The sequence below is a fragment of the Halomonas sp. AOP30-A1-24 genome, assembly GCF_052378165.1.
In the GTDB taxonomy this organism is placed as follows: domain Bacteria; phylum Pseudomonadota; class Gammaproteobacteria; order Pseudomonadales; family Halomonadaceae; genus Vreelandella; species Vreelandella citrativorans.
In genome coordinates this window covers 56,947-139,607 of sequence record NZ_JBQSXL010000009.1, presented here as the reverse complement: position 1 = coordinate 139,607, position 82,661 = coordinate 56,947, and the positions used below count along the sequence as shown (strand labels likewise).

The following is an 82,661-nucleotide window of genomic DNA, read 5'->3' as shown; positions in this document are numbered from 1 at the left end:
GCGCAGCGGCGGCATGGCCTTGATGGCGACTGCCCAGGCGCGTCCCGAGCCTATTCCTGTTTATGCCGAGATGAGCAGCATCAACCCGGTATTCCTGTTCCCTGAGGCACTGCAAGCACGCGGCAACAAGATTGCCGAAGGCTTTGTTGCCTCGCTGAATATGGGCGCGGGTCAGTTCTGCACCAACCCTGGTCTGGTCATTGGCCTTAAAGGCGCTGACCTGGATGCGTTTATCACTACCGCTGGGGAAGCCGTTAAAGCCAGCGGCGCCCAAACGATGCTGACGCCCGGCATCCATGAGGCGTATCAAAGCGGTGTCTCCGCCCTTTCGGGCCAGCCAAGCGTCAAGGAAGTGGCCCGTGGTCAGTCAGGTAGCGGCCCGTATAGCTGTCAACCGGGGCTATTTGTAGCCAGCGCTCAGAATTTCCTTAACGATGACGCGCTTCAGGGCGAAATCTTCGGCGCTGCCTCGCTGGTCATTGAGTGCGCTGACGTGCAGGAGATGCAGCGTGTTGCCGACCAGCTCGAAGGTCAGCTGACGATTACCCTGCAAATGGACGATGGCGACCTGGAGGCCGCAAAATCACTTCTGCCCACGCTTGAGCAGCGCGCCGGCCGACTCCTGGCCAATGGCTGGCCGACCGGGGTCGAAGTGGGCCACGCGATGGTGCATGGAGGACCGTTCCCGGCAACGTCCGACAGCCGCACTACGTCTGTCGGCAGCGCCGCGATTTATCGCTTCCTGCGCCCCGTTTGCTATCAGGACCTGCCTGCTGGCTTACTGCCTGAAGCATTGCGCGACGATAATCCTTTTAAGGTTTCGCGACTGGTGGATGGTAAGCGCGAGGGCTAACAGCCTGCCTGTTCATACGATTGCCTCGCTGGTTAAACCAGCGAGGCAATTCTTATATCAATAGCCCATCACCCCTGGCAGCCAAGTGGCCAATCCTGGCACAGCAATCAACAATAATATGGTCGCTATAATAGGCAGCAAAAACGGTAGTACCGCCTTGACCACCTGGCCATAACGCAGTCGTGTAATGCCTACCATCATGAACAGCACCGTGCCGAACGGCGGCGTAATCACCCCAACCGATAGGGTAATTACCATCACGATACCGAAATGCACCGGGTCCAAACCGGCACTCAACGCCGCCGGTACCACAATGGGTGTAAAGATCAGGATGCTTTCTATCACCGACATAAAGCAGCCGATCAGCAAGAAGAACAGCGCAAAGCAAATCAACAGCGCAATAGTGGGCATATCGACACTGGCCACTTGACCGGCCAGCGCCTGGGGAATGCCCATACGCACCAGAATCCAGCCATAAAAGCTTGATACCGCAATGATCAGCAGGATGACCGCGCTGAACATCAGCGTGCGCCGAAACGCGTCGTACAGGCTCTTCAAACTCAAGTCACGATAGATCACCCCACCCAGTATCACCGCATACAGCGAGGCAATCGCGCCGGCTTCTGTCGGTGTGAAAAAGCCGCCCCAAATACCACCAACGATGATTGCAGGCATCATCAAGGGCAAAATGGCCCGCTTGCCGGTTCGTACGACTTCGCCTGCATCAAAAGGCACGGGAGCGGGCATCACGACTTTCCCCGTGGCGCCGAGTAAAACGGTCATGCCCATAAGCAGCAGCGCCATCAAAATACCCGGCACAAGCCCCGCCATAAAGAGCCCACCGATGCTTACATTGGCGAGCCAGCCGTAAACCACCAGCGCGATACTAGGCGGTAAAATCGGGCCAACCACGCTCGAAGCCGCGGTAATTCCGGTCGTATAGTCGAGCGCATAACCACGCTCTTTCATCGCCTTGATTTCGATACTGCCAAGCCCGGCGGCATCGGCCACTGCCGTGCCGGACATGGTGGCAAAGATAGAGCTTGCCACCACGTTGGCGTGACCCAGCCCGCCTTTGGTACAGCCCACCAGAGCCGTCGCAAAATCAAATATCCGGGTGGTGGTCGAACCCAGGTTCATGATGTTGGCCGCCAGGATAAACAGCGGAATCGCCATCAAGGTGAAGTTGTTAAGCGTTTGCACCATGCGCAGTGAAAGCAGCTCAACCGGCAAGCCACCGGCCCCGGTTACCGCTAGGGCAATAAACGAGGTAACCCCAATCGACACCACCACAGGCAGGCCGATCATCATTAACAGCAGCAGCCCGCCGACGAATATCGCAAGTTCCATCATGGCGTTATCTCCTCGTGCGCGGGCTTATTCAACCACGTAACGGGACCGCGTAAGGTTTGCCAAGTGGCGATCAGCGCCATGGCAACAAAACTGAATAACAAGCCGTAATAGAGATAGGAGAAGCTGATGCTCAACGAGACCGTTTTATTGTTGGCGCTCATATCGGACATGATCCAGGCGCCCCAGCTCGCCAGCACAAAAAAACCGACGGAGATAATGGCCGTCAGCCGATACTGCACCTGATGACCCAGCGCACTCAGCCGGTGACTAAACAGGTCCACTACCAGATGGTCGCTGCGCACCCAAGCGGAGATCGAGCCAAAACCAATGGCGTAAATAGCCAGCAGCGAGACGACTTCCTCGCTCCAGGGCATGCCCCAGTTGAGCAAATCGCGGGCAACCACGGCGGCCACGATCAAGCCTAAAATGCCGACTAATAGCGCTACACCCACGGCATCGCATAGGCGAGTGACATAGCGCAGGGTATAAAAAGCCAAACGATCGGCTCCGTTTGCGGGTGGCAGTGCTCCATCCACAAGATAACTCCTTACCTAAGACGGTGGCGGCATCATCATGCCGCCACCTGGTGATGATCAGTCGCTTGCTTGGCTCGCGCTGATAGCGTCGTCGCGTACACCGTCGGCCATTTCTGACAGCACACGATCAATGGCGGGCATGGCCGCTTCACGGAAGGCTTCAGTATCCGGCTGGACAACCGTCATACCCTCTTCCTGAAGGGCATCCAGATAAAAATCATCCAGTTCGAGCTCCTGCTCGGTGCCGTAGGCACGAGCGACATCAACCGCCTCAGAAATCAGCGCCTGATCCTCTTCCTCCAAGCCGTCCCACCAACGCGCGCTGGCAACCCAGCTCCAGGGGAACTGCACGTGGCTGGTGGTAATGAGGTAGTCCTGCACTTCCCACAGGCGCCGCGTGTAGGGCGAAGAGAGGGAGTTTTCATGGCCATCAACCTGGCGGGTCTGCATGGCGAGATAGATTTCCGGCGCGGGCACGTTCACTACCTGCGCGCCCAGTTCCTCCCAGACCTCTAGCCAGATCGGCAGTGACGGCAGGCGTAGCCGGAAGCCTTGCAAATCTTCTGGCGTATGGATTTCTTTATTGGCGGTCATATGACGTGGGCCACGGTGCTGAACACCCAGAAACTTAAGGCCGCCCTGCTGTTCTGCCTGTTCGATCAGCGTCTGGCCCGATGGGCTATCGATATAGCTGTCTACCTCATCCCAGGTCGTGAACAGGAAGGGCACGGTAATGGCGTCGTACTCCGGCGCATATTGCTGGCGCCAGTTGCCACCGGTGAGTGAAAGCTGGGTCTGGCCCAGGTTGAGCAGCTCCAGTACGGAATCTTCACCGCCCAGGGAACCCGCGAGAAAAGGCCGCACGTTGAAACGCCCCGGCGCCTGCTCTTCCAGGTACTCCGCAAAGCGTTCAACCGCAGCACTTTCAGAGCCGCCTTCACTCATGGTGTTGTTAACTTGAATTTCAATCGGGTTGGCCAGCGCGAAGGGAGCAACCGCTAAAATGCCTACTGCAGTGAGCGTGGCAAGTAGTGATTTTTGCATGAGATGTACTCTCTCAATTTGTCGTTATAGGCAGAATGGTGCGATGTTGTTCTATCGATCTTGAAACAAGCCGCCGATACGCTCAAATCGACGTTCGAGAAGGCTGACTTCGCAAAATACGATGGCTGGAGACTCCATGACAGTGGGCGTTTGAGGGCTCTCGTAAAACAGCATACGACTAAAGATGGAGAAGCACCGGCAGTCGTTAGCCAGGTTTGTTCAGGGCTAGCCGATAAGGGAGGGCTCAGAATGTTAATGAGCTTTCTCCAAACGCGAACCCGAAAGGGGACGCGTAGCCTTTAAGAAGACGTCGTTTCAGCCTTAACCAGATGATCCACTAAATGACGGGCAGTGGCCGGTAGGGTGGCGTAGCGGCGCATACCGATCACCAGCTCGCGCTGCGCCCAGGGGTCGCTAAGCGGAATACTGTTCAACTCCAGATCGCCCAATTCACGATAGATGGTCTTTTCAGGCAGTATGCCCACGCCCATCCCGTGATGAATCATGCGGCAAATGGCATCGAAGCTACGCACCTGAATGCGCATCCGTAACGCCTTGCCAGCAATATTGGCTTGTTCATGCAGTAGTGCTTGCAGCGAGGCATCCTGCTGGAGGCCGATAAAATCGAAGTCGAGCGCCTCATTGAAGGCAATACTTTCACGCGCCGCCAGCGGGTGATTGCCAGGCGTTACCAATACCAGCCGGTCATTCCGGTACGAAAGCTGTTGGAGGTCAGGTGCCGCGACATGCCCCGCGAAGATGCCGATATCGGTCAATCCATCGCGCACGGCGGCCACAATTTCACTACTCACCCGCTCCTGCAGGTCGATTTTAATATCGGGATAGTGGTGAGAGAAAGTGCTGAGATCCTGGGGAAGAAACGCAATAATGGCCGAGGTGTTGGAGTGGATGCGCACATGGCCGCGCACCCCTTCGCCATATTCACTTAGCTCCGCTTCCAGGCGCTCGATATTATCCATAATGCGTCGAGCGTGGTGCAGAAACGCTTGGCCAGCGGGGGTTAGCTCAACGCCTCTGGGGCGGCGATAAAGCAACGTCGTCCCGACCAGCGCCTCAAGGTCGCTAATCCGCTTACTCACCGCAGCAAGCGCTAAATGCTCACGTTCGGCCGCTGCCGTCAGGCGTCCTTCATCTGCCACAGAAATAAACAGTTTAAGGGTGACAAAGTCGAAGCGGCGCATGATCAAATCTCTTAACTAACAGTCTGCCCATGCTAGCGCATACCTTCGCCAGCCACGAACCCTTTGTTACCCATTGCCTAATTGTCGCCTCTAAACGGCTGCCCCATGCTGGCGCTCACTACGAATAACGACAAGTAGAGGAGAGCCTTAATGAACGCTCCTGAAGCGCGTAAGCTTCCCTTACAGGACCTAAAAGTACTTGAGCTAGGCCAGCTGATTGCCGGCCCCTTCGCCACCAAACTGCTGGGTGAGTTTGGCGCTGACGTAATCAAGATTGAGCCGCCCGGCACCGGCGACCCACTTCGCAAATGGCGAATGATTGAAGACGGCACCTCGCTTTGGTGGCACGTGCAGACCCGCAACAAGCGCTCAGTGGCGCTGGACTTACGCAGCGAAGAGGGCCAGGCCCTGGTGCGCCAGCTTGCCGCCGAGGCAGACGTGGTCGTGGAGAATTTTCGCCCCGGCACGCTTGAAAGTTGGGGGCTAGGTTGGGAAGCGTTATCAGCCCTCAACCCACGGCTGATCATGGTGCATATTTCGGGTTACGGGCAGACCGGCCCCTACCGCGACAAGCCCGGTTTTGGCGTAATTGGCGAAGCAATGGGTGGGCTGCGCTACCTTACCGGCCAGCCGGACGAACCCTCCGTGCGGGTGGGCGTGAGCATCGGCGACTCGCTTTCCGCCCTTTACGCGGTGATCGGCACCTTGTTGGCTCTTCAAGAGCGCGACCGCAGCGGCCTGGGCCAGGAAATTGATGTCGCGCTGTATGAATCAGTGTTTGCCATGATGGAAAGCCTGCTGCCGGAGTTTGATGCCAGCGGCCAGATCCGCGAGCCCAGCGGCAGCGCCCTTCCCGGCATTACGCCTTCAAACGCCTACCGCTGCCTGAACGGCGACTACGTGCTCATCGCCGGCAATGGCGACAGCATCTTTAAACGCTTGATGGGCGTGATTGGCCGCGAGGATTTAGGAAGCGACCCAGCGCTTGCCCATAACGATGGGCGCAGCCGGCAAGCCACCATGATTGACGCAGCCATTGAAGCCTGGACGCTAGAACGCCCGCGCGATGTCATTCTACAAGCCCTGGACGATGCCCGGGTGCCCGCCGGCTACCCCTATACCGCTGAAGATATCGCCTTTGACCCTCACTACCTGGCGCGAGAGATGATCCAAACCCTTACCCGCCCCAATGGCCAACCGCTCAAAGTGCCCGGCGTACTGCCCAAGCTAAGCGCCACGCCTGGGCGTTTGGGCAATGGCGGCCCGAGCCTCGGTCAGCATACCGACGCCGTACTGGACGAGCTGGGTATCGATCAAGAAACCCGCACCAAACTGCGCCAAGCAGGCATCATTTAAGGAGTTTGTTATGAGCCAGTTATCACCCTGCCCTTTGAGAATCGAAATCAATGAAGTCGCCCCCCGTGACGGCCTGCAAATTGAAGCGCGTTTTGTACCCACACAGGACAAAATCCGCTGGATTGACGCACTCTCCACGACAGGCCTCAAGCGCATCGAAGCGACGTCGTTTACTTCCCCCAAGGCGATTCCCAACCTGCGCGATGCCGCCGACGTTGTTACCGGCATTCAGCGCCGTGAAGGCGTGGACATCACCGTGCTGGTACCTAACGTAAAAGGTGCAGAACGCGCACTTGCCTGCAACGTTGATGAGATCAACCTGGTGATGTCGGCAAGCGATAGCCATGGCCTTGCTAACCTGCGCATGACGCCCGAGCAATCTCTTGAACAATTTGCGGCTATTTTGGACGTGACTCAGGGCAGCGGCGTGTTTATCAACGCCTCGCTCTCCACCACGTTCGGCTGCCCTTTTGAAGGCGAAGTGCCCGAAGCGCGGGTACTGGAACTGGTTGAACAGCTGATTGCGCTGGGCATCCAGGGTGTCACGCTGTGCGACACCACCGGCATGGCCAACCCAGCTCAGGTCAAACGTCTGTGTGAAGCGGTGCTTGAGCGCTGGCCCGAAACGCCGTTTACCCTACATGTTCACAACACTCGCGGCATGGGCCTGGCCAATGCCCTGGCAGCCTGGCAGGCAGGGATTACCCGCTTCGACTCAGCACTCGGCGGCCTGGGCGGCTGCCCCTTTGCCCCCGGCGCCACCGGCAACGTATGCACCGAAGATTTAGTGCATATGTTCGAAGCCATGGGCGTGAACACCGGTGTTGACCTGGACGCCCTGCTTAACGTCGCCGCTACTCTCCCCGAGCTTATCGGCCATGAGGTACCGGGGCAGGTGGTGAAAGCGGGTAAATCGACCCGGCGTTATGCGATGCCAGCATCAGCTCTTCAACAATGAACGGCACTATTCTCGGGCTACATTGAGATCTTTAGCTAAAAGAGCTATATAACTATTACCCGACACAACTTTGCCATATAAACGTCACACAACAGCAACACCTTCAACGCAAGCTGACCAACAATAACCAACAGCTGGTGATGTGTGTTATGAATCAATCGCGAATCCGCTTGGATCGCGTCACCAAGCGGTGGGGTGCGACCGCTGCGGTCGATGAGATTTCCTTCGACGTGACGCCCGGCCAGTTTGTCATTCTGCTGGGCCCTTCAGGTTGTGGGAAGTCGACCACGCTGCGCATGATTGCGGGCCTGGAAGAGGCAAGCGACGGGCAGATCCATATTGGTGAGCGTGACGTTACGCGCCTGCCGCCGGGTGACCGTGGCTTAAGCATGGTGTTTCAATCCTATGCGCTATTCCCGCATCTAAGCGTTGCCGACAATATCGTGTTTGGCCTGCGCAGCCGCAAAGTGCCCAAAGCTGAACAGCGCGAGCGGCTGGCCAAGGTGGCTGAGCTTGTCGACCTTACCGATTACCTGAACCGTAAACCTGCCCAACTCTCTGGCGGCCAACGCCAGCGGGTGGCGCTGGCCCGCTCGATTATTTCTGAACACCCGATCTGCTTGATGGATGAGCCGCTCTCCAACCTGGATGCGCGGCTGCGCAGCGATATGCGCCGCGAAATCAAGGCGCTACAAAGCCGCCTGAACATGACGGTGATTTACGTGACCCACGATCAGGTCGAGGCCATGAGCATGGGAGACCGCGTGATCCTGATGCAGCACGGCCGCATCGTTCAGGACGGGTCGCCTGACGCGCTTTATAACCAGCCAGCCAGCGCCTTTGCCGCTAGCTTTATAGGGAGCCCTGCCATGAACTTGCTGCCACTTGTTAAAGGCGACCAAGGCGCTGTTATCGACGGCGAGCCAACCACCACGGTCGCGCCGCTGGAAGCCGTTGGCGGTCAGCTAGGCATTCGCCCGGAAGATATTGAGCTGCGCCCGGCGTCGAAGCCAGGCGTGCTGGCCACCGTACTTAGCGAGGAGTATTTAGGCGCCGACACGATTGTCCATGTGGCGGTGGGTGCACACAGCCTGCGCGTACGCATCAACGGCAAACCCGCACTGACTGACGGCACTTGTCGGCTCTATTGGGCGCCAGAAAACGCCCACTTGTTTGCAAATAACGGGTTACGTCTGGATAGCGTTTTGCCAAGTGCGTTACCAGGCTCGCCTCGCGTCGTTTCTCGTCCACCGGCGGTGGGCTCTTTCCAACACTGATATTCGTGGAGTCTTTTTATGCGTTTGCGTATCCCCTTCGCTACCACCGCGCTTGTGGCTGGCATGTTAAGCGCCACCCAGGTCAACGCGAATACCGTTGACCTGACCATGTACTACCCGGTTTCAGTGGGCGGCGCGCTGACCAATGTCATTGACGACTTAGTGGCCGAGTTTGAGAGTGAGCATCCCGACATTTCGGTAGAAGCCATCTACGCCGGCAACTACGACGACACCCGCGTGCGCACCATGTCGGCAATTGAATCAGGCGATACACCGCAGCTATCGGTGATGTTCTCGATTGATCTTTACGAACTGGTTGAGCAGGACGCCATCGTGGCGTTCGATGATCTGGTCGAAACCGATGAAGAGCGCGACTGGCTTGACGGCTTCTACCCCGGTTTGATGGAAAACGGCCAGTTGGATGGCGACACCTACGGCATTCCTTTCCAGCGCTCCACCATTGTGCTGTTTTGGAACAAGGACGCTTTTGAAGCGGCCGGTTTAGACCCTGAAATCCCGCCAGAAAACTGGCAGGAAATGGCCGAGATGGCGGCAACGGTTCGCGAAGCCTCCAACGGGGAGCAGTGGGGCGTGATGGTGCCGTCTACCGGCTACCCGTACTGGATGTTCCAGGCGTTCGCGTTTCAGAACGGCCACCGCTTGATGAGCGAAGACGGCACCGAGGTCTATTTTGATGCCCCCGCCGCCGTTGAAGCGCTTGAGTACTGGGTGTCGCTAGCAACCGAACATGACGCCATGCCAGATGGCACCATCGAATGGGGCACGCTGCGCCAGAACTTCCTTGAGCAATCTACCGCCATGATGTGGCATACCACCGGCAATCTAACCGCCGTGCGCAATGAAGCCGATTTTGATTTTGGCGTCGCCATGCTGCCCATGAACACCCAGCGCGGCAGCCCCACCGGCGGCGGCAACTTCTACGTCTTTAAAGATGCCTCTGAAGAGGAGCAGCGCGCTGCGATGACGTTTATCCGCTGGATGACCGCACCCGAGCGCGCCGCCGACTGGTCGATTGAAACAGGCTACATGGGCGTTAGCCCCGCCGCTTACGAGACTGACGCGCTGCGCGAATACGTGGAGAGCTTCCCGCCCGCCGCTGTTGCCCGCGACCAGCTGGAATATGGTACTGCCGAGCTTTCCACCTATCAGGGTGGCCGCATTCGTCGCACGCTGGATAACGCCGTTCAGGCAGCGTTAACCGGCCAGATGGAACCGGAAGCCGCGCTTAACCAGGCCCAGCAGGAAGCGGACGCCATACTGCGGCGTTACGCACGTTAAGCCCTTTCTTACCCATTCGCCGGGGTTCGCCCCGGCGTTTCCTATAAGTAGCCGTTCCCCATGGCATTAACCGCCCACCACAAAATGCAGATGTATGGCGCGCTGCTGTTACTGCCCGCTGCCGTGCTGTTAGCCACTTTTGCGTACCTACCCACGATTACGACCGTGATTCAAAGCCTGTTTCTGCCCGGCTTTCGCGGTGCCCCGCCGGAATTTGTCGGGCTTGAGAATTATCATTTTTTGTTCGATGACGCCAAGTTCTGGAAGGTGGCGCGCAATAACTTGATCTACGCGTTGGGCACAATCCCCGCCTCCATCGCCTTGGCGCTCGGCATGGCACTATTCGTTAACGGCAAACTGCCGGGGCGCGGCCTTGTGCGCATGGCCTACTTCACACCAACTATTTTGCCCATGATTGCCGCAGCCAATATCTGGATGTTTTTCTATGCCCCGCAAATTGGCCTGTTTAACAAGCTGCTCGGGGCGCTGGGGTTTTCCGGGGTGAATTGGCTGGGCGACCCAAGTGTCGCGCTGGGCTCGGTGATGGTGATGTCGGTCTGGAAAGAAGCCGGCTTTTTTATGATTTTTTATCTCGCGGCGCTTCAAGGCATTCCGCCCGAGCTAAAAGAAGCCTCCGATCTTGAAGGCACCAGCCGCTGGAGCTTCTTCTGGCGAGTGACGTTTCCGCTCTTGATGCCCACCACGCTGTTTGTGCTGATCAACGCATTAATCAATGCGGTACGCGTGGTTGATCACCTGTTTATTCTGACCAAGGGCGGCCCCAATAACGCGACCAACCTGTTGCTGTATTACGTCTACGAAAATGCCTTCTCGTTTTTTGATCGCACCACGGCGGCCACCATCACAGTGGTGATTCTGCTGGTACTCGCGGTGGTTGCCACGCTGAAGTTCACGATCCTGGACCGCAGGACGCACTACCAATGAGTTCAACGACAATACACTCAAGCGCCAAAAAACCTACGCCTCGATCTCGCCAACTATCACTTCCATCGCTTGAAACTCTGGCGGCGTGGCTATTGGCGGTGATTTGGATTTTTCCGCTGCTGTACGCTTTTTGGGCGGCCTTCCACCCCAGCGAATTTATGGTGCGCTTTGATCTATTCGCCCCCCTGACGCTGGATAATTTCGTTAACGCCTGGGCCCAAGCGCCCTTCGCCCGCTATTACTTCAACACCTTTGCCCTGGTTACCGGCGTGGTATTGGGCCAATTTGTGGTGTGTACGCTGGCAGCCTTTGCCTTTGCACGGTTTCCCATTCCGGGTAAAAACCTGCTGTTTATGCTGGTGCTGATTCAGCTGTTTGTCTTTCCCGAAGTGCTGATCGTGGAGAACTACCGTATCGCCAGCGAGTTGGGATTAATCAATACCATCACCGGTATTGGCCTGCCTTATGTGGCCAGCGCCTTTGGTATTTTCCTGCTGCGCCAAACGTTCAAGACCATTCCGCGCGAGCTTGAAGATGCCGCGCGCATAGAAGGTTGCAGTTGGCTGGAAATTCTCTGGAAGGTCTACGTACCGTTGGCCAAGCCTACCTACCTACCTAGCCTATGGACTGGTTTCCATTAGCCATCACTGGAACAACTTTTTATGGCCGCTGGTGGTCACCAATTCGGTGGAAAGCCGCACGTTAACCGTTGGCTTGGGCGTATTTTCCGCCCCGGAAACGGGGGTTAACTGGGCAACGGTCAGCGCGGCCACGCTACTCAGTATCGCGCCGCTGTTAGTGGCGTTTCTGCTTTTTCAGCGCCAGTTTGTGCAGTCTTTCCTACGGGCTGGCATCCGTTAGGCTTAGTACGAAAACCCTAATCAACGGGCAAGCGGCTTTTCGTGCGACAATCCCCGCTCGGCAAAAAGGAGAGCGAGGATGCACGGCGAACCCAACCCGGCGGCCCTCACGGTGCTGCAGGAAGTCTTTGGCTACGACAGCTTTCGCGGCCCACAGCAGGCGATTATTGATCATGTGGTTGCCGGTGGCGATGCACTGGTATTGATGCCCACCGGCGGCGGTAAATCGCTGTGCTACCAGATCCCCGCGTTGTTACGCGAAGGCACCGCCGTCGTGGTTTCCCCGCTGATCGCACTGATGCAGGATCAGGTGGCAGCACTCGTACAGAACGGCGTACGCGCTGCGTATCTCAACTCCAGCCTTGATTACCATGAGGCGGTCGAGGTGGAGAATCGCCTGCGTTCAGGCGAGCTGGACCTTTTATACGTCGCCCCCGAGCGGCTTGCCATGCCGCGTATGCAGGCGCTTCTTGAGCAGGCCCGGATTGCCCTGTTTGCGATTGACGAGGCCCACTGCGTTTCCCAGTGGGGCCATGACTTCCGCCCTGAGTATCGCCAGCTCTCTCAGCTTCATCAGCGCTTTCCCCAAGTGCCGCGAATCGCGCTCACCGCCACCGCCGATGTGCCCACGCGAGGCGATATCATTGAGCACCTGCAACTGGGCGAGGCAGCGCTTTATAACAGCGGCTTTGACCGCCCCAACATCCGCTACCATATCGCTGAAAATCAGGGCAACGCCCGTGAACAGTTGCTGCGCTTTATCCGCGACAACCACGCAGGCGAAGCCGGGATTGTGTACTGCCTATCTCGGCGCAAGGTAGATGACACCGCCGCCTGGCTTGAGCGCCAGGGGCTAACCGCGCTGCCCTATCACGCTGGACTTCCCGCCGAGCAGCGCCAGCATCACCAGACGCGTTTTCTGCGCGAAGATGGTGTGGTGGTAGTGGCCACCATCGCCTTTGGTATGGGCATCGACAAGCCGGACGTGCGCTTTGTCGCCCACCTCAACCTGCCCAAGAGCATTGAAGCTTACTATCAGGAAACCGGCCGCGCCGGGCGTGATGGTCTCCACGCCGATGCGTGGATGGCTTACGGCTTGCAGGATGTGATTACGCTGCGTCAGATGCAGCAGAACTCCAGCGCAGATGATCACCAGAAGCGTATCGAGCAGCAAAAGCTCGATGCCATGCTGGGGCTTTGCGAGATCATCAGTTGCCGCCGCCAGGCGCTTTTGCACTACTTCGGCGATCATTTGGATGCGCCCTGCGGTAACTGCGACAACTGCCTGACGCCGCCTGAGACCTGGGACGCCACGGTGGCCGCGCAAAAAGCGTTGTCGTGTGTCTACCGCACCGAGCAGCGCTTCGGCGTCACCTACTTGGTGGATGTGTTGCTGGGCAAAAACAACGAGCGCATCACCCGCTTTGGTCATGACAAGATCAGCACCTTTGGCATCGGCAAGGATCTCTCGGCCAACGAATGGAAGGCGCTGTTTCGCCAATTGATCGCCAGCGGCTTTCTAAGCGTGGATATGGAAGGTCATGGCGGGATTCGCTTAACGGCAGACGCCAAGCCGGTGCTGCGCGGCGAGCAGCCACTAACCCTGCGCAAGCCCAGCAAAACCAGGACCGCCCGGCGCGGCAGCAAGAGCAATTCGGCAGCACCCGGCCACGGCCCTTTGTGGGAAGCCCTGCGCCAGCACCGCAAAGCGCTTGCCGAAGCCCAGGGCGTGCCTGCCTACGTTATCTTCCACGACGCCACGCTTGCCGAAATGACCGAACAGAAGCCGCATAGTTTGCAGGCGCTTGGCGATATCTCCGGCATTGGCGCCCGCAAGCTTGAGGATTATGGCGAAGGCTTTCTAGCGGTGATTCAAACCCACGCAGATGCCACGCTTTAAATGCAGAGACCGTTTACCGGCAGTGTTCGCCGCGGGCGATGGCAGCCTGGTCAAACACGCCGGTATCGAGCACCCAGCCGGTGACTAGCGCGGCGGGCGTAACATCAAACGAAGGGTTCCACACCGGCGCATTTTCCGGCGCCCAAACGACATCCCCGAACGCACCGGTGGCGCCGCGTATTTCTGCGGCGTCGCGCTGCTCAATCGGAATGTCATCGCCGGTCGCGCAGGCCTTGTCTACCGTGGTGTAGGGCGCCACTACGTAGAACGGCACCTTATGGTGGTTGGCGACCACTGCCAGCATGTAAGTGCCCACTTTATTGGCAAAGTCGCCGTTGGCGCAGATGCGGTCGGCACCGACCATCACTTTATCCACTTTGCCTGCGGCCATTAGGCTTGCCGCCATGCTGTCCGCAATTAGCTGATATGGAATATCCAGGTCGGCCATTTCCCAGGCGGTTAATCGGCCGCCCTGAAGCAGCGGGCGGGTTTCGTTAACGTACACATGCAGCGCTACGCCGCGCTTTTTAGCGACCGCCAGCGCGCCAATCGCCGTGCCGACACCGGCCGTCGCCAGGGCGCCGGTATTGCAGTGAGTAAGCACTCGCTCGCCGTCTTTCAGTAAGTCCGCGCCGCGCTCGGCCATTTGCAAACACAGCTCGCGGTCCTCTTCAAACAGCATGGCGGCGCGCTCAGCAAGCGCAGCCGGTCCTTGAGCAAAGCAGGCCTCCATGACATCCAGGCAGTACATCAAATTAACCGCCGTGGGGCGCGTAGCCCGTAAGCGATCACTTACCCACTGCCATTCGCTCTCCTGCCCTGGATGTTGCGCGGCATACTGCGCCAGCACAAAGGCCGCACTCAGGCCAATCAGCGGCGCGCCGCGAATCGCGAGGCTTTTCACCGCCACCTGCCAATCTTCTGGGCTTGCACAGCGCACCCACGTTTCGGCCTGCGGCAGGCGAGTCTGATCCAGGTACTCAAGCGAGTCGGCGTACACCCGTAAACTGCGTGACTGAAGATGAGGCATCAGAGGCTCCTTGAGTACTGCGATAAAGAACGTATGGAAAGATCGTTTGGAAAGAACGAATACGCCGCGTGGCTTATCAGCCGCGGAGCATATCATATAGAATGAAGGCCTTTGAAAGCGACGCGATACTGACCCTACGATGACATTACAAGACGAACTGCTAGCAGCGATCTCTTGGGCGGCCCGGCAAGGCTGGACGCCCGCCACGGGCGGTAATTTTTCTGCCCGAGTGCCGCAAGGTTATCTGGTCACCGCCTCGGGCCGTGATAAAACACGCATTCAAGCCGATGACTTATTGCTTTGCGACCTTGAAGGGCGCGTACTTGAAGGCAGCGGCAAACCTAGTGCGGAAAGTGACCTTCATGCGGCACTTTATCGGATGGATGAACAGATTGGCTGTGTACTGCACACCCACACCGTGGCAAGCACCGTCCTTTCGCGTCGTTTTCCTGAAGGCATTGCGCTAAGCGGCTTTGAAATGCAAAAGGCGCTACAAGGTAATAGCACGCATGACGCCACCATTCACTTGCCGGTGGTGCCCAACTCCCAGGATATGAGCGAGCTTGCCGACCATGTACGGGCAGGTTGGCCTATGCCCTGGGGCTTTCTGGTGGCGGGCCACGGTATTTATGCCGTGGGCAGCAGCATTGCCGAGTGCCGCCGCCATTTGGAAGCCATTGAGTTTTTACTTGCCTGTGTCCTTGAAGAGAGCCGGTGGTCCAAATGATCAATAACCCAGATGTTAATAAGACAGATATTGATAACACCAGCATTCGCGCCGTGGTCACCGATATCGAAGGCACCACCACCGATATCAGCTTTGTGCATAAAGTGCTGTTCCCCTACGCCCATGATCAGTTGCCCGAGTACGTGTACACCCACTCGGCCCAACCTGATGTGGAAGAGCAGATAGACGCGGTACGCAATGAGCTCAATGAACCGGACGCCTCGCTGGATAAAGTCGTTGAAACTCTGCTCTACTGGATCGAAACTGACCAGAAAGTTACGCCGCTCAAAGCGCTTCAGGGCATGATGTGGGCTGATGGCTACCAGCGTGGCGCCTTTAAAGGACATCTGTATAGCGATGTCGCCCCGCGTCTTCGTCAGTGGGCAGAGGCCGGTAAACAGCTTTATGTCTACTCGTCAGGCTCCGTGCAGGCGCAAAAGCTGCTGTTTGGCTACAGCACAGAGGGCGATTTAACCCCGCTGTTTAGCGGCTATTTCGACACCCATATTGGTCACAAGCGCGAAGCCTTGGCGTATCAGCATATCGTCAGCAAGCTACAGCTTCCCGCCGACGAAATCCTGTTTCTATCCGATGTCGTGGAAGAACTGGATGCCGCCAAGCAAGCGGGCATGCAGACGCTGCAACTGGTGCGTGAAGGCACCCAGGCAGGCACACAGCACGCCTGTGTGACAAGCTTCGATGAAATCGATCTGTAACGGTTCAAGCTTTTAACTAGCGGAGAACGCCTTAATGTCACAACTGAAAGTATTTGCCGATCAAGATCCGAACAACGCGCTGGTCGATATTACCGACGGCGAGCAGATCAAAGCTGTGCTCAACCGTGTAGGCGTGCTGTTTGAGCGCTGGGCAACGCCGGGCGAAATTGCCGACGACGTCACTCAGGACGATATTCTGGCGCTCTACCAGGATGATATCGAGCGGCTAAAAGCCCAGGGCGGCTACCAGACGGTTGATGTGCTGCACATGGTGCCTACGCATCCTGAAAAGGATGCCATGCGCCAGAAGTTTTTAAACGAGCATCGCCACTTTGAGGACGAAGTGCGCTTTTTCGTCAAAGGCCAAGGGCTTTTCTGCCTGCATATCGAAGACAAGGTGTATCAGGTGCTGTGCACCCGCAACGACCTGATCAGCGTACCCGCCAACACGCCCCACTGGTTCGATATGGGCCCCGCGCCTGAATTTACCGCGCTGCGTTTCTTCGACAACGTAGAAGGCTGGGTGCCCCACTGGACCGAGAGCGATATCGCCGGCAAGTTTGACCGGATTGATCAGTTGTAAACGGGCGGATGCATCAGCGGCGGATTCAAAATCCGCCGCTTTTTTATGTGCCCGACATGGCTTGCCACGGCGATTGACTTTCCAACCTCCGTTACCGATGATCTTGCGCCCTTCACAGCGTATGCCTACCAAGGAGAAACGTCTTGCAAGCGAGCGTGCTTGATATCCAGGGGATTCATAAATCCTTTGGCAACAATCAGGTCTTGCGTGGCATTGATATGCATATCAATGCTGGCGAAGTCGTCGTATTGATGGGCGCCAATGGGGCAGGCAAGTCGACCCTGGTTAAGGTACTTAGCGGCTACCACGCAGCCGACCACGGCCAGATGCAGCTTGCCGGCATGCCCTACTGCCCGCGCGATGCGCGTGAGGCGATTCACCAGGGCGTGGTGACCGTACATCAATCCATCGATGACGGTGTCATCCCCGACCTGGACGTGGCCAACAACCTGATGCTGGATAGATTAGCCTCCGGCGCGCACGGCTTATGGGTCAGTGCCAAGAAGCTTCGTCAGCAGGCAAGCGAGGTTGCCGATGCCATGGGCCTGGATATCGATCTGAACGCCCGCGTTGCCGATCTTTCGGTGGCCGACCGGCAGATGATCAGCATTGCCAGGGCCATGGCCCATGCGCCCAGGCTTTTGATTCTGGATGAACCGACCTCATCGCTCTCCGCTACCGAAGCCGAGCGCCTGTTTACGGTGATCGATCGCTTGCGCGCCCAGGGCGTGGCGATTGTGTATATTTCCCACCGCATGTCCGATATCAGGCGCCTGGCGGATCGCATCATCTGCTTGCGCGATGGCCAGATCTCCGGCGTATTTGATCAAGCGCCGCTGGATCTCACGGCCGCCGTGCACGCCATGCTGGGCCAAGCGATCAATAATGCTGATATCGAACCGGCCACACCGGGTGCGCCTATCCTAACGCTGCAAAATATCGAACTGGCTAAAGGGGCAGCGCCGATCAGTTTGAGCGTGGGTGACGGCGAAATCGTCGCGTTTACCGGCCTGCTGGGCAGTGGAATGTCGGCGCTTGTCGAGACCCTGTTTGGGCTGCGTCCTTTAACGAGCGGCATCATGCAGGTCGATGGGCAGCCCTATGCGCCCGCCAATGTACGTGAAGCGCTTGCCCGGGGTGTGTTCATGTCGGTAAAAGACAGAGCGACCAACGGCGTGATTGGGGATTTTAATATCGCCGACAATATGACGCTGCCGTTTTTAAAAGCCTTTACCCGTGGGGCGTTTCTGAGCGCCCGTCAGCAGCGCGCCAGTACCGAACAGATGATTGCCCAGTTGGGGATTATCTGCCAATCCCACGCGGATTCGATTGGCACGCTTTCCGGGGGCAACCAGCAAAAGGTCATGATCGGGCGCTGGCTTCAATCGCCCAGCCGCGTGTTGCTGCTGGATGAGCCCTTTCAAGGCGTGGATATCGGGGCAAGACAGGATATAGGCCGCCATATCCGGGCAACCGCCAAAGGTCGCGCCACCCTGGTGTTTGTTTCTGAACTAGACGAGGCGATTGAAATCGCTGACCGAATTATTGTGTTACATGAAGGAGCCATTGCCGGTGAGCAATCCAACCGAGATATCGACCTCAACGCCCTCGTCGCCCAGGCCTCCGGAAAAGCCTAACGCCAGCGCCGCGAAAGCTCGCTGCCTGGAGCTAGCCATTCGCTACGGTTTCTTGCTGTTGCTTGTGGCGCTAGTGGTTTACTTCAGCTTGGCGGCCTCTGGCTTTGCGAACCCACGCTCGGCGGTATTTGTGCTTCAGTCTGTGGCAATTACCGGCATTCTGGCGTTGGGCGTGACCACTACGCTGGTGGTAGGCGGGTTTGATCTGTCCATTGGTGCCGTGGCCACCACCTCGTTGATGCTGGCGGCATACTGCATGGTGGTGCTTGAACAGCCCGCCTATGTGGCCGTGGCAGTCTGCCTGTTGATGGGTGCGTTCATCGGGCTTATTAATGGCCTGCTGATCGTCAAGTTCCGCATTCCTGACCTGCTGGCCACCCTGGGCATGATGTTTTTGCTGATTGGCCTTCAGCGCATTCCTACCCAGGGCAACTCTATCGCCACCGGTATGTCGCTGGCCGATGGCTCCACCGCGGAAGGCACGTTCTCGGCGGCGTTTCTGTGGCTGGGCAGGCACCGCTTTGACCTGATTCTGGAGCGCCTGATTCCGGTTCCGGTGGTGGTATTCGTACTGATCGCGGTCGCTATTTGGCTGTTTTTAGGTTTTACCCGTCACGGCAGGCTGATGTATGCCATTGGCTCCAACGAGCGTGCGACCGCCTTGGTGGGGGCGCCGGTAGAGCGCTACAAGATCGCGGCGTATATGATTTCTGGTGTTACCGCCTCGATTGGCGGTATTTTGCTGGCCGCCCGTTTAGGTCGGGGCGATATTGCCAGCGGCAATAACCTGTTGCTGGATAGCGTGGCCGCGGCACTAATTGGCTTTGCCGTACTAGGTGCTGCACGCCCCAACGCATTTGGCACTGCCATGGGCGCACTTTTTGTGGGGATACTGCTTCAAGGCATGACGATGATGAATGCGCCCTACTACACGCAGGATTTTGTTAAAGGCGCGGTATTGGTGGTGGCGCTCATGTTCACCTTTTACCTCTCCTCACGGCGTGGCCAATCAGGCCGTTATTAATAACGCTTCAACGCTAAAAACGTTAACAATCGGGACACCGCTATGCTTAAACACCGTATGCTCAAACGCTTTGCTGTAAGTTTTACCGCCGCCATGGCGCTACTGGGAACGATCCTGGCAACGGCTGAGGAGCGCCCGGCACCCTTCGATGCGCCGGAAGATGTCACCATCGCGCTTATCCGCTATATCTCCACGGGCGATTTTTTCCAGGCCTATCTGTCGGGTGTAGAGGCGCAAGCCGCTGCGCTGGGCGTGGGTCTGCGCGTGCTGGATAGCCGCCAGGATGCGGCCCTGCAGGCAGATATGGTGGACCAGGCCATCGCGCTCGGCGTCGACGGCATCATCATTCAACACGGGCTGCCGGAGTCCATGAAAGACGCTGCCCAGCGCGCTGTAGAGGCGGGTATTGATGTTGTGGCATTCGATGTGGAAGTGGACAACCCCGCCATCCCGCAAGTCGAGCAGTCCGATTATCTGCTGGGCGAGTTGGTGCTTAACCAGGCGCTACAGGATAACGGTGACCGCTTTACCGCAGGCTATGTTTACGTGCCAGGTATCGCGCCGCTTGATCGCCGCAACGCCGCTTGGGAAGATTTTAAAGAGGCTCACCCAAGTGTGACCGAAGCCGCCGTATTCGGCACCCTGGATAACCCGATCGCCAATTCGGTTGCCAATCAGGCCCGCGCGGTGATTCAGGCCAATCCGATGATTGATGTGTTCTTCGCGCCCTATAATGAGTTTGCAGCGGGCGTGAAAATAGCCGTGGATGAAATGGGTCTGGGTGAGGATATCGCTATTTATTCCGCCGACATCTCCACCTCTGATATTGCCGCCATGCGTGAACCCGGCTCGCCCTGGGCCGCAACGGTTGCCACCAACCCAACGGTGGTAGGCGAAGTCTCGGTACGTACACTGGCGCTTTTGATGGCCGGTGAAGCGCCCGGCCAGCAGGTTATCGTGCCGCCCACGCTGATTACTCAGGACTTCCTGAACGATAACGCTATCACCAACATGGAAACGCTGGGCGAGAATATGCCGCAGTTCTCCCATGCTGAGGTGGCGCTTGCTGATTGGCTGCCCCTGCCTGAGCGTTAATCCTTGCGAGTCATACAACAGCCGTTCAAACGCCGCGAGCCTAGAGCCCGCGGCTTTTTTATAGCACGTCTTTTATAGAAGGCTGTTTATAGAACATCCTGACGGTTATACGCTTGGGCCAGTTCAATAAGCGCAGGTATTTCACAAACCGCCTCAGGATTCATAATAAGCGCCTGGCCCATCAACACATTGCGGGCTTCAAGTCGGGCGCGCAGGGCAGTGTCTTCGATCTCTTCGAAATCCGCATTATGGGCCAGTGACAGCACCCGGCGGTGCATCTCGATACCGCAGTAGGCCAGCGCATCCAGGCGGATCTCCTCCAACAGCGCATCGCAGGCGTCGTCCGCGCTGTTGCCTTGGTCTTCAAACAGCGCCCTGGGGAACAGAATGCCGGTGCGCTCGGTTTGCCATAAGTGGCGGAACTCGGCATCAAAGCTTGTGAAGCACGCCTCGATGACGTCGAGAATCCACGTCTGGTACGCCTCCAGTTCGTCATCCTGGCGGTGGGCAGGCTGACTAAAGTACGCCATCAGGAAGTTGGCTACGGCCATTCCCAAATCAAACGCCATCGGCCCGTACTGGGAAAACTCAGGGTCGATCACGCGCACATCGGTATCGGTCGCCATGATCGAGCCCGAGTGCAAATCACCGTGGAGCATGGTTTCAGTGTTGGCAGTGAACTTCATCAATAGCCGCTGGACCTTGGCTTTTAAGCGCACATTGCGGCGCAGCTCGTCCACCACTGGCGAAAGTTCCGGCGTGTGGTGGTTCATCTCGGCGCCGTAATAAGGGTCGGTGAACACCAATGATTCGGTAATCGCAGGAATCGCCACGTTACCCGAAAACAGCCCCACATCCTGCTTCTTCTCTGGGCTTGGCAGGGAAAGCTCCGAGCCGCGAAACGCCGTGCGCGCACAAAACTGGCCGATGGTCTCCCCCAAGCGAGCCACGCGTTCACCTTTAATCAGCTTACGGCGCAAGATCGTGTGCGGGTAAAGATACTCCATCACAAACAGGGCCTGGGGCTTATCGAAATAAAACACGTCAGGCGCAATGTTGGGGGCGCGCTTGGCCTGGCGCACTAGGGCGTAATACTCAAAATGGGCGCGGTAAAGCGGCAGCGGCCAGCTTTCGCCCACCATACGAACATAGGGCAGCGCCTGCTTAACCACCACACTGCCCGTGGTACCCGTCACGATAAACACCAGGTTCAGGTTGCCATCGCCCACCTCACGAATTTCCCAACTCGCGGGGTCGCCGCCTACCCGGCTGGCGACTTCGTGTACATCACCCAGCCGCGTTGCCAGCGTATCGACGGATAGCGCTTCATAACGTAAGGCCGCTTCTGATTGACCGTTTTCCACAGCGTGCTCCTCAAGCCAATTTTTGGGGTATTTGCCATTACCTGAGAGCCAATGTCAAATAGATACCCGCGGCTGCGACTACCTCGCCGACCACTTACTACCTGCTCATATCAAACTGTTCATATCAAACTGCTCATATCAAAAACCTAACGCCCTGTGCGGCAAGAGGGCTGCGCAATCGGTCAGGGAGCGCCACGTCGGTAATCACCGCGTCATAATCGGCTAGTTGTCCCGCCGCACAGCGCAGCGGTAAATCAAACTTGGTGCTATCCAACACCAGAACGCGCAAAGCCGCATTGGCCAACAGCGCTTCACGCGCCATGACCTCATCGTCGTTGTAGTCGAAAAGATTGCCGTGGGCATCCATGCCGCCTACCGAGACAATGCCTACATCCGCTCGGTAGCGTTGAAAAAAGCGCCACGCGTCGCCGCCAATCACGTCCTGGTCGCGGCGGCGCACCCGGCCGCCCGCCACCACTAGCTCACACTCCAGCGCGGATAGCCTGATAAGCGCGTGCAGATTATTGGTCATGATATGCAGGCCCTGTTTGTCGTGCAGCGCGTCGGCCAGCTGTTCAACGGTGGTGCCGGTGCCTAGAAACAGCGACTGATGAGGCTGAATCAATGAAGCGGCCTGGCGGGCAATAAGGCGTTTTCCAGCTTCGTTGACGATCTGGCGCTGGTCGTAACCGATATTTTCGCGGTCGGGAAACGGCAGTACCTCGCCGTGGCGCCGCAGCACCATGCCCTTTTCGGCAAGAAAGCGAATATCCCCGCGCAGCGTTTGTACGGATACCCCAAACTGATCAGCCAGCGCCTCTAGCGAATGGCGCCCCTCCTGGCGCACCCGCTCAAGCAGCGCTCGGCGACGCTCGTTTAAGCCTTTCATTCTGCTCTCATCTCCCCTCTTTTTTATTAACGAAAGACTTTCCGATGCTTACGAAAGCTCTCCTCCTTCAAACGAAAGGGTAGTGTCACGATGTTGTAAGGTGATGACAGTAGTGTGAGCAGAGTCAACTCACTGGAGACTTTCTGATGCTTAAGCGCTCACTCTGCACCGCTATTGCTCTTACCACCACGATGGCAAGTTTGGCTCTTTCGGCAAACGCCGTTGCCGACGACAAGCTCGTGCTCTACACCAGCCAGCCCAACAGCGACGCCCAGCAAACGGTCGAAGCCTTCCAGGCAGCCTATCCGGATATTGAGGTGGAGTGGGTACGCGACGGCACCACGCGATTGATGACCCGACTGCGCTCCGAGCTTTCCGCCGGGGTCAGTAACCCGGATGTGCTGCTGATCGCCGACAGCATGACCATGGAGTCGTTAAAGCAGGAAGACCAGCTTCAGGCTTATTTGAGCCCTAATCGTGAAGCCTTTGATGCCGAGCTTTTTGACCCCGAAGGCTTCTACTACGGCACCAAACTGATCACCACCGGTATCGTGTATAACACCGGCGCTGACGAGCAGCCGCAAAGCTGGCAGGACCTGCTCAAGCCTGAATATGAAGGCTTAGTGACCATGCCAAGCCCGCTTTACTCAGGGGCTGCCCTGATTCACATGGCGGCGATTAGTGAAAATCCTGACCTGGGTGAAAGCTATTACGATGCCTTGCATGACAACCGTACCGAGGCCCAAGGCGGTAACGGCGGGGTATTCAACGCAGTGGCAGCCGGCACCAAGCCTTACGGCATCGTGGTGGATTTCCTGCCCATCCGCGAAGCGGCCAAAGGCTCGCCGGTCGAGTTTGTCTTCCCTGAAGAGGGTGTGAGCGCGGTCACTGAACCCGTCGCCATTATGGCCGGTGCCAAGAACGTCGACGCGGCTCAGAAGTTTGTCGACTTCGTACTCTCGGAAGAGGGTCAGCAGCTGGTCAGCGAGCAGGGTTATCTGCCTGCCCACCCGGGTGTTACGCCGCCGGAAGGCTTCCCGGCCCGCGACACCATCGAGCTGATGCCCGTCGATATCGCCCAAGCGCTTGAGCAGGAAGAAGCCCTGAAGCAGCGTTTTAGCGACCTATTCGGCGGCTGATCATGTCACCGAGTCTTACCCAAGGCAGCCAGCACCGCTGGCTGCTTACCCTTTTGACGCTTACCGTCGTCCTGCTGAGCCTGGCGCCTAGCCTGCGTCTTTTAGTAGAAGCGTTAAGCGACCTGACCCAAGGGGGCAACGCGCCGCTATGGCGTGTGCTCCAGTCTGCGAGTACCTGGCGAGCGCTGTGGCACAGCCTGTATACCTCGGGGCTGGGCATGCTGATTGCCCTTGCGCTGGGCAGCCTGTTTGCGTTTGTGATTACCCTCACCGACATTCGCGGCAAGGCGTGGCTAGTGTTCTGTTTTATGTTGCCGATGATGATTCCGCCCCAGGTCACGGCACTTAGCTGGTTACAGCTATTTGGCCCGGCAAGCCCGCTATTAAAAAGCATCGGTATGGCGCCGCCGTTGGGCAGCCCGCAGCCGCTCTACTCGGCGGAAGGCATCGCCCTGCTGTTAGGTATTCAAAGCGCCCCGCTGGTGTTTCTGGCGCTGCGCACCTCGCTACTTTCTCTACCCCGCGAACTGGTCGAAGCGGCCCGCATTAGCGGCGCCCGGCAGAATCAGGTATGGCGGCATATTGTTCTGCCCGTGACGAGAAGCGGCCTGGTGGCCGGTGCCGCCATGGCGTTTATCTCAAGCCTGGGTAACTTCGGCATCCCGGCCATGCTGGGCATTCCAGCAAGCTACTACGTACTGCCTACGCTGATTTATCAGCGCATGGCCAGTTTTGGCACCGGCGTACTGGCTGAGATGGCCGCCCTTTCGCTGCTGATCGGCGTGCTGGCGCTGGCGGGTGTGGCGCTTCAGCAACACTGGATGGGCCGCAGCCGTTTTGGGCTGGTGGGGCATAGCGGGCGCGCCCATGATTTCTCACTCGGCCGCTTTCGCGCGCTGGTCACGGTGCTGCTGGTCAGTGTGTTGCTGGTCATTCTTGTCGCGCCGCTGGTGGCGCTGGTAGTCAGCTCGCTGGTGCCGGCCATGGGCGTACCGCTCAACGCCGATACCGCCACTTTGAATGCCTACCATGAAGTAATTGGACGTCAGGGCGCTACGTGGCGCGCCATGCGCAATAGCTTTTGGCTTGCCGGTGGTGCAGCCGTGGTGCTCATGCTGTGCAGCCTGCCGCTAGCCTATCGCCTTCAGCGGCTTCCATCGCGCCTGCAAAACCTGACGCTGAGTATTATCGAGCTGCCTTACGCCCTGCCCGGCGTGGTACTCGCAATTGCCTGCATTCTGCTGTTCGTGCGCCCACTGCCCATTATCAACGTCGCACTGTACGGCACGCTGGGGCTGATCTTCGTGGCCTATCTGGCACGTTTTCTGGTGGTGTGCCTCAAGCCGGTCAGCGCGAGCCTTGCACAGCTTGACCCTTCCCTTGAAGAAGCCGCCCAGCTCGCCGGTGCCGGCCCTTGGCGCCGCCTTTCCACTATCGTGATGCCGTTGATTGCACCTGCGCTGTTTGCCGGTGGGCTTTTAGTGTTTCTGCTGGCTGTCAACGAGCTGACCGTCTCAGCACTGTTATGGAGTGCGGGCAACGAAACCCTGGGCGTGCTGATTTTCAACCTTGATGAAGGTGGCGAAAGCGTTCTGGCCTCAGCGGTGTCCGTGCTGGTCGTGCTGATGGTCGCTTCACTCATGCTGTCGCTTAGCCTTCTGGCCCCGCGTTTACCCAAAGGAGTCGTGCCATGGCAGGGCTAACCCTCAAGCAAGTCACCAAACAGTTTGACGAACACAAGGCCGTGGATGGCCTTTCATTAACGGTTGAACCGGGTGAGTTCGTCGCCCTGCTCGGCCCCAGCGGCTGTGGCAAAACCACCATGCTGCGTATGCTGGCCGGGTTTGAGCAGGTAAGCGGCGGTGAAATCCATCTGGGCGATACGCTTCTGGCCAGCGAGCAGCACCACGTGCTCCCCGAGCAGCGCAACATGGCCATGGTGTTTCAATCCTACGCGCTGTGGCCGCATATGAACGTCGCCGATAACGTCGGCTACCCGCTAAAACTACGCGGCGTGCGCGGGGCGGATTATCAGCGCCGCGTTGAGCAGGCGCTTGCCCTGGTGGCGCTTGAGCCCTATGCCCAGCGCACGCCTCAGGACTTAAGCGGCGGCCAGCGCCAGCGCGTGGCACTCGCCCGCTGCCTAGTCACCGACCCGTCAGTAGTGCTTCTGGATGAGCCCTTGGCGAACCTGGACCGCCACCTGCGCGCCTCCATGGAGCACAGCTTTGCAGATTTTCACCGTCGCACCGAAGCCACTATGGTCTACGTCACCCATGACCAAAGCGAAGCCATGGCGCTGGCCGACCGTATCGCGGTGATGCAGGCGGGCAAGCTGGTGCAGTGGGCCACGCCCGAAACGCTCTACCGCGAGCCGCGCACGTCCTGGGTGGCAAGCTTTATCGGCCAGGGCAGCCAGTTAATGATAAGCACCGGCGCACCGGGCAGGCGTCTTAGCGGCCATGAGCTGATGCAGGGGCTGACGTCTCCCGCTTCCCAGCGTCATCAGGCAGTGCTGGTGCGCCCGGAGCATATTCAGGTGCATCCCGAGGCGCCCAGCCAGCAGGACTTAACCGCTCGCGTTGAACGCCAGACCTTTCGTGGCGAGCGCTATGAGCTTCATCTGCGCATGGCCGGTGGCGAAACGCTGCTCGCCTATCATTCCCACGCCCTAAAATTGGGCCAACAGGTGGCGCTAACGCTCTTGGAAGGCTGGTGTTTGGAGCCGGACCAATGAGTGCCAGCATCAATATATTGAGCGGCCTGGGCGATAAAGGCCCGGCGGCTATTGTGATGGAAGCCAACGGCAAGCGGCTTCTATTGGATGCCGGCGGCGCGCTGCACCCGGGCGAGCCAATTACCTGGGCACGCGGGCTTGATGTCGATGCGGTGATTATCAGTCACGACCATATCGATCATATTGGCGGCGTCAGTGAGCTGCCCGCTACGCTGCCGCTTTACTGCACGCCGCTGGTGGCTCAGGCGCTTCCCGATGGGCGCGCCTGGCAGTCACTGCCCGAGCGCGGCACCTGCCAGATCGCCGGTATTACGGTGACTACCGGGCAGGCGGGCCACTCGTTGGGCGGGGTTTGGATTCACCTGGATGTCGAGGGCGGCATTTTCTACAGCGGCGACGCCTGCTTTGAGTCCCGGCTGTTTCCGTTTGATACGCCGCCCCCGGCGCGCATTGCGCTACTGGACGCTTCTTACGGCACCTACGATCAGCCCCAGCAGGCATGTGTGGACGCCATCAGCGAACACTTGAACCGCCCGCTGGTTTTCCCGGTGCCTGAATCAGGCCGAGCGCTTGAGATGGCACTCTGGCTAGCCGAAGAGGCGGATGCTCGCGGGCTTTCGCTTGCCATTGATCCGATTATTCGCGCCAATCTGCAAACCCTGCTGGCGCTCCCCGCAACACTTCGCCGCTCCCATGCGGATAAAAGAATAGAAGCGCTTCTGGCGCGCCCCGACGCCTCTCAGCCAAGCCTCAACCTGATCAGTGATCGTGACGACACAGCGGCCATGTGGTCAGGTTTTCACTTATTGCATACCGGTTACCTGACGCCTTCGCGCTGCGCCGAGCTAGCCGCTGGCGACATTCTCTGGCAGCGCTGGAATGTGCATCTGCGCGCCTCGCATCTGGTTGCGCTTGCCGATCAGCTAAACGCCGAACGTGTGGTGCCCCTGTTTACTCATTTATCCGAACCCGCTCTTGGCGCCTGGCGCACGTTACTCGGTGCACGCCTCGCCACGCAAAAGATACTGTTTTTAAATACTCACGCCTTGAATAACCGGAGCCTTGCATGACCCAAGCAGTGATTGTCGATGTTGACGGTACGTTAGCTGAGTTTCACCCCACAAAAGTACATGAATGGGTGCTAGGCCCCGCCAAGCAGTGGGACCCCTTCTTTGCGTTTATGGCCGAAGCGCCGGTGATCGAACCGGTCGCCCGGCTGGTGAAATTATTGAAAGCCCAAGGCCAGCAGATCATCATTTGCAGCGGCCGCCCGGACACTCATCGCGAGCATACCCACGAATGGCTGACCCGCAACGCCATACCGTTTGACGCCATGTACCTGCGCCCCGATGGCCATGACCACGTGGATGACGAAGCGGTCAAGGAAGCCCTGCTCAGCACCATGCGCGAAGACGGTTTCGAGCCTTGGCTGGTGCTGGATGACCGCGATGCGGTAGTTGCTCAGTGGCGCGCCCTGGGCCTTACCTGCCTGCAATGCGCCCCGGGTGATTTTTAACCAAACGCCGCCCAAACGATATTTTCCTAACACCCGTTACTTGTTGAGCTTCTTGTAACGCTGTTCAGCCCTCTTGATGGTGGCGATTTTTTCGGGCCGCTTCATGGATTTCCAGTGGCGAATTTCTTCTATGCTTCGCCCACAGCCGGTGCACATGCCGCCCTTCAACTGACAGGCGGATATGCAGGGGCTATCGATTTTCTTGGCCATCAGTGCCTCACACTTCGCGCGCGCAGACGGCGCTGCCAGTCACCACCATGGGCGCGCTGGCACGCCTGTTCACTATCGAAGTCGATGTGCGGCGTGATGCTATCCAGCACCACACCCGCCTCAGCCAAAGCGCTGGCCGTGAAATCATGCAGGCGCTGTTTGGCATCGCCCTTTAGCGCTGAGGCTAAATGGGCATCGGTATCAAATACCCAGATAACCACCAGGCTTTCGGGGAAGTGTTGGTAGTCCACGCAGTGAGTTAACCAGACGAACCCAACCACCTCGGCCTTGGCCTGCTCACAGACTTCAGTCAGCGAAGCAGCAAGCTGGCGCTCCAGCTTGCCGCGTTCCCGTTTAACAATCATTCAACCACCTGACGTAACAAATAAAAGAATATGACTATGTTATAACATCTTAAGAAAGAAGAGGTGCGTTTGGCCGCCGCTGCCATGCCAGCAGCACCATAGGCAGTAACGAGACAGGAATCAGCAGCGCATTGAGCAACGCCCAGCCCAGGGTGTTAACCAACGGCCCCGCCAGCAGCGCCGTTAACGCAGCCGTACCGAACACCAGAAACTCATTGGCCGCTTGAGTGCGCGCCTTGTCTGCCGGTTGATAGCTTTGCGTCAATAACCCGGTAGCGGGCAGGAAGGTGAAATTCCAACCAAGCCCCAGCAGGATCAACGCAACATTAAAGCCCGCTAGCCCGGCATCAAACTGTGCGGCAATTGCGCTTGCCACCAGCAGTAAGCAGCCAGCGCTAATCATGCGTGGGGCACCAAAGCGCGCCGTCAAATGGCCGGTAAAAAATGAGGGCAAGAACATGGCAACTACATGCCACTGAATAGTGGTGGCGACATGGTTAAAGTTGTGCCCGGCCCCTTCCATCGCCAGCGGTGTGGCGGTCATGGCCAGATTCATCACGCCGTAGCCAATGGCCGCCGCGCTAACGGCCAGTAGAAAACCGGGCTGGCGCAGGATAGCGGACAAGGGCTTTTTCTCCCCCTCTACTGCCTGCACAAAAGCGACCGGCAACCGCGTACAAAGTAATATGCCCAGTGCCAATACGTAGAGCACGCCCAGCCCAACGAAGCTGCCCAAAAACGGCGTCTCGCTCAGCTCACGACTAAAGCGGGCAAGCCACGGGCCTGCAAATGCCGCTACCACTCCACCGCCCATCACTAAACCAAGCGCTTTATCGCGCAGTGCCGTGGGGGATGCTTCAAGGGCTGCAAAGCGGTAGAGCTGCCCAAAGCCAATGCCGATACCAATTAGCCAGGTCGCCAGCAGGAACAGTCCAAAGCTTTGCTGACGTAGCGCCAAAATGGCCACGGCCGTACCTATCAAGCCAATAAGATTGCCCAGCACAAACCCGCGTTTGCGCCCCAGCCGCCCCATGATCAGCGAGGCGGGGATGGTGGCGCACATCAGCCCCAGCCATTGGCTGGCCACCGGCACAGTGGCCCAGTTAGCCGTCGGTGCCAGCGAGGCGCCAATGAGAGGCGATACGGCAATCAGCAGGATATTGCCACTGACCAACAGCGCTTGGCACAGCGATAACAGCGTAACGGTTAATGGCATGGCGATGGCTCCAAAGGCGTAGGCACAAGAGTAGGCGTGAGGGCAGACGTAAGGGCAGACTTAGCCGCCGCGCCGAAGCGCTGACGATACACAGAAGGGGAAACACCGTAGTAACGTTGAAACTGGCGGCGCAGCTGCTCGGCGCCGCCCAAGCGCCAACGCTCAGCTAACCGCTCAAGAGATACCGTTTGATGCTCATCCAACAGCGCCAAACGCGCCTGCTCCAGGCGTAGCTGGGTCAAATAAGTAACCGGCGTCGTGGTTAAGTGGCGCTTGAATAGCCGGGTAAGATGACGTGGTGATACGGCCATTAAGGCCGCCATACTTTCCAGCGAATGTGCTCCGCCAGGGTCAGCATGCAGATGATCCAACAAACGACGCAACGGACCGGCACTTTGCTGGCAGCGTAGAAGTTCGCTGAACTGCGACTGCCCGCCCGGGCGATGCAGAAACATCACCAGTTCTCGTGCTACTTGCCCGGCAAGGGCAGCGCCGTGGTCGGCTTCTACCAGCGAAAGTGCCAGATCGATACCGGCCGTTATCCCGGCGCTGGTGTAGCGATCACCGCTTTGGATATACAGCGCATCGGGCTCAACATTAAGCGCGGGGTACTCCTCGGCAAGCTGGTCGGCGTGGCGCCAATGGGTAGTGACGCGCTGGCCATCTAAAAGCCCGGCGGCAGCAAGCAAGAAAGCCCCTGAGCAGATAGAGCCTAACCGGCGCACGTGAGGCGCCAGCTCACGTAAAAGAGCCAGCACGTGCGGGTCTTGGCGTAACGCCATTACACCGCTGCCACCTGCAATAAGTAACGTATCCAAAGGCAGCCGCTGGGAAAGTTCGGCATAGGTGTGGCTGGCGTACACCGCCAAGCCGCCATTGGTCATTACCGGCCCAGGCGCATCGGCGACCAGGGTTAAGCGGTATAGGGGTTTCGGGCTTAGCGCATTGGCACTGGCAAACACCTGCCAGGGGCCACTGACATCCAACAGCTGACAACCGGGGTAAGCCAATAAGGCAATATGGCGCGTCACGTTCTCTCTCCAGATCGTTAATAGGGAGAGTTTCCGCCGAGCGCGACGTGTCGACAAGGACCATCACCCCACCAATACGGACATTACCTAACTTGGCTGACTGATCGGCGCTTCCATACGGCGCACGCTGGCCACAAAGTCGCTGAATCGCTCGCCTTGAATCAGCACGTGGTCGCATAGCGCCTGCTCAGCCAGAGCAGCATCGCCTTGGGTAATGGCATCGACAATGGTCTGGTGCTCGCTCAAGGAGTTATGCATGCGCTGGCGAACCTGCAATTGCAGGCGACGATAGGGCTTTAAGCGCTGTTTTAGCTGACGAGCTTCGCTGGCTAGAAACGTATTGTGGCTCGCTGCATAGATGCAGTCATGAAACGCTTCGTTTTCGTAGTAGTACTCGTCCGTATCGCCCGCGTGTGCCGCTGCTTCACAGCGTTTATGGGCCGCCTGAAGCTCTGCCAGCTCCGGGTCACTAATGCGTCGGGCCGCCAGGCGCCCGCACATGCCCTCAAGCTCGGCCATGACTTCAAACATCTCGATTAATTGGTCGATGCCGACCTTGGCCACAAACGTGCCTTTTTTCGGTGATACGGTGACCAAACCGCTAGCCACCAGTTGCTGGAAGGCTTCACGCACGGGTGTGCGGGAAACATTAAACGTTCGCCCTAGCTCGTCCGGGTCGAGCCGTTCACCCGGCACCCGCCGCCCATTAATAATGTCATCTTCCAACGAGTCCTTAAGCCGTTGAGCGTTGGAACGTTTGCTCTCAGCCATCTGTTTCCCACCCCTTTTATTTATAAGAGCGACCGACCGCCTTACTGTCTTCAGGGCCGGAACGTGACACTCAACATCTTCCACCACTATCGAAATATATATCACACGTCTTGATATACATTCGAGAGACTTTCCAGCACTCCTACATTAAAACAAGCTCACGGAGATAACGTAAGCAGTAGCACCTCAGCCTGCTGTTTAAGCTCATCATGAGCTTTCCGAGCGCGCTGTTTTTCGTCCTCACTGCCCAGAGATTCAATATTGGCAAGGACGTTTATCAGCACGCTGCGCAGGGCAGCCGCCGCGAGTTCGCAACCCGCTTGGGTATCGCTCTTGAACGGCTGTTCGCTATCCGCATAGGCGCGTTGGCCCAAGCGTAATATGGCCAGGCTTTGCTTGGCCGTGTGTAACGACACGTCTACCGCCTCGGCGGATGCCTGATGGATCGCTTGGCGACGCGCCGCTTTTTCTTGCTCGTTGTTATGGGGCAGGCGGAAGGCTGCTATCAACTCTTCAAACGCGGCGACGTCTTTATCGGCCAGTGGCACTAGCTGCGTTTTTAAACGCTCAGCTTGCTCAATTAACGCGGCCCGCGCTTCACTGGTCTGATGCTGCTGGCTTATATGCAGCCCTTTTAATATTAACGCCAGCCCTAGGCTCGCCACGACGGTGGCGGCGGCGCCACAACACCCTGGCATAGGATTGTGAGCAAGCGCATCCCGAAAGTGGCTCAAGCGCTGCTGCCATATCGCGGTGTTGGGCGGTTGACTATCCTTATCCATGTTATCGACTCCTTTTATCGACGCTTAACGAAGAACTCCTCTCCTGCCTGTGGGTCTTAAATGGATTCGCTCAAGAAGCGCTGTTGATAGTGAAACATCCAGGCGCGCAGCGTGTTAGCGTAGCCTTTTACTCAAACGCGATAGTGCGTTATTAGAAGATGATGAATTGTCAGTGCTAACATAACCTTCATTTTGCATAAGGAGCTTGCTGCTTTGATTACTCACAATGAAACGGGTGCTTTCTCGGCAGCCGAACTCTATCGCGTTATTAACGATGCCTCCGCACAGGAAGAAGCCGTTGAACTGGAGTGGCCAGCGGCCAATGTTAGTTTAGATGAAGCCAACCAAACGTTGATTTGGGAGCTTCACGATTACGGCAATTTAACCTTAACGCTTTCGCGCAGCGACAATGAGTGGATTGCCATGACCGCCATTGCCCCGCTGGACAGCGTATCGAATCCGGCTGAGCTTAACGACGTGTTACTGCGCCAGGGCCTTGCGCTTCCGCTTGCCTCTATCGGTATCGTATCCATTGATAATCGAGATTTTTACGTGGCTTACGGGCAGCTGTTTGGCGATTCAAAACTGGTGTCTATTTGTGCTGAATTACATGCCACGGCCAGCGCAGCCATGGAAGTCGCCGACTTAATTCACGATCACTTTTCTTAATACGCGTTTAGGAGCAACTTTATGTTAAGCAAAATCATGACGGCGTTACGTGGTAAAGCGAATGAGACCGGCCAGGCCGTCGTTGACTCTCAAGCGCTGCGTATTTTGGACCAGGAAATCCGTGATTCTGAAAATCACCTGAAACAGTCCAAAACCGAACTTGCGCGCTTAATGGGTCAACGCCAGCTGAACAGTAACAAGGCAGATACCCTGGAAAGCAAAATTGCCGAGCTTGAGCAGAGCGCTGAAGCCGCGCTGGATAAAGGCGAAGAAGCGTTAGCGGTCGAAGTTGCCGAGCGTATGGTCAGCATGCAGGATGAGCTGGACGCCGAGCGCAGCATCGTCAGCGAGTACGACGCCAGCATTGAAAGCCTGCGCGGAGCCATTCGCAATACGGATAACCAGCTGCGCCAGCTAAAACAGCAGGTGAGCGTGGTAAAAGCGACAGAGTCTGCACAGAAGGCTCAGTCTGCCGTAGCGGCGCGCCACTCAGGGCAAAATAGCGCCATGGGCAGTGCGATGGAGTCTCTTGACCGGATCCGTGAGCGCCAGCAGCTTAACTCAGCCCAGATGCAGGCGGCGGATCAAATGGCTGCCGAAGAGAGCGGCTCATCACTGGATGCACGCCTGAAAGCGGCGGGTATTGGCGCCAATGAGCGCAAAGCCGAAGACGTGCTGGCACGCCTGAAAGCCAAGAAAAATACTCCACAAGCGTAAACGTGGCACAGCGCCCGCCCACCGGCGGGCCTGCACGTCACTGGGCCATATTGATTCTGCACCAACGATTCGCGCTATCGGCTTGCCCTTTGGAGGCTTCTCGAATGTTCAAGACACTTAAGGCCCTGTTCGGCACTTCCAATGAGGCGGCGAACCCTGCGGCAGAAAACGCATCCACCTTCACTGCTGGCCTGCCGACCGGGATGTCACAAGAAGATTTTGCAGGGCTGCGTCTGGATGGGCGCGTCAACATTCAGTTGGCTGAGTTAAGCGCCTATTCCGATGCACTCTTTGGGTGGGACAGCACGCCCTATCATCATGTTGCGGCCGTAGGGCATATCGACCTTGGCCAGGGCGCCCACTTGGTACGCTTTTATCTGGATAACGATACGTGGCTGCAAGCCAACGTCGAAAACCAGCGCGTGATTGAGTACAAGCTGTTTGATTTTTATCGTGTGACGCATTTGTCGGATATCGAGTTCGATGCGCTGATCAACGCAAGCGATAAAAAGGCAGGCCAGCTGGGCGCACAAACGATGACTGTCGAGTCGACCGATGCTTCCGAGCGCACCTGCCAGTTTCAGCGTGTGTGGGGCGATGAAGCGAGCCTTTGGTCGCCGCCCGTCGTGCTTGAAGAGCAGGTAATGACCACCGAAAGCGTCATGACGCGCAGCGTTACCCACCATGCCATGCTGTACGAGCGCCCTATTGAAGACTCCGAACGCATGGAATATGTATTGCTGAATGCGGAAGATGACGGTGAGGGTGGGTTTATGCTGGTACAAAATCTCGGTGTTGATGTTACATCGGTCGATATTGATGCTATTTAAACGCGGCAAGCCCTAACACACGCCATCACCACAACATTGACTCTCAACCAAGGAAGATTCTATACATGCAGTATTTACAAGGCTTGCCCCACTTTTTGGGCTATCTGATCGGCGCACTCGTGCTTCTCGTTGCGTTTATGTACTGTTATAGCCGTATCACGCCCCACCACGAGTGGACGTTAATTCGCGAAGGTAATGCAGCGGCGGCCACGGCCTATGCGGGTTCTATCGTCGGTTTTACACTGCCGCTCTACAGCGCTATGGCCAATTCCATCAGTTTCATCGATTTCATCTTGTGGGGCATCATCGCGTTTGGTGTTCAACTGGCGGCTTTCTTTGGTCTGAAGATGGTGCTGAAGAATCAGGGAGAAAGCCTGTCACTGCATATCACTGAAGGTCATATGGCTTACGGTATTCTGGCGGGTAGTGTCTCCATTGCAGTTGGCCTGATTAATGCCGCCTCGATGACGTGGTAAGGAGTTTAACGATGGCACATAACGATCAGACCCCACACCTGCCGCGACGCAAACGCAGCGCCCGCCTCTCGCTTGCGATGATGGGCGCCAGCGCATTCGGGCTAACGGCGTGTGGCCAGCCAGAGCAAACGACCGATGTAAGCTTTGACAGCCCACGCAGCTACCAGAGTGTTGATGAGTGCGTGGCCGCCGATGTATATACCCGCAGCGCCTGTGAAGATGCCTACGAGGCGTCCATTAAAGAAGTCCCCCGCTTCAATACGCTTGAAGAGTGTGAGGCTGAACACGGTGAAGGAGCCTGCACGGCCCCCACCGAACAGCAGTCGCAGGCGGCCACCGGCAGCAGCGGCGGTGGCTGGTTTATGCCGGCCATGATGGGTTACATGGTGGGTAACATGATGTCGCGCACCAGCCACGGTGCGACCAACCGGGGAGTGTACCAAGAACCGGTTTACCGCAATCGTCAAAACCAGGGCAACTGGAATACCGCCACTAACCAGGCCAGCCAGCGTGTCAATCAGCGCCATCAGGCCCTGCGTACCACGGCGACTCAGAACCGCCAGGCCACACAGCGTAGCGGCTTCGGTTCTCGCTCATCCGCTCGCGGCGGCTGGGGCTCGTGATGTACCTCGGGAATCTCCATGCTTAGAGTTGATGTTGCAGAACGCGCCAACTGGAAAACCCTGGCCCACGAGCTGGGGTTTCATTTTCATACCATCGGCGGCGAACCCTACTGGAAAGAGAGCGCCTACTACCAGTTCTCGCTGGATCAAATAGAGCGGGATATTGAGGCGCCTACCGAAGAGCTGCATGAAATGTGCATGGAGCTTGTTGACCGTGTCTGTCACTCCAATGCGCTGATGCAACGCCTGGCGCTGCCGGAGTTCATGTGGGACACCATTCACGACTCCTGGGTGTCTGGCCAGCCACACCTTTATGGGCGAATGGATTTTGCCTATTCAGGCCAGGGCCACGCCAAGCTACTTGAGCTTAACTACGACACCCCCACCTCGCTTTATGAAGCGGGCTTCTTTCAGTGGGTATGGCTGGAGCAAGCCATCCAACAGGGCATCATCCCGCGCCACGCTGACCAATATAACTCCATTCAGGAGCGGCTGATCAACGCAATGGCGCATATTGGCGACCGGTTAGACAGCGCCGAGATGTACTTTTCATGCATCAAGGATAATGACGAAGAGCGTGCGACCGTACACTACCTGCAGGATGTAGCCGTTCAGGCCGGTTTAAAAGCGCCCTTCATTTATACCGAAGATATTGGCTACCAGCGCGACGGCGACTACTTTGTTGACCTGGATAATCAGCCCATTCAGGCACTATTTAAGCTCTACCCTTGGGAAGAGTTGGCCGACGATGCGTTTGGCGAAAAGATTCCCCAGCTGCACACCCACTGGTTTGAACCACCGTGGAAGGCGATTCTCTCTAACAAGGGCATTCTGCCCCTGCTGTGGGAGCACTTTAAGGGCCACCCTAATTTGCTACCTGCCTATTTTGAAGAGCGCTCGCCTTCACCGCTGCCGCCCGGCTGGGTACGCAAGCCGTTCTTTTCACGCGAAGGCAGCAATATTGAACTGTTAACGCCAGAGGGGCAGCGTGAGGCAGTGGATGGCCCCTATACGGACAGCCCCTGGATTCGCCAGGCCTACCACCCCATGCCGCGCTTTGGCGAACATCACGCGTTAATCGGCAGTTGGGTGGTGGGTGATCGTGCTTGCGGGATCGGCGTGCGGGAAGATGTAGGGCGAATTACCAAGGATTCATCCTGCTTTGTGCCCCACGCCATTGTTTAACGGTCAGGAGAACGCGCCTGCTTACTCCACCAACCATAAGCAGCTAACGGTATCGCCTGGCGTTACCTGATGATGGGGAGGAATAACCGCCAAGGCATCGGCCTCAATACACGACGACAATACGCCGGAGTTCTGGTCAGCAAAGGCCTGGGCCGTTATACCGGAAGGTGAAAAATTAAGCGTTACACGCATATAGTGCTGGCGCGGCCCGGTCGAGGTCTCAAAATTCGCCGCTGCGGTTAACGTTGGCAATGCCTTCAGTGCCGGGCAAGCCAACAACGCTCCCATGAGCGGGCGCAAAAATAGCCAGGCCCCCACAAACCCCGAAACCGGATTGCCCGGCAACCCCACAAACCTTGCCTCACTGCCGTCAGCGCGAGGCAAGCGGCCTAGCGCCAAGGGCTTGCCTGGACGTATGGCCAAGCGCCATAAATCCAGCTCGCCCAAGGCATCAAGCGCGGCCTTAACGTGGTCTTCTTCCCCCACACTGACACCACCAGTGCTTACCACGACATCGGCGTCAGCGGCGGCCTGGGTTAATAGCGCCACCGTTTGAGCGTAGTCATCCGGCACACTAACGACCTGCACCACATCAGCGCCAAAGCGCTCAAGCAGGCGCTTTAACATGGGTCGGTTGGAGTTATAAATGTGCCCCGGTGCCAGCGGCGTGCCGGGGTCGACGATTTCATCGCCGGTCGAGAGCAGGACAACCTTAGGGCGGCGGCGTACGCTCACCTGGATAATGCCCTGCCCCGCTAAATGCCCCAACGCGGCCGCTTCTAAGCGCAGCCCTTTGTTGAGTAAACAGTCGCCCACACGCACGTCCCGCCCTTGGCGGCGCACATTATCGTCAGGCGGAATATTGTCCGGTATCAAGGCCTTGCCTGCCTCAACGCTAACGCGCTCCTGCATGACGACGCAGTCCGCACCTTCTGGCAATTCGCCACCGGTAAAGATGCGAGCACAGCTGCCGGGTGCCAGCGGCACTACCTGTGTTCCCGCCGCAATGCGCTGGCTGATGGGCAGCCACCGGCCCGCATCGCTTGTGCGCAACGCATAGCCGTCCATCGCACTGTTATCAAAGGGCGGGACGTTAAGCGCTGCCATCACGTCGTCAGCCAGCACTCGCCCGCCAGCGGCGCCCAAGGCGGCTTCTTCCGCACTGACGGGGCTCACGCCAGCCAGCAGCGCTTCAAGCGCGGCACTTACTGTTTGCAAATCAGCTGTTTGCAAATCAGTCGGCTGCAAATCAGCCATGCTGACCTCGCTCGGGAATCACCAGGTTGGCAAAATTGCACGGTTTGTGGCGGCTATCGAGCTGCTCTTTCAAAATGCCTTCCCAGCCCGTACGGCAAGCACCGGTTGAGCCGGGCAGACAGAAGATGACCGTGGCATTCGCCAGGCCACCCAAGCAGCGGCTTTGAATGGTGGAACTGCCAATCTCCTCGCCACTTAGTTGACGAAAACGCTCGCCAAATCCTTCGATGTGCTTATCCAGCAGTACCGAAATGGCTTCCGGTGTGGAATCACGGCCGGTAAAGCCGGTGCCGCCGGTAGTAATAACCACCTGCACTCCGGCGTCGGCAATCCACTGGGCCACGATAGCGCGAATCTGGTAGATATCATCAGCCACAATACGCTTATCGGCGAGCCGATGGCCGGCGGCGGTCAAACTCTCGGTCAACTGCTGACCGGAGCGATCATTCTCTTCGGTGCGCGTATCTGAAATCGTCAGTATGGCTATGTTGAGGGCAACCATCGGCTCCATAACGCTACTCCTGACCGCTTTTCTTGGCTTGACGAGCGTCCAACGCCGCCAACTGTTCAGGCGTTGCAGTGCCCTGATAGTGCGTTTTCCACTCGCTGTAGGGCATTTTGTAGACATACTCGCGCGCGGCTTCGTAATCAAGCCGCTCGCCTCGCTCTTCGGCTGCGCTCACCAGCCATTTGGAAAGGCAGTTACGGCAAAAGTCCGCCAGGATCATCAGGTCGATATTCTGTACGTCCTTGTTATCGTCCAGGTGGCTCAGCAAACGCCGAAAGGCAGCAGCCTCAAGCTCAGTGCGAGTAGCCTGATCAAACTCGTTAAAATCTGACATTAGCGTTTCCCTCATAAAAAGTGACTGTCGTGCAGCATACCAAAAGACACCGCTTATAGGCGCTGTTCCACCCGATAACGTAGCCAGGCGAACCCACTGTTTGATATGGGTCATAGTGCTTACCATCAAGCATCTAACGCATAGACAAGCGCATAGACAAGCAAGGCCCTTGGCCGCCATCATAGCGACAAGGGATCTACACTTGGAAATGGCAAGGCTGATCGGCCAGAGGAGACATGCCAATGATCACGACCCACGCATTAACCGGCATGGTGCTCGCTGGTGGCGAAGGCCGCCGCATGGGCGGGCGCGATAAGGGGCTGGAGCCCTTTGCTGGGCTACCTCTGTTTGCCCACACAGCGGCCAGGCTTGAAGGGCAGGTTGCTGAACTGCTGATTAGCGCTAACCGTAATCTTGACGCCTACCGCCTGTTTGGGCGTGTGATCAGTGATGCGGAGTCAGGCTTCCAGGGTCCTTTAATGGGCATTTATAGCGGGCTGCGCGCAGCAAACACGCCGTGGCTATTGATAGCTCCTTGCGATACGCCGCTTCTCCCGGACAACCTGGTCGCACGAATGCTGGCAGGCATACAAAGTGCCGATATCGCCGTGGCGTTTGATGGTCAGGATCTGCATCCTACGGTGGCCTTGATACGCACCGCACTGGCGGATGATCTTCAGGCGGCCCTGAAAAGCGGCGAGCGTAAAATTCAGCGCTGGTACGCACGTCATAATATGCGCCGTGTGGATATGTCCGACTGTCTCGACGCCTTCGCCAATCTCAATACCGCCGAAGAGAAAAGCCGCTTGGAAGCGCAATGCCTATCCGCCAGGAACGTACCATGACGCTCTCCTGCTTTGAACTTGGCGACCAGATGCTAAGCGTGGATGAAGCCCGCCAAGCGCTGACGACGCTTATTGAAAGACCGCTGGCCCATGAAGTCATTGACCTACATCGTGCCCATGGCCGCCGCTTGGCGCACGATATTATGGCGCCGATCAACGTACCGCCCAGCACCAACGCCGCGATGGATGGTATCGCCCTTGCCTGGCCAGACACACAGCCACCCCAATGGCCGCTTATCGGTCATTCACTCGCAGGGCATGGTTTTCATGGCGCCGTGCCGCCAGGCGCTTGCGTTCGGATTACCACGGGTGCCCCGCTACCGGAGGGCGCCGATACGGTCATTATGCAGGAGCAGTTAACAACGCACGGCGAGCACCTCCACATCGCAAACCCTGAGCGCGTTAAGCGTGGCCAGAACGTACGCTTGGCCGGGGAAGATATTCTCAAGGGCAACCTGGCGCTTTCAAAAGGAACGCGTTTGGATGCCGCGAGTATGGGGCTACTGGCATCGCTCGGCGTCGCACACGTTTGCGTGATTCGACCGCCGACCGTTGCGCTGTTTTCCACCGGCGATGAAGTCACAGCGCCTGGCGAGCCGCTGGAGAATGCCCGCATTTATGATGCCAATCGGTTTACCTTGATGGGCTTATTAACCGAACAGGGCGCTGAGGTGATTGATCTGGGTATTCTTCCCGATGATCAGCAAACGATACGTAAGGCGTTATCACAGGCCGCCCAAGTGAGTGACCTAGTGCTCACCAGCGGCGGTGTATCGGCGGGTGAAGCTGACTTTACGCGGCCTGCCCTTGAACAACTGGGCCAACTAACGTTTTGGCGCGTTGCTTTACGCCCAGGGCGGCCACTGGCCTGCGGCTGGCTGGGAGAGTCGCGTACGCCCTTTGTGGGCTTGCCCGGCAACCCTGTCGCTGTCATGGTAACCTTTTCACAGTTTGTCGTGCCGTTGCTCCATCACTTGCAGGCATTCCCCATGACTCCGCCACCCAGGCTTTACGCTGTCGCGGATGAAGTGCTTAACAGCCGCTACCAGCGTACCGATTTTTTGCGCGGCATTTACCATAGCGATACGCAAGGTGTGCTCCACGTACGCACGACCGGTGCTCAAGGGTCCGGCATGTTAAGTTCGATGGTCGCGGCTAACTGTCTGATCGAGCTACCCGAAGACCAGGACGGTGCACAAGCTGGCGAGGTAGTCTGCATTCAACCACTTGTGAGATGGCCATGACTAAGCAACTAATAGATGACTTTGGTCGCCGAGTTAGCTATGTCCGCATCTCGGTGACCGACCGCTGTGACTTCCGCTGCGTGTACTGCATGAGCGAGGAAATGACGTTTCTCCCGCGTGCCCAAGTGCTCACCCTTGAAGAGATCAGCATGGTCGCCCAGGCCTTTACCGAACTGGGTGTTGAAAAAATTCGCCTGACCGGTGGTGAGCCCCTGGTGCGCCGGGACATAGAACAGCTGGTAGATGACATTGGCCAGCTGCCCGGGCTTAGCGACTTCACCATGACCACCAATGGCGCCAGCCTGCGTAAACATGCCAAACGGCTTTATGCAGGTGGCCTGCGCCGTCTCAATATAAGCCTGGATTCACTGGACCCGGAGCGCTTTAAAAAGCTCACCCGCACCGGCGATTTAACACGCGTTATTGACGGCATCCATGCTGCAAAAGAGGCCGGATTTACCCGCATCAAGTTAAATGCGGTCATTTTAAAAGGTCGTAATGATGATGAGGTGCTGGACCTTGTCGACTTTGCGCGTGACGAAGGGCTGGATATCAGCTTTATTGAAGAGATGCCGCTGGGCGATGTGTCCGATCACTCACGCGCAGAAACCTTCTACTCAAGTGATGATGTACAGGCCCTGATTGAAAAGCGCTATACGCTAACCCCGACCACCGAAACCACGCCAGGCCCGTCGCGCTACTTTAGAATGGCCGACAGTGACAGCCGGGTTGGCTTTATATCGCCGCACAGCCACAACTTCTGCGACACCTGTAATCGCGTGCGGGTCACGGTAGAAGGCCGTTTATTGCTCTGTTTGGGTAACGAACATTCGGTCGACTTGCGCGCCGTGCTGCGCCGCTATCCCGGTGATATGCCGCGCCTTAAAGAGGCGATTGTGAATGCACTACCGCTCAAACCCGAGCGGCACCATTTCACGACCGACGGCGACATTCAGGTTGTTCGCTTTATGAATATGACAGGGGGTTAACTCGTGGCAGCGTTGGCAAAAGTGCCGGTTCATATCATCACCGGCTTTTTGGGAAGTGGTAAAACCACCCTCATTCACCGTCTGATTGAACAAAAGCCTGCGCATGAAACGTGGGCCATTTTAGTGAATGAGTTCGGTCAAATTGGTATCGACCAGGCGATGTTTGAGCAACGTGACGATATCGTTATTAAAGGCTTACCTGGCGGCTGTTTGTGCTGTCAGCTCGCCTTTGTTATGCAGGCAGCGCTTGTTAACCTGCTGGCGCGCAGTAAGCCAGACCGCGTGATTATCGAGCCCTCTGGTCTTGGCCACCCCGCCGGTTTGCTGGACCTGCTGCGCGGCGAGGCCTTTCACGCTGTCGTTGATGTGCGCGATATTATTGCCACGCTGGACCCACGCCGCCTGGATGATCCGCGTGCGCTCAATCATGAAACGTTTCAGGACCAGTTGGCGATCGCCGATGCGGTAGCCATCACCTTATGGGACCAGGCCACCGATCAACAGCAGCAGGCAGCGCTGCAGTTTGCCAATGCCTTATGGCCGCCGCGTAAATGGGTCGAGCCGGTTACCAATGGCGAACTGTCACTTGAGCGATTAACGCACAGTGGCCAAAGTCCTGCCCACGACTTGGCCGTTCCGGAAGCACACCGCACATTAACCGCGCCCCCTGGTTTGGAGGGCGGATTTTTTGACTTTCCGCCAGCCAAAGGCGCACCACAGCAGGAAACCGGTGTGGCGCTGGGCTATGTAAGCTTGGGATTGCGCTGGCACCCTGACGAGCACTTTGACCTGGACAGCCTGGCGCAATGTTTAGGTGAATTACCCCGTGATGCCCGTATTAAAGGCGTGTTTCATACGACCAGCGGCTGGCAGCAGCTTAACCGCGCTGATGGTGCGCTAAACGTAGAAAGTAGCGCCTGGCGGCAGGACTCTCGGCTGGAAATCATTATCCCTGAAGCGCTGGCGAGTACGGTGCCAGATATCACGGCACTTGCGTCAATGCTCACCCCCGCGCCATTTCATCAAAACGGCTGATATCAAAAAACATCAAGCTCCGCTTCCAACGCGTCGATGGTGACCGGGCGCCCAAACAGATAACCTTGATAGGCGTGGCAGCCATGGGCGAATAACCACGCCTGCTGCGCCTGGGTTTCGACTCCTTCGGCGATCACCTCCAGGTTCAGGCTTTTTGCCAGCGCAATGGTACTCTCGACAATCGCCGCATTCGCGCTACTGGTCAGCACCTGGCGCACAAAACTCTGGTCTATTTTCAGTTGGTCCAAGGGTAGCTGGGCCAGGTAGGCAAGGGATGAATAACCGGTCCCAAAATCATCCAGTGAGAGGCGAACGCCCAGCGCTTTTAGGAACAACATTTTATCGCGGGCCCTGTCGCGGTCATCCACAAACAGCGACTCTGTCACTTCAAGCTTTAAGCGGTCAAGCGGTGCTTGGGTACGTTCAAAGATAGCCGTGATACGCGGTATAAACTCAGCATCGTGAAACTGCAGAGGGCTGATATTTACCGACATCGTCAAGTGGCAGAACCGATCATGCTGTGCCCAGCTCGCCAACTGGTAGCAGGCCCTCTCCAGCACCCATGCACCTACTTCAATAATCAGGCCGGTACTCTCTAACAGCGGTATAAAGTCCCCGGGTGATACAAGACCCCGCTCGGGATGCTGCCAGCGCAAAAGCGCCTCGACCCCGGTCGTCTTTCCATTTACTTCCACCTGGGGCTGGTAATAAAGCTGCCACTGGTCAAGCACCTGTGCCTGCCGCAAGTCACGTTCCAGATGCGTTGAGGCTAACAGCGTTGCCTGCATATCGGGGTCAAAAAAGCACAGCGTGTCACGGCCTCTCGCCTTGGCTTGAAATAGCGCCATATCCGCCTGCTGAAGATACTCATTTTGCTCGTTGGTCGAATAGTCCAAAAGGGTGATACCGATGCTGGCCGTCACGCTGACCGAGTGCTCAATGAGTGAACTGGTGCGGCGTATGGCAACCATCAACTTATGGGCGATGAGCTCAGCCAACTGAGCCGCTTTAGCCGCATCGGTATCCAGCGACTGAATGAGTATCGCGAACTCATCACCGCCAAAACGTGCCAAGGTATCGCTTTCCCGCAGCTGTTGATGAAGCAGACGCGCAACACCCTGAAGCAAACGGTCACCGATAGAGTGCCCAAACACATCGTTAACCTGTTTGAAATGATCGATATCGATCAGCAGAAGCGCACCATAAGAGCGATGTCGGCGCGCCTCTTTAAGCGCTGCACCCAAGCGGTCCATAAAGAGGCGGCGATTCGCCAGCTCCGTCACCGAATCATAAAACGCCAGTTGGTGGATCTCCTGTTCAGCGGCTTTGCGCTCGCTAATATCGACAACGGTGGCCACGTAATGGGTTAGCTGCTGGTCAGCATTGCGAATTGAGCTAATAACGACCCACTCGGGAAAGATATCGCCGTTCTTGCGCTGGTTCCAAACTTCGCCTTCCCAACGGCCATGCTGTTTGACGCTGCGCCATAAATGGCGATAGAAACCAGGGTCGTGACGGTTCGAATTAAACATCTTTGCGTCACGGCCAATCACTTCGGCTTCGCTATAGCCGGTGATCTGAGTAAACATGGGATTGGCTTTTAGTATTTTTCCTTCGGCATCGGCGATGATAATCCCCAGGTGCGCCTGAAAAGCGGCGGCCGCGATATTAAGCTCCGCTTCACTCTGTTTGGCTTCGGTAATATCGCGCGCGACCAGCAACGTGCCGGAAAAGCGGCCATCAGGATGCACCAAGGGGCTTACTACGGCCTGAAAAAAGTGTTCTCCCCTAGGCACCCTCAACTGATACTCAAGCGTAACCGCTTGGCGATGTTGCCTTACCTGCTCAAAGACAGTATCAAAACGTTTGGATAAATCAGCGGGCATTACCTCGTTATAATGTTTCCCTAACAGACTATCGTTGCCTTTCAGCAACATTCCTTCATCCAGGGCATGCGTATAGGTGATTTGATTGTTTTGGTCGAAAACGATGATCAAGTCCTGGATAGAGTTAATAAGCGTTCTGAGCTGAGCTTCTCCTGTCTGGGCCTGGGTACGCGCCTGATCAAGCTCTTTAAGGCGATGTTGTAATAACTGAGCTAACCTTATCCGTTTAAGGTAATGACGAACTCCCCATGCACCCAACAACGTAATAGCGATAAAGATACCGATGGTAATCCCGGCGCGCTGACGCCACCCCGCTAACACCTCGTCCAAATTCATACCGACGACCACCCATATCGGGTAGTTTCCAACGCGCTGTATCCAAAAAATTCGCTCACGCTGATCCAAAGTGGACCACATCACGTCCGACCACGGGGTCTGGCCGCTGTTCAGGACGCGTTGTACGGTCGCACCTTCCACTTGCCCCCCGGTTTGCGTGTGCTCGTCACCAGGATTGCGGGCGATTAATGTAAGCGTGGCGTCTACCAGGGCGATGCTTTCACCCTGACGAATTTGCATTTGGTTAACCATGTCGGCAAATGCTTGTGATGCCACACGTGCTGATGCCATGCCCGCAAAGGCACCTGATGAATCTGTCAGACGTAACGCGTGTATCAGAGAGTAGGTTTGTTCCTCGCTGGACCAGTAAAGCGGAGTAACGATGTCCTCCATGGGATAGTCAGGGTCGCTCAAGACTTTATAAAAATCCTGGTGACTAAAATCCGCTCCCTGATAGTGGTTATCTCCACTACTGGCGATCATGATTCCCTGGCTATCCAACAGACCCACTCGTTGGACCGGGGGGGCATAGCGATGACGATCGCTTAACATTCGGGACATTTGCGTGGCGCTGACCACATCAGGCATGTTCTGAAGGTCAGCGACACTGACCAGCACGTGGTACGTTTGAGAGAAGATGCTTTCTACCCACTCACCAATCAGGCTGGCACGCGCATCGCTCTGCGCCTCAGCAGAGGCTATCTCCTGCTCACGCTGCTCCTTTAAAAACCAGCCGAACAGGCTGAACAGCAGCAGTAAAGCAGCAACGTATAACGCGTAGACATTGCGACGTTGGCGGCGAAAGGCATCATCGGCATACTTTTCGCTCTCTTTGTTCTGGTCCTTTCTCATCAACATATCTACAACAGGCATAGCGCATCGACCTTGGCCAGAGAACAAAAGAGAACGCATAAATTGATGTGATGATGTGCCACGTAAACGTCGTCAGCATTACCCTTTATCCTGCCAACCGTTAGATAGAATAACGGCAAACAATTTAATCATTCCATCCATTTAGAGTGCCTTAGTAGCGCGATTTATCATATTACAAACATAAAATGCTCTTCATTGGCGCATGGAGGCAGCAGACAAAAACATTACGCTTAATTCTCACTGCTATTCTCACGATTATCTGGCTTTATTATCGCTGTGCGCCAAGGGAAAACGGCATTTCCAGGCTTTGTACGAAAACTGCTTCAATCAACCAGCGGCAGGTTAATGTTGGCAGCGGTGGTGTAATGAATATGCGTAGCAACAGCCAATCTGCAATAATGTGCCATCGGTTACTTAACCTTTCGCTGTTTAGATCAAGGAGAGAATGACATGCGTCTGCTACTCGCCCTGCTACTGCCGTGGCTTCAGTTCTTTACCATCGGTCGCCCTTTTGCCGGGCTTATCTGCCTGGTACTCCAGCTTACTATCATTGGCTGGGTGCCCGCGGCGATCTGGTCTGTCTATGCGCTGAGCCAATATCAAACCGATAAAAAGATTCGTAACGCTTCCGGCAGATAGTCCTCCTGCCCAGCACCTTAACTATCCCGCCCAGTAAGGCGGGATAGTGCTTTATAACGCCCATATACGTGCTCCCCTTCTGACAACGCCAATCCTCGATAGTCCCACCAAAACGAAAAAGTGAAACGCCCTGTTCCATAACACGGTAACGACAGCGCCTCATTTTTTTGCCAATATGAGAAATAGTCTCATATAAAACTTTTTCTCATAAAAGGAATACCCATGAAGCCCAAGGTTCTCGTCACAACACTGCTTGTCACAGCGGTTAGCTCTGTTGCTCATGCCCAGGAACGTATTGCCACCTTTGATTTAGGCAGCCTGGATACGCTGGATGCACTGGGTGTTAGTGACCAAATCGTGGGGATTCCCAAACAGATTCTGCCCGACTACCTGTCAACCTATAACGACGACGCGTATACCGACCTTGGCGGCTTACGCTCTCCTGACCTTGAAGCCGTTGCCGCAAGCGAGCCCAGCCTTATCCTTTACACTGGCCGTCAAGGCGAGTGGGAAGCGGAGTTCGAAGAGATCGCCCCGGTGCTCAATACCAGCCTACAGGGCGATGATTACTTGGTAGCCTTTGACGACAACGTGCGCCAGCTTGCCAGCCATGCCGGTGTTGAAGAGCGCGCTGAAGAAGCACTAAAAGAGCTGCACACCGATATTGAAAACCACCGCCAAGCGCTGGATGAAGCGTTGCGCGTACTGGTGGTTACCTCCAATGACGGCAACCTAGGGTTGAACACCCATCCGGTCGTCCATGACGTACTGGGTATCAACACATTAGAAATGCCAGATAGTGTTACCAGCATAACGCGCGGTAGCCGCACCTTTACGCCGCTGACGATGGATGCCATTGGTGAAATCCAACCCGACGTATTGCTGGTGGTTGACCGCAGCGCCGCCATTGGTAACGACGCCGCTGATACCGATGCGTTAACGCAAGCGCTAGCAGACGCGGGCACACCGGATACACGCCTGGTCGTACTGCCCCCGGCCCTTTGGTACTTATCAGGCGGCGGCCTGCAGAGCCTGAAACTGCAAGTTGATGAGGTCGTTGAAGCGCTATAAGCGTCTACCACGATGCATGACCAAGCCCCCGTGTCGCTAGACCGGGGGCTTTTCATTAGGTATCAATGCTTAACGTATACAATGGAGCGCACCAGTCACCCGGGCGGCGTATGTCCGTTGGTTTGGCGACCAACGTGCCCATTTATTGTGATGAGTCGCTTTTGGCGTATAACGAAGCACTGCCGCCGCAAGCTCCTCCAATAGTGCCTGTCCCAAACGGCTTACCGAACTGGTAAATGCCGATTGGGTCGATTAAGCAGCACGCTCGATAAGGTTTTACTTGGCCTCTAGCTGCGCATTCACAATCGGCGTAAGATAGGTAGGCTGCTATGCAGCAATGTTCTCAGGGCGGGGTGAAAGTCCCCACCGGCGGTGATGGTACCTTTCCTAACGAAAGCGGCCTAAGCCCGCGAGCGCTCTCACTGGTCTGCCCGTGAGAGGTCAGCAGATTCGGTGAGAAACCGAAGCCGACGGTGATAGTCCGGATGAAAGAGAACGGCATCCATTCAACGGCGTTATTCCACGGTGAAAGCCCCCTGGAGGCGTACGTTATGCCTATGGCGGATGCCGAATGCCCTGATTCTGGTACCACTTATCCAAGAGAATGACCATGAATCAGACCTTTCCTTTAACACTCTCCTCACATACCACGTCCCAGCGCATTGCGTTTATCCAGGGCCATTGGCACAACGATATCGTCGGCCAGGCCTACCAGGCATTTATTGAGGAAGTGGAGCGCAACGGTTTATCTGCTGACCAGGTGGATACGTTTACCGTTTCAGGCGCCTATGAAATTCCGCTGCAAGCCAAGGTACTGGCTGAAAGCGGCCGCTATGGCTCGATTGTCGGTGCTGGCTTTGTGGTAGATGGCGGCATCTATCGCCACGACTTCGTCGCTCACGCGGTCATCGACGGCATGATGCGCGTCCAGCTCGACACCCAAGTGCCAGTCATTTCGGTGGTGCTCACGCCGCACCATTTCCATGAGCACAGCACTCATCACGACTTTTATTTCCAGCACTTCCTGACCAAAGGTAAGGAAGCCGCCAGTGCGTGCCTGAACACCATGGAAAATCTGCACCGCGCACGCAAACTTAGCGACGCGTAAGCACTATCCTGGCCCGGCGAATGCCGGGCCAAGAGCCCCATCAGCGAACGTAATTCTCTGCTTGATTCTCCTGCTCTACTCACGCCTCATTCACATCCAGCAGATAGCTATAAAACGCCGTGTTGCGCTGCCAGCCAAGCGTTTCATACAGGTGCTGCGCGCGCTTGTTCTCCACCTGCGTCATCAGTACCAGCCTTGCGACGCCGTGGTCCTGGGCCAAATCGGCGGCGGCGCTCATTAGCGCCCGGCCTACGCCTTGGCGGCGATACTCAGGCAGCACGTAAAGATCGTTCAACGTCCATCGTGCATTCATGCCTACCGTCGATAAGCCGGGAAAAAGCTGCACAAAACCGCTGATTGTTCCCTGCGCCTCTTCACTCACCAGAATGAACGAGTCGCCCAACCCAAAGCGCTGATTTAAAAAGTAGCGGGCGCCCTTTAGGTCGCTTTGTTGCTGATAAAACTGGCGATAGTCATCCAGCAGCACGCTAAGCGCGTCCAAGTCATCAAGTACGGCAGCCCGAACATTATTCACAGTGGCGCTCCTTAAAAAGAGGTGGGAATAGGCAAGTCTCTCGTTATAGTGGCTCTTGGTGAAGGACCAGTTTATTAAATAGCGAGGGAACCAGTGAAGCAGCGAACGCCGTCGAGTGAATGGCTTATTGATGCCTTGGCGCTACAGATTGGCACCCAAGAGACCACCACGCTGGTACATCAGCTTTACAGCGCGTTGCGCCGTTGGATTCAACACGGCGAACTGGCCGCCGGGAGTCATTTGCCCTCTTCACGGCACCTAGCGCGCGGCTTGGGTATCAGCCGTAATACCGTATTAGCGGCAATGGACCGCCTGCTAGCCGAGGGGCTAGTGGTTTCTCGGCGGGGCGCGGGCATGTATGTGGCCAACTTGCCTACGCTTCCGACTCATCCCAAGCCACTTTTGGAAGCGGCGTTTAGCTACTCAACACGTGGGCAGGCGCTGATTGACCGCTGCGGCACGCTAAGCCAGCACTATCAAGCGTTTGCGCCGGGCGTGCCGGGGCTGGATCTGTTCCCCCACGCTCAGTGGCAACGCCTTTTAAGGCGCCACTATCGCCAGGCCGATACGGCATGGCTTTCCTATCAAACGCATGGCGGCTTGCCCGCGCTGAAAGAGGCATTGGGTGATTACCTGATGCTTTCCCGCGCAGTGCGCTGTCACCCTGAGCAGATTGTGATCACGCAAGGCGCGCAGCAGGCGTTCGAGCTGGTGGCCCAGCTGCTGACCGATAGCGGCGACACAGTGTGGATGGAAGAACCCGGCTACGGCGGCGCGCAAACCTGCTTTTTGGCAGCGGGACTGAACATTATCCCTGTCCCGGTGGATGAAGAGGGACTAAATCCGTTGCTTTGTCCAGCTAATACGCCTTCGCCGCGGTTGATCTACGTGACGCCCTCCCACCAATACCCGAGCGGCGTTACCATGCCGGTTCCACGACGCTTGGCATTACTCGAACACGCCGCCAGGCACGGCGCCTGGGTTGTTGAGGATGACTACGACAGCGAGTTTCGCTACGACACGCCGCCCACGCCGTCGCTTCAAGGTTTATCGGAACAGGCGTCGGTCATCTATATCGGCACGTTCAGCAAGGTGCTCTATCCAGGGCTTAGGCTGGGTTATATCGTGCTGCCCGAGGCGTTGGCCGATACGTTTCGGTTGGCTCACGCTCGCCTGCACCGCGAAGGCAACTATCCCATTCAGTCGGCGCTTGCTGAGTTCATTGCCAAAGGTGACTTTTCACGCCATATCGCCCGAATGCGCATGGGCTATCGCCAGCGCCAAGCCTGCCTGCGCCGTGCACTGGCCCCTGCTATTGACGCCGGTTTAAAGCTCTCCTCAGGCCATGCGGGGATGCATCTGGTCGCCGAGTTGGATACTTTAAATCAGGAAACGCGCCTGGTTGAGCTGGCCCAACAGGCACACATTACGCTCCCCCCACTCTCCCGGTACTATCTGGGGAAACCTCAGCGTGCGGGGCTTGTGCTGGGCTATGCGGGTGCGACGGAGGATGAGCTACTACGTGCGGGCCGCTGGCTCAGCCACGCATGGCTAAATCTAACATCGTTATAAATTCTGACATTTTTATAACTAAAACAGGGGAATCACTATGGCGAACGAATTTATCGCCCCCGATGGGCACGCCCGCTGCTACTGGTGCGGCGGTGCACCGGAGTTTCTGCCCTACCACGATAACGAGTGGGGCTTTCCGGTTGATAACGATCAGCGCCTGTTTGAAAAGCTCTGCCTGGAGAGCTTTCAGTCCGGCTTGAGCTGGCGGACGATTCTCAACAAGCGCGAGAACTTTCGCGCGGCCTTTCATCACTTCGATTTTCATCAGGTCGCGCGTTTTGATGAGTGTGATGTGGAGCGATTACTGCAAGACGCGGGCATTATTCGCCATCGCGGCAAAATTGAGGCGGCGATCAATAACGCGCAACGGGCACAGGAATTAGTCATACAGGAAGGTTCGCTGGCGGCATTCTTCTGGCGCTTCGAGCCAGCACATGATGCGTTAAAAGCGCCGCAAACCCAGACCGTCTCGCCTGAATCCATCGCGCTCTCCAAAGCGCTGAAGAAACGCGGCTGGAAATTTATAGGCCCCACTACGGCCTTTGCGTTGATGCAGGCGATGGGGCTGCTCAATGACCATTCGCTGACCTGCGTAACACGTGAACGCGTAGAGCAGGCACGCTTGCAGTTTCAGCGGCCCGTCTAGGGCTTCTACATACGTTAGGACGCCAACAGTCGCCTGGCGGACGGCGTCAGAAACGGCCATGCTTAGAGCAGCTCAACGGCCTGCGTATTCTCGGTATGCCTTCTTGTAGTAGTGTATCGACTGACACGCTTATCTATACACCAAACAGCAGCAGAACATAACGTTCTCAACGGGGTTTAATGTGGCTCAACCGCTCTCTTCGCAAGCAGACTCTCACGCATCGCGATGCAAAGCATGGAGCGTACATGCTCTCACCGCTAGCGGCGTACTACTGGGCGTCATGGCGCTATTCGCTTTGATCGACGACAATCCGGTGGCTTGCCTGCTCTGGCTGGGGGCGGCGATGATGGTAGATGGCTTCGACGGCACGTTGGCGCGCAAGTATGAAGTGAAAACCATCCTGCCGCACTTCGATGGCTCAACACTGGATATGGTCATTGATTACCTTACCTGGGCGTTTATTCCCGCCCTGTTTATCTACTACTTTATCGATTTGCCGACCGGTTTTTCACTGCTGGCGGTGTTTATTATCCTGCTTTCGTCGATGTTCTGTTTCTGCAACACCAATATGAAAAGCCAGGATAACTATTTTGTTGGCTTTCCGGCCGCCTGGAATATCGCTGCGGCCTATTTCTACATTCTCGACTTCCCGCCTTGGCTTACCTTTGCCGCCATCATCGTCCTGGCCATTCTCACCGTGACCCGCATGAAGTTCCTGCACCCCTTCCGGGTGCGCAAATTTATGCCGCTTAATATCGCCGTTACGTTGTTGTGGTGCCTCTGTGCAACGCTTCTTATTCTCCCAAGCACTGAGCATGCCGTTTGGGCACTATGGGGATGGGGCGTCGCCTCGGTCTACTTTTTTGGCATGTGCTTATGGCGGACAGCCCAGGAGTGGTTCGTCTGAACCCGACATTGGTTAACAAGGAGGTAGCACGATGTCGCTAACCCCGACTCAGGAGAAGAAATTCAGAGCCCTGGCGGCAGACATCGAAGGAATTGATGTCGAGGTCTACGAGCGTTTTGGGCGCGACCCATTGGCGCCGATCATCGGCCTTGGCAAGCCGAACCTGCGCATCGGCTTTTTTGGCCGCGACCCAGGTCGCGACGAGGTGCGTCACGGCGAGCCGTTTATCGGTGCCGGTGGTCAGTTGGTCAGAAAAGCGCTTTATGAGCAGCTCTACGGCGAGACGATGCCGGATTTTGAGGCATCAAAAGCCGTGGGCGAGCACTTTTTCTGGATCAATACCGTGCCCTACAAGCCCCTAGGCAACAAGGCGTGGTCGATGAAGGTTAAGCGTCACTTTCACGGTTTAATGAACGAAGTGCTGATATCGCGCTGGGAAGGACGAACGCTGATTACGCTGGGCCGAGAAGCGTTCCTGTGGTTCGGTATCGGCCGCTCAAAAGAGGAGCGTGCGCGCCTGGAAGCCTTCTGGAAGCAAGAGGACCGCTTTGAGAGTAGCATCGAGGTGACACTAGAAGATGACAAGGGCGCAGCGCAAACCTTTACGCTCTACCCGCTGCCGCACCCCTCGCCGCTCAATCAGACCTGGTATGCGCGTTTTCCGGGCCTCTTGAAACAGCGCCTGGAACAGCTGGACGTGCGCCAAGACAACCTCACCCTGTGACAGCGGCCTATTTAAAACAACATCTAAAGGGCACCGCTATGAAACCCAAGATCAGCCTGATTACCCTCGGTGTGCATGACCTAAAGCGCGCCATCCAGTTCTATCGGGACGGCCTGGGACTGCCAGAACACGAGACAGACAGCGACGAGGTGGCCTTTTTCAAGATGGAAGGCGCCTGGCTATCGCTCTTTCCCAGAACGTCATTGGCTAAGGATATCGGCATTGCCGACGACTCAAAAGGTGGTTTCAGCGGTATCACGCTGGCCCACAACGTCGCCAGCCAAGAGGCCGTTGACCAAGTGCTTCAACAAGCGGTTGCCGCAGGCGCCGAGCTAATCAAACCAGCAGAAGAAGTGTTCTGGGGCGGTTACTCCGGTTATTTTCGCGACCCGGAAGGCCACTACTGGGAAGTCGCCTACAACCCCTTTATGGATCTGACGTGAGTTACTAGCCCAGAGGTTCATCCCCCGCGCCTGCGGGGAGTGGATAAAAGATAAACTCAACATTATTGTCCCTCTTATCTTGAGTTTTCGCACGGGCAAACTCGTATGCCATTTCAAAACAATCGCGAGCGAATCGACGGGCGAGTTGGTTGAACAATTTTGCCGTGTTGGACCAGCAGTCGCTCCGAGGGCGGTGATGCTACAGCGGCTGCAGCATTGAGTGCGTCCACAATCACGAAACTCGCCTCGTCACCGATCGCGAATCCCGGTAGCGCACGACCAATCGCCCTTGCGGAGTCCACCGAGATCATGTCAAGAGCGACACCCAGTTGTTCGTCGGTATAAAGACCGGAGCGGTAGCCGATCAGCATCGCGCGTTCAAGCAAATCACCATTGCCGTAAGGCCACCACGCATCGCGAATATTGTCATTGCCCGCGAATACATGAACGCCTTCCGCGCGTAGTACGTCGATCGGTGGGAACGGATGATCTCCCGGCGCATTGGTTAGTATAGAAACGCCCGCTTCGGCGAGGATCGCCGACACACGACGTGCCTCATCACGGCTCACATCGCCAAGTGCGTAAGCATGGCTAATGGTAACGAGGCCCGACATACCGGCTGCTGCCGCTCGTGCGGCAATACGCTCAATCTGCTTGATACCGCCTGCGCCGTGCTCATGCAAGTGGATGTCGATTTTCGCACTGTGGCGCTCGGCCGTACCAAACACCACATCAAGATGCGCATCTGCATCACCGTCAAACTCGGTAGGATCAAGCCCGCCTACCACTGTCGCGCCTTCACGCATGGCGGCATCGAGCAGATCCGCTGTACCGGGACTAGACACAATGCCAGCCTGCGGAAAAGCAACGAGTTCTACATCGACCCGGCCCTTCCACATCTCGCAGGCGGCTACGACTGCATTCAGATTATCGAGTCCGAGCACTGGGTCGATATCAACGTGACTGCGCATTGCTACCGTGCCAAAAGAGTGAGCCTGCGCGAGCAGTGCCTCAGCGCGTTCAACAACCGGCAATGCGCTGGATAGAAGGCACTTTTCAACGTCAAGCCGCTCACGAAGGGAGCCAACCGGACGATGAGGAAACCAACCGTCGCCAACAAAGCTCTTATCGAGATGAATATGGCCCTCCACAAAAACGGGAAGGACAGTCAGTCCATCAAGATCGATTTTTTTGGCGTCGGTTGAGACAGTATCGATAGGAACGAAGCACCCATCGCGCGTGGCGAGATCACTTTTGTTGCCATCAGGGGTCAAAGCGTTGGCGTAAATGCATTCATTCATATCAGTGTGTTTCCAATTCTGGTTTTGGAGTCATACGACTAAGCTCTGCTCAGGAGGAACTGCTCGTGCCTCCGATAGAATCAGGACAGTGCTATTTTCCTCGAAGAGGTAAATCAACGATCCAATCGATAAAATGCCAAGCGGCTGCGACAGCTCGGCTGATCACTTTGCCATCCGTGACCAGCACGGCACCGAATGGACGCCCTCCATTGGCAACATTCTTGTGGGCAAGATTGATCGCCTCGTCCAGATACGCCTTGTCATTCATTTCGCACCCGCCTGTTCTAGCAAACTAGCGATGTCAGCATATCCGCGTTGTCGCGCATGTTGCAGCGGCGTGATCCCTTCCCTATCAGCCAGGTTCACGTCCGCGTTGGCGTCGACCAGCAGCCCCACAATCTCTCCGTATCGCGGTCCGCCATCGCCGAGGATGATAGCCTCCAGCAACGCCGTCCAGCCGAGGTTGTTGACATGATCAATATCCGTGCCGGCCTCTATTAGGGTTCGAACAGTCTCCACATGCCCCCGTTCCGCCGCAGGAATCAGCGCCGTACCTCCATAGCGGTTGACACTCGCCAAATCAGCGCCATGGGATAGCGTCATCTGCAGTATTTCCAGATGTCCGCGCGCGCCCGCATAGAGGTAGGGACTATCTTCGATGTCGTCTTTAGCGTTCACATCAGCCCCGGCGCTAATAAGTAGACGAGCGGTCTCAACTCGGTTCGCATGGGTTGCAGCGAGTAATGCTGTCCGCCCACGACTATCCCGCGCGTCGAGCGGTATATCGCTGTCGATCATTTCTCGAACACCAGCGATATCATCGTTTTCAGCAGCGGAGATCAGCAAAGGATTAGCCTGAGCGACAGGGACTCCGCCAAAAGCAACGGAATCGATCATGGTTATACATCCTACGAGGAGTGTGAAGGCGAAAGTGGCCTGTAAACGGCTGCGCATAAAAGTCCCTTCTTGCTGATAAAAATCATAGACAAAAATATAGTGGACAAAAAAGTCATTTGGAAATTAAATATCTGAATGAAAACCAGTGATAAATCGAATAAGCCGTTCAACTCCGACCTGTTGCGCAGTTTCGTGGCGGTAGTCGACACGCGCAGCTTTACAGCCGCAGCACGGCAATTGAACTCAACTCAATCAACGGTCAGCCAGAAGATAATGAGGCTGGAAGAGGTGGCAGGCGGGCTTTTGATTGATCGCGGACGCAATAGCATCACACCCACCGAGGCGGGCGAGCGACTGCTGGGTTATGCACGTCGTATCCTGGCACTGAATGCGGAAGCTGCCGCCGTCGTGTCTGGAGTAGCGCGTCATATCACCCTTCGGCTCGGTCTGCCCGAGGATTTCGCTTCGGGCCGGGTGACACAAGTACTTGCGGCGCTTGTCCGGCAGCATCCGAACTTGAAGCTGGAAGTTACCAGTGGTCTGAGCCGCAATCTATACGGTGCCTATAATCGAGGGGAGCTGGATCTAGTTCTGGTCAAACAGCATCGCGGCGAGGCCCGCGGAGTAATGCATTGGCCCGAGCCGCTGTCCTGGTATCAAAGCAAAAATCATGCGCTGGCCGATTGCGACCCGCTGCCGCTTGTTGCCTTTCCTTCGGATGGATTGTATCGCGCCCAAATGATTACTGCCCTCGATAACGTCAGGCGCGGATGGCATCTTGTTTACACGAGTTCCAGCCTCGCCGGCCTGCTGAGCGCGGTCAATGCCGGTCTCGGGATTAGTCTTCTTCCAAGGCGCGTGGTCAACTCGGGCATGCAAGAAGTTCCGACCTTGCCTGCTGTTGACGCCATGGAAATCGCAATCCACCAAGCGGACCAGGACAGTCCTTTCGTATCCGAGATCATTCAGATACTTGCGGATGAGGTTGAGCGATAGGCCTCTTAGGGATGGTGGTGCCATCGGACGTCGAAAATATAGAAGACTCATTCATCTGAACTGACCCCAAAACTTGGACAGTAAAACACTAAGCGGATAAGGCCTGAGTTCGGTACTGCACCGGGCTCAGGCCTCTTAGTTTGGACTTGATGCGCTCGTGGTTATAGTAATGGATGTAGTGTCGGATGCCCGCCTGTAATTGCTCAATCGTGTCAAAGCGGTTCAGGTAAAAATATTCTGACTTCAGCGTTCCAAAGAAGCTCTCCATCGCGGCATTATCTAGACAATTCCCCTTGCGTGACATGCTCTGGGTCACGCCCTGCTCGCCCAGCTGTCGCGGGGCCTCGCGGCTGTACCCGCTCGCGCAGGTAGCCACGGATGCGCTTGGCCTCAACATGACCCAACTTCTTCAGCTGCTTGTGGGCGGCCCCCGTCAGCTCAATTTTCCAGCCCAAGATCACGCTCCACGTCATCCAGGGAGTGCGTGGTTTCCTCGCCACGACGCAGACGCTCCAGGGTCTGCTCGGCGAGGTAAACGTCCTCGAGGTCATCGAGGTGCTTGAGAATAGCTTCACGGGCGTAATAGGTCTTGGTGCGGCCGGAGGCCTTGGCCAAGGCCTCCAGGCGCGCTTCGATGTCGCTGGGCAGTCGTATTGCCAACATGATGGTCTCTCCTGGAGATTTGATATACACGTATAGTATGCGCCGCGATCAGCGTTTCAATCAGCATCAAGACCCATCATTTTCAGTGATTTCTGTCTTATCTTGAGTTTGGTTCATCCCCACGCCAGTGAGGAACGTATCTCCATGAGCCATTAGGACGTTCAGGACTTGAGTTCATCCCCGCGCCTGCGGGGAACGGTTGACGGATGACGTTGTTGAGCTGTTCCTGAGCGGTTCATCCCCGCGCCTGCGGGGAACGGAGTATTGCCATCTAGCTCAGGCGGCAGCGTGCCGGTTCATCCCCGCGCCTGCGGGGAACGGGATGCGTTGGCATAGGGTGTCGTAGCTTTCAGCGGTTCATCCCCGCGCCTGCGGGGAACGGAAGCGGAAAGCCTGGAGCAGCTGCAAGAGTTGAGGTTCATCCCCGCGCCTGCGGGGAACGGGAGACTGGGGCACTTGCCCCCTACCTCTGGTGCGGTTCATCCCCGCGCCTGCGGGGAACGGTCCAGGCTGACTTTACGGAAAGCGTGAATCACCGGTTCATCCCCGCGCCTGCGGGGAACGGATCGTCGTGGGTGGCGTTCAGGCTGCCAATCACGGTTCATCCCCGCGCCTGCGGGGAACGGGCAAGGGTGCGGACGGGTGGCCGCCTCCCAATCGGTTCATCCCCGCGCCTGCGGGGAACGGCAGGAACAGGTTTCCAACAGCTAGCCCACCATCGGTTCATCCCCGCGCCTGCGGGGAACGGTTGTTTAGCTTGTCGCGTTGTTCTTGCAATCGCGGTTCATCCCCGCGCCTGCGGGGAACGGTGGGTTTCCATCGTCATCAACAAGTATTTCAACGGTTCATCCCCGCGCCTGCGGGGAACGGTGGTAAATGCCAGTAGGGATAATGCCGGTAAACGGTTCATCCCCGCGCCTGCGGGGAACGGCCTATATTGCTGTGCCCAGATTGTGCCAGAGACGGTTCATCCCCGCGCCTGCGGGGAACGGCGTTGCTCCCGAGAAAAACAGGTCGCCTAACCCGGTTCATCCCCGCGCCTGCGGGGAACGGGCGCTGAATCTCGCGGCCGTCGGTGGTAGCGCCGGTTCATCCCCGCGCCTGCGGGGAACGGGCTCATACCACTGTTGAATAGTCAGGTGTTCAGGGTTCATCCCCGCGCCTGCGGGGAACGGCAGCGTCCGAAATGCGGAAAGAAATCACAGAACGGTTCATCCCCGCGCCTGCGGGGAACGGTTGATTAGGCGCTGCCAAGACTGATTCATGTGCGGTTCATCCCCGCGCCTGCGGGGAACGGGTTAAGTGCCAGACGTTAATCGGCTCCATGGGCGGTTCATCCCCGCGCCTGCGGGGAACGGTCCTGCAGATAGCTGCTCAGACCGCCGTGCTCCGGTTCATCCCCGCGCCTGCGGGGAACGGCAGCGTCGTGTCTGATTTTACTCATTGAATGGCGGTTCATCCCCGCGCCTGCGGGGAACGGGCGTGTACAACGTCGGCTTGCGCTGGAAAAGGCGGTTCATCCCCGCGCCTGCGGGGAACGGCATTTGGCCTCCCATGGTAGCGTCAGCCAATTCGGTTCATCCCCGCGCCTGCGGGGAACGGCTGCACAGCGAGATGTGCCAAACCTTGGCAGGCGGTTCATCCCCGCGCCTGCGGGGAACGGCAGCATTTCGCGCCAGAACACGTCTTCGGTGACGGTTCATCCCCGCGCCTGCGGGGAACGGTGATCGAGATCATGAGAGAGCAGGCCCGTACACGGTTCATCCCCGCGCCTGCGGGGAACGGTTCGACCCCTGGCGGCCGCACCAGTCGCGTGGCGGTTCATCCCCGCGCCTGCGGGGAACGGTCTAAATGTCTCTTCTACTATTGGCTCAGTCACGGTTCATCCCCGCGCCTGCGGGGAACGGAAGAGGAAGGCGACTATATCAAAGGCTTTTGCCGGTTCATCCCCGCGCCTGCGGGGAACGGTCTCCACTGTGCCGCCTGGCATGAGCGTAATGCGGTTCATCCCCGCGCCTGCGGGGAACGGCATGGATCAATGCCTTGTGTTGGGTCGTCTTGCGGTTCATCCCCGCGCCTGCGGGGAACGGCATTTTCAACATAAACATAGTTTGCCTTACAGCGGTTCATCCCCGCGCCTGCGGGGAACGGGGAGCCACCATGGCGCTTAAAACGCACGCAGCCGGTTCATCCCCGCGCCTGCGGGGAACGGGCCGACAGCTTCCATTAACTCAAGGTTAGCGGCGGTTCATCCCCGCGCCTGCGGGGAACGGTCATCGGTCAGGGCGCGATGCTCATCCCATGGCGGTTCATCCCCGCGCCTGCGGGGAACGGTCAGCAATCTCTTGAGCACTAATGCGATAAAGCGGTTCATCCCCGCGCCTGCGGGGAACGGTCGTCCGCCATCGCTCTGTGAGCGTCCCAAGGCGGTTCATCCCCGCGCCTGCGGGGAACGGCAGTTGAACGCCAAGCGTGAGCCATCGTCTTGCGGTTCATCCCCGCGCCTGCGGGGAACGGCTGACGCCGCTGAGGAAGTCGATTTGTGGGATCGGTTCATCCCCGCGCCTGCGGGGAACGGACAAGCAGCCTTCCAGAGATGCACCAGAAGGGCGGTTCATCCCCGCGCCTGCGGGGAACGGTTTTCATTGCGCTGGCGCTCGACTTCTTGCAGCGGTTCATCCCCGCGCCTGCGGGGAACGGGTCGAGACAGACATAATCGGCAAGGCTTTCGCCGGTTCATCCCCGCGCCTGCGGGGAACGGTTATGGCGCAGGCTGCAATAATGGTGCTGTTGGCGGTTCATCCCCGCGCCTGCGGGGAACGGTAAGTAATGATCGGCGATGATGACTGGGATAGCGGTTCATCCCCGCGCCTGCGGGGAACGGCAGCTCAACGCTTCGGAAGACCTGATTGGCACCGGTTCATCCCCGCGCCTGCGGGGAACGGGGTTATGATTTTAATATATTTTTATTTTTATACGGTTCATCCCCGCGCCTGCGGGGAACGGTGAAAGCCAGCGGCAAAAACGAATCAGGAGTCCGGTTCATCCCCGCGCCTGCGGGGAACGGCCAATTATTCCCATCACCAAACAGGTTGAAGTCGGTTCATCCCCGCGCCTGCGGGGAACGGCCCTAGAGATCCAGCGGCCTGAGTTACCAAGCCGGTTCATCCCCGCGCCTGCGGGGAACGGGTTGTTGAGTATTTCAGCTTCCAACTGAACGGCGGTTCATCCCCGCGCCTGCGGGGAACGGGCCCCCATTATCGCCGCACCGTTAGCTAGCATCGGTTCATCCCCGCGCCTGCGGGGAACGGGCACTAATCAGCGTCGCTAAAAAGCTGCGCGCCGGTTCATCCCCGCGCCTGCGGGGAACGGCTTGCCGATGAAGCACAGCAAGCGGCGGATCTCGGTTCATCCCCGCGCCTGCGGGGAACGGCAACACAAAGCAGCCAAACGACCAGCTAAACGCGGTTCATCCCCGCGCCTGCGGGGAACGGGCGGGCGTTTTCCCAGAGCGCATCAATCACGACGGTTCATCCCCGCGCCTGCGGGGAACGGGTGCTTCACCGCGTAGGCTCCAATTTCGAGGGCGGTTCATCCCCGCGCCTGCGGGGAACGGTTTTCCAAGTCGCTGCTTAGCGCGTCGAAGCGCGGTTCATCCCCGCGCCTGCGGGGAACGGTGGCATTGCAACGTCCTCGATGCCGAGCGTCACGGTTCATCCCCGCGCCTGCGGGGAACGGGCTGCTCGTTTGATAGCCTGCCCTTTCTTGAACGGTTCATCCCCGCGCCTGCGGGGAACGGGTGCTGCAAGCTGTCGATCTCAATGAGCATCACGGTTCATCCCCGCGCCTGCGGGGAACGGTCTTTGATTCCGATATTTTTACAATGGTGTCCCGGTTCATCCCCGCGCCTGCGGGGAACGGACCGGGCGTCGGGTGTCACACCTGCTGTTCACCGGTTCATCCCCGCGCCTGCGGGGAACGGTCTTCGTCATGAGGCCGCACGCTCACATAGTCCGGTTCATCCCCGCGCCTGCGGGGAACGGAAATACCCTCCATCATTAGCCAGGGTGAAAATCGGTTCATCCCCGCGCCTGCGGGGAACGGCTTTGTAGTCATGCGTCTGCGAGACGAAACCGCGGTTCATCCCCGCGCCTGCGGGGAACGGTCTAATTGTAGTCAATTGTTTTCAAAAAGAAAAATCGCCAGCAGAAAATACACCGGTGATTTTGATCATTTTTTGAACAGCTCTATATTATTAAAGAGCATTAAAAACAGTCACTTATCCTTAGGCGGCAAAAAACGCACCAAGCGTAGTCCGTCATGGTCGATGGGGACGCGGCGGTTATCGCCGAAGGTCTGAAACTCGAAACCGGATTCGTGATTGCTGGCCCAGGCCATGGCGACGTTGCCGCCCTCCTCGGCCAATACCTCGATCTGCTCCCAGATCATTTCGCGGATACGCTTACTGACATCCCCTACATAGACACCGGCGCGAATCTCCAGCAGCCAGACGGCGAGCCGCCCACGCAAGCGGGGTGGCACGGCTTCGGTGACGACGACGAGCATGGCCATGTTAATGACTCCTGTGGCCGCTATCGCCTATCGATGCCGGCTCGGGGATGGCCGGCGGCACGGCATCGGCCGGGGGTGGTGGCGGTTCGATCTCGCCTGCCGCCAGCACCTCTTCGATCATGGGAATGATGCGCTGGAGCAGCCGGGTCTGCTTGAAGGCATCGCGGCAGGCAATGCGCACCTCGCGTTCCGGCATCGGCGGGCTCTTGGCGGCGACACGGAAGGCGGCCGGGACCACGGTCTCGAATTTGACGATATCGGCGATGTCGTAGACGAAGCTCAATGGCTTGCCGGTATGCAGAAAGCCAATAGCCGGGGCATAGCCCGCGGCCAGAATCGCTGCTTCGGTAATGCCGTAGAGGCAGGCGGTGGCGGCCGAGAGGCACTGGTTGGCCACGTCCGAGGCGTCCCACTGCTTCGGATCGTAGCGCCGCCCCTGCCATTTCAGGCCATACTGCTTGGCAAGCATCTGGTAGGTCTTGCGTACTCGCGCGCCTTCAATGCCACGTAGCTGTTCGACACTACGCCGGGAAGGCGGCTCCTCGCCAAAGCGCAGCTCGAACATCTTGCGTACCACCTTGAGCCGCAGGCTTTCATCCAGCGCCAGCTGGGCCTGATAAAGCAGCTTGTCAGAGCGGGCGCCACCTGGCTGCCCGGCGCTGTAAAGGCGCACGCCTGCATCGCCCGCCCAGATCAACAGTGTACCCACTACCGACGCCAGCTTGATCGCCGCGTGAGAAACCCGAGTTCCAGGTTCCAACAGCAGGCAGGCCACCGAGCCCACGGGAATATGCATGCGCTCGCCGTTGACCTCGTCGATGACGACGAACGCGCCGTCGCGCACGTCGATCTGGCCCATGCCGACGAAGATCATCGACATGCGATCCTTGAGAGGAATGGGTTTGAGGGGAATGAAGCTCATGAGTCACTCCGGTACGCGACGTAGCAGCAGCATTCCGCAGCCAAATGCCCTAGCGCGGCCGATGCCTTGCTGCAGAGCGTGACCGAGACGCTCGGGATCGACCACCTCCAACAGGCCTTCGTAATCCACGCTAGAGTAGCGGATAGGTTGCCCGCCCTCTTTCTTGCTCAGCGCGTGCTGGCGATAAGCACCTACTTCTGGCTTGACCGGCAGCGTGAAACCGAAGCTTTCAGCACGGCTTTTGAGCCACTGGCGCGCCGCAGCGTCCATCGCCTCGACGCAGGCCTGGCTCGTGCGCTCCCCTTTGGGGAAGGGGTAGCGCGCATCCATCAACACATCGGCGCGGCGAGAGCGACGGCCCTCGCCCACCGGTTTTGCGATGGTAGGGTTAGCACGCAGACGAAAGGCCAGTCGTTCACCTGCAACGAGCTGAGGCGAGAACGCCTTGCACTGCACCTCAAACCCATCCATGGTTTCCGGAGCTTGGGTCGAATAGACATAAAAGCGCGGCAGCCCGGCACTCTTGCCATTGGCGTCTTCTTCCATTTCCTGACGAAAGATGAACGGCCGCCCGCCTGGGGGCACATCGGGAAACAGCCGCCAGAGCAATTGATGGGCGGTATAGGCGCCGCCTTCCAGCACGTCGAAAAGCTCGGCGCGGTTAAGACAGTTGAGATCCAGCCTGACACTTGAAAGATACATTAGCGCTCTCCTTTCAGCGTTTCGATGCGCCGGTTTTCCAGGCGAGGGCCGAACTGCCAGCGACGCCGATTCAGCGGCTCGTCCCACACCTCGCTGGCCTCAGAAGCCTCTGCACTGCCGTCGAGCGCGGCGGCCTCGCCTTCCCACGCGTAAAGTATCTCGTCAGGCAGGCGCAGCAGGCGCGCATCCTTCTCCTCATTCCCCACCAGCGCCAGCCAAGTGCGCGCCGGGTCCAATGCGCTTTCAAAACAGTGATCCAGCGCCTGGCGCCAGTGGCTGGCCTCGACCACGGTCGGCACCAGTGGCGCGGCTAGAGGACACGCCTTGCGGCCGAGATAGAGCGGAAAGCGGGGCTTTTCCAGCGCTGCCTTGAGTTCATCGAGCGACCAAGTGGCCTTAGCTGTGAGACGCACCGCTACGCTCCACAGTCCATCGCAGCGGTAATCTCTTGAGGAGAGAATGGTGTTGAGCGCCTCCTTGGCCACCGACAGTTCCTCGCGGCGCGAACGGTGGGCCACCTTTGATTGCGAAGACGGCATCTGCACGGTGTGATAGTCGCGCATTAAAAGCCCCGGCGAGCGCTGTTTGACCGCTACCTGAAGCCCTTCGCGCAGGCGGCGCTGACCGTCATCGTCGTCGCGCTTGATGCCGAGCGCCGCCCCGATCAGCCCCAGAATGGCGCTACGGCTTGGGTAGGTGGCCGTTGGCCGCGTCTCGCCAACGGCGGCCTCGCCCCAGCTCGCCATGGGCGCATAGAGGCGAAAAACCAGATGGTGTGGCATATCGCCTCCGCTTAGTCGTCGCCCTTGAGGAAGGTCAGCAGCTCTTGGAGGCTGCCTTTGACGACATTGCCTTCCAACTTGGTGCTGTCATATTCCGGCGTCGCCGAGAGGATAAAGCGACGATCGGCCCCCGCACCGTAAGCGTCATCGAACGCTTGGGCTTGGGTTTCCAGTTTTCTGATCGCTTCGACGCCCTGACCTTCGCTCATGACAGGCTGCAGAAACGATACCGACAGCGAACGCGGCTGCTGGTCGCCCTTTTCGGCCAAGACGTAGCTGGCGTGAGCGCGGGAGCCGAAACTGTTCTGCTTGCCCTTGGGCGAGATCTTCACGGCGGACTCGACCAGCGCGCCGATAGCGCGGTCGGCCAGTTCTGTATTGCCTTGGAGGTTCTCGACCAGCAGGTCCCGGTCGATACAGAGGTAGAGGTAGAACAGCCCGGCGGCGAACCCGGCCTCGCCGATATGTGCCGCACCGCGGTCTTCATCGCCTGAATTGAGATCATCGACGGCGGTAAAGTAATCGTCCTCGACCTCGGCGGCGTGCACGGTAATAGCGTGGGCGACCTGGCAGGCCGCTTCGACGTTGTAGCTCGGTGCTGCGGCAAGCATCCGCCCAAACAGCGCCACATCAACGGCGGTGGGGCGCCGGGCAAGCAGGCCCTTGAGTTCGTCGTCGGTCGGCTCGCGCTTCTCCGCGGCTAGGGTATCAGCAAGCGCTTCCAACGCGGCCACTTCTTCCGGCCCAACGTGGACCAACTGCTCGATTTCGTACTCGTGTTTTTCGCCCTTGTCGACCTTGCGCAGCTTGCCGAAGACACCGGCGATCTTCTCCGCACTGTTACCGGCCACTTTCTCATCGGCACCGGCGTTTTTCATGCGATCAAATACTTGCTTGCCCAGGCGCTTGGTCCGCATGCCCTTGTGGCTATCCACCGCCTCTTCGAACAGATCGGAGGTGCGCCAGTTGCGTTTGAGACTTTGCGAAGAGACGCGCAACCGCCGGGCGCCGCCCATGAAGGCCGTCTTGGGGCGGCCCAGGTCGTCGCGATTGAGGTTGGAAGGCGGATAGGACGTAAGCAGGTGAAGCTGGATAAAGTGGCTCATGATGGGTTCCCTGAATAAAAAATGTGCCGAATGCCGAAAAAGTGATTGTTGATAAGTGACAGCTGCCGTTCAGTCGCCCGCCGCCGGTTTCAGTGCTCGCGCTTGGAAGTAGGCGTCGCTCATAACGAAGGCGAAACGCTGAGTGGCCTCAGCCCGGTACTGGCCGCGCTGTTCGCGCGCCCAGAGCGCGACCATATCGGCCAAGCGGACAACGCTGACACCGGCGTTATCCGCAAGTTTAAGCGCCCGGCGGAAGCGGCGAATCAGCTCTTCTGAGGTATGGCAATCAAGCAGCTGCTGAAAGCGCAGATCACTCATTCGCGGAGTATCCCCGGTATTGGGGCGCTTCTCGCCCAGGCGTTTGCCCAGCGGGGCATCGAACGTCTCGGCGCGCAACTCGCTTGCAACGGCAGCGATGGCGGCCCACGTCGTAATGCGCTGATCGCGCTTGCGGCTGTTGGCATCGCTCGGGGTGTCTTCCCATGCTTTGGTCTCGAGCGCCTGCCAGAGATGGCGAAACGCCTCGGTCAGCATGACCGTCTCGACGCTGTCGCAGCGGCGTAGCACGGCGCGCACGCCGCGTGGGAAAGGCCGCAGTTTGGTGTAGCGCTTGAGTTCCTGATCGTCCATCACCAGCCGTCGCCACCACAGGCGCAGCTCATAGGCTTCCTGTCTGTCGAGAGCATACAGATAGCGCTCTACCGTGGCACTCGCGTTGGCCTCGCCCTCTGTCGCTGGCGGCGACGTTTGTTGGTCTACTTCACTCATGCTGGGCTCTCCTCATTACGTTCCGCCATGGGCGCTTTTAGGTCAAAACCACCGTCGTTAGCAAACGCTTGGACTTTCTTGCCATTACCATTCAGGTACGCCCGCAGATAGCGCCGCGCGCTGGTGATGCGGTCGAGCTGCTGCATCTTCATACCTTCCAGCGGGCCGCTGATGGCTTGGGCGTCGAACAGCGCCATGGCTTCTTTTTTGAGCGACACATACCACTGGCGGTAGGTCTCGGGTGAGAGTTCGAGCGTGTCATCGCTCAGACCATCCCCCCGCAGCACCTCGCCCATCTCGCGCAGGGCAGTGAAAAAGGCCAGCTGCGTCGCCTCGAAAAACTGAGCATCGATCTGACTCATATCGCCCTTGGCATCTTCCGGACGCTTGAACCAGGCGCGCTTGAGCTGATTGCGCAGCGTCCAGCTGATATCCGAAGCCAAGTCGACGAAGCGCTTGGCCCAGCCGCGCAGCGTTTCCTGCTGCCCCTCGGGCACGCCCACCAGCGGCATCGCCACGCTGTACCAGCCGCGCGGCTTCATGTTGTCCATGTCATAGCCGAAGACCCAGAGCCGGGCACGCTTGAACAGCGCATCGAACGCTTCGCCGTCTTCTCGCGCTGCTTCCAGCAGCTCGTACTTTTTCAGGTGGTGGGTGACCACACGGGCCGGCAGTGCACCGCTGCCGACTTCATCTTCCAGCACCAGCCCCGGCCAGTGGCGGTAGCCAAGCCCGCCGGGCTGGCCTTTGCTGGAAAGCGGCAGTTCCCCGTCCTTTTTTGGGTTGAGGCGGCGGTAGGGGGTGAGCGGGTGGCGCCAAGGGCCGTCGTAGTTGGCGCCCTGCTTCTTGGCGCGCAGGCGGCGCACCGGGTGCTTTGCCTCGTGGCCGCAAAGGTCGCACTCACCCGGCGTTTCGTCGAATAGCAGTCGGTAGCGCCGGGGCATCGACCAGAAGGCGTGCAGCGGATGAACCTGCTCGGGCAACACCTCTGTGCCTTTCTTGTCGCTGACGCGGGTATCGGCCATCCAGAAGAACAGATCGGAATCATCGGCTTTGGGAGCGCGCCAGGCCTGCCCCGGCTGGCCCACGGCGTCGGCGGGCATGACGTTGGGCCAGAGTCGCGCCCACAGCGGCTTGCTCTCGTCTTCGGGCAGAATCAGCGTGGTCAGCGGCCCGCCGCCGCGCAGGCCCACGCGAATGCCGGCACCACCGGCGGGCGCGTTGATCTGCATGGTATAAAGCGCCAGCGCCGCGCACTCGGGGCAAGCAGTCTCTACTCGGCCGCGTTTAACGAAGAAATCGGTATTGTTCTTAATGCCGTTGGCGCCGGGGGAGTCGATCAAAAGGCCCGCAACCGGCGCTTCCTTGACGTCGTCCAGCGGGTCCAGATCCTGCATGAAGCGCGGACCGTCGCCATCCAGCTCGAAGGCGGAGGCAAAGGGGGCCAACAGATTGTCGAGCTCAGCCACGCTGGGCGGCGTCTGGTAACGATCCAGCCAAGCATCGGTATTTTTGGGCGTCATCGCCGTCTGCAGCAGCGCGATCAAAAACTGCCAGGCCACGCCCTGAAAGTCGGCGCGGGGCAGAGCCAGGTCGAGCACATCCGGGTCGGCGAGGGCCGAGGGTGGGCGGTATTCGATTCGGCTATCGCGATACCGAAAGGGCAACCAGGGATCTGTGAGTAAATTCATCGGCACCTCACGTGCGTTATTTCGGCGTTAAGCGTTCTTGTTTAGTTACCTTGTATCACCTGTCTTTCAGTAAAATGGCAACGTCTATTTTTGTTCAAAACTCACGCCCCACTGCTCATCGTAATCACACTTATCGTCCTCTTCCGGCAGCCAAGGTTGAACGAAACGCAGCCCGCGGTGGTGCTGCTGCAGCGCTTCCCACTGTTGGGTATAGTGCCCCGGAAGTTGAGCCAGTTTCTTGACTTGGCTCTCCCTCAGCCGACATCGGCTCAGTCGATCGGCGTGGCGGTGATCTTCTACCCAGAGCACCAGTTCATCTCCACGACGCTTGAGCAACACGACCTCGACACTTTGCTCGTCGCTGAGCCGGGTGCCCGTCTCGCGCTCCTCCTGCCACGGGTCGAAATCGCCATCGAGGCGGTAGCCGTCTTCCAGATTCAGGGCGTTATGGGTAGCCATCGAGATCGCCTGCTTATCCATACCGGTGCGCTCGAAGTGCGCCAGATCAAACGCTTCGGGGAGGTCATCCGTCGAGGCAGCGTAAACGCCTTCGATCAAGGTACGCGCCTCACCCGGCATGGTGATGGCGCCCTGCTCGAGCAGCACGCGCTGGGTCAGCCAGATCAGCGAGGTGTCCTTGTAAACGGCTTGGGTGCCGCGATGCGCCTGGCTCAGCCAATCAGCGCCGGGGATATCGCTCCACGCGGGGGCGAGTACCTGCAGCACGGGCGCGGGGCGTTCGCCGCGCTGGTGGCGCTGCAGCCGCCCGGCGCGCTGTATCAAGAGGTCGATGGGCGCGATGTCGCTGACCATCTGGTCGGCATCACAGTCCAGGCTTTCCTGGAAGACTTGGGTGGTGACAATCACTTGTCCACTTCTCAAAGGCGGCGTGGAATCCTTGCCGAAGCGACGAATGACCTCGGACTCGATCCGCTGGCGGTCCACCATGGCAAAGCGGGCGTGGAAGAGCAGGCACCGCTCCGGATCGGGGTGGCGCTCGCGTAACGTTTGATAGGCGCGGATCGCATCATCGACGGTGTTGCGCACCCAGACGATGCACTCCCCCGCTTTCACGGCGGCCAGTACACGCTCGATAGCCTCGTCCTCACTTTCCAGCCACGCGATGTCCACACGGCGTGCGACTTCCGGGCGCGTCTTGACGGGCACTTCGTGGGTAGCGCTCTTTCCGCAGTGGGTCAGCAATGGGTAGTCATGTGCCTCAAGCGGGCTGGTTTCAACGCCCAGGCCGTGGCACCACGCGGCCGTCAGCGCCTCGCGCATGGCGCGGGGGAGCGTGGCCGTCAGCAGAATGGCGCTGCCTCCTTGGCGGGCGTGATGGGCCAGCAGTTGGTGCAGCAGGGTCTGCATGTAGTGATCGAAGGCGTGAACTTCATCGATAATTAGCACCTTGCGCGCCAAGCCCAGCAGGCGCAGCGATTGGTGACGAAACGGCAGTCCGCCCATCAGCGCCTGGTCGATGGTGCCCACACCCACATCGGCCAGCAACGCCTTCTTGTTCGAGTCTGCCAGCCAGCGGTTGCACTGGGTCGAGGCGCTGGCGTCTATCGCGTCATAGTCGTCGTGGTCGGGCTGTACGATGGTTTGCTCAAACGCTTCATTAAGCGCCCGCGCGCCGTGGGCTAGTACCAGCGAGGGCCTTGAGGCAGCGCTGTAGAAGCGGTGATGAAGATCCCCTAGGCGGGTGTACATGGCGTTGGAGGTTGCCATGGTAGGCAGCGCGAAATAGAGCCCTTCGCCGTGGCCATCGGCCAGCAGTCGCTGGGTCAGAATACAGGCGGCTTCAGTCTTGCCCGCGCCGGTCACGTCTTCGAGGATGAACAGCTGCGGCCCAGCTTGAAGCGGCAAGTCTTCCGCCTTCTGCTGCAGCGGGGTCGGCGTCACCTTGCCTGAAAACCACTGTGCCAGCCCGGCGTAGGGCACGGGCTCCGGCGGGCATGCAAAGCCGGTGGCGTCCAGCACCGTTTCGGCCTGCTTGCGCGCTCGCGGCCAGTAGTCGGCCAGCGCCATGGCCTGCTGGCAATAGGGAAAATAGTCCCGGTTCGAGCCCAGCCAGTCGCTGAGCGTCGCCCATCCGGCTACCGTCCAGCTTAGCGTTTTGAAACGCGCCAGCCACTCTTCATCCAGCAGTTTTTTGATCGGCCAGTCAGGTCCTATCAACGCGGCCCAGTCGGCGACGAAATCACCGGCGGCGGCCGCATCGGCAAGCTCGCCGTCGTCGACGAAGAAGTCCGCAAGAGCGAGCTGACCGGTCTCTACGGGGTAACCATGGTGGCCGAAGAATGGCGCCAGCAGGTGATCCATGGGCGCCAACAGCTTGCGTTTGGTCGCCGTGCTGTCTTCTGGCCAGCGCAATGCGCCGTCCTTGCGCCAGGTGTTCCAGCAGGCATCCCAGAGCAGCACGCCCAAACGGTCGTGACGCTGCTTGTAGGGTTTGCCTTGCGGTGGGGCCATACCATCGAGCGCGAGCTTCAGCACCTCCTGAAAGGCGCGGGAGAACTTGCCGAGGTCATGAAGCCCCAATAAAAACACCATTAGCCGCCGCAATGGCTCGGGCTCAATACCCAGCTGCGCCGCCAGCTGCTTCGTCAGCGGGCGCTCCGGCGCAAGCAGGTGCCAACCAACGGCCGCTACATCCAGGCTATGCCAAGCCAGCAAATGGCAAGCATCTTCTGACTGCCCCGGCAGGGCCTTGCCAGCATAACGGTGATAGGCCGGCAGACGTGAAGATCGAGTCGGCATGGTCAAAACATTCTCCCTTGATCTGGATGGCAGCCACGCTAGCTCAGTAAAATTAGCGAAATAACCAAAACCGACGATAGCGTGTCTGGAAGTTGAAAGGAAGGTCCCAAACGACTAATGGGTGAACGCGTTGCGTCACCATGAAAAAACCGCTCCTGGTCGAGAGCGGCTTTTAATACCGTGCGTAGTAACGTACTTGTCGATCTGGCGGATGACGTGGCCTGGCAGCGTCACATTCACCTTTTCGGTTTTACCCAGGTAGGGCGTGATATTAATCTCGATGATTCCCCAGCCGTTCTCTTTCTTCTACCATGACTTTGGCTAGTGAACAGGCCTCATACGCTATCTGCCCATGGTCGAAATCGATTGCAAGTTCATTGTCATTCGCCATTATCTAGTTCCCAAGCAAAAAAGCCCAACGGCACGATCCGTTGAGCTTTAGACTGGTGAATTAGTAACTTACTAATTCAAACAGCAGCGATTCTTTCAATATGATTTTGCTCTTTATGCTCGGCTTGCCATAGGTCGTAGTTGGTCTGCATGGTCATCCAGTGCTTAGCGTTACCAATACCGCCATGCTCAAGCCTAACCGCAAAATCAGGGGAAATGCTGGCATGCTCATGCAAAACGCGGGATACCGCTGTGCGGGACATACCTAGTTTCTTGGAAAAATCAGTGACATTCAGCCCCAGCGCGGGCACGATCCGGCGGCGTAACAAGCTGCCTGGGTGCGGCGGATTCATCATCGTCATCACGTTATCCTCATCATAATCGTCATCGTCATGCACAATATTTTTAATCTGTATATTTAGAGGCTGTGCAATCGTGGCTACCGCTCAAGTGGCGAAACCATCCGGTGGCCCTTGATAACCGTATCGTGTCGGTTATCGAGGAGCGCCGCCGTCAGTGGTAGTCTAAATAGTCAACAAGGTGTGCATCCTCCCCATCAAACGTAAATATCACTACCCAATTACCGTTTACATGCACTGAAAAAAAGCCCTTCTTATCACCTTTCAAGCCATGGAAATCAAAACCTGGTAAATCCATATCGTTTGGCTTGGTTGCGGCATCCAGTACTGCCAGTATGTCTCTTAAATCGTCTACATGGTTAGGCTGTACTCCTTGGGGCTCCCCCCGCTCATAAAGCCGTTTCAGGCCTTTGTGTTTGATTTTCTTTATCATCGCATCGCTTTGCCTCCCTTGCCGTCGAACCTGCATACACTGTAGCGCGTAACGCTACGCGATACAACAATGAATAGGCATTATGGGTACACCCCTTATACCCCTCCTTTTTATATATACGGTTCATCCCCACGCCTGTGGGGAACGGGCTTCATACTCAGCCAGCAGTAACAGCAGGCCCGGTTCATCCCCACGCCTGTGGAGAACGGCTCTTCAAGAGACCAGCCGCGAACCGCGCAAACGGTTCATCCCCACGCCTGTGGGGAACGGGTTCAAGCAGTGGTACTGTCATCGTCTTTACCCGGTTCATCCCCACGCCTGTGGGGAACGGCGTAAAACGGTGGGCGCTTTTATGGGTAGTGCCGGTTCATCCCCACGCCTGTGGGGAACGGATCGCGGAACTTATTACCCTCAATCACTGCATCGGTTCATCCCCACGCCTGTGGGGAACGGAGAGCATGAGCCGTGGCCGGTGCAAATATCGCCGGTTCATCCCCACGCCTGTGGGGAACGGTTGACAAAGCTGAATGAAAAAGAGCGAAATATCGGTTCATCCCCACGCCTGTGGGGAACGGTTTCAGGTGAGCGACCAGTGGCGCGGGCAATTTCGGTTCATCCCCACGCCTGTGGGGAACGGCTATTGAGTCGTCGTGACTTTAGCGCGCTGGCCGGTTCATCCCCACGTCTGTGGGGAACGGGTCGGGGATTTTGTCAGTCAGCTCACGGCTATGCGATTCATCCCCACGCCTGTGGGGAACGGGCGAGACCATCGAGCAAATGGCCGCCGACATGCGATTCATCCCCACGCCTGTGGGGAACGGGCGAGACCATCGAGCAAATGGCCGCCGACATGCGATTCATCCCCACGCCTGTGGGGAACGGGTCGCCATAACTGAGCCGCAATTGACCGCATCCGATTCATCCCCACGCCTGTGGGGAACGGTGCACAAGCGCAAGAGCAACAGCCGTAACGTGCGATTCATCCCCACGCCTGTGGGGAACGGCCGCGAAGTGTACCGGCCTGATTCCCCACGATCGATTCATCCCCACGCCTGTGGGGAACGGGTGGGGGCAGCGCGTCAACGCGGGCGACCAGCGCGATTCATCCCCACGCCTGTGGGGAACGGGGCCTAAACAGCACTTGATAGAAGCGGGCAAGCGATTCATCCCCACGCCTGTGGGGAACGGTCTTCAGCGCTTCCCTCGCTGGGGTTTATACGCGATTCATCCCCACGCCTGTGGGGAACGGGTGCGCATGGAGCGAGCGCGCAATGCCCTCGCCGATTCATCCCCACGCCTGTGGGGAACGGCGCTCACTTTTCCTCATTACGCCTGGCACCGTCGATTCATCCCCACGCCTGTGGGGAACGGCGTATCATGACACGTCCTTCATCGTTATAACGCGATTCATCCCCACGCCTGTGGGGAACGGTCTAATTGTAGATGACTGTTCTGCAAGATAAAAATAGGCAGTAGAAAATCCATCAGCGATTTAGGTCAATTTTTGATCAGAAAGATATTCTTAAAGAACAGTAAAATCAGAACGTTGCAGGAATCTATAAAAATCGCACCAAGCCTCGGTCAAAGGTATAAGTATGCATCGTTTTTATGAAGAGCGACCTCTCTTATGGCATATACATTCGCCAACGGCGGGTTACTCGTGAAGGGCGCTCGTTAGTAGTGCGTATTGGATGATTCATTGGCTCAGCTACGTTCTCAAATATGCGCCCACCGCGAACGTAGCCGCCGCCGCCAGTTGCTGACCGGCTGCTAAGAGATATTGGTATCACCCGTGCCCAGGCACAAAAGGAGGGTCGTAAATCCTTTTGGAAGCACACATTATGAGAAGGAGAACGATATGAAAACCGCTGAATATTATCTGCTGGACGTATTTACCGATCAGCCTTTTTCGGGCAATCAGCTAGCCGTCTTTTTAAACACCGACGGGCTGACAACAGCCACCATGCAGGCAATCGCCAATGAGCTTAATCTTGCCGAAACGGTGTTCTTAAGTGCGCCCATTGAGCCAAACCACTATCCGATGCGGATCTTTACGCCCACCCAAGAGCTACCATTTGCCGGCCACCCGACCGTCGGCACCGCGCAGCTTCTAGCCGAGCTTGGCTTGGTTAGCCGTGCGCAAACGCTGGTGCTTCACCCGCCTGTAGGCGAGTTACCCATTCGCTACTCAGGTGAGAAAGCCGTGTTTACAACCGCAAGGCCCGCCAGCATTACGCCAAGCACACTGGACCAGCAATCGGCGGTGGCACTGCTCGGCTTGCAACCCCATCAGGTCATCGGCACGCCGGTTATCTCATCCTGCGGACTGGCGTTTCATCTGATCGAGCTGAGCGACCCCGCAGCCCTAAAAAACATACACATTTCAGCAACCATATGGGCAGAGACCGTTGCCCCGAGCGGTGCGGAGCAAATATATCTTTACGCAACAGAAGCGGCTGACTGCTCAAAAGCTACGCTTCGGAGCCGCATGTTCTCCAGAGAACATGGCCTTTGCGAAGACCCCGCAACCGGCAGTGCCGCAGCGGCATTAACCGGGTATTTGGCAACCCTGAACGAAACGACGCACTGGACCATTCATCAAGGCGTTGAAATGGGCCGCGCCAGCGTTATTGAAACCACCCTGCATAACGGCCTGGTTCAAGTAGGCGGCAGTGCTGTGCTGGTGGGCAAGGGGGAGCTTTACTTGAGAGATTAACAAGCGGCTTGAAAGCCAACTAATCGTGCGATTGATCCAGGCATCATCATCCTGCCCAGCCGCTTTTCGGCCAACGGGCCATAACAGCGTGCGGCATAAGTTTGACACATCAGTACCGCTCAGCGGCCAGCGTCGCGAGTAGCACAGCGGCCAGGACGGTGTGGCTTCAATAGCAGCACCAACGCCACGCAGCACAGCAGCGCTACGATGAGATCAAACGTTAGCGCAGTGATTTGTTGGCCGGCGACTATCCCTAGCAGGCCGATACCGACGACGGGCAGCGAGATCGCCACATACGCAACAACGAAAAAAGACGATACCGTTGCTGCCTTGTGCTGAGGGGAACTGGCCGCCGATATCGCACCCATGCCCGCCCGGAAGGTAATGCCCTGACCAATGCCCGCAACGATGGCGCCCAGTATGAATCCAAGCAGTTGCTCGTAAGCAATCCCCCACGCAATGATGAGCACACCGACAAGCAGCACAGCGCACCCAATCGGCAATCTTCCAGGCTCCGGCAGCCGCCCCTGACCCATTTGCCCAACGGTCGAGGCGATAAACGGCAGCCCTGCCACACATCCTATCAACGCATGATTGGTGTAGCCCATTTGCTGGCCCAGGAAGGCGGGGGTTGCCGCTGTATAAAAACCGAACACCATAAAACCAGCAAACGCTGCGATAGCCGCGGGTATAAAAACGCTGCGCACCTCGGGAGGGATTTTAGGTGTTTGAACGCGAAGTTTGATATTCGCTGGGCGCGTAACCGTTTCAGGCGCTCGCCAGATACACACCACCGCTACCAGCGCTAACGCGAAGTGAATAGCAAACGGCAACACCAACGGTGCCGCAAACAGTACGGCCAGCGCCCCCGCAAGTATCGGTCCGACACCTAACCCGACCATATTGGCGGCGGTAGCAACCAACGTGCTGGAGCGTCCCCAGGAACGGGGTGCCAGCTCCATGACAGCCACCGTGGCAGTACCCGTAAAGATACCCGCTGAAAGCCCCGAAAGTACGCGGCCGGTAAGCAACATGCCTACCCCATCGGCTTGCCAAAATACGATATCGCTTACCGCTGACAGGAAAAGCCCGGCAAGCAGCAGCGGCTTACGCCCTAGCTGATCAGACCATTGCCCGGTAAGCAATAACGCTGAAATAACCCCCACCGCATACGCCGCAAAGATGACGGTAATCATCAGATCCGAAAAACCAAATTCATGCTGATAGATCGGATAAAGCGGCGTGGGCAGCGTGGTGCCCACCATGGTGATCATGAAAGCGAGCGCCGCCCCTAAAAATACGCCTGCACGCCGCGTATCCGGCGCTTGAGAAGAGCTCATAAATGTCCTTATAGAAAATACAGAGATCCATCTTCTCAGAAGGCGAGTCGAGAATGGGAACTCTCATAGCCAACGAACGTTAATGGATGTGTTATGTCTCGGCCAACTGCTCTTGGGCCAGTTTTGCAAAGTGTGTGCGTGAGGGCTTTAGCCCTTGCACCGAGGGCCACGCCAACCATGCATCGGGCACCATAAAGCCCGGCAGCGCCTCGCGCACCCAACGGGCCAGAGCCTGATCTTCGCTGCTTTGCGCATGCCAATCAATAAAGGCAACGGGGCGCTCACCCCACTCGGGATGTGGCACAGCAACCACCAGCGCTTGGGCGACGCCGGGGTGATCCACCAACCGCTGTTCGATGCTTTCCGGCTGAATGTTCTCACCGCCGGAGATAAAGCCGTTATCCAGCCGCCCTTCAACCACCAGTTCCCCCGCAGAATTAAAATACCCCTTGTCCCGGGTGGCAAACCAACCCTCGTCATTTAGGGCTGGATCCAGCGCACCGTTACTTAAATAGCCGCTAAACAGGGTATCGCCCCGCACCTGTATTTCATCGTCGATGATCCGAACATCGCGCCCCGGAAGAGGCTTGCCAACGACACCTGGTGCCGAGGGAGTGCCGGTACAGACCTGGCTTGCCATTTCAGATAGCCCATAACTAACTTTTGGCGCCAGCCCCAGCGAGGTCATGTGCTCAACCAAGGGAGCGGGGATCGCCGCTCCGCCCAGCAGCAGTTCGCGCAGCTGTGTCCTGGCGGGGTCAAAACCTGCTTGTAACAAGCGCCAGAGCTGAGTGGGTACCAGTGAAAGATGCGTAATAGCCTGTTGTTCCAGGCGTGCAGCTAGCGGCGCAGCGCCATCATCCAGAATGACCCGGCCACCTGCAAGAAATACGCGAAAGGGGATCGCGTAGCCACCAATATGAAACAGCGGTAGCGACAACAGCCAGCCGCTTTGTTGATCAACCGGAATTAAGGTCGCCGAGCCTCTGGCCGAGGCCAAATGATTCCCCAGCCGGTGCAGTACCGCCTTAGGCATGCCGCTGGAACCCGAGGTAAAAATCGTGTTACAGCGCTGATCGGTATTCAGCTGCACCGCTTGTTCGGTAATTAGCTCTTCGGAAAAATCGAGGGTAATCGGCGCTGGAGCAGATGACGTTACCTGCGCGTCGCCCTGCTCACCTTCCGTGTAACAAATGCGGCTGGCCTGCAGGCGCTGGGCAAGCGCGTGCTGCTGGGCGCTTGGAAAGGCCGGGTTTAGCGGACAGAAAACCACCCCGGCACGCAGACAAGCCCAGGCCAATAATAACGAGGCCAATGCGCCTTTGGCCGGGGCCATTAATTTGTCCCCAGGCTGAAACCCCTTTTGCGCCAGCTGTCGCGACAACGCGGCGATACGCCTGTCGAGCATTCGATAAGTAAGCGTCACTGAGCCACTGTGTAGCGCAATATGCTGCGGAGTTTCGGTGGCCCAATAGTTAATGGGGCAAGGCTGCATCACTCGGCACGCTCCTGGTTATTCCTGCATATCTTGATAGAGACACGTCGCTTGATAGAGGCACGTCAAGCGCCCAACAACGACATCGCCTGCCGTGGTGGTTACCCGTTCAGCCAGCCAGTTTCCGGTATCCAGCCCCGGTGGTTCTGTGGGCGCCCATTGGCGGGCCAGCCGAGCCAGCAGGCCCAGGCCAAGATCAGACTCGAAACTTGAGGAAATAACTACCCGCAGATTATCTGCCCGTGCCCGCTGTACAAGTGCCTCGCAGGCGCTTAATGCGCCTATCAACGTAGGCTTAATCACCAGGGCAGCAATATGAGGATGGGAATACCAGGGCGCGTTACGTGACAACGTTTCATCTAGCGCAATCTTCACACCCGCTGCATCGGCCACGGCAATGGTGTCAGCAAACGTGGAGCAGGGCTCTTCCAGGTAGTCGATCTGTTCACGCGGTAGCTGTCGACAAAACCGCGTGGCCTCCTCACGCGTCCATCCGCCGTTGGCATCCAGAATCAGTTGGGTAGCGGGCAGCTTTTCAGACAGCCTAGCGACCAGCGCTAGCTCGTCGCTCATTGCGTAACGCGCTACCTTGAGTTTGAGGCGCGAAGGTGGCGGCTGCCCGCCCTTGCGTATGTTGTCTAACGCACTATCCAGCATCGCGATCAGCGATACGGGCTCGCCTTGTAATAGTGGGTAAGGCGCTAACGCGGCGGAGCAGTGTGGGGGCCAAACGTGCTGTGCACAGTCGAACCCGAACTGTACCGAGGGGAGCGTGGGCACTGCTTCTTCACCGCGCTTCAAGGCGGTTAGGCAGGCCCTGCTTTCGGTCTCGGCATCGGTTAAGGTTTCTGCTGAAAAACCAGGCAGTGGCGCAATGTCACCCCACTGCCCGTTAATCGACACCAGCAGCCCTTCTCGCTGCGTGATCCGCTGGCCGTTAAACAGCAGCGGCTGGCGAAGTGGCAGCGCGTAGCGGTAAAGCGCTAATGGCATTAAGGGTTACGCGGATAACGTGAGAAATCCGGGGGCCGCTTCTCATTAAACGCGTTACGCCCCTCCTGGCCTTCATCGGTCATGTAATAGAGCATAGTGGCGTTACCCGCTAGCTCCTGCAGCCCGGCCTGGCCATCGCAGTCGGCATTCAGTGCCGCTTTCAAACAGCGTAACGCCATGGGGCTGTGCTGCAGCATCTCCCGACACCAGCGCACGCTCTCTTTTTCAAGCTCATCCAGCGGCACCACGTGGTTGACCAGGCCCATCTCCAGCGCTTGCGCAGCGCTGTACTGGCGGCACAAAAACCAGATTTCGCGGGCTTTTTTCTGGCCCACGATGCGCGCCATATACGAGGCACCGTAGCCGCCGTCGAAAGAGCCCACCTTGGGGCCGGTCTGGCCAAAAACCGCGTTATCCGCCGCAATGGTCAGGTCGCACATAAGATGCAACACATGCCCACCGCCAATCGCGTAGCCTGCCACCATGGCGACAACCGGCTTGGGGCAGGTCCGAATATCACGCTGAAAATCCAGCACGTTCAGGTGATGAGTGCCCTGCTCATCCTGGTAGCCGCCATAGTCACCGCGAATGCGCTGATCACCGCCGGAGCAGAATGCTTTATCGCCTGCGCCGGTGAGCAAAATCGCGCCGACGCGACTATCGTGACGTGCGCGACCAAGCGCCTGAATCATTTCGCTAACCGTCAAGGGGCGAAAGGCGTTACGCACCTCTGGGCGGTTGATGGTAATGCGTGCAATGCCCTCTTTAGAGACATGATACCGAATATCCTGGTAGTCGCCGGAGTGGTCCTGCCACTCAACCGGTTGATAGAGTTCCGCTTCTGTAAGTCCGTGGATCATTCAAAGTTCCCTGATTCATTAGGTATTGGCGTCTTTCGGGCTTAGCGCAACATACCTGCCACGACCAGCCCTAGTGCCAGAAGGCTTAACAGCGCCGCAGCGCCATACATCAGCTTTTTATTGGTGGTATCGCGGCCCAAAATAAGGTCAAACATTCCGTGGCGCAGGCGATGGGCGGCATGAAAAAGCGGCAAACAGACCGCCGCACCAACAAATAGAAAGCCTGGCACGCTGAATAGCAGTGCCGATGCACGCTCATGGCTGAGTGCGTTGGCAGGTAGCCAGCCCAAGGGAAGCAGCACGGCAAAAAACAGGATGGCAGAGGGCAGTAGCACAGCAAAACAGACGCCACCTGCACTGAATAGCCCCCACCACAGCGACTCATCGTAGGCTTGGCGGTGGGGAGGCTGGTTCGTGCGCTGACTGTCCGTGCCTGGCATATTCATGGTTGGTTTAGTCATACAGACGTCCTCCCAAACAGCCAGATAAACAGCAGCAGTACGGCCAGAACGCCCGCCCACTGCCCCGCCACAATCGCCTTATCCGGCAGTTGGTAGTTACCGATGCGCAGCGGCATAACGCGAGGAAACAGCACAAAAAAGGTCGCCGCGTGAAACAGGCTAGCAGCTAGCGCCAAAAGGTTGAGCAGCAAAACGATGGGAGATCCCATAAAGGCGATCCATCGTTGCCAGCTCTCTGGGCCCTGGAGCAGCGCGACCATGCCCGCCAGTAGGCAGAGCAGGAAAAAAACCAGCGGTATCACCGTCGCTTCACGCAGCATATAGAGTTTAAAAAAGCGAAGTTTCAGCCACCAGTTACGTTTTAACGGCACAAAGCGTTGAGATGTCGACTTATCCATACCCTTTCTCCTAGCCCTTAAACAGCGCAATTAGCGTGTGCTTAGCGGACGCCACCTTGCTCTGATTGATAGCCGCCGCTGGGTCAACGTGTTTGGGACACACCTTTGAGCAAAAGCCTACAAAGGTGCAGCTCCACACGCCTTCATGGCGGTTCAATTCGGCCATTCGCTGCGTGCTGCCATGGTCCCGGCTATCCAGGTTATAGCGGTGCCCCAGCGCAATGGCTCCTGGGCCAATAAACTCAGGATTAAGCCCAAACTGCGGGCAAGCGGAGTAACAAAGCCCACAGTTGATACAGTTAGCGAACTGCTTGTAACGGGCAAGCTGCCGGGGCGACTGGCGATAGGTTTCTGGCGCCTTCGGATCAAAGGGCTTTACCGGGTTGTCGTCTATCAGATAGGGCTTAACGGCGGCCAGGTGATCGAGGAATATCTCCATATCAACCACCAGGTCGCGCTGCACGGGAAAGTGCGCCAATGGTTCAATGCGGATCTCATCGTCGAAGTCGCGCAGGAAGGTCTTACAGCCAAGCTTGGGGACGCCATTCACCATAACGCCACAGGAGCCACAGATCGCCATGCGACACGACCAGCGGTAGCTCAGAGTGCTGTCGAGCTGCTCTTTGATGTGATTCAACGCATCCAACAATGAGGTGCTGTCGTCGACTGGCAGCTCATACTCCTGCCAATAGGGCTCGGTAGAGTTGTCGGGTAAATAGCGTTTGACGCTGATGCGCCGGGTAGATACCTGCTGAGTACTCATGCCTTGCCTCCCTTGGACGCATCCCCATAGGTACGTTCTGCGGGCGCGGAAAAACGCACGTCTACCTCCTGCCATGCCAACCGAGCGTGTGCATCGCCTTGATAAAACACCTGGCTGTGCTTGAGGTAGTTAACGTCATCGCGCGTTTGCATACCGTCATCCAAGCGCTGGTGAGCGCCACGGGACTCACGCCGCTCCAGTGCACCAAGGCAAGATGCCTCGGCAATATCCAGCCCGTAGCCAAGCTCAATGCACTCAAGCAACTCTGTGTTGAATATTTTGCTGGTGTCGTTGACACGAATCTTCTGATAGCGCGCCCGCAGTTCACGAATCGTCTCCAACGACTGCCGCATACCCTCTTCGGTACGATAAATACCACAGCCACTCTCCATGGCCTGCACCATGGCATGCTTAAGCGTCACCCAAGTCTCGCCGCTGCCCTCACCATCACAAAGATGCGCTAGTTTTGCCTGCTGATGGGCAGCCTGGGTTTCCAGAAGGTGCATGTCTGCCCACTCGGTTTGCGCCGCGCGCTGGCTTGCCTGCTCCCCCGCTAAACGACCAAACACCAGTAGCTCAGTGAGCGAGTTGGAACCCAAGCGATTAGCACCATGTAGCCCAACAGAGGCGCATTCACCCGCCGCATAAAGCCCGGCAACCGACGTTTCACAGTAGGGATTGGTTTCGATACCGCCCATGGTGTAGTGCACCGCCGGGCGGATAGGGATCGGCTCTTTGACCGGGTCAACGTTAATGTAGGATTTAGCCAGCTCGCAGATAAAGGGCAGGCGCTCAAGAAGGTAGGCTTCGCCCAAGTGGCGCAGGTCAAGATAGACCACATCGCTATCGCCAAAGGTGCCAGTGCGGCCCGCCTGCTGCTCCTGCCAAAAGGCCTGTGAGAGCTTATCGCGAGGGCCCAGCTCCATGTACTTGTTTTCCGGCTTGCCCAGTGGGGTTTCCGGGCCCAGCCCGTAATCCTGAAGGTAGCGGTAGCCATCCTTATTGAGCAAAATACCGCCTTCTCCACGACACGCTTCGGTAATTAAAATGCCGGAGCCGGGAAGGCCCGTGGGGTGATACTGAACAAACTCCATGTCCCTAAGCGCCACACCGTGGCGATAGGCCATTGCCATCCCGTCGCCAGTCACGATCCCTGCGTTGGTATTAAAGCGAAACAGGCGCCCGGCACCTCCTGTTGCCAATATCACGGCTTTGGCACGCAACAAAATAAGCTCGCCGGTGGCCACTTGAAGGGCAATGACGCCAATAACGGCCCCTTCGTGCACGGCAAGATCAAGGACGAAATACTCATCGAAGCGCTCAATTTGGGAATATTTGAGCGAGGTTTGAAACAGGGTATGCAGCATGTGAAAGCCGGTTTTATCGGCGGCAAACCAGGTACGTGCGGTTTTCATGCCGCCAAAAC

The 82,661-nt window shown here is 57.6% G+C and carries 80 protein-coding genes, 3 pseudogenes, 2 CRISPR repeat arrays and 1 riboswitch (1 of these 86 running past the window's edge); of the genes and pseudogenes, 40 read left to right on the top strand and 43 right to left on the bottom strand.

Annotated features, from left to right (window positions below; all coding sequences use genetic code 11):
• Window positions 1-853: pseudogene (locus ACT3TJ_RS07420) on the top strand (aldehyde dehydrogenase (NADP(+))); the annotation flags it as partial.
• A 57-nt stretch (window positions 854-910) separates the two neighbouring features.
• Here ACT3TJ_RS07420 and ACT3TJ_RS07415 read toward each other — a convergent pair.
• The 4 genes from ACT3TJ_RS07415 to ACT3TJ_RS07400 form a co-directional block, all read right to left on the bottom strand.
• Window positions 911-2,206, bottom strand: a complete 1,296-nt coding sequence (locus ACT3TJ_RS07415; protein WP_441677543.1) for a TRAP transporter large permease — start codon at window positions 2,204-2,206, stop codon at window positions 911-913.
• Window positions 2,203-2,742 carry a TRAP transporter small permease gene (locus ACT3TJ_RS07410; protein ID WP_087111113.1) on the bottom strand — a complete coding sequence of 180 codons (540 nt, stop codon included), beginning with the start codon at window positions 2,740-2,742 and terminating at the stop codon, window positions 2,203-2,205. The genes ACT3TJ_RS07415 and ACT3TJ_RS07410 overlap by 4 nt, the downstream gene beginning before the upstream one ends.
• A 57-nt stretch (window positions 2,743-2,799) precedes the next feature.
• On the bottom strand, window positions 2,800-3,786 hold the full coding sequence (locus ACT3TJ_RS07405; protein WP_441677540.1) for a TRAP transporter substrate-binding protein: 987 nt from the start codon (window positions 3,784-3,786) through the stop codon (window positions 2,800-2,802).
• A gap of 299 nt (window positions 3,787-4,085) precedes the next feature.
• Window positions 4,086-4,988 (bottom strand): LysR substrate-binding domain-containing protein, encoded by a 903-nt coding sequence (locus tag ACT3TJ_RS07400; protein WP_192527892.1) that lies wholly within the window; start codon window positions 4,986-4,988, stop codon window positions 4,086-4,088.
• Window positions 4,989-5,138: 150 nt separating this feature from the next.
• Between ACT3TJ_RS07400 and ACT3TJ_RS07395 the strand changes: the two genes are divergently transcribed.
• The 7 genes and pseudogenes from ACT3TJ_RS07395 to recQ all read left to right on the top strand — a co-directional run bounded on the left by ACT3TJ_RS07395 (window position 5,139) and on the right by recQ (window position 13,583).
• Complete coding sequence (locus ACT3TJ_RS07395) at window positions 5,139-6,344, top strand: CaiB/BaiF CoA transferase family protein (RefSeq protein ID WP_441677538.1); 1,206 nt, start codon at window positions 5,139-5,141, stop codon at window positions 6,342-6,344.
• A 10-nt stretch (window positions 6,345-6,354) separates the two neighbouring features.
• Window positions 6,355-7,302, top strand: a complete 948-nt coding sequence (locus ACT3TJ_RS07390) for a hydroxymethylglutaryl-CoA lyase (protein WP_441677536.1) — start codon at window positions 6,355-6,357, stop codon at window positions 7,300-7,302.
• Between the two features lie 149 nt (window positions 7,303-7,451).
• Window positions 7,452-8,579: an ABC transporter ATP-binding protein gene (locus ACT3TJ_RS07385; protein ID WP_441677535.1), complete on the top strand. Its 1,128-nt coding sequence runs from the start codon at window positions 7,452-7,454 to the stop codon at window positions 8,577-8,579.
• 18 nt (window positions 8,580-8,597) lie between these two features.
• Window positions 8,598-9,878, top strand: coding sequence for an ABC transporter substrate-binding protein (locus ACT3TJ_RS07380; RefSeq protein WP_193056700.1), 1,281 nt, complete (start codon window positions 8,598-8,600; stop codon window positions 9,876-9,878).
• A gap of 60 nt (window positions 9,879-9,938) precedes the next feature.
• Window positions 9,939-10,823 (top strand): carbohydrate ABC transporter permease, encoded by an 885-nt coding sequence (locus ACT3TJ_RS07375; RefSeq protein ID WP_193056699.1) that lies wholly within the window; start codon window positions 9,939-9,941, stop codon window positions 10,821-10,823.
• A pseudogene (locus ACT3TJ_RS07370) lies at window positions 10,820-11,684 on the top strand (carbohydrate ABC transporter permease). Before ACT3TJ_RS07375 ends, ACT3TJ_RS07370 begins: the two are co-directional and overlap by 4 nt.
• Window positions 11,685-11,762: 78 nt before the next feature.
• Window positions 11,763-13,583, top strand: coding sequence for a DNA helicase RecQ (recQ, locus tag ACT3TJ_RS07365; protein WP_444622605.1), 1,821 nt, complete (start codon window positions 11,763-11,765; stop codon window positions 13,581-13,583).
• A 13-nt stretch (window positions 13,584-13,596) separates the two neighbouring features.
• Here the strand turns inward: recQ and mtnA are convergent, their stop codons facing one another.
• Window positions 13,597-14,613 (bottom strand): S-methyl-5-thioribose-1-phosphate isomerase, encoded by a 1,017-nt coding sequence (mtnA, locus tag ACT3TJ_RS07360; RefSeq protein ID WP_444622606.1) that lies wholly within the window; start codon window positions 14,611-14,613, stop codon window positions 13,597-13,599.
• A gap of 139 nt (window positions 14,614-14,752) precedes the next feature.
• Here mtnA and mtnB point away from each other — a divergent pair, with 139 nt between their 5' ends.
• The 6 genes from mtnB to ACT3TJ_RS07330 all read left to right on the top strand — a co-directional run bounded on the left by mtnB (window position 14,753) and on the right by ACT3TJ_RS07330 (window position 20,395).
• Window positions 14,753-15,340 (top strand): methylthioribulose 1-phosphate dehydratase, encoded by a 588-nt coding sequence (gene mtnB / locus ACT3TJ_RS07355; protein WP_444622607.1) that lies wholly within the window; start codon window positions 14,753-14,755, stop codon window positions 15,338-15,340.
• Window positions 15,337-16,056, top strand: coding sequence for an acireductone synthase (gene mtnC / locus ACT3TJ_RS07350; RefSeq protein WP_444622608.1), 720 nt, complete (start codon window positions 15,337-15,339; stop codon window positions 16,054-16,056). The genes mtnB and mtnC overlap by 4 nt, the downstream gene beginning before the upstream one ends.
• A gap of 34 nt (window positions 16,057-16,090) precedes the next feature.
• A complete protein-coding gene (locus tag ACT3TJ_RS07345; RefSeq protein WP_444622609.1) occupies window positions 16,091-16,639 on the top strand; it encodes a 1,2-dihydroxy-3-keto-5-methylthiopentene dioxygenase in 549 nt (182 codons plus the stop codon).
• A 143-nt stretch (window positions 16,640-16,782) separates the two neighbouring features.
• The gene (locus ACT3TJ_RS07340) at window positions 16,783-18,276 is read left to right on the top strand and encodes a sugar ABC transporter ATP-binding protein (RefSeq protein ID WP_444622610.1); all 1,494 of its coding nucleotides are present in this window, start codon (window positions 16,783-16,785) and stop codon (window positions 18,274-18,276) included.
• The gene (locus ACT3TJ_RS07335; RefSeq protein ID WP_319941280.1) at window positions 18,212-19,300 is read left to right on the top strand and encodes an ABC transporter permease; all 1,089 of its coding nucleotides are present in this window, start codon (window positions 18,212-18,214) and stop codon (window positions 19,298-19,300) included. The genes ACT3TJ_RS07340 and ACT3TJ_RS07335 overlap by 65 nt, the downstream gene beginning before the upstream one ends.
• 42 nt (window positions 19,301-19,342) lie before the next feature.
• Window positions 19,343-20,395 (top strand): substrate-binding domain-containing protein, encoded by a 1,053-nt coding sequence (locus ACT3TJ_RS07330; protein WP_444622611.1) that lies wholly within the window; start codon window positions 19,343-19,345, stop codon window positions 20,393-20,395.
• Window positions 20,396-20,481: 86 nt separating this feature from the next.
• On the opposite strand, the gene mtnK is transcribed toward ACT3TJ_RS07330, so the two are convergent.
• Both mtnK and ACT3TJ_RS07320 read right to left on the bottom strand, forming a co-directional pair.
• Window positions 20,482-21,759: an S-methyl-5-thioribose kinase gene (gene mtnK, locus ACT3TJ_RS07325; RefSeq protein ID WP_444622612.1), complete on the bottom strand. Its 1,278-nt coding sequence runs from the start codon at window positions 21,757-21,759 to the stop codon at window positions 20,482-20,484.
• A gap of 133 nt (window positions 21,760-21,892) precedes the next feature.
• Window positions 21,893-22,648 (bottom strand): DeoR/GlpR family DNA-binding transcription regulator, encoded by a 756-nt coding sequence (locus ACT3TJ_RS07320; RefSeq protein ID WP_444622613.1) that lies wholly within the window; start codon window positions 22,646-22,648, stop codon window positions 21,893-21,895.
• A gap of 146 nt (window positions 22,649-22,794) precedes the next feature.
• Between ACT3TJ_RS07320 and ACT3TJ_RS07315 the strand changes: the two genes are divergently transcribed.
• From ACT3TJ_RS07315 to ACT3TJ_RS07295, 5 genes are read left to right on the top strand one after another with little or no spacing between them, the layout of a single operon-like run.
• Window positions 22,795-23,787 (top strand): ABC transporter substrate-binding protein, encoded by a 993-nt coding sequence (locus tag ACT3TJ_RS07315; protein WP_444665549.1) that lies wholly within the window; start codon window positions 22,795-22,797, stop codon window positions 23,785-23,787.
• A 2-nt stretch (window positions 23,788-23,789) separates the two neighbouring features.
• Window positions 23,790-25,490, top strand: a complete 1,701-nt coding sequence (locus ACT3TJ_RS07310) for an ABC transporter permease (RefSeq protein ID WP_444621540.1) — start codon at window positions 23,790-23,792, stop codon at window positions 25,488-25,490.
• On the top strand, window positions 25,478-26,524 hold the full coding sequence (locus ACT3TJ_RS07305) for an ABC transporter ATP-binding protein (protein ID WP_193054247.1): 1,047 nt from the start codon (window positions 25,478-25,480) through the stop codon (window positions 26,522-26,524). Before ACT3TJ_RS07310 ends, ACT3TJ_RS07305 begins: the two co-directional genes overlap by 13 nt.
• Entirely contained in the window at window positions 26,521-27,594 is a 1,074-nt protein-coding gene (locus ACT3TJ_RS07300; protein ID WP_444621541.1) for an MBL fold metallo-hydrolase, read from the top strand. The genes ACT3TJ_RS07305 and ACT3TJ_RS07300 overlap by 4 nt, the downstream gene beginning before the upstream one ends.
• Complete coding sequence (locus ACT3TJ_RS07295) at window positions 27,591-28,040, top strand: phosphatase domain-containing protein (RefSeq protein ID WP_193054245.1); 450 nt, start codon at window positions 27,591-27,593, stop codon at window positions 28,038-28,040. The genes ACT3TJ_RS07300 and ACT3TJ_RS07295 overlap by 4 nt, the downstream gene beginning before the upstream one ends.
• Window positions 28,041-28,076: 36 nt before the next feature.
• On the opposite strand, the gene ACT3TJ_RS07290 is transcribed toward ACT3TJ_RS07295, so the two are convergent.
• From ACT3TJ_RS07290 to ACT3TJ_RS07265, 6 genes are all read right to left on the bottom strand, one after another.
• On the bottom strand, window positions 28,077-28,250 hold the full coding sequence (locus ACT3TJ_RS07290) for a DUF1289 domain-containing protein (protein WP_172117922.1): 174 nt from the start codon (window positions 28,248-28,250) through the stop codon (window positions 28,077-28,079).
• Window positions 28,250-28,615: a hypothetical protein gene (locus ACT3TJ_RS07285; protein ID WP_444621542.1), complete on the bottom strand. Its 366-nt coding sequence runs from the start codon at window positions 28,613-28,615 to the stop codon at window positions 28,250-28,252. The genes ACT3TJ_RS07290 and ACT3TJ_RS07285 overlap by 1 nt, the downstream gene beginning before the upstream one ends.
• Before the next feature lie 49 nt (window positions 28,616-28,664).
• Complete coding sequence (locus ACT3TJ_RS07280; RefSeq protein ID WP_444621543.1) at window positions 28,665-29,831, bottom strand: MFS transporter; 1,167 nt, start codon at window positions 29,829-29,831, stop codon at window positions 28,665-28,667.
• Window positions 29,822-30,862, bottom strand: a complete 1,041-nt coding sequence (locus ACT3TJ_RS07275) for a GlxA family transcriptional regulator (protein ID WP_444621544.1) — start codon at window positions 30,860-30,862, stop codon at window positions 29,822-29,824. Before ACT3TJ_RS07275 ends, ACT3TJ_RS07280 begins: the two co-directional genes overlap by 10 nt.
• A gap of 87 nt (window positions 30,863-30,949) precedes the next feature.
• Window positions 30,950-31,633 (bottom strand): GntR family transcriptional regulator, encoded by a 684-nt coding sequence (locus tag ACT3TJ_RS07270; protein ID WP_444621545.1) that lies wholly within the window; start codon window positions 31,631-31,633, stop codon window positions 30,950-30,952.
• A 158-nt stretch (window positions 31,634-31,791) separates the two neighbouring features.
• Entirely contained in the window at window positions 31,792-32,415 is a 624-nt protein-coding gene (locus ACT3TJ_RS07265; protein ID WP_444621546.1) for a cyclodeaminase/cyclohydrolase family protein, read from the bottom strand.
• A 213-nt stretch (window positions 32,416-32,628) separates the two neighbouring features.
• On the opposite strand from ACT3TJ_RS07265, the gene ACT3TJ_RS07260 reads away from it, so the two are divergent.
• The 6 genes from ACT3TJ_RS07260 to ACT3TJ_RS07235 all read left to right on the top strand — a co-directional run bounded on the left by ACT3TJ_RS07260 (window position 32,629) and on the right by ACT3TJ_RS07235 (window position 36,915).
• A complete protein-coding gene (locus tag ACT3TJ_RS07260; protein WP_172117917.1) occupies window positions 32,629-33,084 on the top strand; it encodes a DUF2170 family protein in 456 nt (151 codons plus the stop codon).
• Between the two features lie 21 nt (window positions 33,085-33,105).
• On the top strand, window positions 33,106-33,801 hold the full coding sequence (locus tag ACT3TJ_RS07255; protein WP_444621547.1) for a PspA/IM30 family protein: 696 nt from the start codon (window positions 33,106-33,108) through the stop codon (window positions 33,799-33,801).
• A 104-nt stretch (window positions 33,802-33,905) separates the two neighbouring features.
• Window positions 33,906-34,631 carry a DUF2491 family protein gene (locus ACT3TJ_RS07250; RefSeq protein ID WP_444621548.1) on the top strand — a complete coding sequence of 242 codons (726 nt, stop codon included), beginning with the start codon at window positions 33,906-33,908 and terminating at the stop codon, window positions 34,629-34,631.
• Window positions 34,632-34,696: 65 nt separating this feature from the next.
• Window positions 34,697-35,107: a DUF350 domain-containing protein gene (locus tag ACT3TJ_RS07245; RefSeq protein WP_172117914.1), complete on the top strand. Its 411-nt coding sequence runs from the start codon at window positions 34,697-34,699 to the stop codon at window positions 35,105-35,107.
• 11 nt (window positions 35,108-35,118) lie between these two features.
• Window positions 35,119-35,730, top strand: coding sequence for a DUF1190 domain-containing protein (locus ACT3TJ_RS07240; RefSeq protein ID WP_444621549.1), 612 nt, complete (start codon window positions 35,119-35,121; stop codon window positions 35,728-35,730).
• An 18-nt stretch (window positions 35,731-35,748) separates the two neighbouring features.
• Window positions 35,749-36,915, top strand: coding sequence for a glutathionylspermidine synthase family protein (locus tag ACT3TJ_RS07235; RefSeq protein WP_444621550.1), 1,167 nt, complete (start codon window positions 35,749-35,751; stop codon window positions 36,913-36,915).
• A gap of 21 nt (window positions 36,916-36,936) precedes the next feature.
• Here ACT3TJ_RS07235 and ACT3TJ_RS07230 read toward each other — a convergent pair whose 3' ends face one another.
• Genes ACT3TJ_RS07230 through ACT3TJ_RS07220 form a run of 3 tightly spaced genes read right to left on the bottom strand, consistent with a single transcriptional unit; the run spans window position 36,937 to window position 39,014 of the window.
• Window positions 36,937-38,172: a molybdopterin molybdotransferase MoeA gene (locus ACT3TJ_RS07230; protein WP_444621551.1), complete on the bottom strand. Its 1,236-nt coding sequence runs from the start codon at window positions 38,170-38,172 to the stop codon at window positions 36,937-36,939.
• Entirely contained in the window at window positions 38,165-38,683 is a 519-nt protein-coding gene (moaB, locus tag ACT3TJ_RS07225) for a molybdenum cofactor biosynthesis protein B (protein ID WP_444621552.1), read from the bottom strand. The genes ACT3TJ_RS07230 and moaB overlap by 8 nt, the downstream gene beginning before the upstream one ends.
• Before the next feature lie 4 nt (window positions 38,684-38,687).
• A complete protein-coding gene (locus tag ACT3TJ_RS07220; protein WP_172117909.1) occupies window positions 38,688-39,014 on the bottom strand; it encodes a DUF1244 domain-containing protein in 327 nt (108 codons plus the stop codon).
• Between the two features lie 242 nt (window positions 39,015-39,256).
• On the opposite strand from ACT3TJ_RS07220, the gene mobA reads away from it, so the two are divergent.
• Genes mobA through ACT3TJ_RS07200 form a run of 4 tightly spaced genes read left to right on the top strand, consistent with a single transcriptional unit; the run spans window position 39,257 to window position 43,127 of the window.
• Complete coding sequence (gene mobA / locus ACT3TJ_RS07215; RefSeq protein WP_444621553.1) at window positions 39,257-39,859, top strand: molybdenum cofactor guanylyltransferase MobA; 603 nt, start codon at window positions 39,257-39,259, stop codon at window positions 39,857-39,859.
• Window positions 39,856-41,103 carry a molybdopterin molybdotransferase MoeA gene (moeA, locus tag ACT3TJ_RS07210; RefSeq protein ID WP_444621619.1) on the top strand — a complete coding sequence of 416 codons (1,248 nt, stop codon included), beginning with the start codon at window positions 39,856-39,858 and terminating at the stop codon, window positions 41,101-41,103. Before mobA ends, moeA begins: the two co-directional genes overlap by 4 nt.
• Complete coding sequence (moaA, locus tag ACT3TJ_RS07205; RefSeq protein ID WP_441677462.1) at window positions 41,100-42,092, top strand: GTP 3',8-cyclase MoaA; 993 nt, start codon at window positions 41,100-41,102, stop codon at window positions 42,090-42,092. Before moeA ends, moaA begins: the two co-directional genes overlap by 4 nt.
• Before the next feature lie 3 nt (window positions 42,093-42,095).
• A complete protein-coding gene (locus ACT3TJ_RS07200; protein WP_444621554.1) occupies window positions 42,096-43,127 on the top strand; it encodes a CobW family GTP-binding protein in 1,032 nt (343 codons plus the stop codon).
• Window positions 43,128-43,129: 2 nt separating this feature from the next.
• Here the strand turns inward: ACT3TJ_RS07200 and ACT3TJ_RS07195 are convergent, their stop codons facing one another.
• Window positions 43,130-46,222 carry a bifunctional diguanylate cyclase/phosphodiesterase gene (locus ACT3TJ_RS07195; protein ID WP_444621555.1) on the bottom strand — a complete coding sequence of 1,031 codons (3,093 nt, stop codon included), beginning with the start codon at window positions 46,220-46,222 and terminating at the stop codon, window positions 43,130-43,132.
• A gap of 450 nt (window positions 46,223-46,672) precedes the next feature.
• Between ACT3TJ_RS07195 and ACT3TJ_RS07190 the strand changes: the two genes are divergently transcribed.
• The 3 genes from ACT3TJ_RS07190 to ACT3TJ_RS07180 all read left to right on the top strand — a co-directional run bounded on the left by ACT3TJ_RS07190 (window position 46,673) and on the right by ACT3TJ_RS07180 (window position 49,040).
• A complete protein-coding gene (locus tag ACT3TJ_RS07190; protein ID WP_172117904.1) occupies window positions 46,673-46,861 on the top strand; it encodes a YqaE/Pmp3 family membrane protein in 189 nt (62 codons plus the stop codon).
• 222 nt (window positions 46,862-47,083) lie between these two features.
• Window positions 47,084-47,932 (top strand): ABC transporter substrate-binding protein, encoded by an 849-nt coding sequence (locus ACT3TJ_RS07185; RefSeq protein ID WP_193056684.1) that lies wholly within the window; start codon window positions 47,084-47,086, stop codon window positions 47,930-47,932.
• A gap of 335 nt (window positions 47,933-48,267) precedes the next feature.
• Window positions 48,268-48,433: riboswitch (FMN riboswitch) on the top strand.
• Window positions 48,434-48,542: 109 nt separating this feature from the next.
• Entirely contained in the window at window positions 48,543-49,040 is a 498-nt protein-coding gene (locus ACT3TJ_RS07180; RefSeq protein WP_193056683.1) for a 6,7-dimethyl-8-ribityllumazine synthase, read from the top strand.
• Between the two features lie 79 nt (window positions 49,041-49,119).
• On the opposite strand, the gene ACT3TJ_RS07175 is transcribed toward ACT3TJ_RS07180, so the two are convergent.
• The gene (locus ACT3TJ_RS07175; protein ID WP_193056682.1) at window positions 49,120-49,575 is read right to left on the bottom strand and encodes a GNAT family N-acetyltransferase; all 456 of its coding nucleotides are present in this window, start codon (window positions 49,573-49,575) and stop codon (window positions 49,120-49,122) included.
• Between the two features lie 93 nt (window positions 49,576-49,668).
• Here ACT3TJ_RS07175 and pdxR point away from each other — a divergent pair, with 93 nt between their 5' ends.
• The 5 genes from pdxR (at window position 49,669) to ACT3TJ_RS07150 (ending at window position 53,867) form a co-directional block, all read left to right on the top strand.
• Window positions 49,669-51,147 carry a MocR-like pyridoxine biosynthesis transcription factor PdxR gene (pdxR, locus tag ACT3TJ_RS07170; RefSeq protein WP_444621556.1) on the top strand — a complete coding sequence of 493 codons (1,479 nt, stop codon included), beginning with the start codon at window positions 49,669-49,671 and terminating at the stop codon, window positions 51,145-51,147.
• Window positions 51,148-51,184: 37 nt separating this feature from the next.
• Window positions 51,185-51,793 carry a DNA-3-methyladenine glycosylase I gene (locus ACT3TJ_RS07165; RefSeq protein ID WP_193056680.1) on the top strand — a complete coding sequence of 203 codons (609 nt, stop codon included), beginning with the start codon at window positions 51,185-51,187 and terminating at the stop codon, window positions 51,791-51,793.
• 181 nt (window positions 51,794-51,974) lie between these two features.
• On the top strand, window positions 51,975-52,700 hold the full coding sequence (pcsA, locus tag ACT3TJ_RS07160) for a phosphatidylcholine synthase (protein WP_287076878.1): 726 nt from the start codon (window positions 51,975-51,977) through the stop codon (window positions 52,698-52,700).
• A gap of 31 nt (window positions 52,701-52,731) precedes the next feature.
• On the top strand, window positions 52,732-53,424 hold the full coding sequence (locus tag ACT3TJ_RS07155; protein ID WP_193056679.1) for a uracil-DNA glycosylase family protein: 693 nt from the start codon (window positions 52,732-52,734) through the stop codon (window positions 53,422-53,424).
• A gap of 38 nt (window positions 53,425-53,462) precedes the next feature.
• Window positions 53,463-53,867, top strand: coding sequence for a VOC family protein (locus ACT3TJ_RS07150; RefSeq protein WP_193056678.1), 405 nt, complete (start codon window positions 53,463-53,465; stop codon window positions 53,865-53,867).
• A 113-nt stretch (window positions 53,868-53,980) separates the two neighbouring features.
• Here ACT3TJ_RS07150 and ACT3TJ_RS07145 read toward each other — a convergent pair whose 3' ends face one another.
• The 3 genes from ACT3TJ_RS07145 to ACT3TJ_RS07135 form a co-directional block, all read right to left on the bottom strand.
• Window positions 53,981-55,168: an amidohydrolase gene (locus tag ACT3TJ_RS07145; protein WP_444621557.1), complete on the bottom strand. Its 1,188-nt coding sequence runs from the start codon at window positions 55,166-55,168 to the stop codon at window positions 53,981-53,983.
• Window positions 55,169-55,259: 91 nt separating this feature from the next.
• A complete protein-coding gene (locus ACT3TJ_RS07140; RefSeq protein WP_172117896.1) occupies window positions 55,260-55,436 on the bottom strand; it encodes a hypothetical protein in 177 nt (58 codons plus the stop codon).
• Entirely contained in the window at window positions 55,433-56,065 is a 633-nt protein-coding gene (locus tag ACT3TJ_RS07135) for an ankyrin repeat domain-containing protein (RefSeq protein ID WP_444621558.1), read from the bottom strand. The genes ACT3TJ_RS07140 and ACT3TJ_RS07135 overlap by 4 nt, the downstream gene beginning before the upstream one ends.
• A gap of 135 nt (window positions 56,066-56,200) precedes the next feature.
• Here ACT3TJ_RS07135 and ACT3TJ_RS07130 point away from each other — a divergent pair, with 135 nt between their 5' ends.
• Window positions 56,201-57,061, top strand: a complete 861-nt coding sequence (locus tag ACT3TJ_RS07130) for a LysR family transcriptional regulator (RefSeq protein WP_087110977.1) — start codon at window positions 56,201-56,203, stop codon at window positions 57,059-57,061.
• A gap of 88 nt (window positions 57,062-57,149) precedes the next feature.
• On the opposite strand, the pseudogene ACT3TJ_RS07125 reads toward ACT3TJ_RS07130, so the two are convergent.
• From ACT3TJ_RS07125 to ACT3TJ_RS07060, 14 genes and pseudogenes are all read right to left on the bottom strand, one after another.
• Window positions 57,150-57,383 (bottom strand): annotated as a pseudogene (locus tag ACT3TJ_RS07125) (transposase); the annotation flags it as partial.
• Entirely contained in the window at window positions 57,337-57,516 is a 180-nt protein-coding gene (locus ACT3TJ_RS07120; RefSeq protein ID WP_444621622.1) for a type II toxin-antitoxin system RelE family toxin, read from the bottom strand. The pseudogene ACT3TJ_RS07125 and the gene ACT3TJ_RS07120, both read right to left, overlap by 47 nt.
• Window positions 57,500-57,724, bottom strand: coding sequence for a type II toxin-antitoxin system RelB family antitoxin (gene relB / locus ACT3TJ_RS07115; protein ID WP_087110975.1), 225 nt, complete (start codon window positions 57,722-57,724; stop codon window positions 57,500-57,502). Before relB ends, ACT3TJ_RS07120 begins: the two co-directional genes overlap by 17 nt.
• Window positions 57,725-57,894: 170 nt before the next feature.
• Window positions 57,895-61,889: direct repeats of the CRISPR family, unit length 29 nt; unit sequence CGGTTCATCCCCGCGCCTGCGGGGAACGG.
• Window positions 61,890-61,999: 110 nt separating this feature from the next.
• Entirely contained in the window at window positions 62,000-62,296 is a 297-nt protein-coding gene (gene cas2e / locus ACT3TJ_RS07110; protein ID WP_193056677.1) for a type I-E CRISPR-associated endoribonuclease Cas2e, read from the bottom strand.
• 1 nt (window position 62,297) lies between these two features.
• Entirely contained in the window at window positions 62,298-63,218 is a 921-nt protein-coding gene (gene cas1e, locus ACT3TJ_RS07105; protein ID WP_444621559.1) for a type I-E CRISPR-associated endonuclease Cas1e, read from the bottom strand.
• A gap of 3 nt (window positions 63,219-63,221) precedes the next feature.
• Complete coding sequence (gene cas6e, locus ACT3TJ_RS07100; protein ID WP_441677434.1) at window positions 63,222-63,920, bottom strand: type I-E CRISPR-associated protein Cas6/Cse3/CasE; 699 nt, start codon at window positions 63,918-63,920, stop codon at window positions 63,222-63,224.
• Window positions 63,920-64,702 carry a type I-E CRISPR-associated protein Cas5/CasD gene (cas5e, locus tag ACT3TJ_RS07095; RefSeq protein WP_441677432.1) on the bottom strand — a complete coding sequence of 261 codons (783 nt, stop codon included), beginning with the start codon at window positions 64,700-64,702 and terminating at the stop codon, window positions 63,920-63,922. Before cas5e ends, cas6e begins: the two co-directional genes overlap by 1 nt.
• Before the next feature lie 11 nt (window positions 64,703-64,713).
• Window positions 64,714-65,808 carry a type I-E CRISPR-associated protein Cas7/Cse4/CasC gene (gene cas7e / locus ACT3TJ_RS07090; protein ID WP_444621560.1) on the bottom strand — a complete coding sequence of 365 codons (1,095 nt, stop codon included), beginning with the start codon at window positions 65,806-65,808 and terminating at the stop codon, window positions 64,714-64,716.
• A gap of 69 nt (window positions 65,809-65,877) precedes the next feature.
• Window positions 65,878-66,576: a type I-E CRISPR-associated protein Cse2/CasB gene (casB, locus tag ACT3TJ_RS07085; RefSeq protein ID WP_441677428.1), complete on the bottom strand. Its 699-nt coding sequence runs from the start codon at window positions 66,574-66,576 to the stop codon at window positions 65,878-65,880.
• The gene (casA, locus tag ACT3TJ_RS07080; protein ID WP_444621561.1) at window positions 66,573-68,267 is read right to left on the bottom strand and encodes a type I-E CRISPR-associated protein Cse1/CasA; all 1,695 of its coding nucleotides are present in this window, start codon (window positions 68,265-68,267) and stop codon (window positions 66,573-66,575) included. Before casA ends, casB begins: the two co-directional genes overlap by 4 nt.
• An 84-nt stretch (window positions 68,268-68,351) precedes the next feature.
• Window positions 68,352-71,027, bottom strand: coding sequence for a CRISPR-associated helicase Cas3' (gene cas3, locus ACT3TJ_RS07075; RefSeq protein WP_444621620.1), 2,676 nt, complete (start codon window positions 71,025-71,027; stop codon window positions 68,352-68,354).
• A gap of 135 nt (window positions 71,028-71,162) precedes the next feature.
• Window positions 71,163-71,312: a type II toxin-antitoxin system HicB family antitoxin gene (locus ACT3TJ_RS07070; RefSeq protein ID WP_441677591.1), complete on the bottom strand. Its 150-nt coding sequence runs from the start codon at window positions 71,310-71,312 to the stop codon at window positions 71,163-71,165.
• Between the two features lie 182 nt (window positions 71,313-71,494).
• A complete protein-coding gene (locus ACT3TJ_RS07065) occupies window positions 71,495-71,779 on the bottom strand; it encodes a HigA family addiction module antitoxin (protein WP_225735997.1) in 285 nt (94 codons plus the stop codon).
• A gap of 151 nt (window positions 71,780-71,930) precedes the next feature.
• Window positions 71,931-72,209, bottom strand: a complete 279-nt coding sequence (locus tag ACT3TJ_RS07060) for a type II toxin-antitoxin system RelE/ParE family toxin (RefSeq protein ID WP_441677424.1) — start codon at window positions 72,207-72,209, stop codon at window positions 71,931-71,933.
• Between the two features lie 119 nt (window positions 72,210-72,328).
• Window positions 72,329-73,641: a CRISPR direct-repeat array (repeat unit 29 nt; unit sequence CGATTCATCCCCACGCCTGTGGGGAACGG).
• A gap of 335 nt (window positions 73,642-73,976) precedes the next feature.
• Between ACT3TJ_RS07060 and ACT3TJ_RS07055 the strand changes: the two genes are divergently transcribed.
• Both ACT3TJ_RS07055 and ACT3TJ_RS07050 read left to right on the top strand, forming a co-directional pair.
• Window positions 73,977-74,054: a hypothetical protein gene (locus ACT3TJ_RS07055; protein ID WP_441677589.1), complete on the top strand. Its 78-nt coding sequence runs from the start codon at window positions 73,977-73,979 to the stop codon at window positions 74,052-74,054.
• Window positions 74,055-74,067: 13 nt separating this feature from the next.
• Window positions 74,068-74,925, top strand: a complete 858-nt coding sequence (locus tag ACT3TJ_RS07050) for a PhzF family phenazine biosynthesis protein (protein ID WP_444665546.1) — start codon at window positions 74,068-74,070, stop codon at window positions 74,923-74,925.
• A 119-nt stretch (window positions 74,926-75,044) separates the two neighbouring features.
• On the opposite strand, the gene ACT3TJ_RS07045 is transcribed toward ACT3TJ_RS07050, so the two are convergent.
• The 8 genes from ACT3TJ_RS07045 to frdA all read right to left on the bottom strand — a co-directional run.
• The gene (locus ACT3TJ_RS07045; protein WP_444665544.1) at window positions 75,045-76,265 is read right to left on the bottom strand and encodes an MFS transporter; all 1,221 of its coding nucleotides are present in this window, start codon (window positions 76,263-76,265) and stop codon (window positions 75,045-75,047) included.
• A gap of 91 nt (window positions 76,266-76,356) precedes the next feature.
• Window positions 76,357-77,760, bottom strand: a complete 1,404-nt coding sequence (locus ACT3TJ_RS07040) for an AMP-binding protein (RefSeq protein ID WP_444665542.1) — start codon at window positions 77,758-77,760, stop codon at window positions 76,357-76,359.
• A gap of 18 nt (window positions 77,761-77,778) precedes the next feature.
• A complete protein-coding gene (gene menC, locus ACT3TJ_RS07035) occupies window positions 77,779-78,753 on the bottom strand; it encodes an o-succinylbenzoate synthase (protein WP_444665541.1) in 975 nt (324 codons plus the stop codon).
• Entirely contained in the window at window positions 78,753-79,613 is an 861-nt protein-coding gene (menB, locus tag ACT3TJ_RS07030; RefSeq protein WP_193054219.1) for a 1,4-dihydroxy-2-naphthoyl-CoA synthase, read from the bottom strand. Before menB ends, menC begins: the two co-directional genes overlap by 1 nt.
• A 41-nt stretch (window positions 79,614-79,654) precedes the next feature.
• A complete protein-coding gene (gene frdD, locus ACT3TJ_RS07025) occupies window positions 79,655-80,074 on the bottom strand; it encodes a fumarate reductase subunit FrdD (protein ID WP_444639210.1) in 420 nt (139 codons plus the stop codon).
• Window positions 80,071-80,472, bottom strand: a complete 402-nt coding sequence (locus ACT3TJ_RS07020) for a fumarate reductase subunit C (RefSeq protein WP_444630890.1) — start codon at window positions 80,470-80,472, stop codon at window positions 80,071-80,073. Before ACT3TJ_RS07020 ends, frdD begins: the two co-directional genes overlap by 4 nt.
• 10 nt (window positions 80,473-80,482) lie before the next feature.
• Complete coding sequence (locus tag ACT3TJ_RS07015; protein WP_192528230.1) at window positions 80,483-81,235, bottom strand: succinate dehydrogenase/fumarate reductase iron-sulfur subunit; 753 nt, start codon at window positions 81,233-81,235, stop codon at window positions 80,483-80,485.
• Window positions 81,232-82,661 carry the 3' portion of a fumarate reductase (quinol) flavoprotein subunit gene (frdA, locus tag ACT3TJ_RS07010; RefSeq protein ID WP_444665539.1) on the bottom strand. Its footprint extends 358 nt past the window's final position, so the window shows 1,430 of its 1,788 coding nt (coding positions 359-1,788); its start codon lies off the right edge, out of view; the stop codon is at window positions 81,232-81,234. Before frdA ends, ACT3TJ_RS07015 begins: the two co-directional genes overlap by 4 nt.

Bases quoted from the DNA above. Each gene is read 5' to 3' on its own strand.
- casB (WP_441677428.1), bottom strand. From the start codon at position 66,576: ATGAGTGAAGTAGACCAACAAACGTCGCCGCCAGCGACAGAGGGCGAG.
- ACT3TJ_RS07375 (WP_193056699.1), top strand. From the start codon at position 9,939: ATGGCATTAACCGCCCACCACAAAATGCAGATGTATGGCGCGCTGCTG.
- ACT3TJ_RS07285 (WP_444621542.1), bottom strand. From the start codon at position 28,615: ATGATTGTTAAACGGGAACGCGGCAAGCTGGAGCGCCAGCTTGCTGCT.
- ACT3TJ_RS07145 (WP_444621557.1), bottom strand. From the start codon at position 55,168: ATGAATGAATGCATTTACGCCAACGCTTTGACCCCTGATGGCAACAAA.
- ACT3TJ_RS07305 (WP_193054247.1), top strand. From the start codon at position 25,478: ATGGCAGGGCTAACCCTCAAGCAAGTCACCAAACAGTTTGACGAACAC.
- ACT3TJ_RS07020 (WP_444630890.1), bottom strand. From the start codon at position 80,472: ATGGATAAGTCGACATCTCAACGCTTTGTGCCGTTAAAACGTAACTGG.
- cas5e (WP_441677432.1), bottom strand. From the start codon at position 64,702: ATGCCACACCATCTGGTTTTTCGCCTCTATGCGCCCATGGCGAGCTGG.
- ACT3TJ_RS07040 (WP_444665542.1), bottom strand. From the start codon at position 77,760: ATGCAGCCTTGCCCCATTAACTATTGGGCCACCGAAACTCCGCAGCAT.
- ACT3TJ_RS07185 (WP_193056684.1), top strand. From the start codon at position 47,084: ATGAAGCCCAAGGTTCTCGTCACAACACTGCTTGTCACAGCGGTTAGC.
- ACT3TJ_RS07230 (WP_444621551.1), bottom strand. From the start codon at position 38,172: ATGGCTGATTTGCAGCCGACTGATTTGCAAACAGCTGATTTGCAAACA.
- ACT3TJ_RS07190 (WP_172117904.1), top strand. From the start codon at position 46,673: ATGCGTCTGCTACTCGCCCTGCTACTGCCGTGGCTTCAGTTCTTTACC.
- ACT3TJ_RS07345 (WP_444622609.1), top strand. From the start codon at position 16,091: ATGTCACAACTGAAAGTATTTGCCGATCAAGATCCGAACAACGCGCTG.
- ACT3TJ_RS07235 (WP_444621550.1), top strand. From the start codon at position 35,749: ATGCTTAGAGTTGATGTTGCAGAACGCGCCAACTGGAAAACCCTGGCC.
- ACT3TJ_RS07130 (WP_087110977.1), top strand. From the start codon at position 56,201: ATGAAAACCAGTGATAAATCGAATAAGCCGTTCAACTCCGACCTGTTG.
- ACT3TJ_RS07330 (WP_444622611.1), top strand. From the start codon at position 19,343: ATGCTTAAACACCGTATGCTCAAACGCTTTGCTGTAAGTTTTACCGCC.
- ACT3TJ_RS07315 (WP_444665549.1), top strand. From the start codon at position 22,795: ATGCTTAAGCGCTCACTCTGCACCGCTATTGCTCTTACCACCACGATG.
- ACT3TJ_RS07300 (WP_444621541.1), top strand. From the start codon at position 26,521: ATGAGTGCCAGCATCAATATATTGAGCGGCCTGGGCGATAAAGGCCCG.
- ACT3TJ_RS07250 (WP_444621548.1), top strand. From the start codon at position 33,906: ATGTTCAAGACACTTAAGGCCCTGTTCGGCACTTCCAATGAGGCGGCG.
- mtnC (WP_444622608.1), top strand. From the start codon at position 15,337: ATGATCAATAACCCAGATGTTAATAAGACAGATATTGATAACACCAGC.
- recQ (WP_444622605.1), top strand. From the start codon at position 11,763: ATGCACGGCGAACCCAACCCGGCGGCCCTCACGGTGCTGCAGGAAGTC.
- cas1e (WP_444621559.1), bottom strand. From the start codon at position 63,218: ATGAGCTTCATTCCCCTCAAACCCATTCCTCTCAAGGATCGCATGTCG.
- mobA (WP_444621553.1), top strand. From the start codon at position 39,257: ATGATCACGACCCACGCATTAACCGGCATGGTGCTCGCTGGTGGCGAA.
- mtnB (WP_444622607.1), top strand. From the start codon at position 14,753: ATGACATTACAAGACGAACTGCTAGCAGCGATCTCTTGGGCGGCCCGG.
- moaB (WP_444621552.1), bottom strand. From the start codon at position 38,683: ATGGAGCCGATGGTTGCCCTCAACATAGCCATACTGACGATTTCAGAT.
- ACT3TJ_RS07390 (WP_441677536.1), top strand. From the start codon at position 6,355: ATGAGCCAGTTATCACCCTGCCCTTTGAGAATCGAAATCAATGAAGTC.
- ACT3TJ_RS07380 (WP_193056700.1), top strand. From the start codon at position 8,598: ATGCGTTTGCGTATCCCCTTCGCTACCACCGCGCTTGTGGCTGGCATG.
- cas2e (WP_193056677.1), bottom strand. From the start codon at position 62,296: ATGGCCATGCTCGTCGTCGTCACCGAAGCCGTGCCACCCCGCTTGCGT.
- ACT3TJ_RS07220 (WP_172117909.1), bottom strand. From the start codon at position 39,014: ATGTCAGATTTTAACGAGTTTGATCAGGCTACTCGCACTGAGCTTGAG.
- ACT3TJ_RS07155 (WP_193056679.1), top strand. From the start codon at position 52,732: ATGTCGCTAACCCCGACTCAGGAGAAGAAATTCAGAGCCCTGGCGGCA.
- ACT3TJ_RS07240 (WP_444621549.1), top strand. From the start codon at position 35,119: ATGGCACATAACGATCAGACCCCACACCTGCCGCGACGCAAACGCAGC.
- frdD (WP_444639210.1), bottom strand. From the start codon at position 80,074: ATGACTAAACCAACCATGAATATGCCAGGCACGGACAGTCAGCGCACG.
- cas6e (WP_441677434.1), bottom strand. From the start codon at position 63,920: ATGTATCTTTCAAGTGTCAGGCTGGATCTCAACTGTCTTAACCGCGCC.
- ACT3TJ_RS07140 (WP_172117896.1), bottom strand. From the start codon at position 55,436: ATGAATGACAAGGCGTATCTGGACGAGGCGATCAATCTTGCCCACAAG.
- ACT3TJ_RS07195 (WP_444621555.1), bottom strand. From the start codon at position 46,222: ATGCCTGTTGTAGATATGTTGATGAGAAAGGACCAGAACAAAGAGAGC.
- ACT3TJ_RS07015 (WP_192528230.1), bottom strand. From the start codon at position 81,235: ATGAGTACTCAGCAGGTATCTACCCGGCGCATCAGCGTCAAACGCTAT.
- cas3 (WP_444621620.1), bottom strand. From the start codon at position 71,027: ATGCCGACTCGATCTTCACGTCTGCCGGCCTATCACCGTTATGCTGGC.
- menB (WP_193054219.1), bottom strand. From the start codon at position 79,613: ATGATCCACGGACTTACAGAAGCGGAACTCTATCAACCGGTTGAGTGG.
- ACT3TJ_RS07150 (WP_193056678.1), top strand. From the start codon at position 53,463: ATGAAACCCAAGATCAGCCTGATTACCCTCGGTGTGCATGACCTAAAG.
- mtnA (WP_444622606.1), bottom strand. From the start codon at position 14,613: ATGCCTCATCTTCAGTCACGCAGTTTACGGGTGTACGCCGACTCGCTT.
- ACT3TJ_RS07265 (WP_444621546.1), bottom strand. From the start codon at position 32,415: ATGGATAAGGATAGTCAACCGCCCAACACCGCGATATGGCAGCAGCGC.
- ACT3TJ_RS07065 (WP_225735997.1), bottom strand. From the start codon at position 71,779: ATGACGATGATGAATCCGCCGCACCCAGGCAGCTTGTTACGCCGCCGG.
- ACT3TJ_RS07180 (WP_193056683.1), top strand. From the start codon at position 48,543: ATGAATCAGACCTTTCCTTTAACACTCTCCTCACATACCACGTCCCAG.
- ACT3TJ_RS07405 (WP_441677540.1), bottom strand. From the start codon at position 3,786: ATGCAAAAATCACTACTTGCCACGCTCACTGCAGTAGGCATTTTAGCG.
- ACT3TJ_RS07320 (WP_444622613.1), bottom strand. From the start codon at position 22,648: ATGAAAGGCTTAAACGAGCGTCGCCGAGCGCTGCTTGAGCGGGTGCGC.
- ACT3TJ_RS07045 (WP_444665544.1), bottom strand. From the start codon at position 76,265: ATGAGCTCTTCTCAAGCGCCGGATACGCGGCGTGCAGGCGTATTTTTA.
- ACT3TJ_RS07395 (WP_441677538.1), top strand. From the start codon at position 5,139: ATGAACGCTCCTGAAGCGCGTAAGCTTCCCTTACAGGACCTAAAAGTA.
- relB (WP_087110975.1), bottom strand. From the start codon at position 57,724: ATGTTGGCAATACGACTGCCCAGCGACATCGAAGCGCGCCTGGAGGCC.
- ACT3TJ_RS07400 (WP_192527892.1), bottom strand. From the start codon at position 4,988: ATGCGCCGCTTCGACTTTGTCACCCTTAAACTGTTTATTTCTGTGGCA.
- moeA (WP_444621619.1), top strand. From the start codon at position 39,856: ATGACGCTCTCCTGCTTTGAACTTGGCGACCAGATGCTAAGCGTGGAT.
- ACT3TJ_RS07050 (WP_444665546.1), top strand. From the start codon at position 74,068: ATGAAAACCGCTGAATATTATCTGCTGGACGTATTTACCGATCAGCCT.
- ACT3TJ_RS07135 (WP_444621558.1), bottom strand. From the start codon at position 56,065: ATGATCGATTCCGTTGCTTTTGGCGGAGTCCCTGTCGCTCAGGCTAAT.
- ACT3TJ_RS07255 (WP_444621547.1), top strand. From the start codon at position 33,106: ATGTTAAGCAAAATCATGACGGCGTTACGTGGTAAAGCGAATGAGACC.
- ACT3TJ_RS07060 (WP_441677424.1), bottom strand. From the start codon at position 72,209: ATGATAAAGAAAATCAAACACAAAGGCCTGAAACGGCTTTATGAGCGG.
- ACT3TJ_RS07290 (WP_172117922.1), bottom strand. From the start codon at position 28,250: ATGGCCAAGAAAATCGATAGCCCCTGCATATCCGCCTGTCAGTTGAAG.
- ACT3TJ_RS07280 (WP_444621543.1), bottom strand. From the start codon at position 29,831: ATGCCATTAACCGTTACGCTGTTATCGCTGTGCCAAGCGCTGTTGGTC.
- ACT3TJ_RS07310 (WP_444621540.1), top strand. From the start codon at position 23,790: ATGTCACCGAGTCTTACCCAAGGCAGCCAGCACCGCTGGCTGCTTACC.
- ACT3TJ_RS07165 (WP_193056680.1), top strand. From the start codon at position 51,185: ATGGCGAACGAATTTATCGCCCCCGATGGGCACGCCCGCTGCTACTGG.
- cas7e (WP_444621560.1), bottom strand. From the start codon at position 65,808: ATGAGCCACTTTATCCAGCTTCACCTGCTTACGTCCTATCCGCCTTCC.
- casA (WP_444621561.1), bottom strand. From the start codon at position 68,267: ATGAATTTACTCACAGATCCCTGGTTGCCCTTTCGGTATCGCGATAGC.
- ACT3TJ_RS07270 (WP_444621545.1), bottom strand. From the start codon at position 31,633: ATGGCTGAGAGCAAACGTTCCAACGCTCAACGGCTTAAGGACTCGTTG.
- ACT3TJ_RS07415 (WP_441677543.1), bottom strand. From the start codon at position 2,206: ATGATGGAACTTGCGATATTCGTCGGCGGGCTGCTGCTGTTAATGATG.
- ACT3TJ_RS07385 (WP_441677535.1), top strand. From the start codon at position 7,452: ATGAATCAATCGCGAATCCGCTTGGATCGCGTCACCAAGCGGTGGGGT.
- menC (WP_444665541.1), bottom strand. From the start codon at position 78,753: ATGCCATTAGCGCTTTACCGCTACGCGCTGCCACTTCGCCAGCCGCTG.
- ACT3TJ_RS07295 (WP_193054245.1), top strand. From the start codon at position 27,591: ATGACCCAAGCAGTGATTGTCGATGTTGACGGTACGTTAGCTGAGTTT.
- ACT3TJ_RS07245 (WP_172117914.1), top strand. From the start codon at position 34,697: ATGCAGTATTTACAAGGCTTGCCCCACTTTTTGGGCTATCTGATCGGC.
- moaA (WP_441677462.1), top strand. From the start codon at position 41,100: ATGACTAAGCAACTAATAGATGACTTTGGTCGCCGAGTTAGCTATGTC.